The 115343-nt window shown below is 39.2% G+C and carries 98 protein-coding genes; 38 read left to right on the forward strand and 60 right to left on the reverse strand.

Annotated features, from left to right (window positions below; translation table 11 throughout):
• Positions 1-139 precede the first annotated feature (139 nt).
• The 16 genes from ACFFIP_RS18965 to ACFFIP_RS19035 form a co-directional block, all read right to left on the reverse strand.
• Positions 140-805, reverse strand: coding sequence for a hypothetical protein (locus tag ACFFIP_RS18965; protein ID WP_382389365.1), 666 nt, complete (start codon positions 803-805; stop codon positions 140-142).
• 347 nt (positions 806-1152) lie between these two features.
• On the reverse strand, positions 1153-1386 hold the full coding sequence (locus ACFFIP_RS18970) for a hypothetical protein (RefSeq protein WP_382389366.1): 234 nt from the start codon (positions 1384-1386) through the stop codon (positions 1153-1155).
• A gap of 145 nt (positions 1387-1531) precedes the next feature.
• Positions 1532-1705, reverse strand: coding sequence for a hypothetical protein (locus tag ACFFIP_RS18975; RefSeq protein ID WP_382389367.1), 174 nt, complete (start codon positions 1703-1705; stop codon positions 1532-1534).
• Positions 1706-1818: 113 nt separating this feature from the next.
• Complete coding sequence (locus ACFFIP_RS19510; RefSeq protein WP_496385423.1) at positions 1819-1947, reverse strand: avidin-fold protein; 129 nt, start codon at positions 1945-1947, stop codon at positions 1819-1821.
• A gap of 17 nt (positions 1948-1964) precedes the next feature.
• Positions 1965-3245: an exonuclease domain-containing protein gene (locus ACFFIP_RS18980; RefSeq protein ID WP_382389368.1), complete on the reverse strand. Its 1281-nt coding sequence runs from the start codon at positions 3243-3245 to the stop codon at positions 1965-1967.
• A 209-nt stretch (positions 3246-3454) separates the two neighbouring features.
• Entirely contained in the window at positions 3455-4324 is an 870-nt protein-coding gene (locus ACFFIP_RS18985) for a hypothetical protein (RefSeq protein ID WP_382389369.1), read from the reverse strand.
• 238 nt (positions 4325-4562) lie between these two features.
• Positions 4563-5420, reverse strand: coding sequence for an HNH endonuclease (locus tag ACFFIP_RS18990; RefSeq protein ID WP_382389371.1), 858 nt, complete (start codon positions 5418-5420; stop codon positions 4563-4565).
• A 42-nt stretch (positions 5421-5462) separates the two neighbouring features.
• The gene (locus tag ACFFIP_RS18995; RefSeq protein ID WP_382389373.1) at positions 5463-6428 is read right to left on the reverse strand and encodes a BsuBI/PstI family type II restriction endonuclease; all 966 of its coding nucleotides are present in this window, start codon (positions 6426-6428) and stop codon (positions 5463-5465) included.
• Positions 6418-7995 carry an Eco57I restriction-modification methylase domain-containing protein gene (locus tag ACFFIP_RS19000; protein ID WP_382389374.1) on the reverse strand — a complete coding sequence of 526 codons (1578 nt, stop codon included), beginning with the start codon at positions 7993-7995 and terminating at the stop codon, positions 6418-6420. Before ACFFIP_RS19000 ends, ACFFIP_RS18995 begins: the two co-directional genes overlap by 11 nt.
• 430 nt (positions 7996-8425) lie before the next feature.
• Complete coding sequence (locus tag ACFFIP_RS19005; protein WP_382389375.1) at positions 8426-9457, reverse strand: hypothetical protein; 1032 nt, start codon at positions 9455-9457, stop codon at positions 8426-8428.
• 18 nt (positions 9458-9475) lie between these two features.
• On the reverse strand, positions 9476-11416 hold the full coding sequence (locus ACFFIP_RS19010; RefSeq protein WP_382389376.1) for an ATP-dependent nuclease: 1941 nt from the start codon (positions 11414-11416) through the stop codon (positions 9476-9478).
• 12 nt (positions 11417-11428) lie between these two features.
• Complete coding sequence (locus tag ACFFIP_RS19015; protein ID WP_382389377.1) at positions 11429-11647, reverse strand: hypothetical protein; 219 nt, start codon at positions 11645-11647, stop codon at positions 11429-11431.
• 8 nt (positions 11648-11655) lie between these two features.
• Positions 11656-11865 carry a KTSC domain-containing protein gene (locus ACFFIP_RS19020; protein WP_306566546.1) on the reverse strand — a complete coding sequence of 70 codons (210 nt, stop codon included), beginning with the start codon at positions 11863-11865 and terminating at the stop codon, positions 11656-11658.
• 8 nt (positions 11866-11873) lie between these two features.
• Complete coding sequence (locus ACFFIP_RS19025) at positions 11874-13736, reverse strand: ATP-binding protein (RefSeq protein WP_382389378.1); 1863 nt, start codon at positions 13734-13736, stop codon at positions 11874-11876.
• Complete coding sequence (locus tag ACFFIP_RS19030; RefSeq protein ID WP_382389379.1) at positions 13726-15033, reverse strand: SIR2 family protein; 1308 nt, start codon at positions 15031-15033, stop codon at positions 13726-13728. Before ACFFIP_RS19030 ends, ACFFIP_RS19025 begins: the two co-directional genes overlap by 11 nt.
• A gap of 469 nt (positions 15034-15502) precedes the next feature.
• A complete protein-coding gene (locus tag ACFFIP_RS19035; protein ID WP_382389380.1) occupies positions 15503-16039 on the reverse strand; it encodes a helix-turn-helix domain-containing protein in 537 nt (178 codons plus the stop codon).
• Positions 16040-16757: 718 nt separating this feature from the next.
• On the opposite strand from ACFFIP_RS19035, the gene ACFFIP_RS19040 reads away from it, so the two are divergent.
• The 4 genes from ACFFIP_RS19040 (at position 16758) to ACFFIP_RS19055 (ending at position 23371) form a co-directional block, all read left to right on the forward strand.
• On the forward strand, positions 16758-16970 hold the full coding sequence (locus tag ACFFIP_RS19040; RefSeq protein ID WP_382389382.1) for a hypothetical protein: 213 nt from the start codon (positions 16758-16760) through the stop codon (positions 16968-16970).
• Positions 16971-17392: 422 nt separating this feature from the next.
• Entirely contained in the window at positions 17393-18691 is a 1299-nt protein-coding gene (locus ACFFIP_RS19045) for a TlpA family protein disulfide reductase (protein ID WP_382389383.1), read from the forward strand.
• 29 nt (positions 18692-18720) lie between these two features.
• A complete protein-coding gene (locus ACFFIP_RS19050) occupies positions 18721-21918 on the forward strand; it encodes a SusC/RagA family TonB-linked outer membrane protein (protein WP_382389384.1) in 3198 nt (1065 codons plus the stop codon).
• A gap of 106 nt (positions 21919-22024) precedes the next feature.
• A complete protein-coding gene (locus tag ACFFIP_RS19055; protein ID WP_382389385.1) occupies positions 22025-23371 on the forward strand; it encodes a RagB/SusD family nutrient uptake outer membrane protein in 1347 nt (448 codons plus the stop codon).
• Positions 23372-23422: 51 nt separating this feature from the next.
• Here ACFFIP_RS19055 and ACFFIP_RS19060 read toward each other — a convergent pair whose 3' ends face one another.
• Positions 23423-23695, reverse strand: coding sequence for a DUF6520 family protein (locus ACFFIP_RS19060; RefSeq protein ID WP_382389475.1), 273 nt, complete (start codon positions 23693-23695; stop codon positions 23423-23425).
• Positions 23696-23995: 300 nt separating this feature from the next.
• Between ACFFIP_RS19060 and ACFFIP_RS19065 the strand changes: the two genes are divergently transcribed.
• A complete protein-coding gene (locus ACFFIP_RS19065; RefSeq protein WP_382389386.1) occupies positions 23996-24685 on the forward strand; it encodes a hypothetical protein in 690 nt (229 codons plus the stop codon).
• Between the two features lie 235 nt (positions 24686-24920).
• Here the strand turns inward: ACFFIP_RS19065 and ACFFIP_RS19070 are convergent, their stop codons facing one another.
• The gene (locus ACFFIP_RS19070) at positions 24921-25160 is read right to left on the reverse strand and encodes a hypothetical protein (protein WP_382389388.1); all 240 of its coding nucleotides are present in this window, start codon (positions 25158-25160) and stop codon (positions 24921-24923) included.
• Between the two features lie 807 nt (positions 25161-25967).
• On the opposite strand from ACFFIP_RS19070, the gene ACFFIP_RS19075 reads away from it, so the two are divergent.
• Positions 25968-28328 carry a TonB-dependent receptor gene (locus tag ACFFIP_RS19075; RefSeq protein WP_382389389.1) on the forward strand — a complete coding sequence of 787 codons (2361 nt, stop codon included), beginning with the start codon at positions 25968-25970 and terminating at the stop codon, positions 28326-28328.
• A 479-nt stretch (positions 28329-28807) separates the two neighbouring features.
• Complete coding sequence (locus tag ACFFIP_RS19080) at positions 28808-29212, forward strand: VOC family protein (RefSeq protein WP_382389390.1); 405 nt, start codon at positions 28808-28810, stop codon at positions 29210-29212.
• A 250-nt stretch (positions 29213-29462) separates the two neighbouring features.
• On the opposite strand, the gene ACFFIP_RS19085 is transcribed toward ACFFIP_RS19080, so the two are convergent.
• From ACFFIP_RS19085 to ACFFIP_RS19120, 8 genes are all read right to left on the reverse strand, one after another.
• Entirely contained in the window at positions 29463-31640 is a 2178-nt protein-coding gene (locus tag ACFFIP_RS19085; protein WP_382389391.1) for a DUF5916 domain-containing protein, read from the reverse strand.
• 662 nt (positions 31641-32302) lie between these two features.
• Positions 32303-33040 (reverse strand): EcsC family protein, encoded by a 738-nt coding sequence (locus ACFFIP_RS19090; protein ID WP_382389392.1) that lies wholly within the window; start codon positions 33038-33040, stop codon positions 32303-32305.
• 29 nt (positions 33041-33069) lie between these two features.
• A complete protein-coding gene (locus ACFFIP_RS19095) occupies positions 33070-33495 on the reverse strand; it encodes a DUF2116 family Zn-ribbon domain-containing protein (RefSeq protein ID WP_382389393.1) in 426 nt (141 codons plus the stop codon).
• Positions 33496-33887: 392 nt separating this feature from the next.
• Positions 33888-36662 (reverse strand): aconitate hydratase AcnA, encoded by a 2775-nt coding sequence (acnA, locus tag ACFFIP_RS19100; protein WP_382389394.1) that lies wholly within the window; start codon positions 36660-36662, stop codon positions 33888-33890.
• A gap of 159 nt (positions 36663-36821) precedes the next feature.
• Positions 36822-37793 carry an MlaD family protein gene (locus ACFFIP_RS19105; protein WP_382389395.1) on the reverse strand — a complete coding sequence of 324 codons (972 nt, stop codon included), beginning with the start codon at positions 37791-37793 and terminating at the stop codon, positions 36822-36824.
• Positions 37793-38542 (reverse strand): ABC transporter ATP-binding protein, encoded by a 750-nt coding sequence (locus ACFFIP_RS19110; RefSeq protein WP_382389396.1) that lies wholly within the window; start codon positions 38540-38542, stop codon positions 37793-37795. The genes ACFFIP_RS19105 and ACFFIP_RS19110 overlap by 1 nt, the downstream gene beginning before the upstream one ends.
• A 3-nt stretch (positions 38543-38545) precedes the next feature.
• A complete protein-coding gene (locus ACFFIP_RS19115; RefSeq protein ID WP_382389398.1) occupies positions 38546-39331 on the reverse strand; it encodes an MlaE family ABC transporter permease in 786 nt (261 codons plus the stop codon).
• Between the two features lie 53 nt (positions 39332-39384).
• On the reverse strand, positions 39385-39759 hold the full coding sequence (locus tag ACFFIP_RS19120; protein WP_382389400.1) for a response regulator: 375 nt from the start codon (positions 39757-39759) through the stop codon (positions 39385-39387).
• Positions 39760-40289: 530 nt separating this feature from the next.
• Here ACFFIP_RS19120 and ACFFIP_RS19125 point away from each other — a divergent pair.
• The gene (locus ACFFIP_RS19125) at positions 40290-41666 is read left to right on the forward strand and encodes a TIGR00341 family protein (RefSeq protein ID WP_382389402.1); all 1377 of its coding nucleotides are present in this window, start codon (positions 40290-40292) and stop codon (positions 41664-41666) included.
• 437 nt (positions 41667-42103) lie between these two features.
• Here the strand turns inward: ACFFIP_RS19125 and floA are convergent, their stop codons facing one another.
• Together floA and ACFFIP_RS19135 are read right to left on the reverse strand one after the other, a co-directional pair.
• Positions 42104-43120, reverse strand: a complete 1017-nt coding sequence (gene floA / locus ACFFIP_RS19130; protein WP_382389403.1) for a flotillin-like protein FloA — start codon at positions 43118-43120, stop codon at positions 42104-42106.
• A 3-nt stretch (positions 43121-43123) separates the two neighbouring features.
• Positions 43124-43585, reverse strand: coding sequence for an NfeD family protein (locus ACFFIP_RS19135; RefSeq protein ID WP_382389405.1), 462 nt, complete (start codon positions 43583-43585; stop codon positions 43124-43126).
• A gap of 242 nt (positions 43586-43827) precedes the next feature.
• On the opposite strand from ACFFIP_RS19135, the gene ACFFIP_RS19140 reads away from it, so the two are divergent.
• A complete protein-coding gene (locus ACFFIP_RS19140; RefSeq protein ID WP_382389406.1) occupies positions 43828-44397 on the forward strand; it encodes a hypothetical protein in 570 nt (189 codons plus the stop codon).
• A 172-nt stretch (positions 44398-44569) separates the two neighbouring features.
• The gene (locus ACFFIP_RS19145; RefSeq protein WP_382389407.1) at positions 44570-44971 is read left to right on the forward strand and encodes a hypothetical protein; all 402 of its coding nucleotides are present in this window, start codon (positions 44570-44572) and stop codon (positions 44969-44971) included.
• 61 nt (positions 44972-45032) lie between these two features.
• Here the strand turns inward: ACFFIP_RS19145 and proS are convergent, their stop codons facing one another.
• Complete coding sequence (gene proS / locus ACFFIP_RS19150) at positions 45033-46514, reverse strand: proline--tRNA ligase (RefSeq protein ID WP_382389408.1); 1482 nt, start codon at positions 46512-46514, stop codon at positions 45033-45035.
• 128 nt (positions 46515-46642) lie between these two features.
• On the opposite strand from proS, the gene ACFFIP_RS19155 reads away from it, so the two are divergent.
• Positions 46643-48040 carry a hypothetical protein gene (locus tag ACFFIP_RS19155; RefSeq protein ID WP_382389409.1) on the forward strand — a complete coding sequence of 466 codons (1398 nt, stop codon included), beginning with the start codon at positions 46643-46645 and terminating at the stop codon, positions 48038-48040.
• An 81-nt stretch (positions 48041-48121) separates the two neighbouring features.
• The gene (locus ACFFIP_RS19160; RefSeq protein WP_382389410.1) at positions 48122-49642 is read left to right on the forward strand and encodes an OmpP1/FadL family transporter; all 1521 of its coding nucleotides are present in this window, start codon (positions 48122-48124) and stop codon (positions 49640-49642) included.
• Here ACFFIP_RS19160 and ACFFIP_RS19165 read toward each other — a convergent pair.
• From ACFFIP_RS19165 to ACFFIP_RS19175, 3 genes are read right to left on the reverse strand one after another with little or no spacing between them, the layout of a single operon-like run.
• Entirely contained in the window at positions 49632-50162 is a 531-nt protein-coding gene (locus tag ACFFIP_RS19165; protein ID WP_382389411.1) for a shikimate kinase, read from the reverse strand. The two genes, ACFFIP_RS19160 and ACFFIP_RS19165, sit on opposite strands and share 11 nt — an antisense overlap.
• Entirely contained in the window at positions 50162-51259 is a 1098-nt protein-coding gene (locus ACFFIP_RS19170) for a BT_3928 family protein (RefSeq protein WP_382389412.1), read from the reverse strand. The genes ACFFIP_RS19165 and ACFFIP_RS19170 overlap by 1 nt, the downstream gene beginning before the upstream one ends.
• A complete protein-coding gene (locus tag ACFFIP_RS19175; RefSeq protein ID WP_382389414.1) occupies positions 51252-51800 on the reverse strand; it encodes a DUF1599 domain-containing protein in 549 nt (182 codons plus the stop codon). Before ACFFIP_RS19175 ends, ACFFIP_RS19170 begins: the two co-directional genes overlap by 8 nt.
• A 14-nt stretch (positions 51801-51814) precedes the next feature.
• On the opposite strand from ACFFIP_RS19175, the gene folP reads away from it, so the two are divergent.
• Complete coding sequence (folP, locus tag ACFFIP_RS19180; RefSeq protein WP_382389416.1) at positions 51815-52699, forward strand: dihydropteroate synthase; 885 nt, start codon at positions 51815-51817, stop codon at positions 52697-52699.
• Positions 52696-53568 carry a diadenylate cyclase CdaA gene (gene cdaA, locus ACFFIP_RS19185; protein ID WP_382389417.1) on the forward strand — a complete coding sequence of 291 codons (873 nt, stop codon included), beginning with the start codon at positions 52696-52698 and terminating at the stop codon, positions 53566-53568. The genes folP and cdaA overlap by 4 nt, the downstream gene beginning before the upstream one ends.
• A gap of 70 nt (positions 53569-53638) precedes the next feature.
• Here cdaA and ACFFIP_RS19190 read toward each other — a convergent pair whose 3' ends face one another.
• From ACFFIP_RS19190 to ACFFIP_RS19200, 3 genes are read right to left on the reverse strand one after another with little or no spacing between them, the layout of a single operon-like run.
• Positions 53639-54517: a YicC/YloC family endoribonuclease gene (locus ACFFIP_RS19190; protein ID WP_382389418.1), complete on the reverse strand. Its 879-nt coding sequence runs from the start codon at positions 54515-54517 to the stop codon at positions 53639-53641.
• Between the two features lie 17 nt (positions 54518-54534).
• A complete protein-coding gene (locus tag ACFFIP_RS19195; protein WP_382389419.1) occupies positions 54535-57969 on the reverse strand; it encodes a biopolymer transporter Tol in 3435 nt (1144 codons plus the stop codon).
• Between the two features lie 48 nt (positions 57970-58017).
• Positions 58018-59061, reverse strand: coding sequence for an NAD(P)/FAD-dependent oxidoreductase (locus ACFFIP_RS19200; RefSeq protein WP_382389420.1), 1044 nt, complete (start codon positions 59059-59061; stop codon positions 58018-58020).
• Between the two features lie 57 nt (positions 59062-59118).
• On the opposite strand from ACFFIP_RS19200, the gene ACFFIP_RS19205 reads away from it, so the two are divergent.
• The 5 genes from ACFFIP_RS19205 to ACFFIP_RS19225 are packed head-to-tail and all read left to right on the forward strand — an operon-like array spanning position 59119 to position 66208.
• Positions 59119-59772, forward strand: a complete 654-nt coding sequence (locus tag ACFFIP_RS19205; protein ID WP_382389421.1) for an MBL fold metallo-hydrolase — start codon at positions 59119-59121, stop codon at positions 59770-59772.
• Positions 59769-60464: a CDP-diacylglycerol--serine O-phosphatidyltransferase gene (gene pssA, locus ACFFIP_RS19210; RefSeq protein ID WP_382389423.1), complete on the forward strand. Its 696-nt coding sequence runs from the start codon at positions 59769-59771 to the stop codon at positions 60462-60464. The genes ACFFIP_RS19205 and pssA overlap by 4 nt, the downstream gene beginning before the upstream one ends.
• On the forward strand, positions 60457-63720 hold the full coding sequence (porU, locus tag ACFFIP_RS19215) for a type IX secretion system sortase PorU (protein WP_382389424.1): 3264 nt from the start codon (positions 60457-60459) through the stop codon (positions 63718-63720). The genes pssA and porU overlap by 8 nt, the downstream gene beginning before the upstream one ends.
• On the forward strand, positions 63717-64940 hold the full coding sequence (gene porV, locus ACFFIP_RS19220) for a type IX secretion system outer membrane channel protein PorV (protein ID WP_382389425.1): 1224 nt from the start codon (positions 63717-63719) through the stop codon (positions 64938-64940). Before porU ends, porV begins: the two co-directional genes overlap by 4 nt.
• Entirely contained in the window at positions 64937-66208 is a 1272-nt protein-coding gene (locus ACFFIP_RS19225; RefSeq protein WP_382389426.1) for a M16 family metallopeptidase, read from the forward strand. Before porV ends, ACFFIP_RS19225 begins: the two co-directional genes overlap by 4 nt.
• A gap of 119 nt (positions 66209-66327) precedes the next feature.
• On the opposite strand, the gene ACFFIP_RS19230 is transcribed toward ACFFIP_RS19225, so the two are convergent.
• Positions 66328-67290: a glycosyltransferase family 2 protein gene (locus ACFFIP_RS19230; RefSeq protein WP_382389427.1), complete on the reverse strand. Its 963-nt coding sequence runs from the start codon at positions 67288-67290 to the stop codon at positions 66328-66330.
• Positions 67291-67292: 2 nt separating this feature from the next.
• Entirely contained in the window at positions 67293-67706 is a 414-nt protein-coding gene (locus ACFFIP_RS19235; protein WP_382389428.1) for a sugar 3,4-ketoisomerase, read from the reverse strand.
• Between the two features lie 114 nt (positions 67707-67820).
• On the opposite strand from ACFFIP_RS19235, the gene ACFFIP_RS19240 reads away from it, so the two are divergent.
• Positions 67821-68426: a YigZ family protein gene (locus ACFFIP_RS19240; protein WP_382389476.1), complete on the forward strand. Its 606-nt coding sequence runs from the start codon at positions 67821-67823 to the stop codon at positions 68424-68426.
• Positions 68427-68451: 25 nt separating this feature from the next.
• On the opposite strand, the gene ACFFIP_RS19245 is transcribed toward ACFFIP_RS19240, so the two are convergent.
• From ACFFIP_RS19245 to ACFFIP_RS19255, 3 genes are all read right to left on the reverse strand, one after another.
• Positions 68452-69054, reverse strand: a complete 603-nt coding sequence (locus ACFFIP_RS19245) for a 3'-5' exonuclease (RefSeq protein ID WP_382389429.1) — start codon at positions 69052-69054, stop codon at positions 68452-68454.
• Entirely contained in the window at positions 69051-70532 is a 1482-nt protein-coding gene (gene nhaC, locus ACFFIP_RS19250) for a Na+/H+ antiporter NhaC (RefSeq protein WP_382389430.1), read from the reverse strand. The genes ACFFIP_RS19245 and nhaC overlap by 4 nt, the downstream gene beginning before the upstream one ends.
• A gap of 61 nt (positions 70533-70593) precedes the next feature.
• On the reverse strand, positions 70594-71706 hold the full coding sequence (locus ACFFIP_RS19255) for an NAD(P)/FAD-dependent oxidoreductase (RefSeq protein ID WP_382389432.1): 1113 nt from the start codon (positions 71704-71706) through the stop codon (positions 70594-70596).
• 87 nt (positions 71707-71793) lie between these two features.
• On the opposite strand from ACFFIP_RS19255, the gene ACFFIP_RS19260 reads away from it, so the two are divergent.
• A complete protein-coding gene (locus ACFFIP_RS19260; RefSeq protein WP_382389433.1) occupies positions 71794-72273 on the forward strand; it encodes an Mpo1 family 2-hydroxy fatty acid dioxygenase in 480 nt (159 codons plus the stop codon).
• A gap of 161 nt (positions 72274-72434) precedes the next feature.
• Entirely contained in the window at positions 72435-74447 is a 2013-nt protein-coding gene (locus ACFFIP_RS19265) for a monovalent cation:proton antiporter family protein (RefSeq protein WP_382389434.1), read from the forward strand.
• A gap of 4 nt (positions 74448-74451) precedes the next feature.
• Here ACFFIP_RS19265 and ACFFIP_RS19270 read toward each other — a convergent pair whose 3' ends face one another.
• Entirely contained in the window at positions 74452-76734 is a 2283-nt protein-coding gene (locus tag ACFFIP_RS19270; protein WP_382389478.1) for a patatin-like phospholipase family protein, read from the reverse strand.
• 117 nt (positions 76735-76851) lie between these two features.
• Here ACFFIP_RS19270 and ACFFIP_RS19275 point away from each other — a divergent pair, with 117 nt between their 5' ends.
• Both ACFFIP_RS19275 and ACFFIP_RS19280 read left to right on the forward strand, forming a co-directional pair.
• Positions 76852-77457, forward strand: a complete 606-nt coding sequence (locus ACFFIP_RS19275; protein ID WP_382389435.1) for a DUF4494 domain-containing protein — start codon at positions 76852-76854, stop codon at positions 77455-77457.
• A gap of 246 nt (positions 77458-77703) precedes the next feature.
• Positions 77704-78849 (forward strand): hypothetical protein, encoded by a 1146-nt coding sequence (locus ACFFIP_RS19280; RefSeq protein WP_382389436.1) that lies wholly within the window; start codon positions 77704-77706, stop codon positions 78847-78849.
• On the opposite strand, the gene ACFFIP_RS19285 is transcribed toward ACFFIP_RS19280, so the two are convergent.
• The gene (locus tag ACFFIP_RS19285; RefSeq protein WP_382389437.1) at positions 78850-79449 is read right to left on the reverse strand and encodes a hydrolase; all 600 of its coding nucleotides are present in this window, start codon (positions 79447-79449) and stop codon (positions 78850-78852) included. It lies immediately after the preceding gene.
• 83 nt (positions 79450-79532) lie between these two features.
• On the opposite strand from ACFFIP_RS19285, the gene ACFFIP_RS19290 reads away from it, so the two are divergent.
• Positions 79533-80603: a PAS domain-containing protein gene (locus ACFFIP_RS19290; RefSeq protein ID WP_382389438.1), complete on the forward strand. Its 1071-nt coding sequence runs from the start codon at positions 79533-79535 to the stop codon at positions 80601-80603.
• Here ACFFIP_RS19290 and ACFFIP_RS19295 read toward each other — a convergent pair.
• The 7 genes from ACFFIP_RS19295 to ACFFIP_RS19325 form a co-directional block, all read right to left on the reverse strand.
• Positions 80587-81180 (reverse strand): DUF2911 domain-containing protein, encoded by a 594-nt coding sequence (locus ACFFIP_RS19295; protein WP_382389439.1) that lies wholly within the window; start codon positions 81178-81180, stop codon positions 80587-80589. The genes ACFFIP_RS19290 and ACFFIP_RS19295 overlap by 17 nt on opposite strands.
• Positions 81181-81424: 244 nt before the next feature.
• The gene (locus ACFFIP_RS19300; RefSeq protein ID WP_382389440.1) at positions 81425-83179 is read right to left on the reverse strand and encodes an efflux RND transporter periplasmic adaptor subunit; all 1755 of its coding nucleotides are present in this window, start codon (positions 83177-83179) and stop codon (positions 81425-81427) included.
• Positions 83180-83330: 151 nt separating this feature from the next.
• Positions 83331-84956 (reverse strand): TolC family protein, encoded by a 1626-nt coding sequence (locus ACFFIP_RS19305; RefSeq protein WP_382389442.1) that lies wholly within the window; start codon positions 84954-84956, stop codon positions 83331-83333.
• Positions 84919-85323, reverse strand: coding sequence for a four helix bundle protein (locus ACFFIP_RS19310; RefSeq protein WP_382389443.1), 405 nt, complete (start codon positions 85321-85323; stop codon positions 84919-84921). Before ACFFIP_RS19310 ends, ACFFIP_RS19305 begins: the two co-directional genes overlap by 38 nt.
• Before the next feature lie 45 nt (positions 85324-85368).
• Complete coding sequence (locus ACFFIP_RS19315) at positions 85369-89247, reverse strand: efflux RND transporter permease subunit (protein ID WP_382389444.1); 3879 nt, start codon at positions 89245-89247, stop codon at positions 85369-85371.
• 296 nt (positions 89248-89543) lie between these two features.
• Positions 89544-89924 (reverse strand): HYC_CC_PP family protein, encoded by a 381-nt coding sequence (locus ACFFIP_RS19320; RefSeq protein ID WP_382389445.1) that lies wholly within the window; start codon positions 89922-89924, stop codon positions 89544-89546.
• Positions 89925-90204: 280 nt separating this feature from the next.
• Entirely contained in the window at positions 90205-91131 is a 927-nt protein-coding gene (locus ACFFIP_RS19325) for a LysR family transcriptional regulator (protein ID WP_382389446.1), read from the reverse strand.
• A 105-nt stretch (positions 91132-91236) separates the two neighbouring features.
• Here ACFFIP_RS19325 and ACFFIP_RS19330 point away from each other — a divergent pair, with 105 nt between their 5' ends.
• Together ACFFIP_RS19330 and ACFFIP_RS19335 are read left to right on the forward strand one after the other, a co-directional pair.
• Complete coding sequence (locus ACFFIP_RS19330; protein WP_382389447.1) at positions 91237-92199, forward strand: sodium-dependent bicarbonate transport family permease; 963 nt, start codon at positions 91237-91239, stop codon at positions 92197-92199.
• 144 nt (positions 92200-92343) lie between these two features.
• Positions 92344-92796: a hypothetical protein gene (locus tag ACFFIP_RS19335; protein WP_382389448.1), complete on the forward strand. Its 453-nt coding sequence runs from the start codon at positions 92344-92346 to the stop codon at positions 92794-92796.
• Positions 92797-92896: 100 nt separating this feature from the next.
• On the opposite strand, the gene ACFFIP_RS19340 is transcribed toward ACFFIP_RS19335, so the two are convergent.
• Positions 92897-93769 carry an SDR family oxidoreductase gene (locus ACFFIP_RS19340; RefSeq protein WP_382389449.1) on the reverse strand — a complete coding sequence of 291 codons (873 nt, stop codon included), beginning with the start codon at positions 93767-93769 and terminating at the stop codon, positions 92897-92899.
• A gap of 129 nt (positions 93770-93898) precedes the next feature.
• Between ACFFIP_RS19340 and ACFFIP_RS19345 the strand changes: the two genes are divergently transcribed.
• From ACFFIP_RS19345 to ACFFIP_RS19365, 5 genes are all read left to right on the forward strand, one after another.
• Positions 93899-94711: a hypothetical protein gene (locus tag ACFFIP_RS19345; RefSeq protein WP_382389450.1), complete on the forward strand. Its 813-nt coding sequence runs from the start codon at positions 93899-93901 to the stop codon at positions 94709-94711.
• 150 nt (positions 94712-94861) lie between these two features.
• Complete coding sequence (locus tag ACFFIP_RS19350) at positions 94862-96292, forward strand: leucyl aminopeptidase family protein (RefSeq protein ID WP_382389451.1); 1431 nt, start codon at positions 94862-94864, stop codon at positions 96290-96292.
• Between the two features lie 3 nt (positions 96293-96295).
• Positions 96296-97513, forward strand: coding sequence for an ATP-grasp domain-containing protein (locus ACFFIP_RS19355; RefSeq protein WP_382389452.1), 1218 nt, complete (start codon positions 96296-96298; stop codon positions 97511-97513).
• Positions 97514-97638: 125 nt separating this feature from the next.
• Positions 97639-98496, forward strand: a complete 858-nt coding sequence (locus ACFFIP_RS19360) for an alpha/beta hydrolase (RefSeq protein WP_382389453.1) — start codon at positions 97639-97641, stop codon at positions 98494-98496.
• A gap of 70 nt (positions 98497-98566) precedes the next feature.
• Positions 98567-100741 (forward strand): acylase, encoded by a 2175-nt coding sequence (locus ACFFIP_RS19365; protein WP_382389455.1) that lies wholly within the window; start codon positions 98567-98569, stop codon positions 100739-100741.
• A gap of 434 nt (positions 100742-101175) precedes the next feature.
• Here ACFFIP_RS19365 and ACFFIP_RS19370 read toward each other — a convergent pair whose 3' ends face one another.
• Positions 101176-102645 (reverse strand): cryptochrome/deoxyribodipyrimidine photo-lyase family protein, encoded by a 1470-nt coding sequence (locus ACFFIP_RS19370; RefSeq protein ID WP_382389456.1) that lies wholly within the window; start codon positions 102643-102645, stop codon positions 101176-101178.
• 40 nt (positions 102646-102685) lie between these two features.
• On the opposite strand from ACFFIP_RS19370, the gene ACFFIP_RS19375 reads away from it, so the two are divergent.
• Entirely contained in the window at positions 102686-102970 is a 285-nt protein-coding gene (locus ACFFIP_RS19375) for a TIGR03643 family protein (protein WP_382389457.1), read from the forward strand.
• Positions 102971-103174: 204 nt separating this feature from the next.
• Here ACFFIP_RS19375 and ACFFIP_RS19380 read toward each other — a convergent pair whose 3' ends face one another.
• The 3 genes from ACFFIP_RS19380 to ACFFIP_RS19390 all read right to left on the reverse strand — a co-directional run bounded on the left by ACFFIP_RS19380 (position 103175) and on the right by ACFFIP_RS19390 (position 104931).
• On the reverse strand, positions 103175-103747 hold the full coding sequence (locus tag ACFFIP_RS19380) for a helix-turn-helix domain-containing protein (protein WP_382389458.1): 573 nt from the start codon (positions 103745-103747) through the stop codon (positions 103175-103177).
• 177 nt (positions 103748-103924) lie between these two features.
• A complete protein-coding gene (locus ACFFIP_RS19385; protein ID WP_382389459.1) occupies positions 103925-104365 on the reverse strand; it encodes a GNAT family N-acetyltransferase in 441 nt (146 codons plus the stop codon).
• Between the two features lie 86 nt (positions 104366-104451).
• Positions 104452-104931 (reverse strand): GNAT family N-acetyltransferase, encoded by a 480-nt coding sequence (locus ACFFIP_RS19390; RefSeq protein WP_382389461.1) that lies wholly within the window; start codon positions 104929-104931, stop codon positions 104452-104454.
• 219 nt (positions 104932-105150) lie between these two features.
• Here ACFFIP_RS19390 and fabG point away from each other — a divergent pair, with 219 nt between their 5' ends.
• The 4 genes from fabG to ACFFIP_RS19410 all read left to right on the forward strand — a co-directional run bounded on the left by fabG (position 105151) and on the right by ACFFIP_RS19410 (position 107736).
• On the forward strand, positions 105151-105897 hold the full coding sequence (fabG, locus tag ACFFIP_RS19395) for a 3-oxoacyl-[acyl-carrier-protein] reductase (RefSeq protein WP_382389462.1): 747 nt from the start codon (positions 105151-105153) through the stop codon (positions 105895-105897).
• A 354-nt stretch (positions 105898-106251) separates the two neighbouring features.
• Complete coding sequence (locus ACFFIP_RS19400; protein ID WP_382389463.1) at positions 106252-107100, forward strand: SPFH domain-containing protein; 849 nt, start codon at positions 106252-106254, stop codon at positions 107098-107100.
• Between the two features lie 5 nt (positions 107101-107105).
• A complete protein-coding gene (locus ACFFIP_RS19405; RefSeq protein WP_382389464.1) occupies positions 107106-107588 on the forward strand; it encodes a hypothetical protein in 483 nt (160 codons plus the stop codon).
• On the forward strand, positions 107578-107736 hold the full coding sequence (locus ACFFIP_RS19410) for a type II toxin-antitoxin system antitoxin (protein WP_382389466.1): 159 nt from the start codon (positions 107578-107580) through the stop codon (positions 107734-107736). Before ACFFIP_RS19405 ends, ACFFIP_RS19410 begins: the two co-directional genes overlap by 11 nt.
• Positions 107737-108014: 278 nt before the next feature.
• Here the strand turns inward: ACFFIP_RS19410 and ACFFIP_RS19415 are convergent, their stop codons facing one another.
• Positions 108015-109493, reverse strand: a complete 1479-nt coding sequence (locus tag ACFFIP_RS19415) for a TolC family protein (protein WP_382389467.1) — start codon at positions 109491-109493, stop codon at positions 108015-108017.
• Between the two features lie 210 nt (positions 109494-109703).
• Here ACFFIP_RS19415 and ACFFIP_RS19420 point away from each other — a divergent pair, with 210 nt between their 5' ends.
• A complete protein-coding gene (locus ACFFIP_RS19420; protein ID WP_382389468.1) occupies positions 109704-110465 on the forward strand; it encodes a class I SAM-dependent methyltransferase in 762 nt (253 codons plus the stop codon).
• A 1-nt stretch (position 110466) separates the two neighbouring features.
• On the opposite strand, the gene ACFFIP_RS19425 is transcribed toward ACFFIP_RS19420, so the two are convergent.
• From ACFFIP_RS19425 to ACFFIP_RS19445, 5 genes are read right to left on the reverse strand one after another with little or no spacing between them, the layout of a single operon-like run.
• Positions 110467-111435: a glycosyltransferase family 2 protein gene (locus ACFFIP_RS19425; protein WP_382389469.1), complete on the reverse strand. Its 969-nt coding sequence runs from the start codon at positions 111433-111435 to the stop codon at positions 110467-110469.
• A 4-nt stretch (positions 111436-111439) separates the two neighbouring features.
• Entirely contained in the window at positions 111440-112396 is a 957-nt protein-coding gene (locus ACFFIP_RS19430; protein ID WP_382389470.1) for a glycosyltransferase family 2 protein, read from the reverse strand.
• Positions 112396-112926, reverse strand: coding sequence for a DUF4199 domain-containing protein (locus tag ACFFIP_RS19435; protein WP_382389472.1), 531 nt, complete (start codon positions 112924-112926; stop codon positions 112396-112398). Before ACFFIP_RS19435 ends, ACFFIP_RS19430 begins: the two co-directional genes overlap by 1 nt.
• Before the next feature lie 7 nt (positions 112927-112933).
• A complete protein-coding gene (locus ACFFIP_RS19440; protein WP_382389473.1) occupies positions 112934-113443 on the reverse strand; it encodes a DUF4199 domain-containing protein in 510 nt (169 codons plus the stop codon).
• The gene (locus ACFFIP_RS19445) at positions 113444-114688 is read right to left on the reverse strand and encodes a dihydroorotase (protein WP_382389474.1); all 1245 of its coding nucleotides are present in this window, start codon (positions 114686-114688) and stop codon (positions 113444-113446) included.
• Between the last annotated feature and the right edge of the window lie 655 nt (positions 114689-115343).

The following is a 115343-nucleotide window of genomic DNA, read 5'->3' on the forward strand; positions in this document are numbered from 1 at the left end:
TTGCCAGTCTGATTTTTAAAAACTACCTTAGACATTGTTGTATTTTGTTCAACTCTAAAATAATAATTTTAGAGAAGATCAACAATAAAAAAAGGGTGTCTCGACTTTTCGGACACCCCCTTTTATCAAAAACACAAAATTAAAAGTGATACGCCACCCTCAATGCCCTCAATGGAACCAGGTTGAATGAAAAGCTACTTTCTCCTTTTTGTTCCTGTACTTCCCCAAATCTATCCGTAGCTGACCTAGTCACTGAAGTACTGTACCTTCCCTGAAATCCTGTTTCTGCAGAAATACTGAACCTGGAATTGATATGGTATTTCATGCCCCAAAATTTAGTCAGGCTAAATGAAAAATCATCTACATTGACAAATGCATCATTACCTTCGAACATTTGGGTCAATTCTTTAAATCTACTGTTTGTATAGAAAAATCCTCCATCAATCCCGCCATATCCAATGAATTTTTCACTCAGTTTCCGCTGTCTCTCAAGGCCAATTTCAATTCCATAATTTAAAAAATTGGATTTATTATATGCTGTATTTTGGAAAAAACTCAGGTTATCCCTGAACTCATTCCGAAAATGCAGATTGGCCCTGAACCCCATGGCTTTGCCATTCTGTCCTGTATAATTTTTTCTATAGAACAGGGAATAAGGATAAGCCCCTCCAAAAATAGGTGGGATTTCTACCGCAAGTTCATGTTTGGTCTGTTTGTAATCAAAAACAGCCTTTTCTTCTTCGGTTTGGGAAAAGGCTGAAAAGGCAACAAACATTGCCAGCGAAAGTAAAAGCAATTTCTTCATGTTTTGTTGTTTAGGTGTTTGGTATAAAATCAAAATACGGCAATAAAACTAAAAGGTTCTAATTAAAGAAAAATAAATTAGTCAAATAATTCAATAATAAAGACCATGGATCAAGACCCTCTACCCCTTGTCCTACCCCCTCTGGTTCAAGTCCCCTCAGGTTCAAGGTATTCAGATTTATCTCCCAAGTGGGAGACTTGGACCCTATCTACTCAGTCTTCAGACTGAAAACTGTTGTCCTGCTTCTCCAGAAGCATGACTTACTCCCTCTCTATCTCTTCCCCAAAATCATTTTTCGAGCAGTGGTCAGTATAATTTAGACCGATAGCTAAATATTTTCAAGATATTTAAAGGATGCCTTTTGATTCATTCAATGATTGAAAGGCCAGCACTATGTGCACTATGCCCCCTATGTGGTAAAAAATTACAGCACCCAATTGGTTCAAGGCTTCATGCCCGGACTCCATCATTGCTATTTTTAGATCGTCCGCTGTCCTGCTTCTCCAGAAGCAGGACTCTGTTTTTCCACCTTTGGTTAAAGTCTTCAGATCTTCCCATCCGATCAGGCAGGCTTGGAACATATTCATTCGGTTTTCAAGCTGAAATCATCAAGAACACGGATTAAAAACCCGCAATATTCCTTCACAGATTTGCAATTTTCGAGTAGCCGCATTAAATCACAAATGAGGATAAATAGAGGAATTTAATAGGTTAATTTAAGCCCAATCAAAAACCTTTATCTTCTGCCCTCATATTCAAAATTCCCATTATCCCCCTAAAACCATCCAAAGCAGCCTCTTCATCTTCGATGATTTCTTCGGCTAATTCGTCCGGGTCGGGAAGGTTATCCAAGTCGGCCAGGCTTTTGTCTTTTAACCAGAAAATTCTTTGTCTGATCATTTACCCTTTTGATGATTTTAAATGTCGCCAGACTATCAGTCTACTACTAAATTGGCCAGATGACCTCTGGAATCCAAACGGTTTTTTGGCCCATTGATTCCCCATTAATAAAATCAATAATTAATTTCTTTAAGAATGGAGCTGCCTTTTGATTTGTCTCCACTTGTCCATTCCCAGGTTTCATGCGGCCTCAATTTACCATATGGTAAAAATTCAGGTCTTGAATAACATATTCCAGACATGAGGGATGTGCATACCCCTAATCCACACTATACCTCATCATTTGCCAAAAAACTGGTTCAGCCAGAATCTTAACTCCCATTTCCCTAGCCTTTTGGGACTTACCGGAAAGAGAGTTGGGATCAGCCGTTACCAAATAATCAAGCTTACTGCTTACAGCGTTTTTGATGATCATTCCACGTTCAAGAGCTAATGATTGGGCAACACTCCTCAAAATCGGTTCCCCATTTTTAGTAGCAACCAGCTGGCCTGTAAAACAAATAGATTTATTGTGGAGCTCAATAGATTGGTTTGTAGGAGGGTTATTTTCTTCTTTGGCTTGAATCATCAGAAACTCTTGATTGATATATTCTTCAAGTTGTTCTGTGCTAATTCCCAAAATCTCAGAAACTTTTACCAAATCCCTTTTCTCAGAATCTGAAAGAATATGATCCAAATAATACACATGAATGAGGTTTTTTAAATAGTGGATATGGATGTCCATAACCTGTGATTGGGATAAGCCAAATTCAGAAATTAAATCAAAGATTCCTTCTGCTTCTTCAGGGGTTACAATTCTGTCTGCCAATACCTCATCCAAAAGATTCAAATATTCCTGAACTGGCACTTCATCAGATAGATTATTCGGGAGTCTTTTGATAATTGATGATAGAATCACCCTCTCATTCTCAACCGAAACTTCTGCATGATCTCTTTTAAAACTCAATCCTTTGGGGATTACATCTTGATCAAATAAAAACGGCCTATTCAAAACTTCAATGAACTCTGAACTCCCCATATCATTTGCCATTTTCCTTAAACACTTGTAAACTTCTAATGTTGCTTGACAATCATGCATGGCAGCATGGGCATATGAGTTATCAATATCAAAATATTCACAAAAAGACTCCAGCCTTCTAAAAGGTAGATCAGGCAACAGCTTTTTAGAGATTGAAATTGTACAGACTCCATTCACATCTACTTCCCTTTGTAGATTCCTTTTCAATTCATGTTTAAGAAAGCTTAAATCAAAATGTACGTTATGACCGATAAGAGTTTTTCCTTTTAAATGATAAATCAAGTCATTCATTACATCCGCAAAAGAAGGAGCATTTTTGACCATAGATGCACTTATTCGGTGAACTTCAGATGCCGTGACTTCTCTTAAGGGATTGATAAGAGTTTCATATTCATCAATTACATTCCCTTCCAAATCAGTGGTAATGACGGCTGCCTCTACTATCCTATGTCCGCGGCGTGGAGAAAACCCAGTCGTCTCAAAATCTATAAAGGCAAGGTGTGGTGTATTATAAGTTGTCATATTGAGATCAATTTTATTCTACCTTTTTCATGTATTGCTTTTCCTGAATCAAGCATTTCTTGAATCGCAATCTCCATCTTTTCATTAACAACATTTACTATTCTTGAAAATCCGAACTCCCTGGAAAATACGGCAAGAATTAATACTTCTAGGCGTACAACTGGAAGTATTCTAAAGGCAACTAATTGAACACTTAATTTTATGTAATCTCAATTAGCTGAAAACAGGACTCCATTATCATCAAATTCATAAAAAAAACCACCAACTTCCAATAGGTTGTCCTTCACTTTCTTGTATCTGCCTTTATTAACCAATTTAAACTCATCAATTTCAATGATTCCCATCCCATAATGGGCTGTAAATAAATTATAGAAATTAATATTCCCATTTGGTTTTACATGTAAAGGAATGAATTCATTTTTTATAGCTTGAGGTATATTTCTTAAGGCATGACATTGAAGGTTCACTTCTTCCATTGCCTCAATTTCATTTTTATGATACTGCAATGCTTCTGACTTAATTTCCTCAAACAATGTTCTATTCAATTCATAAAGCCACTTCGAAGAAGTATTCATCCAGTCCGATGATGAAAAATTTGAAAGATATCCCTCTTCAAAATAGAAAAATAGACCTAATTCTGGAGCATGGTAAACATTTTCATTCTCTTGGGTAATCTTCATAAGACTGCTCAAATATTCATATGACAATGATCTTTCAGCGATTCCTTCTTCCAAAATATATTCGACAGCATCACTAGCATACTCAAAATTCCAATCAACTTTATTTAATTCTTTAATTATGGAATTGTAATCAGCTTTTAAATCACTACTTTTCATTAATACATATACTGGCTCTTTTGTGAAAACCTTAACTCCTATTGATTCAAATTTTGTTGAATCAAAAAGTAAAAGTGTATGGATTTGCGAAGTTTCATAACCAATTGATTTAATTATATCATTAATAGAGCCATTGCCTGGCGTTTCTTTTAACTCGATAAGTTCACTATTGACAACTTTGTATATTCCTGTTCTATTACCGCTAGGTTCTGTAGATTTTTTGCCAAATATTTTTCCAAACATCTTTTAGGAGCTTTAGTGATACATAATTTTAAATCTACCAATTCCCCCATAAACAAAAAATCCCCTGTTCAGGGTATTTTTCACCATAAAACTTACCAAACCCTGCCTAATACGGGCGGTACGACGGAGAAAAAATATACGCTATTTATCATTCCTTGCCTGAGGTGTCAAACCCGAGCTTGAAGAAGGGTAATGCTCCAGAATTTTAACCAAACAGGCTATGTTCCAGAAAATCCACCTAACCCATTATTACAGTTGTTTCCTTACCAAAGTAACAAAATTCAGCACCGGAATTTCTCATGTCAATCTCCCCTTTATGAAAACTGACATTTCTTAAAATTAGGTTCTCTTTTTTGATATTAATGGCAGTATGAGCTGATGCCTCAACATCCTTTGAAAATGCTATGACCTGTTTTCCAGAAGGTGTTGATATAGAAAATTGCATCTGATCAGAATTTAATTTATATCCTTTATAGAACATGTTCAAGGATTTAATTATAAACTCCTTATCTGGGATATTCTGTAGTTCTAATCCAATCTTATCATCATCCTCTTTAATAATAAGCCTGTTTCCTGTAATTTCTAGATCACCCACATTGGTTGGAGCATACCAAACATTATCTTCTATTTCAAAAAGTAATTCGTCTGAGGTATTAAAAAATTTCGCATTTAAAAAGTAACGATTTAAGCCGTTTTCTATTCTTTTTTCAATGTAAATGAGACGATTATTGTCTATGGTGATTAGGTTAAGAGTGTTGGTAAATCTCTGCCTACCAAATACTATGGTTGGTATAGTTTTTCCGAAATCAAAATATTCTTTTATCAATCCGCTTTCCAAAGATTTAGGATTCTTCATTGCCTCTTTAACAGTAGAGACACATAAAATCTTTCTAGTCTTTTTGTCGTGGCATGTACCACATAAGAGCGTTATGTTTTTTGGATTATGGGTTTTGGCCTCTGTCCATTCAGGGTCAACGTGATCATATTGACAAATCGCACTTCCACATACCACACAGGCAAATCCTGAATTTTTCCTTACTTTTCTTCGAACGGATGCAGGAATATGTCTACTTAATCCATATTTATTTACTTTCATTATTCATCTTGATATCCATTTCTAAAAACTGTATTTCTTGAATTATTCCCTCGGCCCCATAAACCTATCTCCATTAAAATGAATCATGTGCTCTGGTAATTCCACAAGCCAAACCTCTGTTTCCCAAGCTATCTCCGTACTGTGTTTCTTGAACTCCTTGAAATCCGGAAATGCTGTTACATATACTTTACCGGATGAGCAGTTAATCAACAACTCTTCCAACTCAATATATCTCTTGGGAGAAATTGGGCCATGAGATGTAACTGCTTCAATTAGATAAAGCCAATCTTTTTCAGAATCATATAGAACGACATCGGGTAGCTTGCTATGGTTTAAATTAGGTACTCCGATTTGTTGCATGAGATTTTCATTTTTATAGAGCCCTTTGTCGGCTGTGTCACCAACATAAACCAGATGAGATCCAGGGGCAAACCTTGGAGCAAATTCGTTAATAATTGCCACCTGAACTTCATTGTGCTTACCAGGGGAAAAATGAATGATTTGACCATCTTTCAGCTTCAAAGGTATTTGCTTCATGGACCTGTTTTTAGCATACTTTTCCTTAAGAAAACCTATTTTCTGCTCAAATTCATTTAATTGTGAGGTCCATTTTTTTGTCCCAAAGGATCTAATAACATTCGCAGCATCTGGACTCAGGCAGTAGTGATTGTCCTTACTGTTGGTAGGAATAGCCGGGTTTTCTGGATTATGCAATATGATACCTGCCTGCAAAAACTGATGAAGAGTTTGTCTGCGGATAGTCTCTCTTGAATTTTCAGCATAATGTACGTCGTAATGCTCAGCGATAAACCGCATAATTCCAAGATATCTTGCATTGTCCTTATTCCCCATTACTGACATATTCATGGGGTCAACATCAGACCATTTATCATTAGCTTTTATATTACAAAGTGCAAGCAGGGTTAAAGCAGACCTATCGTTTTGTTGTCCTTTTGGTAATCCAAGTGCTTTTAAAATTTCCTTAGCTTCTTCAATTTTATGTTTCATGGACTACTTCAGTTTCAAAATAATTATTGATGACTAAGTCTATTTTTTCCTTGGTAAAATCTCCCTTATTCAGAAATTCAGTCCCGATTTCAATTATTTGCTCGATACTTGGAAAAGGCATTCCTTTTAGTTCAGTAGCACTTACATTGACATTACCATTGAAAACTCTAAATAATGTGTCAAAGGCAGTACTGTTCAATATTGTAGCTATGCCTAAAACTTCCTCTTTACTAAGTTCTCCAGAAGGTCTATAAATATAGTTCAATTTATTTTCTACTCCGACATACTTTTCTTTCTCTTCGGATCCAAAATATGGAGCTGCAACAAGCCGGTTTTTATCATCTTTGCTGCTGAACCTTCTTAAAAAAACGTAATTTTTGCTTGGGAGTAATATGGAGCTAGTCTCCTCATTGATCAGGATATATTGACCTTTTTCAGGTTTGGTAATAGGCCAGGTTAAAACCATTTGGGTTACATTATGTAACCAATACAAAGGCGCCAAAAAAACAGTCCCATTTTCGAATTGTTCTCTTATTTGTAACCTGCTCCTAAATGCTACAACAGGACCCGTAGATACTTTTATTCCAAAGTCACTAAGTTTAAATGTCCATTGCTTTAATTTTAAAAGAATCTCTTCCTCATTTTGACTTGTAGGGAGATAAAGGATTTTATCCTTACTTTTTTGGTCCAATATCTCTCTGTATGGATGTGTTTTTGCTTGAAGATGATCCAAATCTTTTATACCTGCTGATGAAGTTATTTGAATCTCAGATTCATCTTTGGATTTCTTCCTTCCTTTTAAGATTACAGTTTCCTGTAGTACTTTATCTTTTGCAAAAGTATCCTTCCTTGAAACAAAAAGGTGAATTCGCTCTATGGTGATTTTGTCGAAAAAATAGTTTCTGAACTGCCTGAAATACCCACCTGATGCGTAGCTTCTTGGGGTAATGAAGACTAATTCACCATCTGAAGTCAGTAGTTTTGCACCTAATGCCATAAAGATGGCATAAATATTCGGGTGGCCATTGACAACCACTTTTGCTGCAATAGCTCTGGGATCTGCAATTGGAAGTTTGAAATAAGGGGGATTTGAAATTACTATATCATATCTGCCTCTTTCCTGTATAAAAAGCTCCGACTCATCCCTAAGTTGATCAGCAAAATGAAGGATAAAATCCTCTTGATGAATAACGTAGGATATTTCTATGCTTTTTGACTTCCAAAAAGATTGAAGATAGGATAAAGCATCTCTTAAAAAAGGGATCAATTTATCATCTGTTTCGAAGACAGTTATTTCAATGGATTTTAATGAACTTAATTTGCTCCCAAGAGCTTCTACCATGCAGCAGGTCAATAAACCTACACCGCTACCGGGATCAAGAATTTTTAAGGTTGATTTTTGGCAATTGACCATTGAAGCCATCAAATGTCCAATTTCCAATGGAGTGAAAAATTGCCCTTTAACTTTCTTGTCTTTGGCATCACTTGATTTTGCATAAGCATTCCCCAATCTATCAGCATATTGACTTGGCAATTCATCGACAAAAGGGGAGGGGATCTTACTCATATTAAACTTAAATCAAAATTCTTTTTTTATTGAAATGCCTAAAGTTAACTATTAAAATTTAATCCTGCTTTTACGGAATTTTAAAAGTGAGACAAATGGTGTCGTTAAAAACCTTGAATCAGGTTTTTTGCAACTCAAACATAAATACTAACCAAACAAAACCCATTAATCATGGGGTCAATGTCCTGTGAAATTTCAACTCAAAGGGGTCAATATCCGCCGGAATTTCAAACCAAAGGGGTCAACATCCGCCGGAATGTCAGTCGAATGCAGCCAAGCAGACTAAATTCCGTTCCAGAGGGGTCAGCATACTCCTTGAAATCCAATCAGCAGACCCTACTTAAAAAATCTATAATAAATAGATATGTCAAGATTCCGTTCAAAATATAATAAGACTAGTTCAGGCTATTGATTTCAAAGGAATTGTAATTTAACTAAAGTAATCATTAATATCTTTTTCAATATTAGTGAACTTTATTTTTACATCTTCGCCTTGATAAAAATTGAGTAAATCCTCTTTTGTTAATGTACCTTCCATCAAGAATTTTTTGAGGTACTGCTGGTTAAATTCCATTAACAACATACTTTTTTCCAGTTGTTTCAAAATGGCTTTATTATTCTCAATATTACTATGCACCAGGTTTTTTATAGCTGTGATTTCATTTATATCTTTTATAAGTCGATTAACCAATATCACCAATATATCTTTATCCAATTCTAATTGTTTGGCATTTAAAGCAATGTCTCGGGCCAACATATATGCAATTGCCAAGTTGGAGTAATCTCCTTTTTGTGAATTGATAATGGCAACGAAACCAACTCCGGGAATGTAACCCACGTTTTCAAAATTCTTAAGAATGGAGTTTTCTACTAAGGAAATATCAAATACAATCAAACTTACTTTGCTATCTCTGTTGGCTTGTGCTTCTATCAACTGGCTCCAAGCTGTATCAGATTTACGAGTAAAAATATCTTTGCTTTCAATATCTCCTAAACGAACACTTTTATCAAACTTACATTCGATAGCTATTTTCAATTCAGGCTTTCCGTTTATTTCGCAAATAATATCTCCAGTTTTGTTTTTGGGTAAATTCCCTGCTGAATTACCTGTTAAAAAAGCACGATCCTTTAAGCGTTTATCTGCAAAGTATTGATTTAAAAATTCTGCAATTTCATCTTCTGCTAAAGTTCCTTTGATAGTTGACTTATAGAAAAGTTCTTTCTTCATTTCAAAAATCATCTTCAAACTTTCAAGTTCCGTGCCCAGTTCATTACTGGTTTTGGAAAGAAATGCCGACATACGATCTTCCATTAATGCCAGTACACCTATGTAAATAGCCCTAAGCAATTTTTCATCTCGTTCGGCTGCCGGAAGGTTATCGAAATAGTTGAAAACGATTTGGTTTTCGATTTCGAATTCTTTTATCTCTAAGCGTTTAAGCTGTTGGTTTATCCTTAACATCCTGATCTAACTTTTAAATTATATTACAAACCTCATATCCTTTATGCCTTTTTCACCCACCCATCTTTGAAACTCCTCTACCAATCCTTCTGAAAAATCTTTATCAAATGGTTCTTCCTTGCATTTTGTGCCAATAAGATCATCTAAGATTACTTCAACAGATTTTTTTACGGCATCTTCTTCTTTAATTTTTTGGTACATTATCCAAGGTTTATCTTTTGCAGATGAAGATTTATAGTTTCCATCCTCATCAAGTTCAATATCATTATGAGCTACCTCAAATGTTGACATAGAAACTCTATGAACTACTCTTAGGCCCGATTTTCTCGCATTTGTTATTTGAGTATAAATATCCTGATTCCCCGTCCAGACATTATTGATATTGCCTTTTTTATTCTTTGGATAATCAGTATCGTGCAGTACAGAAAAATCTATTTTGAAATGCGTTAGCATTTTTATCAAAGGAATGATTGTGTATTTTCCTCTAGCTCTTATTAGTATCGGGCGGCAATTAACGTGATATTTTCCTGCATTCATTCTCATAATTGTGTCAAACGCAGCATATTCAGTATCACCCTCAATCAGAATAGGATACTGACCGAAAAACATTTCAGAAAGGTTTTGGTCAAAACTGTTAAGTAATTTCAGATTTTCAATTTCCTCGTCAGAAAATTTAATCTCATCAGACCGATAGGTATTTGGAGTGGGATTGCCCTCATTTCTCGATAATCGAACTATTGTTGTATGATCCTCAAAAGGATTAATAAAAAGAGGGCTGTGGGTTGTAAGCATAACCTGCCAAGATGGATCGTTAGCCAGTTCATAAAGGTATTTAGATGCAGCTCTTATTCCATTTGGATGAAGAGCTATCTCTGGTTCATCTATTAGCAACATATAACCTGGTAATGCTACTTCATTATTTCTTTCATCTATCGCTTTTTCTGCCTCAATTTTTTTTGCATTTTCTAACTCTTCTTGCTTTTCATCAATTGTTACTTGTTTCGCTTTTTTTGTTGCATCAGTCTTTGCCTTTTCCTTTTCGCCTTCAAGTTTCTTAATATCTTTTTCTATTTGTTTTATTCTTTTTTCATTATCGGCTTTAAAAGTCCTTACTGCCTGTAGCCTTGACCGAACCTGTAATAATGACCAAAACAATGCTCTTTGAGAACCACTCCCTTGCTGATCCCAGTCTATATTTTCTTCAAATTCTTTAATATTTAATTTAGACCCTTTAATCAAAGCATCAAGAGGGTCAACTTTCAAGTCTGACATTCCTATATTTAAATCAATAGAAAGATTTGGGAAGATTTTATTATGACTATTAGTCATTCTTTGGCTTATTTTTTCAATAATCTCTTTATGCTCTTCTACTGGCTTTTGAGCGTGGTCAGTAAAGACCTCTAATGCCTTGCTTAACTCGGATTCTTTATTATCTAAATGTGAACGTAGATTCTCAGCGATAGGATCAACTATAAGCTTCAGTAAATTTTTTAATTCCGCTTGCGGATTCTCCAATGCACCTATTCTGAAGGGGACAGGTAATCGACTATTAAAAACATTATCCAGACCTGCAGCATTACCATCATCTGAATATTCTTGAGTTTCGGGATCGTACGTTTTTCTTGTCTTAGAACCATTTTTATCCCATTCCCATCTGCTTTTTACAACTAATAAATCTCCCTGTTTCTCTTTCCACTTCTCAGCTATATTAGCTGTTCCTTCTGGTATGTGAACTGAGATTTCTACATAAGTATTTTGTTGATCGGATCTTTTACAATAATCCTTATCGTAAGAGTATGTTTGTGTACCAACAGCTAATTCATAAGCTCTCAATACAGTTGACTTACCAGCATTGTTATCTCCAACAAGGCATAGGATGTTATCGAGGCTGACCGACAGGCCTTCGTTGCCGATACATCCTAAATTTCCAAAAGATATTTTTAGTAATTTTGATCGCATATAATTATTGCATTAATCATATAAGTTTTTCACATATCGGTTGATGTAACTATTCATACCACTACCACTTCGGGCAAGTCTTTTCATAGTTTCGACGTGATGCTGACCTGCTTTTCGGTAGCTATATCGGTAAGTCCGAACTGAGCCTGAAAACTTCACAATGATATAATCAGAACCTATTTCATAGGAGGAGACACCTGAATCCCCTCCTGAATTCCTGTATCTTTCCATGATAAATATTATACTTTAGAAAAACGGTATACGCCTTTAATATTCTGGGCTAGATACTGACCGTGAGAACTTGCATTCATAAGTTCTTCGTGAACATATTGAGGTACATCAAAATATTGATATACGCCACCATTCAAAAATTCAATTTCTAATGTTTGTGAATCTGCATCGTAACCTATTGAGGCAATGTTTGAAGAGGTAACTGCTTGTCTGTTCATAGTTTTAATTATTTAATGATACGTTTAACAAATGGACTTTGGGCTCTCCAAGTCTCTAAAAATTCTTTATAATTTGGTTGTTCCTCCATTTTGATTCCCCATCCACCGGGATGCATTGAATCCTCGTCTCCTTGCTCGTCATAAATGATTGGATCTTGGCTATCTGGTCTTCGATCTTTAGGTGGAGCATCAATTAATGTCCGCATAGGAAGTTTTACAGCCTCACCAAGTATAATAGCTTCGCCTGTTCTTAAAATCGGTAACATACTGGTCAATCCTTCTAAATTATCCGTTACAGCGCTTGTAATATGCCCTCGATCTGTAGCATTCGCTAATCGCAAGGCAAAGAATGTCCCACATTGCGAAAGAATCGTAGAATTTACTTCTGAAGGTCTTTGGCTTACAATCATTGCTCCAATACCATACTTACGCCCCTCTTTTACAATTTTCTGGACTATTGGTAATGCACTGCCTTCGTTGTTCAAATAATTATGTGCTTCTTCCATAAGTAATAGCAAAGGTCTGTTTCTACCTCCTTGAGATAGATTTCTCGCCCAAAAAAGACCATCATAAATTATTCTCAATAAAACTCCTATGATAGTATTGAGGATTGAATTTGGCACTCCAGACAAGTCCATTATTGTGATTGGCTTATCACTTCCTATCCATTCCTGAATCAAAGAATCCAGATCTTTCTCTGTTTTTCCATCTTCATCAGGTGTCCATTCGCCTGGTTTAAATAAAAAATCAAATCGTGGGATTCTTAGTTTTGCTCCCAAAGAGTGGAGTTGTTGTCCTACATTCAGATTTGATGTGGGGTGCTGAACACGCTCTCCATTTTCTCTATTTGTATTAATGGGTTTGAAAACAGGGGGAATTCCTGTCGAAAGATCTCCTTTCATCTCTAATCCTGCATCATCAAGTTCAAATGCAAGTGGACGATCAGGACGGTCAGGATAAAACTTGCCAAAGTTTTCCAGATAAAGTTTATACCATAGTTTATTTAAACTAAAAGCTATCGGAGAATCCACATTTAGTGTATCTTCGGAAACGCCTTCTTTTGCATATTTTGTTAAGCTTTCTTTTTTTGCGAAGGATATCTGCTCTAGAACATAATTCTCGTCTTTCTCATTACTAAAGGCTCCAAAGCTTACACTACAAAGTTCTTCAAAGTTTAATGCCCAAAAAGGTATAAATAAATCCTTTTCAATACTTCCTGCTGTCTTATCTGCATTTACTTTAAAAATATTTGCTCTGTCTCTTAAGGCATGGCCATATTCACCATGCAGGTCAAATACAAGCACTCTTGCTGATGGATAATTTACTGGATCAGAAATAGCATTTAGAATACTTGCAACAGTTGTTGATTTTCCAGAACCCGTAGTACCCACAATGGCAGAATGGCGAGTAATCAATTTATTGATATCAATTAGTGCCGGAATGGATTCAGCACCTGCTATGTGCCCTACCTTTACGAAGTATGGCCTATCCGGCTGTCCGTAAATCTTCTTTAAGTCACTTTCTGAGACCAGATGAACCTCGTCGCTGATCGTAGGATATTGAGATATTCCCCTTTGGAAAGAACCGTTTCTTTGTCCCTCCCCAATCAGTTGTACTTTGATCCACCGATATCCATAAGGCTGTGCCAATATCTGATTTTCAGGAACGGCACTGGCACCTACTTGTGTAACAATACCAAACAGATCAATATAGCCAATAGGAATTTTTACAAATGAGCCAATCTGACCAATACGATACCCTTCTCCATCCACATAAGTAAGACCAGATGGTGCCGTATTATCCAATGAAACACTTAGTGATGTACCGCTAACATCTTGAATTGTTCCTAAATAAGTAGATTTAAACGCCATCCTTCTCAATTTTGAATTGTTCTTTGCCGATTAATTCTTGCAGAAAATCGCCTAAAACAGAAAAGTCCCCAATGCAAAATTGATATTCTCTTAACTTTTCGCCTGTTTCTTTTCCTTCCTCATTTAGTACTGGAATATCCTTCGGCTTTATAGCATTTGCGAGATTTTCTTCGGCTTCAAAATCTAGTTTCGTTGGTTTCCATTTCGCTCTAAGTCCTCCAATTACGGCCTCGTCCAAAGTCCAGATACTTAAGTTTGATCTGTTTTCTGCCAAGTTTAAAGCCTTCTCATAATTTATTATCGTTTTAACGGTTGTCTCTTCACCTTCTTTCTCTTCTGTAATTGTTGTTAAATCCCCATATAACAATGCTATTACCATGGCCGTAGGGTTCGCTCTTAATGCATTTAGGATTGTATCATTTAAATGATCGTCACTAAAAGAATAGCCGGACAATATCAATACCGCTGAATTCTGTCTTAAAAATTTGTTCAAGCGATCTATCAAGGCCAAATATGGCATTTTACGACTTTGGTCATATTTCAAATGAGAAGGATGGATAATATACGAATCACATTCTTCTAAACTAGTGGAACGATAAACATCTTTATTGTCTTTGAGATACCAGTTTATAGATCCGTGGATTTTCCATAGTCTTGTCCAATGAATGGGTATCAGATTATCTTCAACAGCCCGTAAGTCAAAAAAAGGAAATCTCGTCCCTACAAACCCATCAAAATATGGAACTTTTAAAGATTCGAATGCTTCTTCTAATAATAGATCGTAATTAGTAGTGAATATTTCTATAGGAGTATCCCGATCAATATTATTTACCCATTTAGCTAATTTGTGATAAGGCGTTTTATTATTAGGTAATTCTACATTCAATTTTTCAGCTATTTTCTGACAAACTATTTTCTCAAGATTTTTTAATTCAGTTTCGGAAAACCCTCTAATGTCAGTAGCTCCCTTAGAGATTTGCATCATGCCTCTCAAAAAACTTAAAATATCCTCAATATTTGGATTGATCTTTCCTGTTTTCACCACTTCTTCTATAAGTTTGGTATATGCATCTGCTAAACTTCGTGTAGCATTTTTAATAACAGTTGTTTCTTTGTCTATTTCATCTTTAACATATTTAGTCAAGCCAGCTACATCAGGAATCAATGGCCATTTTCCCTCAGGCATTGCAACAGCTAATGGACATCCTGCTGAAATAAAAAAGCCTACAGGTTTTTTATCCTGAGACAGCGTTTGTCTTAAATATTTAGATTGACGGATTGGGTCGTGAAATGTCATTTAAGTAAGGGATTAAAAATGAAACTTTAAAATATTAAAGAGAATGATCAAACCTACCTATTTCTTAACTCCAAAAAAATACCCTGTACAGGGTAATTTTACAAAAAACCAACTCAAAAATGATAGGATATTAGGCATTATAGATTTAGAGTGGAATAATTGAGGGTTTCTTATTAGGTATACAATCAGAAAATTCTGAATCCAGGCGAGGAGTTTGAATTCGGGTCATAGAATAGATTGTTTTTTATGTGCATCCGTATCCTTGCATGGTAAATCCAAAAAACCAAACCCTCAACTTTACTTCAAACTGTAAATTGAGAATTTGGAAGGCGGGATGAATTTCGACCGGGCCAGCGCAGGCCTTGAGCGTGGATAGGATTCGAAATTCTTGATCTTTTTGTTACTTTTTGCATTAAGGTAAAAAGTAAAAAGCATTTTACTCAATTGAAAAAGTAGATTCAAAGAATGGCTAATTGGTTTTTAATTTAAAATAGAAAACAGAACCTTTACCGGTTTTATCAAACCTTTCTATTTCCCCTTTTCTATATAGTCTATTAAGCTCTCTAGAAAGATCTTTACTATTTAACTTTTTGTCAGGGAAAGCTTTAATAATTTCGGAAACGCGCATGCCAGACTTCATTTCAGGTAATTTTAAAACTTTAATTTTAATGAAGCTAGGTAAAAAATTTTTATCAAATAGATAATTTGGTGAGTTTATATTCTTTGAAAAAAAGTTCTCTAAATGGCTTAGTTTCTCACCTAAGAAAATTTCCTTTTCATTTATGAGATCATCAATTTTCACATTGTAAATAGTTGCCAGATCAAATAGAGTACTTGAATTAGGAACCACACTATTGTTTGACTTTTCAAGTTGCCTAAGGTGGTCATCTGAAAAACCACTAAGTACATGTAAGCCTAATATTGATAAATTTGCCTGCTCTCTCAATGATTTTAAATTTTTGGCAAGTTGCTTTAAATCAATTGTTTTTCTATCTATTAAACCCATTTGACAAAGTCAAGAATAATTTTGTCATCATTTTTTGGGTTTTTGTTTTACTTGTGGCTACAAATTACTATATTAGCAATGTCAATTAAGAAAATAATTGATAATTAGGCATCTAACCTAGTCCAGTTGCAGAAACGTAGGAAATTTCTTGAAACAATGGACATAGAGTAGAAGCCCATCCGCTATATTTACAATATAGAGGTGGGCTATCTCTTTGTAATTTTGTTTCAAGAGACTCTTTGGAGTTAAGGCTTCCTACGTGCCGTGCAACAAATTATAAGAGATATGTTCACCTCTCTACTTTTTGAGAGGGCTCTTTAATGGACTTTTTATATGATAAACCATGAAAGCGAGCACCACACACATCAATCTTTTTGCGCGACCGCATCGCACCTTGCCAAGCAGGGTGGAGGGTTTGGCTTGCACTTCCCCTTATCAGCTCGGTAGAATCATCTCCCTAAAAGAGGTCCAGCGCAACATCATCAAATCTCCTGTTTGATATTTTAGCTTCCCGGTAAGGAAGGATGGCCTTGACTCTTTAGTCTATTCACTGGTTTTATCCCTTTCCTTTCTACCTGTCCGCTGCAGAGGATAGGGTATCCATAGTAAAATTCTTATTTCTGACTGATCATGAGCTGCCAAAATGGTGGCCTGGAAGAGCTTTGTCTGTTCTTTTTAAGGCACCCTTCCCTGCTGCTTCTGATCCTAAACTGACTGCATGAAAAAATTGATACAATCATGCTTCCTGGGACTCCCATGTCTTTACCGGAGTGTCAAGTACGGAAGAAATCATGAACTGGGACACTATTCCTGCCCCAATGAAAGTTTCCGGGCCATGGTGTACCTGGGCAGCAAACATCCATATCTGCTCTGCATATCCAAATCCATCATGGTGAAATACCTGGAGGCCAAAGCCAGACTAAAAACATAAACCCAATACTATGAACCCACTTACAACCACTGCAATCAAAGGATTGCTATTTGACGACAGCTGAAAGTTGCCTGTCACCCTCACAGGACCCCCACCGTGTCTTTTCTCATAAAGGTAAAAACGAAGCAATAGACCCAAATGTAGCTAGCGGATGCACAAAAGGTGACGGTACTACAGCGGTGCGGGCCGGGTAAAAGTGCTTCTAGCGCTTTATGTTCCGGGGCCGGGTCTGGTTGGTCTTTCATTGGCCGAAATGATAGATGGCCATCCATTTCCCGGCTTCCTTTTGATTCAGAACACCAAATTCATGTCCCTCTCTAATAAACACATATCAAATTTTCATTTTCTAAATGGTTCTTCTTTAAGGCCATAAACATTTAAATAAACCCAAACTACTAACCTTTAAGATTGAAATACAAATCATGAAAAAAGCAATCTATCTATTACTCACAACAACACTCATCGTCCAATGGACATATTCCCAATCTGAATTCACCCCCCTGGCTATTGGGGACAAATTGCCGGATCTGGTATTTGAGAATACGCTTTACAACGGTGACAGGGAAATCCGCCTTTCGGACTACAGGGGCCAGCTACTGATCCTCGATTTCTGGGCAACATGGTGCTCCCCCTGTATTGCAAGTTTCCCAAAGCTGGACAGCCTGGAAAAATCATTTGGCGATAAGTTGACAATCCTTCCGGTTACTTATCAAGATAAACAGGAGGTAGAAAAGCTTTTTTCAAGAATGGCCAAACTCAAGGATATCCAAAAACCCATGATATATGGTGACAATATACTGAGAACTCTTTTTCAGCATAATTCACTGCCATACTATATCTGGATAGATCAGGGGGGAACTGTAGTTGCTTTAACTTCAAGTGACGAAATCAATACCAGGAATATTGAGCTTTCTATCGCCGGAGATTTTAATGGAATTAATTCAGTTCAGCAGCAGGAAAGTCAATTTGACCAAAATATCCCACTAAGAGATCAGATCGGCAAAGATATTCCCCCTGTCTACCAATCCACACTTTGGGGTTATGTCCCCGGCTTCCCTAGCATGGCTTCAGCAGGCTCTTTCTTTAGCCAAGATGAAAAAACTATCAGGATTTTCTTTACAAATGTACACTTAATGCACTTATACCGCTATGCTTATAGAAACGGCAACACTGCAATAAATATCAAAAATGTTGACGTAAGGACCGAACGAAAAGGTCCCTTTGAAGAAACCAAAACACACAGCAATACCCAAACCAAAGCATGGATGGAAGACGGGAATGTTTTCACCTATGAACTCGAAGTAGACCGCATCCACAAGGACAAAGTGTGGGAAATCTTTAAAGCTGATCTGCAAACATTCTTCCCCCAATACAATGCCAGGGTAGAAAAAAAATCTGTGCCTGCATTGGCACTAGTCGCTAAGGAAAACTGTGATCTAAAAACAAAAGGCGGAGAACCGTCACATGAATTCACTGTCTATGGCGCCAAAATCCAGAACAGATCCCTGAATTACCTCATTTCCTACCTCAACCTCAAATTTCTCCAACAAGATGAAAGAATGGTTATTAACCAGACCGGGATCATCGAACCTGTCGACATCCAGCTTGAATGCAACATGACAAACCTTGATGAAATAAAAAAAGCCTTATCCTATTATGGACTGGACCTGATTGAGACTGAGGCAGAGCAGGAAATACTACTGATTACAGACAGGTATTGAAGTTTTTAACCAATAAAATCAAAAAAAATATGAAAAAAGTATACTTCATTTCATTGATACTGTTTGCCCTGATGGTTAATAAGTGCTGGGCACAGAACACCTCCCTGTTGAAAGGGCAGGTTTTGACCAAAAAGGATGGTTCACCACTTCCGGGTGCTAATGTAACTCTCAAAGGTCAAAATATAGGAACCGTCACAGATGCTGACGGACTGTTTACACTTAATCTTCCAGAAGGTGAAGCACGTTTGATGTTTAGTTATATCGGATTTGAATCCAAAGAAAGGGAGATCAATATGCCCCTTTCAGGATTGCTGACTGTCTACCTGGTAGAAGCTGGACTTGATCTGGAAGATGTTGAAATCGTCTCCACCGGATATCAGCAGCTTCCTAAGGAAAGGGCCACAGGATCCTTTGTCAAACTAGATGAAAAATTGATCAACAGACGGGTATCCACCAATCTGCTCGATAGGCTGGAGGATGTAACCCCAGGCTTAGTATTCAACAGGTCCAATGCTGACCCAATAGGAATCAGGGGAAGAAGTACACTCTTTGCCAATCCCAATCCATTGATCATAATAGATGACTTTCCATATGATGGGCCACTGGAAAACATCAATCCCAATGATGTGGAAAGCATCACTATACTCAAAGATGCTGCGGCATCTTCTATATGGGGGGCAAGGGCAGGCAATGGCGTAATCGTCATCACAACCAAAAAAGGAAGTATAAAATCTCCTATACGTGTAAGTTTAAACACCAACATTACCAGTACTGAGGCACCAGACTTCTTCTACAGACCCCAGATGTCTGTCAACGATTACATCGACATTGAAATTGAACTATTTAACCGTAATTTTTTCAATTCAAGAATCTCTCATCCACGAAGACTCGCTTTAAGCCCTGTGGTCGAACTGCTCCAAAGTAACCGGTCGGGAGAGATTTCTAACGAGGAAATGAACCAGCGGATAAGTGCCTTAAGACTGGTAGACTCCAGAGATCAGTATGACCTTTTCTATCGCAATCAAGTATTCAGCCAAACGGCACTAAATATCAATGGAGGCTCCGAAAATTTTCACTTCAATACCACTATAGGCTTTGATGAAAACAGAGCATCCTCCAAAGGAGATAAGAACAATAGATTTACCATAAACAGTAACCAGACTTTACTGATGCTCAACAGCAGACTCCGCATTAATACCGGCATCAACATAACACAATCCATAAGACAAAACAACAGCCTGGATCCAACACGTTTACAGCTGTCCAGCACAGACCCCAGAATGTATCCCTATATTGAGTTTCAAGACGCTGAAGGTGATCCTTTGACCGTACCAAAGGATTATAGGATTTCCTACCTAAAAAGTCTTGAAGGATTGGGGTTAAAGGACTGGTACTATAGGCCTTTGGAGGAACGTAATCTAAAAAACAACCAAACTTCCCAGACAGAAATTAGATTAAACCTAAATACAAACTACAAAATAAATGAAAATCTGTCAGCTGACCTCAGGTATCAGTATTGGACAAACAACATTAATCAAAGGGAAATCATCCATCCGGATTCATATGAAGCCAGAAACCTGTTCAACAGTTTTTCCTTCATAGATAATTCCGGTTCCATATTGAGCAATTTTCCTGAAGGAGGCATTTTCAACCAGGGAATTGATCAGGGCTTCAGCCATACTTTCAGAACAAACCTCACCTACAGCAATACTTGGGGAAAAGACCATCAACTTATTGCATTGGCAGGATATGAGGCCAAAGATCTCCAGCGAACTGGACACAATTCACGGCAATATGGATATGACCCGGATATTGCAGGGGTAAAACCTGTGGATTATATGACTAATTTCCCCCTCTTTTTCGCCCCGAATATTGTACAGCGGATTCCATTTGCCGATAGTCAGTCAGGTGTTGTGGACAGGTTTATTTCCTTCTTTGCCAATGCCGGTTATGAATACAAAAACAGGTATCTTTTGTCTTTTTCTGCAAGAAAAGATCAATCAAATCTTTTTGGAGTCGAGACCAATATGCGTGGGGTTCCACTTTGGTCTACAGGTCTGGGATGGATTCTTTCTGAAGAAAATTTCTTCAATTCAGACCTGTTTCCATACTTAAAACTAAGAGCTACATATGGGTACAGTGGCAACGTTGATAATTCTCTGTCTGCTTTTACAACTGCAAGCTTCTCCCCAAGCAGTCCCTTTACCGGATTACCTTATTCCACCATTGTAAATCCCCCAAACCCTAACCTGAGATGGGAGAGGATAAGTATGGCCAACATGGCAATTGACTTTGCAACAAAAAATAACAGATTAAGCGGAACAGTGGAATATTATAAGAGAGTCGGTCAGGATATGATCGGCTTCGCAGCAGTAGCCCCTACTGCTGGACTCCAAACATTCAGGGGCAATACAGCCACTATCAAGGGCTCCGGGATTGATCTTGAGTTAACCAGCCTTAACATCGACAGGACATTAAAATGGAATACTACCTTCTTGTTTAACTATTACACGGATGAAGTCACAGGCTATAAAAGAGACCATCCAACCAACATCGTTTTGAATTTCGGAACCAACTCCATGTACCCGGTTACCGGGTTTGGAATGTTTCCTGTATTTTCTTACCGGTGGGCTGGACTGGATCCGAATAATGGTGATCCACAAGGAATCCTCAACGGGGAAATAAGCAAAGATTACCTATCTATCACAAGAGATGCTACCTTTGACGATTTGATTTACCATGGAACCTCAAGACCAAATATTTTTGGTGCACTGAGAAATGATTTCTATTGGAAAGGTTTTAGTCTTTCAGTCAACCTCTCCTATAGATTAGGATATTATTACCGCAGGGAGTCAATTATTTACGGGAATCAACTTGGGCTTGGTGGACATGGAGACTATGCTTTGAGATGGCAAAATCCAGGTGATGAATTAAAAACCAATGTACCTTCCAAACCAAATGCTACCAATACCAACAGGGACAATCTATACATTTTCTCAGAAGCATTGGTAGAACGTGGGGACCATATCAGGTTACAGGATATCAGACTTGGTTACAATATTGACAAAACCACATGGCAAAATCTTCCTTTTCGAAGTGCAGAAATATATTTCTATGCCAACAATCTTGGAATAATCTGGAAAGCAAGTAATGACCCAATTGACCCGGATTTCAGATTTATGCGGCCTCTGAGAAGTATTGCGGCAGGTGTAAGAATTAATTTTTAAAATCAGGACCAAACCATTTTGAAGTCCCAAATATTACATCTGGCCCATGGCCCCTCTTATTACCATGTTTGATAAAAAATACTAAAATCTTTTAAACAGATAAGCAATGAAAAAAACACTAAACATATTTCTGTTAGCCATTATCGCAATGGGCTGTGATGGCTTTCTGGACGAGAAGCCTCTCAAATCACTAGTGGTCCCTTCCTCACTGACCGATTTACAAGCCTTGATGGACTATGAATTCTTTATGAATACAGCTCCCGGAATTCCAGTAATCACTTCCGATGAATTCTATGCATCAGAAGGTATATGGCAATCAATCCCACTGGCAACCCTCCGCAATGCATATATCTGGAAAGAAGATGATCTAAATGAAGGTGAGATTAATCCTGACTGGATAAAAGCCTATGAACAAATCTTCTATACCAATATCGTATTAGAATCAATAGAAGGAATTACAAGGAATTCAAACAATGCAATCCAATATGATCATGTAAAAGGAAATGCAATATTTCACCGTATTTTAGCTTATTATCATCTACTTTCTCAATTCTCGGCAATGCCACAAGATGGTGCAGATATGAACCAGTACGGTTTGGTCATCAAAGAGACAGCTGCAATAGAATCCCCTCCTGTTAGAATTACAGTGGGCGAATCTTATGATTTTATTGAAAATGAATTGATACGTGCTTTAGACCTTTTACCCGAAACCAGTACTTTTGCCACCAGACCATCAAAGGCCAGTGTCTATGCGCTTCAAGCTAGATTTTACCTTTTTCAGGGAAAGTTTATTGAAGCTGAAAAAGCAGCCGAAGAAGGTCTGAAATTGAATAACTTCCTGATAGATCACAACGATTTAGATCCCTCACTGGCAAACCCCTTTCAAAGATTCAACCAAGAAGTGATCTTTCATGAAGAACTCGTATTCTCTTCATTGCATTTAAATGCCGATATTTCCCCAGAACTTTATGACCTTTACCAAGGCAGTGACCTTAGAAGAGAAACTTTTTTTAACGTCAATCAAAACACAGGACGAATTACCTTTAAAGGAAGCTACAACGGAATGGTAACGCTGTTTGGCGGATTCACAACTGCGGAACTTTATCTTATCTTAGCCGAATGTCAGTTAAGGAACGGAAAGCTATCGGAAGGATTAGCCACTTTAAATATATTTCGATCTAAGAGGTATTTGACCCAGGATTTTGAAGAAATCCAAACTGAAAATAAAGTAGAAGCCCTAAGATATTTATTTCTAGAAAGAAGAAAAGAGCTTGCCCTAAGAGGAGCCCGGTGGTTTGATCTAAGAAGATTGAATCACGAAGAGGAGTTTAAAGAAACATTAACCAGAACGCTTGGAGGAATCACATATACACTTGAACCAAACTCCAGATTTTACATCCTTCCAATAATGGATATTGAGATTGCAACATATGGATTATTGCAAAACCCTTAAAAATTAAAGGGCGGAAGTTAAACTTCCGCCTTATAATTAAACTGTTTAAGTTTAAAGTGGAATGTATGCTCCAAAAACCTCAGACCCTTCAATTACCTCTCCAAGGATGGGATCATTATCAACCAATTCTGCGGTACAGATTACATTTGGATTTTCACCACAACGGTAATTTACACCTACTTGACCGGTAACCATTTCCCATTCTCCATTAATCAGTGTGAATTTTGGGTTCTGATTCTCCAGTGTCGGCTTGGTAAATGCAAATGCAAATACCGCAGCCAACACAAATGCTAATAATGGTAATCTTTTGATTAAAGTATTCATCACGCACTTCTTTTTTTAACATTCAAAAAAGACAGCAAAAACGTTTTTGGTTGTTATCCTACTCTGTTTTAGGGTTTTCGGACACCCCTATCTACTTGACTTTGCTGTCTGGGTTTTGTGCTGATTTCACCTAGATCACTTTACCCATGAAATCGGACAGCTTGGGTTTCGATCTTAACCTATCCAAAGCTAAAAAGACAATTATTTTATTGCAAACCACATATTGTCAGCACTTTGTGTAAATCGAATTTTGCACAACAACTTTGAATTAATCATGTTTTACAATATAAATCCGGAAAATTGGCACTAATCGCACATGCAAATTCCCTTATTGTTTATTATTTTAACACTTTCGTTTTTTACCTGATTTTAAACACCATGGTGAGTGATTTTAAATATAAATTGGACATATTTTTATATGCCAAACAAAATGACCTGCTTATAAAGTCAGCTTTTCCAGCTCTTTTTGCCTCTTCCAAAAAAGTGGTTTTCAATAAAGGAGAACAGCTTAGATTTAAATACAATGACATCCCTCACTTGATTTTCCTCCATCAAGGTGCAATCTTGGGTACTCTCTATGGCAATGGCAATCAATTATACAAAGCCCTAAAAGTCCAAAAATCAATATTTCTGAATGGGCCATGCAATTTTACTCCCTTCGAAATTGATGAGCAGGAATGGATCGTTGCCAATAAGGCGGAAATTACCGCCATATCTTTGAACCTTCTGCTTGAAAAGGTAGAAGAAATCGAAGGGGCCAGAAGCAGAATTGAAAAACATATCACTGATGTGATATTATTCGACTTCCAATGCTACCATAAGCTTTTAAATATTTCCCCATTACAGGGCAAAGTCGACTACCTTGTGGAACATCTCCCATTATGCCTGGAAAAAACAAATAAATATCTTGCAGAGTATCTAAATGTCTCCCAAAACGGACTGGCTAACGCCATCAATCAATGGGGCAAAATTAACTTTGAGGAAGAATAATATTTCCGGCTACTTCTCCCACTCCCCTACAGTATTTAAGCTGTCCGGTATCCGAGATCGGTTAGTGAACTTGCCTAACTTTGCTGAGGTGAAAAAATATTCTCTGGCTGCCGGTGTCATTTTGGATATCCATAATAAAAACAATGAATTTTGTCTTTTGCCCAATCTCTCCCCCCTATTGGACAATATCCTTGATATTAAGGGACTTAAAAAAACTTTTACAAATAAAATCACTTCAAATTTTTCTCCGACCAGAAGAACCAATATGCCATGCCCCACAATATTTACAACGGTAGCAAGATAATTTTCCCAGTAGTTCACGGGTATACTTACCTTCTTTTCCAAAAGGAAAATAATAAGTCAAAAACACCATCCAAGCAATATCATATGTTGGATACTTGATTTTTCCCAAACATCCGGTTACTTCTTTAATCAGCTCTTTGCTAGCTTTATTATTATAAACAGCAGGTAACATGACATACTTTTTCTTCAATTTACTGCTTCCAAACCTAAAAACCAGATTAAGAAATTTTCAACTGGGGATAAATCCAATTTTATCCAACCAGTTACACAAATTCCCTTTTTAACACTGCAATCACTTTACCAACTAAATAACCTCAACGATTTTAAAAAAAGCATACCTCCAAACCTCCTCTATAGGGTGAAATTCCCTAAATAACAAAACTATATTTTATCATATTTATTTACAAAAAATACAATTATCTACCCTAAAAACCCCCAATTAAAGCCATACTTCCCCTATACCTCCCCTATGGATACGGTATACATTCCCCGTAGATACTCCGTTAAAACGACAAAATCTAAGAAACCATTGTATTTTTCAAAGAATATCAATTTAATCCAATTTCTATCAAACTTACCATTCTCGATTTCTTATCCTGTATCTGCATTATCTTCCACAATAATCATCATAAAAAAAGTTTTGCCAATTCGGAAGACAGGAAAAATTCGTATCTTAATACATTGAAAACTAAGTAATTGCGACAAAATTCAAGATTCCTTCAGTTTTTAACCCTTACCTTTTGATTTAATTCAGTTTCCTGACGTACAAGAATAGCCTATGATGAAAATCTTATTGATAGAGGACAATTAGGAACTGATCAGCACCATCACTGATTATCTTTCTTCACAAGGAAATATCTGTTAAACATATAGCATTGAGCTTGGTTATACTGTCGATAAAGAAAACATCCACGCTATCCGCATTGATTTTGGAAAAGCACTTCAAAATTGAATCAGCATGTGATGATACCTTTATGACATGATTACTAAACCAACTACCAAAGTGTCCCAGATCAGATTCATTTTCTTTTTGACAATTAGCTTTTTTTCCCTGAGCTCATTGACGTACGCACAAACTTTCACAGTAACGGGCACCATCAGCGAAGATGGCTCCGGACTTCCTCTGGAATTTGTTCAAGTGGCACTTTTTACCTCAGCTGACCAAAGCCAGCCTGTAAGTTTTTCAGATACCGATCAAAACGGGAAATTTATCCTTAAAGTACCTGAGGGAAATTACCTCTTCAAAGCATTTTTCATAGGTTATGATGATCTGGTCATGGAAAGTGTCTTGGTAACCGGACAAAAGGACTTGGGGACCATCAATATGGTATCACAAAACCAAAACCTTGAAGAAGTAGTGGTCAAAACGGACAGGCTGCCGATAAGGACCAGTATGGAAGGCATAACCATCACACCTGAAAATAACCTGGCCAATATCGGTGGAACATTATTGGATATTCTCAGGAACACCCCCTCCATCTCTGTTTCCGAAGACGGCAGCATTTCCCTCCGCGGTAGTACCGGAACCAATGTCCTGATCAATGGGAGAAATTCTTCCCTGACCCAAAATCTTGACCAACTGCCTGCAAGTGCCATTGATGAAATCAGAATCATCAACAATCCCAATGCAAGGTATGATGCAGAAGCCGAGGGAGGGGTAATAGATATTATCCTCAAAAAAGGAACCGATCTGGGAACCCATGGAGGAATTGAAGGAACATACGGAACCAGAAACCGGACCAATCTGGGAGGTAGGCTTAACCATAGAAATGCCAAGTGGAATACTTTTGTAGGCTATAACTACAGGGACTGGAAAAATATCGGAGACAGAAGAAATACCCGTGTTCTATTTGAGGACCAGGAAGTCCTGACACAAAACACCTCCAGTTCAAGTAGAAATGCAGGCCATAATTTGACCTATGGAGCTGATTACTTTTTCGGCAACAATGTCATAAGTTATGAAGGCGTATTCCAATCAAGTCTGGACAGACAGGTCAATACCCTGTTTGCAGAACTAGAGAGAAGTGGTACTGCAGCCCGTTCCTTTGATTATGTAAGAAGAAACAGGGAAAGCGAAACAGATAAAGGTCTGGACAATGCCTTGATTTTTGAACATTCCTTTAAGGAGAAAGGCCACTTGTTCAGGTTGACTGCCAGTAACTCATTAAGAAATCAGTTCAAAACCCAGGAAATCGATATTTTCAACAATACTTTAAATCCTATTCCGGAAAACCTCAGTGGTCAGGAGCTAGCTTACATTGATGAAAACAGAAATATATCCGTATTTCAGGCAGATTATATCCGTCCTACAAAATCTGGAAAATTCGAAGCAGGCCTGAAATCAAATCTCAGAAAATTCGATAATGACTACCGATACCTGAGATTCAATGAAACAGCCGGAGGCTTCTTGGAAGACGAAAGGGTAAGTAACCGCTTTATCTACAAAGATCAGATCCATGCAGCCTATGCCCTGATTTCAGTATCCAAACCCAAGTTTGAATATTCATTGGGACTAAGGGGAGAACTCACTTTTGTTGACACCTATCTCGAAAACACCAACGAGCAGAATAAACAGAATTACTTCAATCTTTTCCCAAGTGTTCAGGGATTGTACAACCTAAATGATATCCATGCCATTAAAGCTACCTACAGCAGGCGAATAGACAGGCCCACTGCCTGGAGGCTCAATCCATTTCCGGATATAACCGATAGCTTAAATGTAAGAAGGGGAAATCCTGCCCTTCAGCCCGAAATGATCAATTCCCTGGAATTGGGGCATATTGCGAATTTTAAATCCTCCAGCCTGACTACCAACTTGTTTTACAGAAAAGTGAACGGACAATTGGACTTCATCACGATTGTGGAAGATGGTATTTCCTATTCCCAGCCTGACAACCTACTATCTGCGCAATCCTACGGATTGGAATGGATAGGAAGCAGTGAAATCAGCAATTGGTATGCTATCAATGGAGGCTTTACCATTTACAGGATTCAGGTGGACGGTTCCAACATCAGTGAGGAGTTCACCAATTCAGGTTATGCCTGGAACTTAAAACTGATCCAGGATTTCAAGTTGCCTTTTGGCCTGAATTTCCAACTGGCCGGAAATTATGACTCACCTGAAATCGAGGCACAGGGAAGGGATCTGGCCCAGTATTATTTGGATGGAACCATTCAAAAATCCGTTTTTAATGATAAGGGAAGTGTGGCCATAAGCGTAAGGGATGTTTTTGACACCAGAAGATTTGCCGGTAATGCACTGACCAATTCATTTTCCCAGGAGTTTTATTCCAAACAGGAAACCAGAATTTTGTTAATGTCCTTAAGGTATAATTTCTAAAAAATAATCCTTTTATTTTAGGTGTAGCTTATAAAAACGCCTTTTTGAAATTTATCCGCTGTCCTGCTTCTCCAGAAGCAGGACTTCTATAATCAAACAGACCTTTTCTATTCATTACCTCACCCTAACCCTTCTCCTAAAAGTAGAGGGACTATCCGTTCCAACAGCAATAACTATTGTAACAGGGTCACAACCTATAGGTGTCAAAATCACAATATAAACAGCAAAAAGTCGTTCAAAAGGAGTTATAAATCGAAAAAAGAGATACGGACCCAATAGGGAATACTAAATCCACAAGATCAAATGCAACTTTTTGAGTGGTAATATTTTTGAAACAACATATTTGCATTTCAACTATATAATTTTGAACGTAATTGTATTATTAAATAAAATAACATAATTTATTTTATAATTCAAGAGCAATTGACGTATATTTATGAAACTTAATCCATTTTATTATACGACCAAACCAGCTTGATATGCCCCAAGTAAAATCTAAACCGACGAGAATTCACACCAGCAGACTGATTGCCAACCTTTTTTCGGACAACATTCAAGCCAGCAAGCTCTTTTATGAAAGCGTACTGGATTTTAAAGCCGAATTTGAAAGTAATTGGTACATCAACCTGAAATCAAATGACAGTCTGATCGAAATCGGTCTTTTCCCGAAATCCACCGATTTGATCCCAAAAAATTATGTGCAGTCCCCCTCAGGAGTAAATCTGTCCTTTGTCGTGAACAACCTCGACGAGGTTTACGAAAGAGCTGTGAATGCAAATGCCAACATTGTACAAAAACCTGAAAACGAGTTCTATGGTCAAAGAAGGCTGTTGATCGAAGACCCCAACGGTCTCCTACTGGACATTTCCAGTAGAATAGATTAAATATCGAATATTACCCCAACTGAAAGGACCGGACAACCCGGTCCTTTTTATTTTTCCGGTATGGCCTACAACCATCCCTTTGATATCACGGCCCTTCAGGCCTTTTCAATTCAAAAAATCTTTTAACTTTTCCCTTTCCTCTTAATCCCTTTCCGACGTCCGCCTTCAGACATCCCTCTTAATGAATCCCTTAATACCTGAACTCCTTAATGGTTCAAAATCTCCGATTAACCTTTCGACCTCCGCCTTATTAAATATTCCACCAATACGTAAACTTCAGGGCCACCGACCTGTCCTTTACATAAAAAGGAGCCGGTAAATAATTATCCGTAAAAACCAGGAAAATATCTGAAGCAGGCTTAAACCGCCACTGCAAGCGTGTATTGAGGTTCACATTCTCAATCTGCTCATTATATTGGACAAAAGCCGTCACAAAGAAATTATTGGTCAATGTAAGATCTAGCCTCGGACCTATCAGCCAAAACCTGGTGATCCCCCACGTTTCTGGTAGGTGGATTTCATTGTAGTTGGCATTAAGCACCAGGCTAAAATACGGCTGAAACCTGTAACCCATTTCCCCTGTCAAATTGTACCGGTCACCATCTGCATAATATCCACCCATCCTGGTGGAGAAGGCATAAGTGAAAATACTCTGAGGCTTGGAAGTATACTCGGTACCCCAGGCAAACCACCTGTGTTCTGTCCCAGTGGCCAAGGTGTCTCCGGAGAAATTGGTAGGATCAAATGGCCTTAGCAACTTGATATAATCCCTTGCGCCCCAGACCACTAAATTGCTTTGACTCCTGAACCTGATTTTGTAAGAAAGCCAAGTCTCGTTGTCGGTTTGATCTAACTTGGTATCATAAAACATCCTGGAATTGAACTCTGGACCATGACTGAGGATTTTCTTGCTTTTTGGGAAAAACAAATAACCCACACTTGGGTGGAATTTGAAGAAACCAGTCCTAGGAACGTAGCCTACCTCTGCCGTATAATTTTCCGAAACGTACTCATGCTGCCAATTCCAGTAAAGATTCCCGCTTGTATATCTCAAATTGGCAGCATGCACCCAGCCATCATTCCCCTTTGTAGGATTGAAAGACTTAAGGAAAAATGCCTTCCCTGTCCATAGGTTATTGGAAGATGCCAGATTGTATTCCAATCCCACATTCCTGTCAAACTCCGCATATCCTGGTTTATCATAATCCGTTGGTGACCTGAACAGGCCCACTTGCCTATTGACAAAAATGGCTCCTATATTGGATCTGGAAAACACCCTTCTTTGCAGTGAGACCACAGAGAAATTCTGTGCATCCAATTGGTCGGCTTCCACCTGTCCTGTCTGCATGGTCATGGCACCAACCCGCCAATCTTTATTGATCCTACCACTGAACCTTGCTCCAGCTTGAATCGGCGCATTCAATCCAATCCTCCGGGAGAAGAATGGTCGGATGGTCTCATATCCAAAATTGGCGAAGAGATCCCCATTCTCGAGGAAAAACTGTCTTCTTTCTGGAAAAAACAATTCAAACCGGTCAAGATTAGTCACTTGCCTATCTACCTCTACCTGTGAAAAATCAGGATTGACGGTAAGGTCCAGGTTCAGCGCTGAACTGATACCTACTTTTGCATCAAGTCCATAGTCGTACCTGTAATCTGCAGGTTGCCCTTCACGGACATTTTGACGAACTCCACCAAGACCATAAGGGATGATGGAGATATTCGGACCTGCAACAGGGGGCGGATTATCCCATACCAAAGTGCCGGTATAGGCCAAAGAAGCAGATGGAAACTGTCTAGGTACAGGAGCCCATCCTGATTTCTCAGTTGTCTTCAAGTCCATACGACTGAAATTGATCCCCCATTCGGTGATTCCAGGCTTATAACGGATGGACTTAAAAGGAATTGCCGCCTCAAAAATCCATTTATCCTCGTAATTTTTAACCTTGGAAACCCATTTGTTATCCCAACTCAGGTCAATCTTTCCTCCGTCATACATGATCCCGTCCCATTGCGCACCTGCTGCATTGGCTCCAAAAGAAAACCCGTTCAGTAAATCATCAAAGGGATCCATAAAAAGTAAAAAGTTGTCATTCTTCCCGAAATTGAAATCTCTTCGCAATGATTCAACCATATAAGGTCCTTCCACAGCATGATGGTTAACGACGATCAAATAGAGATTCTTATCATCATATGCCATTCTCACGTCCGTCTGAACCTTTGAAAAACTGGTATCCATGGGCGTAATCATAAAAAAATCGCTAGCAATATCTGCTTCCAACCATGTTTTTTCTTCCATCACCCCATCTATGTGGATCGGCTCATCAGTCTTATAAATTTGTAACTTATAATTGGAGTTAATTTTTTGGGCAAATGCTAGGGATGTCAAACTCTCAAAGAGCAAAACCAGAAATATGGCCTTTTTCATTCGTACTGGGTAAGAAATAGGTTTGGGTTGCCACAAAGTTAATTAAGAATAAAAACGATCCCCTATTATATTTTTTCAATTACTGTTTATTGGTTAAGAGCGGAGATAAATAAGAATATCCATCCTCAAAGAAGAAAAATCTAAAAGCTCCCCGTTAAAAAAAACATGACAATTGTCATATTTTTTGAAAAATACCCTGTACAGGGGATATTTTGGTAAGTTCGGGATACGTATTTTTGGATAATTATAAAGGCAATTTTTTTCACGGTTTTTTATAAAATTTCTGGGGGAAGTTGAAAAACACTTTGTCCCCCTTTATTTTTTTATGAAAGACATGCCTCAGCCATTATCTGTTTATCCTCGAACCCCTCTTTATATTCCTAAATCCTTTTGTTTCCAAAAAAATCCATTCTCTCCCATCTGCCACAGGTTTAGCCCATTTTATTTTGGAATTTGAGATTTGAACCTTGGCTATTGTTCCAGCACCCAGCATCCAACTTCCGACATCCGACTTCGGTCATCCAACTTCCGACTTTCTTAATGAACCCCTTAATTTCCTTATCTCCTCAATGTTTCAAAAAATCTCCGATACTCCACGACATCCGACTTCGGTCATCCAACATCCGACATCCCTCTTCCAGACATCCCTCTTCCACTCACCCTTACACCTTCCAATCAAAATATCTGATTCGGTAACATTGCATAGCCATTTCCCCCAATTTGGCAGTCAATTGATAATTGGCCACCGCTCCAACACCCGCACCTATAATTGGAATCAACTGGGCCAATTTGGCAAGGTCCATATAATCCCTGTACTCCAACTGAAAATCCTTCCAGTCAAATTCCTCGATCTCTTTTGGTAAATTTTCGGCGAAATCATCCCATTGCTCAATGATTTTGACCGTCGAATTCCTTGTTTCCTGACTGGCAAAGGTGAGCTTGAAAATATAAAGCATAAACAAACGCTCCCTTAAATCCTTCACATCATACCCATAGGCAGCCGCAATTTCAAACAACATCTTCATCTTGATGGTCAAAAATGCCGGAAAGTCAGCCAATCCCCAAAGGATTCCTCCAGCACCTGTAATGGCACCTTCAGCAGAAGCTGTATTCTTATATATCCTGATGATTTTCTGAACTTTCTCTTCTTTTTGCCTCAAACTATTCGCAGAAAGCGGTTTGGGAGTGATAAACTTTGTCCCAAATAAGACCCCTTTGACCATGTTTTCTATAGCAAAGGTGATAACCTTATGAACCTTTTCCGGTATAAGGTCATTAATCGCACGCTGAGTGCCCTTGGTCAATTTATTGACAAATGAAGGACGCTTCTTAGTCTGAACCAACCAGGCACTCAGCTCTGCAAGTGCTTTTTCCTCATAAAACTCTGTAACGGAATCCAAGTATTTCTGAATTTGGGATATAATTATCCCTATAAACAGTTTTCCAAGGAAAATAATTGCATATTCGAAATCAGATTTTCAAGATCTTTTTCCCCCATCTCCCTCACTACCAATAACCTTGAATTGCCCAAATCTATATAACCGTAATCATAACAGTACAAACAGGCCATATTATTGCCAAAAGGCGTTATATGGGTATGATATCTAAAATTGAACCCAAGTAAGGACATCCTGTCTTTTAAAATCCGAACACTTTCTACCCCATCCTCTAATATTTGACTAAGAATCTTACGGTTTCTAAACAAAGTAGTATTAACCGCCTTGATCTCATCATCCCGTTCACCCTTTCTGCCGTTATTGAAACTGCTTCTACAGCCATCCCCACAAAACTTTTTGTCCGCCCTACCGAAGATCACCGATCCACAATAGCGGCATTGTCTCTTTAAATTGTGCATAAAAAATGAGTTAAAGGTTTGAAAATAATCCACTTATATAATTGAGCACAATTTACAGTGAGAAAAAAAATGACGCAATACCCATTTATGGGTATTTTTATAAAATATTTAATAAATCATGTGATTTATATATGTTTTACTGCCCACAAATTAATTTAAATCTACAAATAATTGTCATAAATAAAATTTATCAATTCAAAAAGCTTCATTTTTGACCTTCCTTACCAAGTCCATGGTTTATCAATCCTGAAAAATCTCAGGAGATCATTTCAAAAAAAAAGGAGTGAAAAGGTCCTCATAACCATTATCACTCCCTTTTAAATTCACCCATCTTTAGCAACGCTATCCCCCTAAAATCAATAAACACTGTTGCTCAGAATGAAAACAACATTTTACTTTTTCAGGAAATCCCTCAAAACATAATGGAGAATCCCCCCATTTTTGTAGTATTCAATTTCTATTGCTGAATCCAACCTACAAAGCACATCAAAATCCACCACACTGCCATCTTCTTTCTCAGCTTTGACCTGAAGGCTTTTTTGAGGCGACAAACCATCACTTATACCTACAATACTTAATTTTTCTTTACCGGTCAAACCCAGACTTTCGGAATTTTCCCCGGGCAGGTACTGCAAAGGCAATACCCCCATCCCTACCAGGTTACTTCTATGGATCCTTTCATAACTTTCCGCCAAAACTGCTTTTATGCCCAACAAATTGGTACCTTTTGCAGCCCAATCCCTGGAAGAACCGCTTCCATATTCTTTCCCAGCCAATACTATCAGTGGGGCACCTGATGCCAAATATTTCCTTGAAGCATCATATACGGTCATTTCTTCCCCACTTGGAATATGGGTAGTATAGCCCCCTTCTTTTGATGCCAATTGATTTTTGATCCTCACATTGGCAAAAGTTCCTCTGACCATCACCTCATCATTTCCCCTTCTGGAGCCGTAGGAATTAAAATCCTTGCGCTCCACTCCTCTTGAAACCAAATATTGGCCTGCTGGACTACTTTCTGAGAAAGAACCGGCAGGAGAAATATGGTCCGTTGTAATGGAATCCCCAAGTTTGAGTAAAACATATGCCCCATCGATATTCTTAGGATCCTCCACTGTCTCTGATATCTCATTGAAAAATGGGGCCTCTTTGATATAGGTACTGTCATCAGTCCATTGATAAATTTTATCCTTGGGGGCCTCTAATGCTTTCCAGATATCATTCCCTTCAAATATTTCACCATAACTCTTGGCAAAATCACCGGGAGAGAGCACCTTGGACATGACCTCGAAAATCTCATCATTGGAAGGCCATAAATCTTTGAGATACACTGGCTCAAGATTTGGATCATAACCCAAAGGTTCATTGACCAGGTCCACATCAACCCTTCCGGCCAGGGCATAAGCCACCACCAACATAGGAGACATGAGGTAATTCATCTTCACCTGTGGGTGTACCCTGGCTTCAAAATTCCTGTTGCCCGAGAGAACCGAACTCACCACCAGATCATTCTCTTCTACTGCCTTGGCAATATGTCTTGGCAAAGGACCTGAATTACCGATACAGGAAGTACAGCCATATCCGACTACATGAAAGCGAAGGGCTTCCAAGTCATCTAAAAGATTGGCTTTCTCCAAATAGTCTGTCACAACTTTGGAGCCTGGTGCCAAGGAGGTTTTCACCCAAGGCTTCACATCCAAGCCTCTCTCTCTAGCTTTCTTCGCTACCAATCCAGCTCCCAGCATTACTGATGGGTTTGAAGTATTGGTACATGAAGTAATAGCAGCAATGACAATGGAGCCATCATGCAGGGCAAACTTCTCATTGTTCATCTTTACAACCACAGTCTTCAGCCCGTTTTTGACCTTGGTTTCGTATTCCACATCAGCATTTCCAGAACTTCTACCTTCTGATGGCTGACTGCCACCTTCTCCATACCAGCGGCCAACATCTCTTTTGTCAATAGGGATATATTCCCTTCCGTGAACATTCTCCAATAACTCGCTGAACTTATCCTTAAACTCCCTTACCAAAATCTTATCCTGTGGCCTTTTTGGTCCTGAAACAGTCGGTTCAACGGTACCCAGATCCAACTCCACTACCGAACTGTATCTGATTTTGTCTTCACCTTGCCTCCATAGCATATTGGCCCTGCAATAATCTTCCACCAATTTGATCTGCTCTGCGGAGCGATTGGTTTTGCCCATGTAATCCAATGTCCTATCATCAATCGGGAAATAAGTGACCGTACAGCCGAATTCAGGAGACATATTGGAAATGGTGGCCCTATCTGGTACTGTAAGTGTATCCAAACCTGGACCAAACACCTCCACAAATTTGCCCACTACGCCATGTTTTCTCAATAAAGCTGTAATGGTCAATACCATATCGGTTGCTGTGGTGCCTAAAGGCAATTGGCCAGTCAACTTCAACCCCACAACCTCCGGCATGATGAAATAGATAGGTTGTCCTAAAATAGCTGCTTCCGCCTCTATACCGCCTACTCCCCAGGCCACTACGCCTATTCCATTGACCATAGGGGTATGGGAATCTGTCCCTACCAAGGTATCCGGAAAAACATTGCCGTCTCTTGCAATAACTCCCTGGGCCAAATATTCAAGATTCACCTGATGGCAAATACCCATCCCTGGAGGAACTACCGAAAAATTATCAAATGCCTTTTGGGCCCATTTCAAAAACTGATAACGTTCGCCATTCCTTTCGTATTCCACCTCTACATTTTTTTGGTAAGAATAGTTTGTGCCAAAATAGTCCACTTGCACAGAATGGTCAATGACCAAGTCAACCGGAATCAGTGGGTTTATTTTTTGGGGATCTTTCCCTTTCCTGACAGCTTCTGCCCTCAATGATGCAATATCCACCACGGCTGGTACACCTGTAAAATCCTGCATCAAAACCCGAGCAGGTTTAAATGGAATATCTTTATCTGAAGGTTCAGGAGTCCAAGAGGCCAAGGTTTCTATATGCTCTTTGGTAACACCAAAATCATCAAAATTTCTTAAGGCATTCTCTAAGAGAATCCTGATGGAAAATGGAAGACTTTCAATATGGAAGCCCGCTTCCTGAAGGGCAGACAAACTCCAATAGCTGAAATTTCCTTTGCTGGTTTTGAGCGTTTTTTTTGATTGAAAAGGATCTCGAGACATAGCTGTTGTTTTGGTTAAATGAAACAAATCAAAATAAAAAGTATATAAATTTAACCATTTAACCTTTGAAATGATTCAATCTCTACAGGAAATTCGCATAAAAGCAAAAAACGCAGGATTTACACCCTGCGCTTCAAAATATCTATCTTTAGTATGAATTTATTGCTCTTGATTCGCCTTGTTCATTCTTTTGAATCCTCTTCTGAAAGGCCAGGTGTATTCCAATGCTTCCAAACCCCTATTAAGGTTCATGGTAGAACTATCAGCATAAATAAGGGTGTTTTTCAGTCTTGATGCAAATTCCTCATCGTTCAGAATCATCCCCAAAGTGTTGTCTCTGTCACTCAACTTACTAGTCACATCATTCAGGTTATTGGTCAGCACATTTGCATTATCTGCTGTTGCCTGCAAGCTTTCAATTGAGCCCTGCAACGACTTATACAATTCTTTGTCGTGGGTCAGGTCATAAATCAATGTTCCTTCTTCATTCAGCGTAGCGGCAAATTTATTTAACTCTATCAGCATTCTGTTACTGTTGACTGAAGCCCTATCCAAGTTGGAAAGGATATTTTTAAAATTATCAGCAAGCACAGAATCAGTCATGACCGCGCCAACTATTCCGTCCCCTTGAGCAATCTTGCCAGTCAGTACTTTCAAGTTCTCAGTAATGGTCACCAGGTTCTTATTGTTCTCCTGTAAAGTCTCCATCATCTTGTCCGTATCCAAAGGCATTTCAGCCATTAACCTGTCTCCGTCTTCCACAGGAGGAGCCTGGGTAGTTCCGCCATATATGACTATGATTTTGTTACCGATCAGCCCATCTGAACTGATCGTCGCTTTAGAGTCTTTTCTGATATAATCTTTCACCTTTGACTCCACAGCCATGACTATCTCCACCTGAGAATCGCCATAAAAATTAATATTGCGAACAGTTCCAATTTTCACACCTGAAAACCAAACGTTATTGCCTGTCTGCAATCCGGCCACATCATCAAAAACAGCATTAAGGCGGATACTCTTAACAAATTTTTTCTGTTGACCACCCAAGGTAAGCACCCCTGTAATAAAGATGATAATGCCAATCAGGACGAAAATGCCAACAATGACGGATTTTTTATTATCGTTTCTCATTATCGAATGAAATTATAGTCATAAAATGATTTTATTCTTGGGTCAGTAGCACCTTCGAATACTTCTTCGAAACTTCCTACTGCCTTAAACTGTCCCTCAATCAAGACCGCCATCCTATCACCTGTTTGTTTGGCACAGGTGAGGTCATGGGTAATCACAATAGAGGAAGTCTTGTACTCTTCCCTGACCTGATTGATCAGATTATTGATATCGATACAGGTAGTAGGATCCAATCCTGCAGTCGGCTCATCATATAACATGATTTCCGGATTCAGGATCAAGGTTCTGGCAACACCTATCCTTTTTTTCTGCCCTCCGGACAGCTCTGCAGGCATCTGATTGATCGTCTGTGGAAGCCCTACTGAATCCAACAGTTGTTCCACCCTGTAATCAATCTCTTTCCGGCTCAGGTTCTTAATGTTTCTGGTCAAAGGAAATTCTAAATTTTCCCTCACTGTCATACTGTCATATAGTGCCGAAGCCTGAAAAGCAAAACCGATTTTCAACCGTAGTTTATTGAGATCTCTTAAACTCAATTTGGAAATATCCTGACCTAGGATCTTCACCACCCCCTCATCCTGTTTCAAGAGCTGTACCATTATTTTGATCAGCACGGATTTTCCTGTTCCGGATTTACCCAATACGACGAGATTTTCGCCCCTATACAAATCCAAATCAACCCCTCTGAGGACTTCATTGTCCCCAAAAGCTTTATACAATCCCCTGATTTCTACAACTGTCTCTCTCATAACTTAAGAATATCTTATGGCATTGACAATCTGAAGTGCCAAAAGCTCTTCAATAAAGATCAGAAACATGGACATGACCACAGAAGCATTAGCAGCCTTTCCAACTCCTTCTGTTCCTTGGGTAGAATTATAACCCTTATAGCATCCCACTATTCCTATGGTAAAACCAAAAACCAATGATTTGATGATGGAAGAGAAAATGTCAAGGAAAGAAATAGACTCAAATACCTGAACAAAGAAGGTAGAAAGACTGACCATCTCGTTTTGATTCACATTGATGAATGACCCCATCAAAGCGACAAAATCCGTGTACATCACCAATACAGGAATCATTAATGTTGTGGCCAAAGTTCTGGTGATAACCAAATACTTGAAAGGATTGATCGCAGAAACCTCCATGGCATCGATCTGTTCCGTAACTTTCATGGAACCGATCTCGGCACCAATACCCGACCCGACTTTACCTGCTGCAATCAATGCTGTCACCAATGGGCCCAATGCCCTTACAACTGCAATGGAAATCAATGCAGGTAACCAAGAAGTGGCACCGAATTCCGCAAGTGATGGACGGGATTGGTTGGTAAATACAATCCCAATAATAAACCCTGTCAGTGAGATTAGCGGAAGGGACCTGTACCCTATCTCGTAACATTGTCTAAGTATTTCTTTAAACTCATAAGGAGGAAACCAAACTTCCTGAAAAAACCTCTTGACAAACGCAAAGGCGTCGGCCAGGCCTCTGAAAAAATTGTCTGTTTTCTTACTGATGATCGGTCGGTTATCTTCCATATCTAATTACTTGTCGATCTTTTGGCCCGCTAAATTAGGAAAAATGAATCAGCTTATGGCAATATTCCCAAGATCTCTGCCATAATTTCATTTTTCAACGGCTTCACCAAAAAACCCGACACCATACTATAATTTAAACTCATTTCAATATCCGATGGGTCCATGGATGAGGTCAGCATCTTAACCTCGATGTCAATGTCCTTTTCTTTTAACAAATCCAGAAAATTCCATCCTGTCATCTCTGGCATATTGACATCCAAAATCAACAGATCCGCATCGTTGTCTTGCAGCCAATCCAATGCATTAAAAGGATTTTCAAAAAAGAAAAGTTCTATATCCGGCTTAATCCGCAATAAATTCTTGCGGTTGATCATGTGCTGAATGGTGTCATCATCGACAAAAATGACTCTATTGATTATATTACTCATGACTATCTTACCACTTGTAAAATGATTTTCAAACAAAGATTTCACCATACCCCATAACCATCCAAACCTGCTCCTTACGGTGAAAAACATTCCAATCTACAAAATATAAAAACATAAATTCTCCGAGCTATTTAAAAATTTACCCAAAAACATATTTTAGTCATACCTTAATTTTTTAGCGTAACCATATTTAGTCATACCTAAATTGAATTTAAAAATCTATCAATCAATTATTTAAATAACAAAACATAAACTATTTTAGAATGGTAAACGTCTTTCAAAAAGCTCATGATATTAATACTTTTTTAACAAAAAAGAAAGACAAACCTAAACCAATCAATAGGTTATTTACCTGCCTTTTCGGTCGAAATTAAGTTAATTTTAAGCTGGAAATAATTGTAAAATGAACCCACAATTTCTCCCGCCCCCTAGCCTTCTTACCTGTAAAAACTTAGAGAAATTCATCTTACGGATTACTGTTGCAAACTAACTTTTTGATTAGATTGCCTTCCGGTTCAATTGTAACACTTATGCAAGAGAGTAAAAAAACGATCAGTTTGAGAAATAGAATTCTGGAAATCCTATTGTTTTTCAAGGACAGATTTGACCTCCATGAAGGAAAGGAAGACGAGCTGGAAACCATAGATTATATCCGAAAAAACATAGAGTTCAAAGGTGCAAATTTATGGATTTTGATATTCGCCATTTTTGTGGCATCAGTTGGCCTCAATGTCAACTCTACTGCAGTGATTATTGGCGCCATGTTGATCTCCCCCCTGATGGGACCTATCATGGGTATTGGCATGGCTGCCGGCATCAACGATTTCGAACTACTCCAAAAATCATTGAAGAACCTGGGAATTGCCATCTTGATTTCCATCCTGACCAGCACCATTTACTTTTCCTTCACCCCATTGGATGATGCCCAATCAGAATTATTGGCAAGAACAGAGCCAACCATTTGGGATGTACTGATCGCCCTGTTTGGAGGGCTTGCCGGTATCGTGGCTGGATCTAGAAAAGAAAAAAGCAATGCTATCCCGGGAGTTGCCATCGCTACTGCTTTGATGCCTCCTCTTTGTACAGCCGGATATGGCTTGGCCACCGCCAATCTGTATTATTTCTTTGGGGCATTCTACCTATTCTTTATCAACTCTGTTTTCATCAGTCTTTCCACTTACCTGATCGTTAGATTTATGAAATTCCCGAAAAAAGAATTTCTTGATCCAAAAAGGGAAAAAACTGTAAAAACCTATATCACGATCTTCACACTTTTGACAATCGTGCCAAGTGTTTACCTGGCATACAATATTGTAAAACGGACCTTTTGGGAAAAAGCCGCCAATCAGTTTATCAGCACTGAATTGGACTTGCCGAGAACACAAGTGATTTCTTCTGTCCTACGTTATGATGCAGACAGCAGCATCATTGAAGTCAGCCTAATCGGTGAACGAATCAATGATGAGGAAATAGAAACAATGTCCAGAAAATTGCCTGCCTTCAACCTCAATAACACCCATTTGAAAATCAAACAAAGTGGTGATTCCGGCACAGACATGAATGTACTTCGATCTGACATTTTAAAAGATCTCTATGAAAGAAATGAGCTACTGATCCAGGACAAGGATAAAAAAATTGCATTACTTGAAAGAGAATTGGCTGAATATGGTAACAGCAGTGCCCAGGTTCTCGACATTGCTTCTGAAGCAAAAGTCAATCATCCTAACCTGCTAAATTTCACGATGAACAGGTCTGTAATGGCCAATCTGGAGAAAAACAAACAGGACACCCTACTCTTGGCCTATGCTAAATTCAGAAACAGGCCCAACCAACAGGAACAGAAAAGATTCGAGACTTGGCTTAAATTAAGAACGAAAGCAGATTCTGTTGCCTTGATCGTCAATTGATCATCAGCACTGCTTTACATGATAACAAACAATAGATTTAAAACTGTTTGAAAAAATAACACTGTTTAATAAAGCCTAAAATTGAGAAATCCTCCATATTCAAGACAGCCTTAGGGCAGGTTAAGGGCAGGTATTTCCCTCCACCATGAATGGCTTCCAATGACAGATTACTGGATATATCACCTTGAGTGAAGCGAAAGCCTGCCCTGTAGCATTACGGTGGGGTCTCCCAAGATAGCGGAGATGCTTCACTTCGTTCGGCATGATGCGTAATTTTGTCATTACTCTTTCTGTGCTTTTTCCAAAATTTTAAATTCTCAGGGTGACGATTCGTTCAATTTGTTTTTAATAGTTTTAGAAATGGACAACAAAAAACGGGAATGCCGCGGCATTCCCCTTTTCAATATTCATAATAGTTATACTAAATGTATCTCCAATTATTTCTTGTCACTGGCTTTTCCTTTGCCGCCTTCTACTCCGGAACCTGAATCTGTTCCTGCTATAGAAGATCTCATATCAGTATCTGACTTGATATTTTCCATACGGTAATAATCCATTACACCCAATCTACCGGTTCTGAAAGCCTCGGAAATCGCTTTAGGAACCTCAGCTTCTGCCTGGATTACTTTTGCGCGCATCTCTACAGTCTTGGCTTTCATCTCCTGTTCCAGGGCAACAGCCATCGCTCTTCTTTCCTCAGCTTTTGCTTCGGCCACCTTAAGATCTGCCGAAGCCTGATCAATCTGTAGTTTCGCACCGATGTTGGTTCCTACATCAATGTCAGCTATATCGATAGATAAAATCTCAAAAGCAGTACCCGCATCCAGACCTCTTTCCAAAACCAGTTTGGAAATTTTATCAGGGTTTTCCAACACGCTCTTGTGGTTCTGAGCGGAACCAATAGAGGTAACGATTCCTTCCCCTACTCTCGCTAAAATAGTATCTTCGCCTGCTCCACCTACCAATTGGGCGATATTTGCCCTTACGGTCACTCTTGCCTTAGCGATCAACTGAATACCGTCAGCAGCTACGGCAGCTACATTCGGAGTATTGATCACTTTGGGGTTTACCGAAATCTGTACTGCCTCAAACACATCTCTTCCTGCCAGGTCAATGGCAGTAGCCTGCTTAAAGCTGAGATTGATATTGGCCTTATCTGCAGATATCAATGCCCTGATCACATTCGGAACATTTCCTCCTGCCAGATAGTGCGTCTCAAGTTCGTTGGTAGTAAGATCCAACCCAGCTTTGGTAGCCGTGATCAATGAATTCACAATCACACTTGGTGGAACTTTCCGGATACGCATTCCAATCAGCTCCCCTATACCTACACGCACATTGGCAAAAATGGCTGTGATCCATAAATTGACCGGAACGAAATACAAGAAAATAAAAAGAAGAATCAGGCCGGCAAATGCCGCGAATAAAATGAACGCCGAATCTGTAATATCCATAGTTTATGATTTTATGATAATTTTATTGTCCTCCAATTTAGTAATAAAAACATTTGAACCTACAGGAATAAATCCGGAATCGGATTTAACCTCATAAATATTGTCCCCAAATTCTGCCTTCCCGATCGGTTTGATGTCCGAAACTGCCTTGCCTGCCATCCCTACTTCCAGTCCAGCCAATCTCTCATCAAAAGAACGGCTGGTAATGGTGTCCTTTAAAGCAAATTTATTCCAAACTCCAGATCTAAACCCATAAACCAAAGCGATTAGGTTAAGTAACATGGCAGAAACAAGCACAATATACCCTACCTGTGCATCAAATTTCAGAAATGCAAAGTAGATTCCTCCTGCTGTCACCAACAATCCTATTATCCCCACCACGGTAGTACCTGGTACAAAGAGGATTTCTGCCAACACCAAAATTAGGCCTATAAGCAAGATCGAAATTAGGATAAACCAGGTCAATTTTTATTTCGTTTAGGTTTCAAATTATTATCAAACTATGTAATGGTAAAAGTACATTTTTTTCTGACAAACATTCAAATGAACTACGAAATAGAAAAGCTAATAAAGCATCTTAATATTTTTCCAATAAAACATTTAGTTTATAGAGATTTTAGAGAAAATAAATTTCATGTATACACTAAAAATTAATTTATTATTTGAATATATTTAGTTGACAATTCAACAACTTACCAAAACTCTTTATGCACTCAAAAACTTTCAAAGTTAAGCTGATAATTTTCGTGTTAATTTTCAGCACCCTTCTTGTATTCCATGGATATAGCCAAGGACTTACGCCACCTTCAGAGGGTAAATCTCTAGTTTATTTTGTAAGGTATAACCCTACAGGAGCTTTGATCAACTTCAAGTTTTTTGACGGTGAAAATTATCTTGGAAAATTCAACGGTACAAAGTATTTCGTCTATGAATGCGATCCCGGAAAACATGTGTTTTGGGCTGCATCGGAAAACAGGTCATTTGTAGAAGCGGACCTTGAAAACGGAAAGATTTATGTAATCGAAGTCAGACCAATGCCAGGAGCGATCAAGGCAGGCGTAAAACTTATCCCTATAGCCCCAGACAATGCAAAAGGGATGAAAAACATTAATAAACTGATAGCGAAAAAAGATCCTTTTGATCTGGACTCAAAAGACTTTTCAGATGAAGCTGAAGACCTCGGATTTTTTATCAGCAATGGCATGAAAAAGTACCAAACTGATAAAGAGAAAGACAAGTCAATCCCCCAATTACCTTCAAACTATTCCCACAATTAATTTTAAAAAAAAGATGAAGCTATCCCTGAGCTTAATTTTCAGCTTTTGCTTATTGGCAATTGCATCAAATACTTCAGCCCAAAACCTAAGTTCTCAAAAAGGGATTACATCCTTAGGGGCGGGTGTAGGCTTGCCCTATGGCGGTGTAATAGGTTTAAAGCTCAACCATAATTTGGCAGATAACTTTTCAGCCTTTGGTGGGATCGGTTATAATTTATTGGGGATAGGATTCAACGGAGGCCTTACCTATACAATCCCATCCTTTAAAAGTTCGGAGTTATATTTTACTGGAATGTATGGATATAATGCGCTTATCGATATAGAAGGAGTTCCAGAATATCAAAAAGTTTACTATGGGGCAAGTGTTGGGACTGGATTGAAATTTAATTCCTTGAGATTTGAAGGAAGATATTGGGATGTGGGAATTTTAGTACCATTAAAAAACGCTGCTTATAGAAATGACATAGAAGAGATAGAAAACAATCCTTTTATCACTATTGATTCAAAACCTTGGCCTGTGCAGTTTTATTTTGGATACCATATTCCTTTAAATTCAAGGAGTAGGAACAAATAAGTCTAAAATTGTAAAAGCCCATTTGAAAAAATCAAATGGGCTTTTACTTATATTACCTAAATCAATAAGCCCTGGCAAAATACACCCTTCCTTCAGAAGGTTTTCCTGTAAGGATACATTGACCAGCTTCTTCCTTCCTATCTATTGGAATACACCTGATAGTGGCTTTGGTCAATTCCTTGATTTTTTCCTCGGTCTCGGAAGTACCATCCCAATGAGCGGATAAGAAACCGCCTTTTTTCTCTATCATTTCCTCAAACTCTTCCCAAGTATTGACTTCGGTGGTCATCTCTTCCCTGAAATCAAAAGCCTTTTGGTAGATAGTATGCTGAATGGTATCCAATAACTGCACGATATATTCTTCTAAAACTACTTCTCCAAGCTGTACTGTCTCTTTGGTCAGGGTATCTCGTCTGGCAAGTTCAACTGTATTATTTTCCAAATCTCTTGGTCCCATAGCTATTCTCAATGGAACTCCTTTAAGTTCATATTCAGCAAACTTCCATCCGGGCTTATGGGTATCTCTGTTGTCAAAATGTACGGATATACCTTTAGCCCTTAATTTACCCATAATTTCCTTTGCCTTTACCGAAATTTTATCAAGCTCTTCATCACCTTTATATATAGGAACAATTACCACTTGAATAGGCGCAAGTTTTGGAGGCAACACCAATCCATTATCATCCGAATGGGCCATGATCAGGGCACCCATCAAGCGGGTACTGACACCCCATGATGTTCCCCAAACATATTCCAAGCCCCCTTCTTTTGTTGCAAACTTCACATCAAAAGCTTTGGCGAAATTTTGTCCAAGGAAATGAGAGGTTCCTGCCTGAAGTGCTTTTCCATCCTGCATCATGGCTTCTATGCAATACGTATCTTCTGCTCCGGCAAATCTTTCATTGGCACTTTTCACACCCTTTACCACTGGCAGTGCCATAAATTTCTCGGCAAACTCCGCATACACATTCATCATTTGAACGGTTTCCTCAATGGCTTCTTGCTTAGAGGCATGGGCCGTATGGCCTTCCTGCCATAAAAATTCCGCAGTCCTTAAGAATAGACGGGTTCTCATTTCCCACCTGACCACATTGGCCCATTGATTGACCAATAATGGAAGGTCCCGGTAAGACTGTATCCAATTTTTGTAAGTACTCCATATGACAGTTTCAGAAGTAGGCCTGACAATCAGCTCCTCTTCCAACTTTGCTTCCGGGTCAACAATCACCCCCTTACCATCTTCTGAATTCTTGAGGCGGTAGTGCGTGACCACTGCACATTCTTTGGCAAAGCCCTCAACGTGGCTTGCTTCTTTGGAAAGGTAAGATTTTGGAATAAAAAGCGGGAAATAGGCATTGGTATGCCCGGTCTCTTTGAACATTTTATCCAATTGTGCCTGCATTTTTTCCCAAATGGAATAACCATAAGGCTTGATCACCATACAACCCCTAACAGGGGAATTTTCAGCCAGATCGGCCCTTTTCACCAATTCATTGTACCACAAAGAATAATCTTCACTTCTTTTTGGCAATCCTTTACTCATAGTCTTTTTGTTGAATTCAAAATTCTATTTATCTTCGCTCAATACTGTGGGAGGCAAATATAAACCAAAAAATTATAACCCTCTCGTACATGTCACGTATATAACAGTAATTAGTAAAACCAAACAACATGAAGAACCTCAATAACATATTGTCACTTGGAGCTGGAGCAATCATACTGCTTTCCTCTTGCAGCACCAGCTACAATGCCATGAGAGGCGGAGAAAACGATGATTTGTATTTCATGGCCTCTGATGCAAGAGTAGCCACTGAATTTGCAGTCGCTAATAATAATCCGCAAACGTTCCAATCTTTGAATTCAACCAATTCTACAGAATTCGATCAGGAAAATTTCTCAGCAAGAAACGTCAACCCTGAGTATATTGCCAGGTACCAGACACAAACTGCAGCCGAAGATTCCGGTACAGTATATTTTGATGACAATGAGGTTCAGTCAACTCCGAATGTAAATGTCTATAATAATTTCTATGGCTCCGGTGCAGGACTTCCTGGCGGAGGTTTTGGGGCTAGCCGCTTCAATCTTAATTTAGGTTTTGGCTTCGGCTCTCCAATGTGGGGCTGGGGGTCACCAATGATGGGCTGGGGAATGCCAATGATGGGATTCTATGACCCATTCTGGGATCCATTCTGGGGATCTTCCTTCGGATGGGGCATGAGACCAGGATTCGGATGGGGAATGAGACCAAGCTTCGGATGGGGAATGGGATGGAACTCTATGTGGGGTTGGAATATGGGCTTCGGATGGGGCATGGGAAGCATGTGGGGCAACCCTTGGATGGGAGGCATGTACGGTTGGGGAATGAGACCAGGGTTTGGCTGGGGCGCTCCAATATTTGTCTTACCAGGTGGGGAAAACAACCGTCAGATCGTAAGAGGTGCTAGACCAGGAAGAGGTGCTACATCTGCTATCGCTGGATCAAGAGGAACAATGCCAAACAGCACTGCAGCCACAACTAGAGCAGCAAGACGTGAGGCCGCTACAGAAGGTAGAGGAATTACCCAAAATACAAGAACCGCAGGAAGAGATTTCAGTACTTCTCAAAATGAATATACCAGTGGCAGAAGCAGAGTAGCCAATACATCTGCTAACCCAGGCTATAGAAATACAGGTTCTGCAGCTGCAACAAGACCAAGTTCTAGAACAGGTATTTCAAATACCAGACCTGCATACAGCACTACTCCAAACACGAGAAATTCTTATGCAACGCCTTCCAGAAGTAACACTGGAACAATCAACAGAGGGAATACAAGATCCACCAGTCCTTCTTACAACAGAAATACAGGTGGTACCTATAACAATACAAGAACCGCACCTACACGAAGCACTATGCCAAGCAGAAGCGGGGGAATGTCCACACCAAGCAGAAGCAGCGGAGGCTCAATGATGAGTGCGCCAAGCAGAAGCAGTGGCGGTGGATTCAGCTCCAGCGGAATGGGCGGTGGTAGCCGAGGCGGTGGCGGTGGAGCTGTGAGCTCCGGAGGTTCAAGAGGAGGAAGGGGGAATTAATTCCCCCTTTTTTTTAGCCCTTTTCAAAATACAAGGCACATTATTTGATCTGCTAACAAGAGGATTTTATTCAAATTTTATATGAATTCAATAAAAAAAATATTCTTAGGCACTTTGTTGGGTATTGGTGTAATGAGCAGTGCATCTGCCCAAATTGGGTATTTCGAAGATGCCTTACGGTTCAGTCAGTTCAGATCCACCGGTTCAGCCAGGATTATGGGCTTAGGTGGAACACAGATGTCACTGGGAGGTGATGTCTCCAACATCCATACCAACCCAGCTGGTTTGGGCTTTTTCCGAAGATCAGAGCTTAGCCTATCCCCCACTTTTGGAACATGGAACAACGAATCAAACTTCCTTGGACAAATCCAAGAAGATAGAACAGGTAATTTTAGCGTCCCAAACCTAAGTTTTGTGATCAGCAAACCTAAAGGTCCTCTCACTACAGGTGCTTTCCGTGGTGGATCTTTTGGGATTAGTTTCAACAGGACAAATCTCTTCAATACGCAATTCGGGTACTATTCCGATTTACAAAGTGAAACCTCTATCATAGATTATTTCATGAGACAAGGAAGTGGTATTCCAGAAAGTCAAATTGAAAACTTTGGTTTGACAGGTTTGGCTTACCAAACTTATTTGATCAACCCTATCATTTTTGACAACAACGGAAATCCGATCAATAACCCCACTGAATATGACTCTTTTGTTCTAGGTTTTCCTTTTCAGGACGAAACAGTAACCACTGATGGTAGAATCAGTCAAACAAGCTTATCCTATGGGGCCAATTTTCACAACAAATTCTTCATCGGCGCAGGACTTGGCCTGACATCTTTGACTTACAACTCAAGGAAAATATTTGGTGAAGAGTTTATTGATGAGCCGTTGAGCACCACCCGTTTGGAGGAAAACCTTTCTATGGATGGCTTTGGTGCAAATGTGAATTTAGGGGTAATTTATAAACCAATTGAAGAAGTCAACCTCGGATTGAACTTCCAATCTCCTACATGGTACAGAATCAACGAACAATACGAAGCCAGAATGGTCAACCAATTCAATAATTATTACTTTGAACAGGAAGATATTGTTTTGGGAAGAGAGGAAGCGCAAACTCCAATTGTACTGGGCACCTATAACCTCAACACACCGATGAGACTTAGCGGAGGGGCTACTTTCTTTATTGGTAAAAACGGTTTTATCTCTGCTGACATTGACTACTTGGATTACAGTGCAAGCAGAATCAACTCTAGGGACTTTAATCCTGCGGAAGACAACCAGGAGATCAGAGCCTTATATGGCCAAACTTTCAATTACAGAGTTGGCGGAGAATTTAGACTTGATATCTTCAGACTGAGAGCTGGATACGCCTATTATGGAGATCCTTTTAGCGGAAGTCCGAACTTCGACAGAAGTACCCAGCAAATCAGCGGTGGACTTGGTGTCAGACTTGAAAAATTCTATGTTGATTTTGCATTGACAGGTATGGCATTTGACCAACTCTATAGCTCATACAACTATTTGGAAAATGGTGTAAATATAGGTCCTGTAACAGAGATCAGAAACAACATCACTTCAGGTATGTTGACCCTAGGGTTTAACTTCTAAAGTAAGCCATCAATTCAGACATCAAATGCTCAGTGGAAAGATCATCTCCACTGAGCTTTATTTTTGACTGCAAATAGTAACCTTCCCTTGATGCCAAAAGATTTTTCAATTTTAGGATAACCTCACCTTGACCTAATCCGGCGAACATGGGCCTTTTCCCCAATTGATCCTTAGAAAGCCGTCTTAATAGTTCCTCTAAGGATACTTCAAGGTAAACTGATACCGATTTTTCATTGATCAGTTCCATATTGTCATTGAAACAAGGAGTTCCTCCTCCTGTAGAAAGTACAAATCCTTCTATTCCCTCCAATACTTCTGAAAGGTATTGGCTCTCAAGTTCCCTAAATCTCCCCTCTCCTTCCTCTTCAAAAATTTCACTGATTTTTTTACCCGTTTCCTGTTCGATCAGATGATCTAAATCAATGAAGGTGAAATTTAACTGGCGGGCTAACTGTCTGCCAAAAGTAGATTTTCCTGCACCGGGCAATCCTACCAGTACTATTTTTAAAGGGGCTCTCATTATTTCATTAAGCCAATGACCTCCTCTGATGTGGGCGTATTTCTGTAATGGTATTTTTTCAGCACTACCCCTTCATTTAGCAACATCACACCAGGGTTAGACCTCATGATAGTCTTGATCACTGTCGCATCACCCTGAAATCCTTGTATCCCCCATTTTCTGTCAGAAATCAGGTCATTAATTTGGTCTTCTGAAGAAGCTGCAACCAAAACCGGAGTAATTCCCGAAGACTGAATCCCCATAACCATTTCATCAATCTTATAGAGATGTTCAGTATCCATTTTTGCGATACTGACAACTAGAATAACCGCTTTCTTTCCGATCAGTATTTCTTCTGTATAGTCTCCCTCACTGGTCCATACAGCAAAATCAGAAATTTTGGGCAGGGCATCTTCGTTGACCAATTTCATTTCGACAAACTCATATGAATCATCACTTGGATATTGATCAAAAACAAACTCTTCCCCTCCTTTTCTCATCACATAACTATATTCAAGCGGAGCAGAAGGCAACATGGCTTCTTGAATATTTACGCCTTCTTTGTAAGCCCTGAAATCTATAAACGGAAGATTACGGATCGCAGTGACAGATAGAAGTACGGATAAAACCAAACTCACGCGTACGGTCCATTTGGCCCAATTGGCACCATCATTACTCAGATCTTTTCGGAAAACAAATAAAACTCCAATCAGCACAAGTAAAATCACATCTTTGGTGAAGGATTCCCAAGGTGTCAATTTAATCGCATCCCCAAAACATCCACAATCTGTCACCTTATTGAAATAAGCAGAATAAAATGTCAGGAAAGTGAAAAAGAGGATCATCAAGGACAGGGCCCAAACAGTAAATCTTAATCGGACTCCCACAATCAGCATGATGCCCAAAACGACTTCTGCTACAACCAGAAATACTGCTAAAGGCAAGGCAATATCTTTAAATATGTAAAAGAAAGAAGCAATATCGTTAGAGAACACATCAAAATATTCTTCAAGTTTGATGGCTGTACCTACAGGATCATTCACCTTGATCAATCCTGAAAATATAAACAAGCCTCCAACAAATAAGCGAATGATAAACAGTATGGTATTTTTAAACATGATGATATCCTAATTTGATTAAACAAAACACTGCGTAATTAATCATGTCCTGATAATTGGCTTCAATGCCTTCAGAGACCAAAGTTTTTCCCTGATTATCTTCGATCTGCTTCACCCGAAATAATTTCATCAGGATAATATCAGTCATCGAAGAAACCCTCATATCCCTCCACGCTTCCCCATAGTCGTGATTTTTATTTTCAAGAAGTCCTCTCGTCTCTTTTACCCAATGATCATACAAGGGTTCAAGATCCTCATAGGATAACTCAAGGCGTTCATCGTCTTTCAAACTGATCTGAATGAGTGCAATCAGGCAGTAATTGATAATCCCCTCAAACTCGCCGACAATAGGGTCATTGACTTTTTGGTTGCCTTTTTCCTGAATGGAACGGATCCTCTGAGCCTTGATAAATATCTGATCTGTAATGGAAGGCAATCGTAATATCCTCCAGGCAGTACCATAATCGAAGGTTTTCTTCTTAAAAAGTTCTTTACAAAGGCGTATAACTTGATTATATTCGCTGACCGTTTCCGTTTTCAAAGCTTCAAATTTTAATGACTGATTTATTCTCTAATTCTTCGGATTCCGAAGATATATTATTTCCTCCAAAAAAAACACTTCTGATTAAAGGAAAGCTGTTTTTGCTTGATGAACCTTTGATTATGGGTATCCTCAATATCACTCCTGATTCCTTTTATGAAGGCAGTCGCTTGTCGGGAGAGATTGACGAGGTCTTGGAGAAAGCAGGGAAAATGATTCTTGAAGGAGCGGATATTTTGGATATAGGCGGTTACAGCTCCAGACCTGGAGCAGCTGAAGTCAGTGAAATAGAAGAATTAGATAGGGTAATGCCCGCCATCGAAGCCATCAAGAGAAACTTTCCGGAGACACTTATTTCAATTGATACTTTTAGAGCTAAAGTTGCTGAAGAAGCTGTAAAAGCCGGTGCTGATATTGTCAACGATATATCAGCAGGCAACCTTGATCCCAACATGATCCCAACAGTGGGTAAATTAAACGTACCCTATATTGCCATGCATATGAAGGGCACACCAAAGGATATGCAGGAGCAAACACAGTATAAGGATATCCTCTTGGAAATCACCCATTATTATGCAAAAAAAATGGAAGAATGTATAAAAGCTGGCATAAAAGATGTGATATTAGATCCGGGCTTTGGATTTGCCAAAACATTAGATCAAAACTATTGGATTCTCAAAAATTTATCCTATTTTAAGATAATTCAAGCACCGATTTTAGTAGGAGTATCAAGAAAATCCATGATTTATAAATTATTGGATATCACACCTCAGGATTCTCTTAATGGAACGAGCGTTTTGAATATGGTGGCTTTACAAAATGGGGCGAACATTTTGAGGGTGCATGACGTGAAAGAAGCTAAACAAACATTGAAACTATATAACCAACTATACTCTTGAACCTACTTTTCAAAATAGGATTTTTAGACATCTCCATCGTGAATCTTGTAGATATCACCTTGGTCAGTATTTTAATTTACCAGGTTTATAAATTATTAAGGGGAAGTGTAGCCATTAAAATCTTCCTGGGATTTCTTTCTATCTACTTGATGTATCTATTGGTAAGTGCATTAAGAATGGAACTTTTATCCATTATTTTGGGACAATTCATGGGTGTGGGTGTCATTGCTGCCATTATCATCTTTGCACCCGAAATCAGGAAATTCCTCCTCATCATCGGCAGGTCCTCCATTCTATCCAATGAGAATTTTCTTCAGGAGTTGCTCTTTTGGAAAAAAAGGGAAAGTCTTGTATTTAACATCAACCCAATTATAGAAGCTGCAAAAAGCTTATCGGGCACCAATACTGGTGCATTAATGGTAATTTCCAGCAACTCAGAATTGAAATTCTATGCGGAAAGCGGTGATATATTGGATGCTCTGGTCTCCAAAAGATTATTAATCTCCATTTTCAATAAATTCAGCCCGCTGCACGATGGTGCGGTCATCATTTATAATGGAAAAGTAAAAGCAGCAAGATGTATCCTGCCTGTTACTGAAAGAGATATACCTGCACAGTTTGGACTGAGACATCGTGCAGCAATAGGAATGTCTGAAGCTACAGATACGCTCATCCTGATCGTTTCCGAGGAGACAGGACAGGTTTCTTTGGCAAAAAACGGCAAGATTTTGCATAATCTTTCTTTTCAGGAAGTCCGTGAATTATTGAACGGTTACCTAAGTGGCGAGGATATAGACGAAAAATTTGAGCCTATTTCTGCATATGAAAGGCAGAGGTTCAAAAAATCAACAGCAGCCAGTAAAGCATAAAAAAGAGGCAATCGCTCGCCTCTTCTTTATTTAACTATTGTGGATTTCCCTTTCAACTTTCCACTTGTCCTTATAGAATATTCAAAGACTGCTCTTTGATTTTTTCAAGCTCATCTTTCATAATGACCACATGTTGTTGAATATCTGCATCATTGGCCTTTGACCCAATGGTATTGATCTCTCTTCCGATCTCCTGACTGATAAATCCAAGTTTTTTACCTTGATGGTTATCATCATTCAAGTTCTTTTCAAAATAATTCAAGTGAGTCTCCAAACGAACAATTTCTTCTGTTATGTCAATCTTTTCAAAATAATAGATCAATTCCTGCTCGAAACGATTTTTATCAAAATCATTTTCCTCCAACCAATCTTTGAAATTATTTCTGATTCTTTGCCTGATTTTTTCCTTTCTAACCGGATCATAAGCTTTTATATGATCTAATCCTCCTCTGATCAGACTTAGGTTATCCATAAACTTCGTCTGCAGCACCTCACCCTCATCTTTTCTAAAATCATCACATTTGCTCAATGCCTCTTCCAATACATTTTTGACCAACTCCCACTCTTCACTTCCCGAGGATCTTTCTACCACTGAAGTAATTACACTTGGAGACTGAAGAGAAAGCTTAAACAAATCCTCAGCCTGTGCTCCTACCTTGGCAGCCAATTGCTGATATGTTTTGTAGTAGGATTGGAAAAGGTCTTCATTCACAGCAATGGGCAACTCTGCCCCCGCTTTATCAGAAAATTCAATTACAAGATTGACCTTTCCCCTGTCGAGGATTTTTGCTACAATATTTCTGATTTCCAGTTCTTTGTCTGAAAACTGTTTTGGACTTCTAATCGATAAATCCAAAAACTTTGAGTTTAGTGTTTTGACTTCAACACTGACTATATAAGCATCATTTTCAAATCCGGCCAGTCCATAGCCTGTCATTGATTTTACCATAATTTTATTGAGGTATATTAGAAATTATACCCTAAGGTAACATAAAATCTCAAATCGTCCCTTTGGAAATTCCGGACAGGTTGGGCGAGATCAAATTTAAAATAATAGTTCAACAAGACCGTTCTAATGCCTGCCCCATAACTTTGTAGCCAAGGATTGTTGAAATTATTAAGGGTAATGGTAAATGGTGAACCGGGTGTTGTGATCACTTCTGTATTTTGATCATTCACTCTTTCCCAAGGAGCAGAATTGTTCCATGCCGAACCTATATCATAGAAAGCCACCATTTGAAAATTCTTGATGAAATTTGAGGTGATATTCCCTCTTGAAAGATAAGAGAATAACGGTATTCTCAGCTCCGTGGTAAATGTCATGACATTTCTACCCCTGATTTCATCAAACAAGTAACCTCTCAGATCCACAAACTCTGCGAATAAAATATTGGAATTTTCATTCCCTTGCGGATTTCGTACCGGAGATGGCTCAGGTCTGTTATTTGGAGGATTATAAAATTGATTAAACAACCAATTATTCATACCTCCCACCAGATAATTCTGTGGATTGTTACCAAAGAATGAGCCAACAAATAGCTTTGAAGCCAAAGTGATATTTTTATGGATCTTTTGATAATTCCTGAAATCTAAGTAGAAGTTTGAGAAAGACCGCTCACCTTTGGAAAGCCCCTGAAAATGTGAAATCCCAACCTTCCCTTTCATGCCCTGCTGCATATACAAGCCCAACTGCTCGGTTTTATCCAGAACAAATTCCGCCTTCCCACCAGCATATTGCACATCAAATCTATTTTGATTCTCCACTTGACCCCTTAAAATAGAATCAGGGTTGAGATTAAAATATTGGCTACGGGCAACAAATGGCGCTACAGTAAATCTTGCATGTGGACTGAAAGGATAAGAGAATCCTAATTCCGCTTTATTCAAAACATAACGTTGAACATTAAAATCTCCCTCATCAACTACAATTGCTCTTCTGTCAAACCTTAACCTAACATCTACCCTTTGCTTCAAATATTCATATTCAAAGAAAATATCGCTTCCTGATTTGAAATCTAATGGAAACATAATCCCCCCATTAAAAACATGGTTATCCAGAATATCTGTCATCTTGCCTGCTAAACCTACCCCAAATCCTCTCAAAGGATCCACTACCCAATCAGTTGATAGGCTGTTGGTGATGAACTGAGGGGTCATCCTTGCCGGCCCAGTGACCCTTTTCTGCATACTCTGACGACGAAAGTTTTCCAAGAGATTACTTCTTCCGCCAACTGTAGCAACAGTCCTTTCTTGTGCAGGCAAAGGAATAGTATCAAAAATGTAATTATCCGTATCTACTCCAGCCCTTCTTTCAAATCTTAACCTATCAGTACTGATCGAACCGGTGAGGCTTCTTGGCTTGGGCAAGGTATCAGTTTGAGCCTGCCCAGTTGCTGGAGGCTGGGTTGGAGGTTTCTGTTGCTGTGCTGGAGGAATGCCCAACATCACATCTTCTAATCTGATATTTAAAGTAGTATCCCTTTTTACTTCAGGAGTAGTCGTGGTAATTCTTTGCTCAGCACGGTTCACTACCCGCCTATCTCTCAAAGCTTCTTGGGCTGCTGGAACCGCGTTTTCCTGTGAATCTTCTTCAGCCCTTCTAGTGGTAATCCTTTCTGTCAGCGTTTTAGCTTGTAACAGTTGAACCCTTGGAGTGCTAGGCGTAAACTGATCTATGTTTGAAAATGATTCCAGTATAATCCTACTTTGATTACCATCCCGATAAGAATAGGCGATCCTGTTGATAGAAGAAGCGTAATCAAATGCCTCCACACTCCTATTGTATGCCGACACCTGACTTGCAATGCCATTGGAAATAGTCAGTCTCATCAGGTTATTTACACCACTCTGATCACTGATCATCAAAATATTGTTGGAATTTAAGACCCTGGGGCGGAAATTCTTATTGTTCAGGTTGGTAAGCTTCTGACTAGGAAGAGAATCATTCAAGTCAATTTTAAATATATTGAAATAATCAGGCAATAACTTGACATCTGGAGCTCTGGTCAACAGAGAATCGGCTATCTCAGTGAAATTTGAAGCATAGATAACAGTAGAATCATTCAAAAATACCGGCGTGATGTTATCGAAAACATCATTGGTCAATCTTCTTCCTTGACCTCGGACATTTAAAGAGTAAATATCCGTCTTGCCCCCTGAGATCGCAGAAAGCACCATGTTTCTTCCTGTAGAGTTGAAGTCCAAGCTTAAAATCTGAGTGATGTTTCTCAAATAGATTTTATCTTGAGCAGACCCATCGATTGCCCTCATTCTCAAAGTGGTGGTCCCCCTATTGAAAGTCGCTATTGCTAAATTCAAAGTATCTCTCCATGCTATTACGGGTGAGGTTTTGTTGACTGGTAAATCACTCGAAACGGATCCTCCAGAATAAATTGTACGCTCCCTCCCTGAGGAAATCTCCCTGACTTGAACCTTATATCTTCCTCCATTATTGACTACATAAGCCAGATTCTTGGCATCTGGACTGAACTTGATGTCATTAATGATCCCTTCGTGAGAAGGAGAAGTAGCATTGATCTGATTGTTTTTATTGACATCCTTGAAGGTGGTGAATACCGATTGATTGGTGCTTTCATAAAATTGCCTCCACTGTTCCTGGAAATTTTTATAATTCAATCCAATAGTATTGGCAATGCTGTTTTCCTCATTTCTGTTGATCCTGCTCAGGTTAAGAATACTTGAAACATACCTTCTCCCATATTTTTCCACAATGAAATTCCAGACAGACTGGCCCAAAAAAGCAGCTTCTTTTCCCTGATAACGATGTAGTTTGATGCTTTTGTTATCCCTGAAAAAATGTCTGACATAATCATCCATTTCTCTGCTCCATCCGTAGGCCAGATAATATGCTGCCCCTTCTATATACCACTCTGGGAAACTATTGATCAGGTTAGACTGAAATGCATCCGCAATAGTTGAACCATAGAGCATTTCTTCAATGATGACCTTCGAAGTGGTATAAATGAGGTCTTTTTTGAATTTTTCCCAACTACCTGCAAAAGCAACCTCACCAATTAATCTGCTGAAAAAAGTTTGCCCGTCTATGGTAAACTGGTTTTTATTAAGATTAAGATTTGACTGAAGAATCTCTTCTTCCGAATTATAGATAAATATCCTGGGCTTGGTATAAGCCACATAACCTATTTGCTGTGTTAACCTATCAAATTCACTTTCAAGATAATCAATGGCCATCCGGGCATTATTAATGCCCCCATCATAATAATACACCTCAAAATTATTTGAACTGTAATAATACCATTCTATATTTTTATGCTGAACCCGATTTTTACCAAATCTTTCCTTGTCAAGCTGGGCAATTGATTGATGCCCCAGCAGCAAAGCAAAAAGAAACAAGCAAATACGTAAAACCTTAATTTTCATCTATTGTGTACACTTGGACTTAAATATACTTAAAAATTAATTTTCTGGTCAATTACAGCGCCTAATGTTTACTTCTTTTTGGGGCTCTTTTCCTTGAAGAAGCAATTCCATCATCATTTTGCTGAAGTATGGAACCAAAGAAACCCCTTTTGCACCGAAACCATTGAAGATATAAACGCTTTCATGCTCAGGATGTTTTCCCAACAAAGGTCTTCTATCTTTAGTAGCTGGTCTGATGCCCGAGCGATGCATTTGTATCTCTGCTTTTTTGTTGACAATCAATTTTTCAAGTTTTTCAAGCAACTCGTTTTTTCCCCTTTCTGTAGGACCTTCATCTAGATCATGCCAGGTATAGGTAGAACCTACTCTTTGTAGTCCGTTGGGCAAACTTATTCTGAACACCCCCCTGTTAATAATCGCTTCCGGATAAAAATCCTGCTCCAAATCCAGGATTTCACCTTTCACAGGCGCGAAGGGCATGTTGGCAAAAAAACGGCTCTCTTTGGCTCCTAAACCGTTGCAGTAAATAATACCCTTGGCAATTATTCCTTTATAGCGAACTCCCTCTGGTAAAATCTCTAATTTGTCTTCCTCGAATTCTTCCTGCAACAGGGATTTATTGCTCAACAAAAATTCTGAATAAGCATCCAAAAGGGTATTGATATCCAGATAGCCTGAATTTTTTAGCATTATACCACCAAATGGATTGTAAACCTCTTCAAATAAAGGGCTGGAGTAAATTTTTTCGAAATAAGGCTGTAATAAGGGGTCACCACTATGTCCCATCCACTCATTTTGCTCTTCTATGGACAAAAAAGGACGATAAATGTTTTTCTTGACCAAAAACTTCTTCTGCAAGAAGTCTTCAAGTTTTCCATAGAATGGCTCAATTTCCGGGAAAAGCTGATCAGCCAACCAAGTTCTAACCATTTTCTTTCCGGTCACGGGATTATACAGCCCTGCTGCAATCCTGCTGCTGTTGTTCTGTTCCGGAGTATCCAAAACCATAAAGCTCAGGTTGTTTTCCCACATCCTGTAAGAGAGTGCGGTTCCTGCAAGACCTTGTCCGATGAGTAAAAAATCTACTTCCATGCCCAAAAATATATTCTTTATTCGTTATTTTGAGTTTAATAAATAAAAGATTACTTCATGCTGCATCTTAAGAGCTTTACCTTTAACCCTTTCATGGAAAACACCTATGTGCTTTATGATGACACCAAGGAAGCTGTGATTTTTGATCCTGGATGTTATGAAAAATATGAGCAACAGGAATTGGTGGATTTTATAGAGGAAGAAAAGCTAAATGTCAAATCTCTCATCAATACGCATTGCCATATTGACCATGTTTTGGGAAATGCATTTGTCAAAAGGAAGTTCGGAGTCAAATTGTACATTCATGAAAACGACCATCCTGTGCTAAAATCAGTATCTGCATATGCTCCTAACTACGGATTTGCGGGTTATGAAGAAGCAGACCCTGATTTCTATATTGATGAAAACGATAAAATCGAATTTGGCAATACAACCCTTGATATCCTATTTGTTCCAGGACATGCTCCGGGACATGTGGTGTTTTATCACAAAGATTCTGGAATATGCATTGCTGGAGACACCCTGTTCCAAGGAAGCATAGGAAGGACAGATTTGCCCGGGGGAGATCATCAGACCTTATTGAATGCCATCAAAAATGTCATGTTCACCTTACCAGAGAACACCAAGGTATATCCTGGACATGGGCCGATGACAACAATTGGTTATGAAAAGGAAAACAATCCATTTGTGGGAAAAAGAGCTAGATTTTGATGATCAAAAAACACATCCCCAATACATTAACTGCCCTCAACCTGCTTTGTGGAATGATGGGTATTTATTTTGTCCTAAAGGGTCAAATCTCTTATGGCGCATATTTTATTCTAATTGCAGCCCTTTTTGATTTTCTGGATGGATTTTTGGCGAGAATGCTGAACGCGTATTCTGAAATAGGAAAGCAATTAGATTCCCTAGCGGATTTAGTGACTTTTGGCATTTTACCTTCCTTTATTCTTTTCCAAATGGTCAAGGAAAATGCCGACCTGGAATATATGCCTTTTTTCACCTTCCTAATCGGTATATTCTCTGCCATAAGGTTGGCAAAATTCAACATTGACACCCGGCAATCGGACAGATTCATCGGTGTGCCGACTCCAGCCAATGCCATGTTGATTTCAACACTACCGTTTTTTGCTGAGAAATTCCCCGGCAGCGCAGAATTGGTTTACCACCCCTATTTCATCTATGTTTTCACCATTGTCATGTCTTTCCTTTTGATTGCTGAGTTGCCATTGATTGCACTTAAATTCAAAAGCTTCGCCCTTAAACAAAACATATTCCGTTATTTGGTCCTTTTGATCGGGCTGATCTGCATCGTAGCCTTTGGTCTGGCTGGAATTCCTATGGTAATTATTTCCTATATTGTGCTGTCGGTAGTAGAGGGTTTATTGGCCAAAAATGCTTAACAACATTAATAAATATTTCCACATTTTTTTGTTTCTCTTTTTTCATCTGGAGCTGAACTCCTTTGCTTTTGCTCAGGAAAACCAATCCTATTTCAAATTCCCTGTAGTCAATGATGGTGTTTACAAACTGACCCGACAACAAGCATCTTCTATAGGTTTTTCAAATATTGATGAGGTTGCTGTTTTTGGTTACCCCGGAATGCTTCCCCAAAGACTGGATAGCTTGGATCTTGAGCTCAGGGAAGTTCCAACCCAAAAAATTGGGGAAGATCTCTTCTTCTTCCTGACAGGACCACATCAGGTCAACTTTGAAGGTGATGAGATTTCCTATCAAAAAAACCACTATTCAGATACACTTTATTATTTGGTTGGAAAAAAAATCAAAGGCAATCAGGTCAAAACCTCTAACACAGTCGGAAACGGCCAAGAATTAGACGAATTTTACAGTGTTCAAAAATTTAATTGGGATCAAATTAATATTCTAAGTTCCGGAAGATCCTGGTATTCAAACCCTTTCTTCAATGGAGAGCGGTTTTCCTTTTCATTTAACTTAGAAGAAGGTATAACCGGAAATCCACAAATAATCACCCAAATCATGGGACAATCTCTCTCAGACAGCCGCTTTGAGTTTTTTCAAAACGGGTCAAAATTAGGTGAGATTGACATTCCCGCTATTCCCAATACCACCTATGGCATCAAAGGAAGGGAAAGTGTTTTTAGGTCGTCATTACTCAGCAATAGGGGCAATCAAAACATACAGGTAAGTAACAGGAGCAGCGACTTCAATGGAGCTGGTCATCTTGCTTACAGTTTAATCATCAGCCCTTATTCACCCCAATCCTCTCCTTTAGGTGTTTATTATGTAACAAAAACAGGAGTATTCAGAAAAAGGTCAACCTTCAAAAGCTGGCTTGTCAATGATTTTTACAACATTTTTGACATTGAGGAAAGCGCAGAAGTTAAAAATGGAGCTATGGTGATATTGTTTGACCCGGTAACCGCTAGTCCTATATCCAAATTGGCCCCTGCAGACCTAAGCGCCAGGTCAAAACAGGACAAACTTAACTTGATTATCATTTCATCAACTTCGCTACTTTCCCAAGCCAATCGCCTTGCCCAGCATAAAAATGATATCGGGATCAATGCAAAAGTTTTTTCTATACAAGAAATTTTTGATGCTTTTGGCTATGGTACCAAGGATGTTACTGCTTTTAGGAATTTTTTAGCTTATCAATACCTTCACAATGGCTCTCTTCAAAATGTGCTGTTCTTTGGCAAAGGCACTTTCGATTATAAAAACAAATTGGGGGGGAGACCAAACCTGACCCCAACATACACTTCAAGAAACAGCCTGAATCCCCTAACTACTTATAGTTCTGATGATTATTTTGGTTTCCTGGAAGTGGGGCAAGGCGAATGGGTGGAAGATAATTCAGGTGATGAGCTTTTAAAAATCGGAGTTGGCCGGATACCTGCCATCAACTTTAGAGAAGCGAGGGAGGCTGTAGACAAAATCATCAATTATGAGACCCGACAAAACATGGAAGGTTCCTGGAAGCGGAATATTGCATTTTTTGCCGATGATGGGGATAATAATATCCATCTCAATGATGCAGAGAGCCATGCCTCCTTTATCAGGACAAATCATCCCGAATTTTCAGTTCAGAAATTGTACCTGGACAGGTTTGAACAAACCATAAATGGAAATATCCAAAGCTCAGAAGAAACAAGGGTTGCCTTATCAGAAACTTTGAAAGATGGCGTTTTATTGTTGAATTTTATCGGACATGGCAATGAAACCACTTTGACAGCTGAGCGGGTATTTACAGTGAGCGATCTTCAAAACTTTCCTGAAAACAATTTATTACCTCTCTTTGTCACAGCAACTTGTGAATTTGGAAGACATGACAGCCCATTCATCCGATCAGGTGCAGAAGAATTACTTTTTGCAGAGAAAAAAGGGGCCATTGGTCTATTGACCACAGGCAGACCCGTTTTTAGTTCGGTGAATTTTGCCCTGAATAAAGCATTTATTGAAAATGTGTTCCAAACAGAAAATGGCCAATATGCCGACTTGGGAACAATCTTTAGAAAAACGAAAAACAACAGTTTAAATGGGCCTTTCAACAGAAATTTTTCATTGATCGGTGATCCTTCCTTGAAACTGGCTATTCCAGACTTGAAATCTGATAGTCATCAATTTCTGGACATTGGATTAGACCAAACAATAGACACGCTGAAAGCAATGCAAGAAGTTCGCCTGACCGGCGAAATCAAAGATCCTTTAACCGGAGCAATGATCACTGATTTTCAGGGTGATTTCGAACTGACCATTTATGACAGCCCAGTAACATTCAATACTTTAGGAGATGAAAGCAGCCCTATCGAATTCATTGAGCAATCTAATATTTTATACCAAGGAAAAGGAAAAGTGATTAATGGCATATTCTCCACTGATGCTTTTATTCCAAAGCAAATTTCAAGCACCATTGGAGAAGGAACGGTTAGGACTTACGCAATCTCTGAGGGACGTATTTTGGAGGCTTTTGGAGCAAAAAACATCCTAATCGGAGGCCAGTCTACGAATGATAACAATGATACAGAAGGACCATTAATTAACTTAAAATTTGGCCCTGAACTACTTGAATCCGCCCCGATAATCGCATCTCCTGTATATCCTATCAACATTATTCTTGAGGATGAAAGTGGCATCCAAGTTTCATCTATCCCCGAACGCAGGAACATTACCCTTCAGGTTAATGATCAAACCCCCATCACCTTAAACCAAATGTTTTTTGCTATTGATGGTGGGTTTAAAAAAGGTAAAATCGAAACAGAATTACAAGGCCTGATTGAAGGAATCAACACCATTACTATTCAGGCTTGGGACAATGTGGGGAATAATTCGATCAAAACAGTGCAACTTGAGGTAAAGGGCAGTTTAGACCTGCGAATACTTGAATTTCAGACATTTCCAAATCCCGCAAATGAAAAAAGTGTCTTTAATGTCATGCACAACAGGCCTAGAGAAAACTTATTCGTGGAAATTGAGGTTTACAGTTTGTTAGGGAACAAAATATTTTCCCTTTCAAAACGTTATGTGCAGGCGGAACAAAATTTGAGAGATTTGGAGTGGAATTTTTTCCATAACAAAACAAAATATCCCGTAAAAGGAACTTATATTTACAAGTTAAAGCTCCAATCTGAAAAAGATGGTTCTTCAGATGTCAAGAGCGGAAAAATTATTATTCAATGAAAATATCGGCAAAACCAGTTGTAACTTCATTTATTTTTTTAGGGATAAGCCTTCTGTCTCTTGTTGCACAGGCACAAAATTCCCCTGTAATTTCAGGACAAGACCCTAATAGAAGGGTTATCACAACTGCTGTGCCTTTTCTAAACTTTGCTCCTGATAGCCGTCATTCTGCTATGGGAGATGTTGGTGTAGCGACCAGTCCAGATGCTTTTTCTGCACATTGGAATGCCGGCAAACTTTCCTTTATCGAAAATGACATGGGCTTCTCTTTATCTTACTCTCCATGGCTAGGAAGATTGGTCAATGATATGTTTGTCTCCTATTTGACAGGATACAAAAAAATTGATGATGTTTCAGCATTTGGTTTCGATCTAAGGTACTTTAATATGGGTGATATTGAATTAACGGATGGAAGAGGACAACCTTTGGGGGAATTCACACCAAGAGATATTGCGATAGGTGGAACCTACTCCCGAAAATTATCTGACAATCTTGGATTAGGAATTTCCGCCAGATTTATACACTCCAATCTTTCTGGAAATATTTCATCAGTCGGAGGTAGCGAAAGCCGTCCTGGTATCAGTGTTGGAACAGATGTGGGAGTCTATTACACCAAAGAAGTATTGTCTGGAAACAAAACTGGGATTTGGTCATGGGGGGCTACTATCAGCAATATAGGCCCTAAAATCACCTATAACAGTGCTGAAGATTTGGATTTTATCCCAACAAATTTAAGATTGGGAACCGCCTACACTGTTAATTTCGACGACTATAATTCCCTGACATTTGCCCTGGACTTCAATAAATTATTGGTTCCATCACCTCCTATCTACAAAAGAAACGAAGACGGTTCATTAGCCACAGATGACAATGGAAATCTGATTATAGAACCAGGAAATGGAAGAGACCCGAACAGACCATTATTGTCCGGTATGTTCCTGTCTTTTGCTGATGCTCCCGGAGGTTTCAGAGAAGAAATGCAGGAGGTGATGATTTCCTATGGCATGGAATACAAATACAATGACATGTTTGCCTTAAGAACAGGTTATTTTTATGAGAACCCTAACAAAGGGGGCAGAAGGTATTTTACTATGGGACTAGGCTATGTTTATAAAGAGGCAGTGGCTTTTGACTTTTCATATTTAGTTCCTCAAACACAAAACCACCCATTAGCAGAGACTTTAAGGGTATCCCTTACTTACAATATTCAAACAAGATGACAGTCAATAGGTCTATTGCTCCGGATTTTATCATTCCTGAGCACATTACCTTTCCAAAACCCATAAAACGGACTCTTCAAAACGGAGTCCATTTATATTTTATCCCTACACCTGAAATCAACGCCATCAGATTGGAAATCAATGCAGATGGGATGGGATGGGAAAATAAAAACGAAAAGAAACTTTCTTCCTTTTTTACCCTGCATATGTTATTGGAGGGAACCCACCAAAAATCTGCTGAAGAATTAGATGATTTTTTTGACACTTATGCTTCCGAAGTGGAAATTATTTCAAGCTTTGAATACAATGGGCTTGCCCTTTTGACTACCAAAAAACATTTCGCTACCGTGCTCCCTGTTTTTAGGGAATTGTTGACAGAAGCGGTATTTCCCGAAAAGGAACTTGCCAAAAGGAAGTCCCAAAAAGCATTAAATATCAGTATTCAGAGAGAAAAAACCGGTGTTAGAGGTTCACAGCTATTCAGGCAGGAGCTTTTTGGAAAAGAACATCCATATGGACAAATTGCTGATGAAGGAGATGTAGAAATTATCAAAAGGGAAGATCTTTTGGATTTTTACAAAAATCATCTTTGGGTCAATCCTGAAATTTTTGTTACAGGAAATGTAACAGAGGAAGACATCAAGCTTATCTCTGATTATTTAGGTGATTTGCCTGTGCTCAAAAAAATCATAATACTTCCGGAATTTTCAAATCAAAAACTCCAAAGAGTAAATGAACCATGGGAGAAAGCAGTACAATCAAGTATAAGGATCGGTTGCCACCTACTCCCTAAAAACCACCCTGATTATTTTGGCTTTTGGGCTTTCAATGTATTCTTGGGGGGATATTTTGGTGGAAGATTGATCAAAAATATCCGAGAAGACAAAGGCCATACATACGGGATCTACAGTAGCATAGGTGGACTTAAATCATCAGATTATTGGGTAGTCATGGCCGATGTAATCAAAGGACATACCGAAGAAGTCATCCTTGAAATTTATAAGGAAATTGACAAACTCCAAAATGAACCCGTTTCTTCTGAGGAACTCGAAACTGTTCGGAATTATATGGTCGGTAATCTCTTGTCGAGTTTTAGTTCTTCTTTCGAGTTGATTTCCAGATTCAAATCCATACATCAAGCAGGACTTGACTTAAGCTACTTTGAAAAGCAATTGGATTTTATCAAAAATTTCCGCGCTGAAGATATTCAGGCTATTGGTAAAAAATACCTTGACAAAGAACAAATGGTAGAAATCGTTGTGGGATAAAACTGTATATGGTTTTACAAGAAAACATGATTCTAAATGATAAACCACAAGAATTTCTTGGTTTTAAAGTTAAATTGAAATCCAAAAAGGAATAATGATCAATGATCATAAGAAAAAAATCAAGACTTTATTTTTTCGTATAAATCAGAAACATCCCATTCGTTTTTTAGCCATTCTTTAAAAAAGTAAAAAGTGATGCCTTTGGCACCCAATATGTTTGCCAAATCCATAAAGCCTTTTGCAGCTTTGAAGTTAGCAGACCAAAGTGCATGTTTCAATTCATGCATCACACGCTTGAGCAGTGCCTTATCTTCATCCTTATTTTGATTAATTAGTTTGATTTTTTTACAGATCGTCAGCGTAGATGGCAGCATAACTGAATTTCTGGAACGATATTGTCCAGCTGACATCGAGTTTTCATGCAGCCTTTTTGATACTCCAATGTGGTCTGAAAAAACAAATGGATGTTTTCTTGCCAATCTGACCATTATATCAAAATCCTCATAGACCAAGTATTCATCATAAAGACCTATGGATTTGAAAAAGTCAGACCTGATCATCATGGTCACAGACAGTATTGTATGTCTGGCGACGAGTAGTTGATACATTTCTCCTTGAACTACTTTTTCAGACAACTTGCCTTTCTTATTCCTTTTGTAAAATGTTTCCCCTGTTTTATCCTCTCCAATAAAATATGCATCAGAAAAACAAACAGCCGACCGTATATTGGATTCAAGTTTAAGCACACTTTTGCTGATATGATCAGGTAGCAAAACATCATCTCCTGCATAATCTATAAAGTACTTTCCCTGAATGATGCGGAATGCCTTATTAAAACTTTTACAATAAGGCAAAGGCCTATTCCTGTAAACCGTTTTGATAGGGATATGATCCAGATGCTCTTTCACCCATTGATTAATTTTTTCTCGACTTCGGTCCTCACTCCCATTATCCACGAGGATCAATTCCAAAGAAGGATAATCCTGCTTCAGAATAGCATCCAATGCCTCTATTACAAATTCTGAATGGTTAAAAACTGTACAGATAATGGAAACCAAAGGTTGGGTATCGGGCTGCTTCATCACTACCTGCTTTTTTGATAATTTGATTGAAGATTTGCAAAATCTGCTTTGTCCCTGATATAATCTTCTTCACAAAACTCCTGATCGGAAAGCACCAAAAGGATGGCATCTTTCCCAATACAAACGGAAGACCAAACCAATGGGGGTAAAAACAAGGCCTTATCTGGGCTGGACAACTCAAAATGAAAAGTATTTTTCTCTACATCTTCCAACTCCACTTGTACTGCCCCATTTAGACAGATCAGCAGTTGGGATTCCTTCTTATGGGCATGTACTCCTCTCTTAGCTCCCACGGACACTGAACTTATCCAGAAGGTCCGTTTGATTTGAAAAGAAAAATCAGATGAAGGTTCAAAAAAAGTCAGCTTCCCAGTTGCGCTAGTCCTATTCTCCAGTTCAAGTATTCTTGGGGCCATCAAATCTTGCTTCATACTGCTAAATATAACTTATTCGGGTATAATCATCCAAGACTGCCTGATTTTATTAATTTTGGACTTCAAGAAAGACCAAAGTTAATAAGACCATTGGAGATAGAAGACAGTTACCTTACCCTAAATACAACATCAGAGGGCCTTTATAAAGAAAAAGGAAGTAAATTTTTGGCTTTTGCCTATCCTGTTGATTCAGAAGATCAGATCAAAGAAACCTTGGACGAACTAAGAAAGAGGTACTATGATGCCAGACACCATTGTTATGCTTACATACTGGGCAAAAATCAGGATATTTACCGGGCCAATGATGATGGAGAGCCCAATCATTCAGCTGGGGATCCGATTTTAGGTCAAATTCGATCCCATCAGCTTACCAATGTCTTGATAGTTGTCATCAGATACTTTGGTGGAACAAAATTAGGTGTAGGAGGTCTTATCTCAGCTTATAAAACTGCTGCTGCAGAAGCTATCGAAAACAATGAAATCATAATAGCCATTGTCCATTCGCGATTAGTTGTTGATTTTGACTACTTGGCCATGAATGATGTAATGAAAATCATCAAGGATTTTGACCTACAGATAGTAAACCAGAAATTTGATAACATTTGCCGACTTGAGATTCAGGTCAGGGAAAAATTCAAAGCCAAAGTCATTGAAAAATTTGAGGATATCCAAGGTGTGAATGATGTAAAAGAAATTAGTTGAGAATTACTTGTCGATTAAAAAATTCTCATTTATTGAACAATTCATCCAGGTATCCTTGATACTGAAGTTTTTTAAAGATCTCAAGACATACCCAAGCATCTGTTGCTGCATATAATTTTTGCTTTTGCGTCAATTCAGATGCCTCCCAATTGGAAACCTGCTCTGATTTGGAAATCCTCATATTCAGCACCATGGCAGCGAGATTCCTTACACCAACATTTTCAAAACCTACTTTTTTCAGTTCTTCATTCAGGTCAAAAAAACTCTGAGGCTGAAAGCCAACAGCCACCTTGCGCAATCCTCTTAAATCATCCAAAACGGCTGCTCCTATTTTAACAATGTTGGGTTCTTCTAAAATATCCTGAATCAACCTGGGCATGCCTATTTCATTCAGCCGGATCAAATATGCTACTTCATCAGTAGCCAATTGTAGAAGAGAAACATAATACTGGGTTCCTTTTCTAAATGAAGGCCTCGTTTCTGTGTCAAAACCTATCAAAGTGTGGCTTCCAAGCTCATCAACAGCTTCTTTGATCTGTTCTTTAGAATTTACCAACACAATTTCTCCTTCAAACTGCCCTAAGGGTAATGCATTAATCGACTCCTTGTCAATTTTTTTAATAATCATACTGCCAACTCTTTTTTAATCTCGTTCATTTCTTCCTCAGTGTAGTAGGTTAAACCAAATTTAAAGTAACCGAACAAGACGGTCATAAAAGGAGAAATGATATTAAAAAAACAATAAGGTGCATAAGTCAATGTTGCTACTCCCAATACTGAGGCCTGAGTTGCTCCACAAGTATTCCATGGTATCAAAACGGATGTTACCGTAGCACTGTCTTCCAAGGTCCGACTGAGGTTTTCACCTTTCAACCCTCTTTTCCGATAAATATCAGCATACATTCTTCCAGGTACCAAGATGGCCAAATATTGATCGGATGTCGTTACATTGAAAAACACACAGGTAGCAGCTGTGGAAGCAATTAGGGATCCTACAGAATGCACTTTTTCGATTATGGCTTCTGCCAAGACCCTCAGCATACCACTTTCTTCCATAATTCCTCCAAAAATCATCGCACATACAATCAGCCAGATAGTGTTCAACATCCCTGACATTCCTCCGGTCACCAATAGCTCATTGACTACTTCATTATCTGTATGGATACTGATTTCCCCATATAAAGCCATCATCACTGCCTTATAGGATTCATAAGTATACGAAACACCTATTTCATTGGCTATAAGTCCAATAACCTGTGGCTGGAATATCACTGCAAACACCCCTCCCAAAAGTGCTCCTGCAAGAAGGGCCGGAACGGCAGGGATTTTTTTAACGATCATCACCAAAACCAAAACCGGTACAATAAATAACCAACCGTTAATATTAAAGTTATCGAGTATGACAGCTGATATCTCCTCCACCTGACTGACAGAACCTTCTGCTCCTGTGGTTAAGCCTATGACCCCAAAAATTACCAATGTAATCAAAATAGAAGGCACTGTTGTCTTGGTCATATGCCTGATATGCGTAAAAAGGTCAGTACCTGCCATTGCAGGGGCCAAGTTGGTCGTATCAGACAAAGGGGACATCTTATCCCCAAAATATGCACCTGAGATAATCGCACCGGCTATAATACCTTCACTAAAACCCAATGCTTTACCGATTCCCAATAAGGCAACTCCTACTGTAGCGACAGTTGTCCAGCTACTCCCTGTTGCTACGGAAACTATAGCACTGACGATACAGGCGGCAATCAGAAAAATAGTTGGATTTAAAATCTGAAGACCGTAATAAATCATCGCCGGAACAATGCCGCTCAATAACCAAGTACCTGCCAATGCACCAATCAACAACAAAATCAAAATACTGGACATGGCCGAAGAAATACTATTGACAATACCATCCTGAAGATTTTCCCATTTGATTTTCAACCGGAAAATGGCCACCAAACCTGCTACTGCAGATGAAATCACCAAAACCATTTGATTGGAACCTGATAAGCCATCAGTTCCAAAAATCCATATATTAATTACGAGTAAAACAATTAAAAATAGAATCGGGAATACTGCTTCTAATAGAGTGGGTTGTCTTCGACTTGCTGCCATCAAATATTTTTCGAAAGATTTTAAAATCTGAAATTAATAAAATTTTACAATATCACATTCATTAAAAGAGTTTTACCAACGCTCCGGCAGTATCCCAACCTATGGCCACACCCATTCCTCCTAGCCTTACAGCCAAAACAACATCTTCCGAAACCTTTTCAAGTATCGGTCGCTTATCGGGCCCAAAAGCCATAATACCAGACCATTCCATCTCAATCTTGGGAGAATATCCAGGAAAAATAACGTCTTCCATAATAGAAACCAGGTAGTCCTTTATCTTGGGATTCACGCCAAATTCGGTTGTATTTTCAGCTTTAAAATCCTGATTTCTTCCACCTCCTAACAACAACCTGTTATCAATGTTTCGGAAATATACATATCCCTTATCATAATGAAAGGAACCCTGCCATGGTATTGCAAATGGCAAAGTCTCCGTCATAAATACCAAGCCCCTTCCAGGACTGATATCCATTTCAGGAAAGAGGCTTTTTGTAAAAGCATTGGTGCATATCGCTATTTTTCCCCCTTTAAAGGTTATCCGACCTCCATTATTGCCAGATAAGACCAAAACTTCCTTTTGGGCAAGATCCAATTTTTCAACATTTGCTCCGGTAAGGATCTTCACACCCAGTTCTCCGCACATGGTCCATAGTGCATTTAGAAAGCTGCCAGTGTTCAACTCTCCTTCAAATTTATTTTTGACCACGGTTTTTACCTTGGGCCCAAACCCCAGATCTTTTTTAAAAATTTCAAAGACAGGCTTCTTAAAAATTGGTTCCAGGATACTGTTTACCCTATCCATATTGTCCAGCTGAAAAAGCTCATTTTCTGTGATCAGTTCAAATCCACCAAATGGTTGATATCCCAAAACTGAATCCCCAAAAACTTCCCGAATAGCATTCAATCCTCTATACCTCTTTTCAACCAAAGAAAGGACTTCCCCTTCATCCAAAACCTCCAAATCATCGAGAATTTCGGTTAGACTGCCAAAGCATGCAAAACCGGCATTCTTCGTACTGGCTCCTGTTGGAAAAAGTCCTCTTTCCAATACTAAAACAGAAGCTTTTGGCTGCTTTTTCTTGTATTGAATGGCCGCAGAAAGGCCAACAATCCCGCCACCTATGACGATGAGGTCATATTTCAGAAAATTAGTTTGCTCCCAAAAACTCAACATTGTACCATGATCTTGAAGAAATATCACGCCTATTTATTAATTTAAGGCTGATATTCCAATATAAATCTAATCAACAGCCCAAATACGATGAGAAAAATTGATGAATTGCTTTATGAATACGGATTAAGCCATCAAAATGAGACAAACAAAACAATCCATTGGATATGTGTACCAGCTATCTTTTTCAGCATAGTGGGTCTGATTTACAGCATACCCGCAGACCCTCTTCTTAATTTATTGCCTTTTCTAGGCAGCTTTGCCAATTGGGCTACACTAACCCTGATTTTAGTGCTCTTTTATTATGTCACCTTGTCTCCTCCTCTTGCACTGGGGATGTTCTTCTTTTCGGCTATTTGCTTGGCTATTGCTAATTTGATTTCACTTGCTTCTCCCTTCCCTCTGTGGCAGATCAGTATTTTGATTTTCGTAGTCGCCTGGATATTTCAGTTTTATGGTCATAAAATCGAAGGGAAGAAACCGTCATTTCTTAAAGACCTTCAGTTTTTGCTAATCGGGCCTGCATGGTTGATGCATTTTATTTACAAGAAATTAGGACTGGCCTATTAAACTGATATCCCTATGACAATCAGCTTCTTTTAAAATCATAAAAAGAAGCTGATTCATTCTTCATTTTTGTGAAGTAAATATACGATTCCATTTTCCTGATTTTTTTTGCCTTTAAATTGTATTTTTAACTTCGTGAAATACTAATTTACTAACATGCTTATATGTTGAATTTTATTTTTGCTTCTGTAGAACTTCCAATGTTATCTGATATCGTGTGGATTTTTGGGCTGGCCACTTTGGTTATCCTGGTATTCATGCGACTCAAAATCCCCACCATTATAGGGTTTCTTTTTACTGGAGCCTTGGCAGGACCATATGGACTTTCATTGGTGCAGGCGTCCACTACGGTAGAAGTCTTATCTGAAATAGGAGTCATCCTGCTTCTTTTCGTTATTGGCATGGAGTTTTCTCTCAAAAGCCTAATGGCTATCAAAAAGGCGGTATTTATTGGAGGATCGCTGCAGGTAGTTTTCACCATTTTGTTCACTTCCCTTATCTCCTATTTTTTAGGTTTCGAATGGAATGTGGCGGTATTTATAGGCTTTTTACTTTCTCTTAGCAGTACGGCTATTGTTCTTAAACTCTTACAGGAGTCCGGACAGGTCAATACCATTTCAGGCAGGACCACCCTTGCCATCCTAATCTTTCAGGACATCGTCATTGTTCCATTGATGTTGTTTACACCCATGCTTGCCGGGGAATCAGAAAATGTGGGCATGTCATTATTATTCATGGCTATCAAAGGTGCTTTGGTCATCGCGCTCACTTTAATCAGTGCAAAATATTTAATCCCTAACCTATTGTATAGGATAGCAAAAACAAGAAATGAAGAGCTCTTTTTGCTCTCTATAATTGTGATTTGTTTTGCTGTCGCTTACCTTACCTCTTTATTGGGCCTCTCTCTTGGTCTAGGTGCCTTTTTGGCGGGCTTAATTATCAGTGAATCAGATTATAGTCATCATGCTACCGGCAAAATCCTTCCTTTTAGGGAAGTTTTTTTGAGTTTCTTCTTTGTCTCTGTAGGGATGTTATTCGATATAACATTCTTATTTGCCCACATCCTCCCTATTTTAGGGCTGACACTTTTAACTTTTCTCATCAAGTTTATTACTGCGAGCATTGCTGTCAGAAGTATAGGTCAGGGTTTTAAAGAGGCTTTCATAGTGGCATTTTCAATCTTCCAGGTGGGAGAGTTCTCTCTTTTGCTCGCAAAAGTAGGTGTCAGTCATGAATTACTCGACGCAGAAACCTACCAATATTTTCTTGCCATTTCCATCCTGACAATGGCAGTAACACCATTCATTCTAAAGAAAAGAGAGGATATTTCATGTGGGATTTTGAATTTACCATTACCAAGTAGATTGAACAAAAAATTTGGAAACGAAAATATTCCAGCTCTTGAAGTAGATCAAGAGCTGAAGGATCATTTGGTAATCATCGGATATGGCCTGAATGGCAGAAACCTTTCCAAGGCTGCAAAATCAGCCAAGATCCCTTATGTCATTATAGAAATGAATCCTGCAACTGTCAGAGAAGAATCTCTGAAAGGAGAACCTATTATCTATGGGGATGCGGCAAATGACACCGTCTTGGAACACGTCAACATCAACAAAGCCCGGGTGGCTGTAATCGCCATCTCTAATGCTGAAGCTACCAAAAGGATTATTGCGGGTATCAGGCACCATACCCAAAACCCATTTATCATCGTCAGAACAAGGTATGTCAATGAGATGGAGGACAACCTCAAACTTGGAGCTGATGAAGTTATCCCCGAAGAATTTGAAACTTCTATTGAGATTTTCACCAGAGTCCTGTCAAAGTACTTGATCCCTAGACATGATATAGAAGAGTTCACCAATGAAGTGAGGTCCCATAACTATGAAATGTTCAGAATGACCACGGAGGATGCAGATGTGAAACTCAAAATAGACTTACCTGAAATTAATTTTGTCGGGATTTTGGTTGAAAGAGACAGTGGCAGATATATCAACAAACCGCTAAAAGAAGCCGGAATAAGAGAAAATCTTGGGGTCAATATTGTTGCCATTAAAAGAGAAGGGAAAACCATCACTGAAATCAAAGCTGATGAAAAAATAAAACTTGGTGATTTGGTTTATGTGGTAGGAAGACCAGATGGACTTGAAGCCTTTGAAAAGGAAGTTGAAGTGAATTAATCAGTCACTCCAAAAAGTGAAAGGACTTTAGTTTGTTCAAGGACTGTCTGTTTTGGAGACTATTGATATTATCAATGATGGATTTCTTTTCCCGTGCAGTCAACCTCCAGTTGAGTGATGCCCTTTGAAGTTCCTGATCTGATGGACTGACTGCTCCTTCTTCATCCGCCAAACCTCTTTCCCGAAGATATTGAAGTGTGGAGTATTCAAATTCAATCCTTTCTAGAGGGAATTTGAGTTTCTCCTTCATTCGGGTAAACATCACTTCATTATGCAAAGTCTGAATGTTGTCCCAATTGATATAGATATTCTTCAAGGGTGTGAAGAATTTCTGCAGTATACTTGGCGGTCGCTTCTGTTCAATTTCCGAAAATTTCTCAGAATCTCTTATTGTCAACAACAAAACTCCAGAAGTATTTTCATTAATCCAGTCTTCAAAGACGTGTATAAACTTCAAAGCATCCTGCATACCAAAATTATCCGATAAACCTGCATCCATTGTCTCCATTTGAGGCTTGGAAGGCAATTGCATATTTGGCGTAATAAAAGGGAAAGATGCACCCATACGAAGTGCACTGATAAATCTTAAGTTTCCCGGATCCTGCTCCGCAAAAAAACGTTGAAAATCCACTCCTTGGCTTTTTTCATTAAATCCCTCCAATCTTTCAAGCGAAACATTAAAGTAGGAAATGGAAAATGGGGAAATATAAAGCTTCCTGCCGTCATTTGTAATCAATGGGGTAACGGGCAACATTGGGATTTTAGATTCCATTTCAGGCATCTTATAGTCCTTTATGGGCTTATCCAGAACCCCTTTGGTGTTGATGTTTAACTGACTTTCAAAAGCATGTCCCCTATCCTTGAGGTATTTCCTGCCATTATATTCGAAATATTGATTCCGGATCAAAAGGTCATTGACCAACAGTGTGAAAATGATCGGGTTCAAATTATCCGATGATATCTGATCCAAATATTCATCACTCCTCACATCAACCTCAGGTTTGGTCTGAGCCTGTAAATACAGTTCCCTAAAAAAGGCAGCACCTATCAACCCCCCTGAAGCTCCTGTGATCATGTGGGTATGCTTAAAAAGTCTGCTTTCTGTAGCATATTCAACTTCCTGTAAAACCTTCAGCGTCCAAAGAGCAGCCCTTTGCCCCCCTCCACTAGTGGTAATGAAGACCATTTTGGGCTTTTGGTCTTCTGGGAATTTTTCCCGCCAATTATCTAAAACTTGAAGGCTGATTTTCTTATCCAGTTCAATTGTATCTTCATGAAGTAGCAAATTCAAGCGCTCAAGGTTATAGGAAGCTTTACCAGTATCATAGTTCAACCCAAATGCTTCATGTGGCCTGTTAAACCAGTCGGTACTGGAAAGTGAATTGAAAACCAAAAGTGCAATAATCACAACCGGAACAGTCCAACTTCTCAACCAGTATGTCAAAGCTCCTACCAGCATGCTTGCAATCGCCAATAACAATATCCCACTAGAGGCGGCAGGAATTTGAAGCACCGGGTTTTCCCTGAATAAACCCAAAAACAAAATCAGGACAATTAGTGCTGACTGAATAATCACCATATTCATATGGTTTTGGTCAAAAACGCGAAGTAATTGATGTCCTTCAAACTTCGCCAAATCCTGCCTGACCATTTTGAACCTAAATGAGATATCCAAATAGTCCAGTACCTTGTCCTTTGCTTCTTTGGATTCCTTGATGCGTTTTAGCATGTTGGCCCTGGAAATTTTGGTTCTCCTAAGCCTTTTCTCTACGTTATCAGCAAAAAGAATGAAAAAGTTTTTATTGGTAAATCCGAAATAAATGAAAATCAGGGCAAAAGTTATCACTGAACCAATTGAAAACCCCAAGAAATACTGAATGACAATCCACTTATTGTCATGCTCATTGTCCAATTGGAACTCAAAAAAAGCATAGACAAACAAAATGTAAAAAACCAATGGAATAAGGGAATTATTAAGGCAAAACTGAAGAAACGGTCTAGGAATAACTGCCAAAAATTTGAATTTTGGACCATGCAAAATATAAGATGTCATATGAAATGACATCGTGAAAATCGCAAGGGCAACCCCCACAAGGAAAAAACTCTGAAAAGAAACCTTATTGAGGTATTCCGGATCAAGAAACAGAAAAGGAATGCCCAAAACTGTCCCAAATTTTTGAAAAATGATCAAGACCAACAATGCCCATAAAGCAAGCAGAAGTAGACTTTTCTTCAAATGAAGAAAAAATAACTGAATCGGAAAGCTGTAAAAGATTTTATCCCACATAGACATATTATTCATTCAAAATATAGGGGATTTTTAAAAGATTTCTAAATCAGTTTTTTTCATTGTGGCTTTTGTCAATATCTCTTACCTTCGCTACATCATTCTAAATTGCTAATTATGAGAGTTTGGTTTTTGTGCAGGGTAAAATATGCCAAAGAAAATGAGCAGGGTCTGCTCAAAAATGTTTCTGAACAATACCTGGTAGATGCAGTATCCTTTACGGAAGCAGAAGCCAGAATATATGATATGCTTGGTTCAACTATTCGAGGGGATTTCCAAGTTACCAACATCAGCAAAAGTAATTTTGTAGATGTATTCCCATATGATGACATCGACATATGGCATAAGTGCAAAATCACCTATGTGGTCGCTGATGCCGACAGCGGAAAGGAAAAAAAAGTCACCCAATACATGTTGGTCACCGCACATGATGTCAAAGAGGCTTATGACCGTATTCATGAAAGTTTGAACAATATGCTGGTCACATTCAGGGTTCCTGACATCACAGAAAGCCCGATCGTGGAAGTCTTCCCTTATGAAAGAGATGATGAAGAACTATTACCCCCACCCCCATCAAATCTGAAGCCCTTAAGTGAGGTTAAGGCAGAGCAGGAAAGAAGAGAAGGAATCAGGCAGGAAAATATGGAAAAATCATCCTCCATTCAGGAAGAAATACCAAAACTGGTAGAATATGAAGATGAAAATGACTCTGAAGATATTTAATTGAATTCCCAATTATTAAAGACCTGGCAAGGATTTACCAGGTCTTTTTTTATACGCTTAGCATAATAATTGATAGATGAATGTTCAAATTAATTGATGTTCAATTGTTAAAATAAGCAAGTTGAAAGAAAGTTAGCTGAGTTTTTTTAGGAGATTTATTCTGTCTTTATCAAATTTTTCAAAAAGTTATTTTTATAACACAAAAAAACTATATTTTTAATCAATTGATTTTTAAAATATGAAAATATGAAAAAATATTTCCTTTATTTTCTCGCACTTACAGCTTTTAATTCCTGCTCCAATCCTGAAGAACCAGTTTTAGAACCTGACCAGAAAAATTTCGAATTATTCGATTTTGAAAATGCCCAACAAAATGAGGAATTTATTCTGGGATTGGAAGTTCTTGGGGATAAGCTTTTTTTTCTACATAAAAATTACCCTGGGTTTATTGATAACCAACACAGGACTACGCCACTATGCTGTCTTACGAGTGATTTAAACCTCCAATTTAGGCCTTCTTTCTCCGAGAATTATATCATACATCCAATTGAAAATTTAAATGGTTTTATTGTATTCCCTGTTGGCCCAGGAGAATTAAGGCCCTTAATTTTTGATGAACAACTCGGCGATGAATGGATAGGGGCCAAACTGGTATCAGGTTCCCAAAAAGAATTCTTCCATCCTGAAAAGAATTTTGACATCAACGGAAATCACCTCATCTTAAATCTTCAAAAAGACGAGATTCATAAAATCCTGATTTTGGAAATAAATTTTGGAACCGGATTTCATCAATTGGAAGTGCTTCAAGTAATTGAATTAAGTATTTTAGATTTAGGTTTGGATCCTAATTCAAATTCAGGCTTAATTATCCAAAGCATAAAAAAGTATGAAGACCAATGGATTGCTCACATCCGAAGTACTGAGAATGGCATTGAAGAAGGAAATTCCTACTTAATCTCCAAAGATGGTAGCACAGAAAAACTGTCTGGACCGGCAACAGGAAGTGCCAACTTCAGATTTTACGATTTCGCAAGATTAAACCCCCAAGAATACCTCATTACTGAATCACCTATTGGAAGAATTTCTTATTCTAGCTCTCCGATTTCAGAAAACAAAACCTATATAACAGAACTTAATGGACCATTAATAATAAGATCAGATGGGCAAAAAGGCTTAATCTTTATCCCTGGAACAAATGTTCTTGCTTCACTTGAAAACTTTAGGGAAAATGGAGTTTCCAGTCATCAACTGAAGGAATTAGATAGGACCGGTATTACAAATGATCAGATTTATGATGCCCAGTTCTTTGAAAATAAAGTCTACGTAGCCACTAGAAGAGGCCTTTTTGTAAAAAGCCGGGAAAATTTCTGGGAAGAGATCAGATTACCTTGATCAAGCCCTCAATTGATTATCGATCACAAACTGGATCAAATCTTCTAAGGGGATTCCTGCTCTTTGGGAGGCATCTGCAATGTCCTCCCGGCTAACCTGGGCGGCAAAGGCTTTATCTTTCAATCTTTTCCTTACCCCTTTGACTTCCATCCCCTCATAACCTTGCGGCCTCATCAAAGAATAAGCATGCACAAATCCTGATAATTCATCAAAAGCATATAACATCTTGTCCATTTCAGAATGCGGCTCCACTCCAAAATAGCGGGGACCATGGGAGGCTATTGCCTTGATCATCCTTGGATCTTGATTCCTTGCCTCTAGCTCCTCAATAATTTTTCTACAATGATCATCCGGCCACTGATCCCAATCTGCATCATGCAACAAGCCTGAAAGATGCCATAAATGCTGGGTTGGTTCATCATAGCCTTTTGAAATCGCAAATGACTTCATCAAATGGCCAACCTGCTTCATGTGAAAAACCAATTTATCATTCTTCACCCAATCCCCTAACAATGTCAAGGCCTCTTGCATTGTCATCATGTTCCCTATATTTTCTTGAGAACCAAATTCAATTCTATTCAAAGGATGTGTTAAATTCATTTTAAAAACAATTTAAATGCATTACATATTAATATTTTTGCTTTTTATTTCAAAACAAATTATCTTAGTTTAAACTTTTACGAATGGCAATTTTTGACACCACAACTGAACCCAAAGAAGACCTCCTAGATGCTTCAAACTATTTCTATTGGATCCAATTAGACTTGGAGGGAAACATTCTCGCCTCTAACAGGAAATTTCAAGATCAGGAGTCTATATTCAAGAAGGTCGAAATGAAAAAAAACATCACCGATTTTTTCATTTCTAACGACTTGTCAAATTATCAAATGCAACTGGAAAAAGCATTATATTTTGAGGAAAGAAATTTTTTAATGGGGCTGAGGAAGCTAACACCAGATAAAACTGACTTCTTTTGGACCCGATGGGAATTTACTATCCTATATGAAGAAGGAAGGGCTAAAAGGATTTCAGGAATAGGGCATACCATGGAAAAAACTTCTGAAAACCTACTTGATTTCACTTCCAACAATGAAGAAGTGGAAGTAAGTGAAGCTTTTTTAGATGGACTTTTTGAGGAAAGCCTTATTGGATTTTGGATATGGGATGTCAACAATAGCAAAGAAAAAATAAACATTTCTTTGGTCAGTTTACTTGGCATGGATGCCAACCACCTCCATTTAGGAAAAACAGAAGTGTATTGGAAAAAGCAAATACACCCTGACGATATAGAAATGGTGACGGTGTTGCTTGAGAAACATTTATTGTCAAAAGGCAAAATTCCGTTTCATGGTCAATTCAGGATCAAATCAAAGGACAATTTGGAAAAATGGGTCATCGGATATGGAAAAGTGATCCAATGGTCTGATGACGACAAACCTATTCTAATGGTAGGTGGTTTCTTTGATGTTTCTGAAAAAAAGAAGTCTGAGGATTTAATCAAACAACAAAGTGATTTTTTGAAAAAGCTTTCTTTCGACCAATCCCATACCATGAGGTCAAAATTAGCCAATATTTTGGGCATTTTAGAGGTGATTGACCCTAAGGCTATACCATCGGATCAATCTACCTTTATCAAACTTCTGAAATCTGAGGCGAGAAAACTAGACATAGCTTTGAAGCAAAGTATAGTCAATTCAAGCAGGCTGAACTTTAACGTCTCAGCTGACAAGGAGGAACTTAGTTCGCCGGAGTAATATTAAGCCTAAATGACCTGTCACTCCATCTGAACTCAATGTAACCTGAATCTTGGTTGACGGATACTACTTGAAAGGTCAACTGCTCCTCTTCCTCTTCCAGAGTGCGATTTTCCAGTTTCCATCTGGCTACATCCTTAGCCGGATCGTAATCATCCGTCAAATGCTGCTCATAATTTGTATTGATAATAACTGTCCATGTATCTATACCCGGAATAGTAAAAAGGGCATATTTTCCCGCTGGGATTACCTTACCTTCTATCAACAGGTCTTCGTTAAAAGAGATATTGGTTGCTGAATGCGCTCCGGTCACCCAAACTTCATCAAATGCCACCAATCCTCCGAAGATCTTTCTTCCCCTAACACTTGGAGCAGAGTAGTCTATATGTATGTGGTTCGAACCAATATTGGCCATTGCCGCAGTTCTTGGACTTTTTGAATTTGAGGGCACAGAATTCGAGCTGTGGTCGTGATGGACATGTTCATCTTTTACAATAATCTTATCCTCTGTCTTGTTGGAGGAACATGAGATGACCAATATAGAAATTGTAAGAATGGTGATTTGTTTGATTGACATAGTTTATTCTTATTAAGTTGATTCGGCAATTGATTATTTGAGAAAGAAGGGGGAAATAAGGTTGAAATATGCCTGCGGCGAAATAAAATAGAAATATATCCCGGTCACAGTCAACTTAATTTATTTTCTCAATTAATGCAGAATTTCTAAGTTCAATACTTAATAAATCTAGCAGCCTTTATTTCAACCCTATTTCAATTTTATTTCTACCTTATTTCTACGTTATTTTGAACTCTTTTCAATGTTAGTGATTATGCCCTGCAGCTACTTTCTGCTCTTTGGAGGTAGAAGTCACCCTTTTTCCTGGCTGGTATGTTTCCTTCACTTCACCACAGGTGAGCATCATATCACCAAAGTAAGGGTTGCGAATTTCCTTCTCCCCACTCAGCCAGTAAGCGCCTTTATCCCTAAAGGCCATTGGACAATATTGACGGTAAAACGTGTTTTCAACCACTCCAAAATATTCCACCGCTTCAATCAGGTTGTCTGAAAGGCTCTCAAAGTGCTTGCGCTGCTCCTCTACATCAGCAGTCTGAGCGATTTTATCCAAACTTCCCTGAATAGTCTTCAGCAGGTCCATCCAAATGTTATGGGCTTGGCCCTCCAACAACTTCATATCTACCTTTGCCAAACTGGCTTTAGCCGGACTGATAGCCTTTTGTGTCTCTTGGGCATTGGTTTTCACTAAGGCATCTTTAATTGAAAGATAACTTTGAACAAAAGATGTCAATTGTTTCTTAAATTCTTCAGGCGTATCCAAAGTTTTAACTTCCGGTCTTGTCATCATGCTGTAATTCCCACTCAATTGGGCAGCTGCATCAATAGCAAAAACCCCATTACTGACCACCTGCTCCCCTTCTTCCACTCCGGAAAGTACCAAATAATCATCTCCAACTCGAGAACCTAACTCAACTTCCCTCATTTCAAAAGCTGGAGCTTCCTTGGTACCTGCCTGAACATAAACCACAGACCTTGGACCTGTCCAAAGGATGGCCGTTTTGGGAACCATCAGACCGGACTGTGCAGATTGGGACGTGGAGATAGTCGCAGAAACAAACATCTCCGGTTTCAACTCAAAATTGCGGTTGACCGCTTCTGCACGTATACCTACCGTACGGGTATCAGGATTCAGTACTGGATCAATATAGCTGACCTTTGCCTTGAATTCTCTTCCAGGATAAGCAGAAACCTGGAAGCTCAGATCATCGCCCTTACGGATAGCGCCAAGGTCAGATTCGTAGGCATCTAGGATCACCCAAACGGAACTCAGTTCCACAATTTCAAATAAGGCTGTCCCACGGCTGACAAAATCACCTACTGCAACATTTCTGGCGATCACCACTCCTGCCACATCAGCGTAAACCTCAAACTGGGTCTGTACCTGGCCCGAATTTTCTATTCTGGAAATCTGCTCGTCAGATATTTTCCAAAGCTTCAATTTCTCTTTTGAAGCTTGGTAAAGTGCGGGCTGACGGTCTTTGATTTTGGCAGTTTCCAAAAGTTCCTTTTGTGCATTGACCAAGTCGGGAGAATACAAGGTCGCCAACTTCTCTCCTCTCCAGACCTCCTGTCCAGTGAAGTTGACAAACAATTGATCTACTCGGCCCGAATAATTAGCTGTAAGACTTTTCACTCTTTGCTCGTTAACCTGAATTTTACCTGTGAGACTGAGTTTTCCTGAACCTACCCCAGATTTCACTCTGGTCAGTTGCACATTGGATAATGCCATCGCTTCAGGAGTCATTTCCAGAACGAATGAGCTATTATTGCCGGAATTGCTGCTCACAGGAGTAAGCGCCATCCCGCAAAGCGGACACTGTCCAGGTTCATTTTGCCGGATCTGTGGGTGCATGGAGCAGGTATATTCTACTCCGTTTTCGTCAATATGGGTGTGTTCATGATCAGGGTGCTCATCCCCTCCCCCACGGATCAACCAACCTGCCAAGCCACCGAATAAGAGGCAGCCGAGGATAACCATTATTATTTGTTTGTTTTTCATTGTCTTTTATTCAATCTCTTACATATCATTATTTGAAAAATTTGATATTGATTGATATTGGATATTAGTTGATATTATGTCTCTTATAAACACTTAAACAAGGGCTAAATCAAATATCCTAATATCCAGCAATATCTATAAATATCATTTTTCAGTATCCAATCAAGGTCTCTAACTTCGCAAATCCCAATTCCCTATCTATCCTAGTATTCAATAAATTCAACCTAAAATCCAATAACTCTCTCTGAATATTTAAGATTTCTTCGAAGGAATTGCCTTCGGTAGCATATGCAGTGACGGAGAGTTCCAGCGTTTGTTCCGTGAGTTCAATCTGCTCTGCCAAGAGCCTGATTTTTCGATCTGCATCTTTGATGTAAGCCAAGATAGTTTCAAATTCAGTTTCCAGGTTTCTTTGCAAGTCTTCTTTTTGGCGCTCATTTGCCTCCCAATAAAGCTTGGATTCAGCTTCCATGGACTTGAACTTTTTGCGGTAGATGGGTAAAGTCATCGTGGCCATAGGCATCACCATATTACCCCCCATTCCAGCTGGCATATAATCCATACTTCCCATACCGCCTGGAACACCCGTTTCAGCTCTTGGAGAAAAGACCATATAGTTCAAGCCCAAACCAAACATGGGCTTACCCTCCAATTTCGCCATCTCTCCTTGCTTCTGATAAGCTAATCCTTCTTTCTCTAGCATGAGTAGCATAGGGTTGGTTTCAAGTATTTGTTCTAACACAGCTACTTCCCATCCCCATTCCTTTTGACTTTCCAATTGGTTTTCAATGTTGACCGTTTCGCTTTTATCCCTGCCAAGCAGTTGGTTGAAGCGGACCAAAAGTGGTCTCATATCCACTTCCATCTGTTGCAAGTCGGATTCCAGGGCCTTGATCTGCACCTGCAGCCTCAGCACATCGCTCAGTTTTCCTGAACCTGAAGCAGAACCCATTCCTGACATGGCGGAAGCAGATCTTGAAGCTTGGCCCATTGAGGCGGAACTGCCAGCACTTACTCCTCCCATGCCCATGCCATCATCGGAACCTCCTTGCTGTCCTCCTCGTGCAGGTCTTTTGACAGCAGAAGTTACAGAAGACACAGCTTCAGCAGTATTTCCTCCCTGATAGCGTATGATGGCCAAGCGCTCTAAGGACCTTAAAATCTCCAAATTCGAAGTAGTGATCTCGATGGTGTTCTGGAGTTGCTGTAATTGGAAATATTTTTCCTTTACCTGATAAAGCAGCAGGTTGCGCTGCTGTCTGAATTCCTCATATTTGGCCTCAGCCATGAGAGAAGCTTCATCCCTTTGGGTTTTGAGCATCCCAAACCAAGGGAACATCTGCATCAGCGAAGCCTCAGCCCGCTGATTCCCCATCAACAGTTCCATGGGTCTGGTAAATAACCCAATATTCAATTGAGGAGATTCCAGACTTACCTGGTTTGATTTTTCCAAGGAGGCTTGGTAGACTTTGAAACTAGCCTGCAAGGAAGGATTGTTCTCGACTGCTATTTCCAGGTATTCCCCCAAAGTCTGAGCCTCGACTTGAAATATGGTAGAAATAGATAGAAATAAAATTGAAATATATCGGAGCATCAATCCTTTACTGGAATCCATAAGCTTTTTGATGTCATCGAAACCACTTAGAAATATGGGTGAAATAGATTGAAATAGGATAGAAATAATCCTTGGTATCAATCCCTTTTCTTTTGTTTGTAGACTCCTGCCAATGGTACTTTTTTTAAAGTCTCTCATTTTTACCTCCTTTCTTGGCTTCATAGGTTTTTGTGATGGTGTTATTCAATTTGATTTGAAGGGGTTGGTGAATCGCACAGATTTCCTGCCATTCTTCAGAAGTCACTATTCCTCTTTCCAAACCTAAATCCAACCAATGCTCTTTACCTTCTGACAATGATGCTCTGGCAATGAAATAGAAATGAATTTTTTCGAGGTAATGAAACCTGGGATAGCCTTCAGAAATGTTGCCTCCAACTGAATCAATGGCCTCCAACATCTGATCCCCCCAAACCTTTCTCTGCTGGTAATTGAGCCTAGAATATATTTCCCATGCAATGGCTGATAGCTTCCTAGATAACTGATAAATTTCCAAGTCTTTTAATGGTATATATTTCTTTTTGTTTTCCATACTTCTAGCCTATTTCAACTTTATTTCACAAAACAAATTTCTACATTATTTCGCATTAGCATATTTCAACTTTATTTCAACATACTTTCCATAAAGCACCGGCACAATAAACAAGGAAATCAAAGCCACCGTCATCCCCCCAAAGGCAGGGATAGCCATGGGGATCATGATGTCTGAACCCCGGCCTGAACTGGTGAGAACGGGCAGCAAAGCCAAGAGCGTAGTGGCTGTGGTCATGAGGCAGGGTCTTACCCTTTTCAGGCCGGCTTCCAGGATAGCCTTACGCACCTCAGCCACATTCTCAGGTTGGATCTTGTCAAAACTTTGCTTGAGATATGTTCCCATCACCACACCATCATCCGTTGCGATACCGAAGAGGGCGATAAACCCTACCCAAACAGCCACGGAGAGATTGAAGGTGCGCATCTGGAAGAGTTCGCGCATATTGGTACCCAGAAAATTGAAGTCGAAGAACCAATCCTGCCCATACAGCCAAAGCATCATAAAGCCACCCGAGAACGCCATGGCAATGGCAGAGAAGATCATCAATACCATTGCTGTGGACTTAAACTGAAAATATAAAATCAGGAAAATCACTGCCAAACAAAGAGGAATGACGATCGCCAGCCTCTTTTCTGCCCGTACTTGGTTTTCATAACTTCCAGAGAAAGTGTAGGAAACCCCTGCCGGAACTTCCAATTCACCGGAATTGATTTTTTGCTGAATAAAATTTCGGGCCTCATCCACCACGGAACCCTCCGCAAAGCCATCTCTTTTATCAAACAGTACGTAGCCCACCAAGAAAGTATTCTCCCCGCGGATCATCATCGGACCTGGACGGTAATTGATCTCAGCCAATTGTCCCAAAGGAATCTGGGCACCCGTAGGCGTGGTCACCAATATTCGCTTCAAGGCCTCAGGATCATCCCTGTACTCCCTGGCATAGCGGGCACGGATAGCATAACGCTCCCTGCCTTCCACTGTGGTGCTCAGGGTCATGCCTCCAATAGCCACTTCGATAAATTCCTGCACATCGGCAATGTTCAGCCCATACCTGCCCAATTGGGTCCTGTCCAGGTCTATTTCTAAGTAAGGTTTGCCCAAAGAGCGGTCTGCAAAAACTGCTTCTGCTTTTACAGAAGGGACTTCCTTCAGGACGGACTCCAATTTCAAGCTGAAATTTTCTATGGTCTCCAGGTTTGGCCCATATACCTTCATGCCCATAGGCGCACGCATACCAGTCTGCAACATGACCAATCGGGTCTCTATAGGTTGGAGCTTGGGGGCGGAAGTAACTCCAGGAAGGTTGGATGTCCGAATTTGGATTTCATCCCAGATATCATCTGGGGTGCGGATTTCATCCCTCCACTGACGGAAGTATTGCCCTTTCTTTTCGTCTGGCACAAGGTACTTGGAGATGTTCCTAGTAACAGTCCTGCGCTGAGCCTCGTCTATATAATTTTTCTCCTCATCCCAAATAGCCCCATCCTGACGATCATACCACCATTCTTTGCCGTTCACCTGAATCTGGTAATTACCTTCCTTATCCACCTTGAAGCGGAGTTTGCGGGCATTCTCATCTTGAAGGTATTCGGTTTTGTAATTGATGATGTTTTCATACATGGACATGGGGGCAGGATCCAAAGGACTTTCTGCCCTACCGGCCTTTCCTACCACCATTTCCACTTCAGGTATAGCCTGGACCAACATATCCAGTTGCTTCACAATCTGCATATTGGCCTCTACACCCGAATGCGGCATGGAAGTCGGCATCAAGAGGAAAGAGCCCTCGTTCAAAGCTGGCATAAACTCCTTGCCCATGCCCGGGAAAGCATGTACCAAACCTGACCAAACAGCTGTGGTACGGACATTCATCCCGATCTTATCAAATCCCGTAGCCACAAAACCAAAAATCTTCCCGAATCCTAACCAGATATTCATCGCCAAGAGGATAATAACCAATGGTATCAATAAAAACACCCTCGCATGCTCCAGACACCAATTCAGAAGTGTAGCATAGTACCGAATAAATAATGCAAATACACCCAAAACCAAACCTACCACTAGTCCAATAAAAAGGAAATTGACAAAAACCGACTGACCCAAACCCAAAGGTCTCCATTCAATCGCCAAAAGGACCGAAACAGCGACTACGGCAATGATCATGGCTACCTGATTCTTGTATAGACCTTCTTTTGTCTGCCTGGAGAAGAAATGATGGATCAAATGATTGGCCGCAAAAGCCAACATTACCCATCCAGCCCAAGGGAAATAGAAAAGCAGAACTATACCCACCAATCCCATCAGGGCATTCAGGATGGTCTTGTAATTTTTGGATTTCACTTTAGCACCAAAAACCCAATGGGCAAATGCTGGCATAAAGACCAAGGTAAAGATCAATGCTGCTATCAAGGCAAAGGTTTTGGTATAGGCCAAAGGCCCAAAGAGTTTACCTTCTGCAGCCTGAAGTGTAAATACTGGTAAAAAGCTGACAATAGTGGTCATCACCGCGGTCAGGATGGCTGAACTTACTTCGGTAGTAGCATCGTAGATGACTTGAAGCTTGGTCTTTTTCTCATCCGATTCTTCCAAGTGACGGAGGATGTTTTCATTCAGAATAATCCCCAAATCCACCATAGTTCCGATCGCAATGGCTATACCCGACAATGCCACTATATTGGCATCCACACCCACATACTTCATCATGATAAAGCACATCAGCACCGCAAGTGGCAAGAGGGCAGAAATCAAAAGCGAAGCACGCAAGTTGTACACCATCACCATAATCACGATGATGGTGATCAGAATTTGAAGGCTGATGGCTTCATTCAAGGTACTCAAAGTTTCCTTGATCAGGCCAGAGCGGTCATAAAAAGGAACGATGGTCACTTTGGAAACCGTCCCATCTTCCAAGGTTTTGCTGGGTAAGCCAGGAGATATTTCTTCAATTTTGGCCTTTATAGCATCAATTACCTGCAAAGGATTGTCTCCATAGCGGGCTACTACTACACCACCTACCGCTTCCGCTCCACCCTTGTCCAAGATGGCCCTTTCTGCACGGCTGGCAGGCCCGATGGTTACTTTCGCAATATCCATGATTCGCAAAGGCACATTGTTGTTCACCTTCACTACAGCCTTTTCAATGTCTTCCAGTGACTTCACATAGCCCAATCCACGGACGATAAACTCCACCTGATTGATCTCCATGGTATTGGCACCAATATCAAGATTGGACTGCTTGATGGCATTCATCACTTGCATCATAGATACATTGTGTGCCTTCATGGCCACAGGGTCCAGGTCCACTTGGTATTCCTTCACATGACCACCTATGGTTGCCACCTCAGCCACACCTTCCGTACCTGCCAAACCATAGCGCACATAGTAATCCTGTATGCTGCGGAGTTCATGCATGTCCCAACCTCCCGCAGGATTACCTTTCTCATCTCTGCCTTCCAAGGTGTAGAAATACACTTGTCCGAGACCTGTAGCATCAGGTCCGAGTTTGGGTTGCACACCTTCAGGCAACAAGCCAGCAGGTAGGGAATTCAACTTTTCCAGAATTCTGGAGCGGCTCCAGTAGAATTCCACATCATCCTCAAAAATGATGTAAATAGATGAAAAACCGAACATGGAAGTGCTTCTGATTGATTTTACCCCCGGCATTCCCAAAAGAGAGGTAGTCAAGGGATAAGTGATCTGATCCTCCACATCTTGGGGAGAACGGCCCATCCAGTCGGTAAATACGATCTGTTGGTTTTCTCCAATATCAGGAATGGCATCTACCGGCACAGGATCATTGGGCAGGAATCCCGTGTTCCAGTTGAAGGGGGCCGTCACAATTCCCCAGCCAATAACCAGCAAGAGAAGGATTACTGTGACCAGTTTGTTTTCGAGGAAGAATTTGATGATGTTGTTGAGCATAGTTTTTTGACTAACTGCTAAGAACCTGATTTAACTTTTTAAAACTGGAATCAGATACTTGTGGATATTTAGATACTTGTGGATAACCTGTTCCGATTTTTCGGAATTGTATCCCAAAGCAAATCTTTATTTGATAATGGGATATCAATGGGAAAATTTAGGGAAATTTAGGCTATACCTTCCAGATTTTGAAAACCTGACAGGTCCTCATAACAGTCGATTACAAAATAGAAATCTTAATTATTCTTTGTGCCTTCGTGCCTTCGTGGCAATCCCTTATTAACTAGGGAGAAAAATCAAATCAGGAATACCTGACAAAAAATATAGATCGGTGTATTTTGGAATATGGGGGGAGAAGAATCAGCAAAGGCTATTTTCTCGTTTGTAGCTGTAAAAAAAACAGGCAATTCATATGCAGTATCAAAAGTGACTAGCTCAAATACCTGAGGTTGAAAATCTACTATATCAGAAACCTGTTGATCGGTATTGGGTAATTCAAAATTGGCTACATCCTCGCAGCAATCTGGCATCGGTGTTTTGGATTCGCAGCAGGTTTTATATTCAGCAAAAACATTGATCCTTTGGAAGTAATCCCCACAAAAATGCATGGAATAGCTCAACCCTGCGTTGAAAAACACATAGAAAACGAGGAGCGCTATTTTGATAATTGACTTCACGATGGATTATTACGATACAAAGGTAAAAAGGTTCAGCAATATAAATGTACAGAATTTTTGTTTGAATTTACAAACTGACTGTTACAGGCTTAGTAACTGCTCATCTCGAGCCGAGATTATGAGAATTTCCAATTGAATCTTGAATTTTCAGATCAATTAATGCCGATTGAAATTCCAATAGTTTCCTTTACAAAATCATGAATTTCAAAAGTGCTTATTGCACTAAGCAATCATGCTATATATTGCCGGATTGAAACAGCAATACCTGTAAATGATCAACTCAATGCACCCCCTCAAACCAATTAAAATGCTGTTTAATAATGTTTTCTTTTTCCTGATGTAGGTATTCCAAGAATGCCTCTGCCACTGGTGAAAATCTTTTGTTTTTAAGATAAATCAGATTCCAGGTGGTTACAATGGGTAGATCTTCAACTGGAATAATCTTTAAATCTCCGTCTTTGATTTCATTCCGCAGACCTATTAATGGCATGACTGAACAGCCAAGCCCTGCAATGACAGCCTGTTTTACTGCTTCATTCGAAGTCAGCTCCATTTTTTTACTGACGGGAATATTATTTTTTCTTAAAAACCGCTCCATAGTCAAGCGGGTACCTGATCCCTGTTCCCTATAAATCAGCGTGATATCTTCAAAAATATTCTTACCGTAAACTTCATTCCCTACTTCAAAGTCTTTATCCCCTACCAAATACAACTTGTTTTCCATCAAAGGCACCGTTTCCACCTGCAAAGCCTCAGGCAAAATTGAAACCAAAGAAAAATCTACTTCATTTTCATCCAAACTATTAATCACCATTGCCTTATTGGTCACATCTAGGATAAGTTCTATCCCAGGATGAGATTTCATGAATCCAGCCAAAAAATACGGCATTACATATTTCCCGGTAGAGACAACCGAAATCTTAAGTCTGCCCGTCAATTGTCCTTTAAAGGAGGCTGTTTTATAATTAATTGCATTAACCTGATCCACTATCTTTTCAGCTGCCTCAGCTATTTCCCTCCCAAAATCCGTTACGTACAATTTCCTTCCTACCACTTCTGTCAAAGGAATATCAAACTGATCCTGAAAATTCCTTAACTGAATGGAAACAGCAGGTTGGGTAAGATGCAATTCTTCTGCAGCTTTCGTGATGCTTTCTGTCTGCGTGACTTTCAAAAAAACCTGCAACTGATGTAAGGTGTAATTCATAAATAATATTAATGTTTAGTATTATAAATATAAATAAAAATATATATTAAAAACTGAAGAGTTTTGCAAAAGGTTTCAAAACTTCAAAAAATATTTCTCTACCTAATGAACCTGAATCTCTTATTTGACAATTTTACCAATCCCGCTTTTCTATTTTTTGTGCTTGGCATCATCGCTGTACGTCTGAAAAGCGACCTTGAAATCCCGAATAATTCTTCCAAATTCATTTCCCTGTACCTACTATTTGCCATAGGTTTTAAGGGTGGACAGGAACTGGCCCACAGTGAATTCAACATGGGTATTATTTGGGCGGTATTATTCGGGATTATGGTAGCTAGCGCAATACCTCTTTATACATTTTTTATTCTCAAAAAACGACTTAATGTGGAAAATGCGGGAGCTATTGCAGCTGCCTATGGGTCTGTTTCTGCCGTAACTTTTGTAACAGCGGTATCTTTCCTCGAAATTCAGCATCAGCACTTTAATGGCTACATGGTTGCCATCATGGCATTGATGGAGGCTCCTGCCATTATTCTGGGGGTCTTGCTGATCAAAATATTTGCTGAGGACAGTAATCACCAAATGAAAATCAGGAAAGTTGTCCATCATGCTTTCACAAACGGGTCTGTGTTACTAATTCTAGGCAGTCTGATCATCGGTTTGTTGGCCTCAGAAGAAGAAGCCAGAGGTATTGAACCATTTACCACAGATATCTTTAAAGGATTTCTGGCAATTTTCCTCTTGGATATGGGCATCACCAGTGGAAGAAAATTAAAAGATTTCCTGGATTCAGGTAAATTCACCGCATTGTTTGCAATCATTATCCCTTTAATCAATGGTGTCATAGTAGCATACATTTCCCAATTGATTACAGACAGTACTGGAGATAGGTTCATGTTTGCAATTCTGGCCGCATCAGCTTCTTACATTGCAGTTCCAGCAGCCATGAAAATTGCCGTTCCAAAGGCAAACCCAGGGATTTTTCTTCCTATGGCGCTGGCTGTTACTTTTCCCTTCAATATCACCTTAGGATTTCCAATCTATTATTGGGTAGCCTCTACTTTGTAATTTTTTTAAGAAAAACAGTTTGAAAAATTAAAGTAGGTGTTAGTTTTAGCAATCCATTGTTAATTCAAACCAGTTCACATGTTGAAAAAAACTTTACTTGCTTTCATTTTAGTTTGTTCATTTTTCCCAAAATCGTTTGGCCAAGTGGAATCCAGTATCACTGAAGCTATTCAAGGATATTTTTACGCACAGCTCAATCAAGACTATGAATTGTTATTGGATTACATCTACCCAGGACTAATCGAGAACGCCGGTGGACGTGAAGCCATGAAAAACACCTTGATGACGATTCATCAAAACCAACTTAAAAAAGGAATTAAAGTGCGTGAGTTCAAACTCCGAGAACCCATTCAGCATACAAAGGTGGGGGTAGAAATCCATGCATTGGTTCCGGTGACTTCAATCAGCAAAGTTCCAGGCGGTCAACTTACAACAGAAAATAACCTTATAGCGGTATCTGAAGAAGGAATGGTTCACTGGTATTTTATTGAAACCACATCTCTTGATGAAAGAAACATCCAAAAAGTTCTGGAAAACTGGAACGGATCTCTAATGCTCCCTTTTAAAAAGGCACCCATCTTCAAAGAAGACAAGTGATATAAAATCAAAGGCCTCAAAATTGAATTTTGAGGCCTTTGATTTTATAAGTTCCGGATTTTCCATTTGGCTTTCATATAGCCCCAAATCACTTTGGGGCTCATCCCTTTTTTCCTCTTGAAGCCTCCAGCATATCCCACATTTCCTGGGGAATCAGGTCTAAGTTATTAAATTCGCCTGCACCCATTAACCATTCCCCTCCATCTATGGTAATGACCTCTCCATTCACATAAGCTGAAAAATCAGAAACCAGATAGGCTGCCAAGTTGGCCAATTCCTGATGTTCACCCACTCTGCCAACAGGTACTTTTTTGGCAGGGTCAAATTTTTTAACCAAATCTCCAGGCAATAATCTGCTCCAGGCTCCTTCTGTCGGGAAAGGTCCCGGTGCTATGGCATTTGAACGGATTTTATATTTTGCCCATTCAACTGCTAGTGACCTGGTCATGGCCAAAACGCCCGCCTTTGCAGCGGCGCTAGGCACCACATAACCAGAACCGGTCCAAGCATAAGTGGTCACGATGTTCAAAAAAGTCCCAGGCTGTTTTTTCTCAATCCAATATTTACCTGCAGTCAAAGTAACATTCGAGGTGCCTTTTAACACAATATCCAGTACGGTATTGAAGGCATTCGTGGAGAGTCTTTCTGTCGGACTGATAAAATTCCCTGCGGCATTATTCAGCACCACGTCCACTTTTCCAAAATGGGTATTGGCATCTGCCCACATCTTTTCAACCTGTTCAATTTCTCTCACATCACAGGCCAGTGCCAGTACATTACCACCAGTCTCAGTCTCCATTTCCTTAGCTGTTCCTTGCAAAACATCCAGTTTCCTACTGGTAATGACTAAATTGGCCCCTAACTTCAAAAAATAAAGACCCATAGATTTCCCAAGGCCTGTCCCTCCCCCAGTTACTAAAATTGTTTTTCCTTTAAGTGCTCCTTCTTTAAGCATTCCTTCCATATAAGACATATCATTTGGGTTTTAAATACCGTTGAATATAGGTAATCTGTCAACTAAATAAAAGCTTGGCATTAGCATTTTGGCATCATTTTATATATGGATGAAAGGTCTTAGATTTACGAGAAGATTTTCACAAAAATGTTAAAGAGACTATTCCCTATCCTGTTCCTGATTTTTACAATTTCCTGCATGTCTGATATAGACAAAAACATTACAACAGACCTGCAGGTAGAAGGTAATGAGATTTTCAATATATCTTTTACTTTGGAAGAATCCCTGTTTTTGGGTTTCCAGACATTGGATGACTATAGAAAAGCGGACACTTTATCTCTACCTGGTTGCCCCAATATAGAATTCAACGAATTGGAAAGAAAAATCACACTTGAGTTTCTAAAAGAAAGGGACTGCACCAATGATCAAAATTTAGAAAGAACCGGTAAAATCCATATTCAATATCTCAATTCCAACTCATTAGAAGCTACAACCAGGCTAACCTATGAAGACTATCAGGTTAGAGGTATTAAAGTTGAAGGCAGTAGAGATTTCAGACAGGTCAGAAGCCTGACCAATCCTAATCGAAGAACTGAAGTTTTTACCGATCTTTTACTGATCGATCAAAAGGAATCATCCACAAAAATCAGTGGCAACTATGAACACCAATTGACTTTTTTGAACGGTCTCTTAACGGGATTTAGTAGCACAGGAAGTCTTGAGGGAAGAAATATCACTGGAAGACCAATCATGATGACCCCAGTTGCACCTAAAAGGTACTTGATAAATTGTATAATAACCGGCTTTTATCTTCCGGATTCAGGTAGCGAAACCTGGCAAATCTTCCGAAACCAAACACAATCTACAACACACAATTTGGTATATGAGATAGAATCTGAATGCCTTAACCGCGCTAATCTTACCCTTCAAGATGGCAGGATAATGGTATTTAGACAATAATTTCTGAATTATTAAATTTTTCAAATCCCTTATAAATTACACCTTAAGTTATTAAAGGACTCATTTTGCCCATAATTTCCTGGGCTGACAATATTTATTTATATTATACACTTGAAGATTAACATCAATTCCCAAGGACATCAAATACCCATGAAAACAAATTTAACGGATACTTTAGAGGCATTCAGAGGACTCATCATTTTACCTTTTTTTGAAAATGAATCAGAAATCCAATACAATGAAAACTTTCCTCATATTCAGGTCTCCAAAAATCTTTTTTCCGGAAAAAAAGACACACAATTCTTGTTGGAAGATAGAAATAACAGCAACATCTTTCTATTTGTAGGTCTGGGAAAAGAACCTGAATTCAAAGATATTCAGACAGCTTTTAGACGAATAAGTGCCAAACAGGAAAACCTTTTTGAAAAACAGGCACTGTTGGTCCTGACTAACGAAATGGGCAGTACTTTACTTGAGGCTGCTGTTTCAGGATTGATCTTGGGCACCTACCGACTAGGGTATTATAAAAACCCTGAAAGCCTTGTAAAAGACTGGTCTACAATCAATCTTTCTATACACACACCAATTGAAAATGCCGATTTTTTAGCTCAAAAATCCAGAAAAATTGCTGAAGCAAAAATTGAAACATTTTACATGGTAGATCTTCCTCCGAATAAAATCACTCCATCGTTTTTGGCAGATTGGGCAATAAAAGCAGGTAAAAAATATGGCTTTGACACCAAAGTATTGGATAGAAAAAAAGCTGAAAAAGAGGGACTTCATGCATTTCTTGCTGTAGGCCAAGGTAGTCAAAAAGAACCTCAATTTATCATCATGGAATATCGCTCAAAGGCCTCCAAAAAACACTTTGGACTTGTCGGTAAAGGCGTGACATTTGATACAGGGGGCTTGAATATCAAAACACAGGGAATGGTCCACATGAAATGTGATATGGGTGGAGCTGCTACGGTTTTAGGAACCATGCAATTGATTGCAGACCTTCAAATACCTGTAAATGTCACTGCCATAGTCCCATGCGTTGAAAATTCAGTTGACAATCAGTCCTATCTCCCATCAGATGTCATCAGCAGTTACAGCGGAAAAAGCATTGAAGTGATCGATACTGATGCAGAGGGCAGGCTTATCCTTGCCGACGGACTCAATTATTTGATCAAAAATTATAATCCAGACTCTGTTGTTGATTTTGCAACCCTTACCGGCAGTGCAGTGGGTACTTTTGGTTATGAATGCGCTGCTCTTTTTTCAAAAAACCAGGACTTACTCAAGTTGCTTCAGGACAGCGGTAACCATGTCGGGGAAAGAGTATGGCCATTACCCATGTGGGATATTTATAAATCCGAGATGGACAGCGAAATAGCCGATATCAAAAACTATCATGGAAAACCATTTGCCGGTGCTATCACCGCAGCAAAATTCCTCGAATTTTTCACAGAAAATCACCCTTCTTGGGCACATATAGACATTGCAGGTACTGCCTTTGGTGATTCTGAATTTGCAAAAACTAAGCATGCTACTGGCTTTGGAGTACATTTAATGCTTAAATTGTTAGAAAATATTTAGTGTATGGGCAATCAACATAAAACCTTTTTATGCATCTCCAATTATTTTAAGGGGTCAGCCTTTTTGATAGAACTAAAGAAAGCTGGTAATACTGTTTTTTTGATAACCACCGAAAAACTCCGAGACAGCAATTGGCCACATGAATATTTGGATGATATCTATTACATGCCCGGACAGGACCTTGATTGGGATATGGAAAAACTTCTTACGGGAGTAGCCGGGATAATGAAAGAAACCAAAATAGATGCAATAGTAGCTCTGGATGATTATGATGTAGAAAAAGCCACTTTCTTAAGAGAAAACCTTAGGATCCCTGGTATGGGACAAACTACCGGAAGGTATTTCCGCGACAAATTGGCCATGCGCATACGTGCCCATGATGCTGGTCTTTTGGTCCCTCCATTTTCTGCTTTATTTCACGACAATGACATCAACCATTTTGCAGACACAGTACCTGCCCCTTGGGTACTCAAACCACGTTCTGAAGCTTCAGCCCATGGAATTATCAAAGTTTACGATAAAGATAGCCTTTGGCAAAATATCCATGATCTCGGAGATAACCGTTTACGTTATCTTGTGGAGCAATTTAAACCTGGAGATGTCTACCATGCAGACAGTCTCATTCTAAAGGGTAAAACACTTTTCTGCACTGTTTCCAAATATTTGGCAACACCTATGGAAATTTCGCAGGGAGGCGGCATTTTCAGAAGCGCAAATATTCCTTATGGTTCTGAAGATGATAAGGCGATCAAAGAAGCTAACAAAAAAGTAATGAAAGCCTTTGGTATGAAAAATGGTGCTGCTCACACCGAATTTATTAAAGGCAAAGAAGACGGGAAAATCTATTTTTTGGAGACTTCCTCCAGAGTTGGTGGGGCACATTTAGCTGAAATGGTAGAAGGGGCAACTAACATCAATCTATGGGCCGAATGGGCAAAGATTGAAGATGCTGTAGCAAAAGATAAAGATTATAAAATGCCAAAAGTTACCAAAGGCTATGCAGGAATCGTCCTGACCTTATCGAAGTATCAGCATCCAGACCTATCCTCTTTTGATGATTCTGAAGTTTGCTTTAGGGTTCCTCTGGAATATCATGCCGGTTTGATCGTCAAATCTAATAATCATAAAAAGGTACTGGATTTACTGGATGATTATGCAGCTAGGCTCAGCGACGGATACTCGACCATAGCAGAACAGGAAAAAGTAAAGAAATTTCATTAAATCAAATAAAATACAGGGATGAAACATCATTCCTGTATTTTTTACCACGCATATTTTACCGTTTGCAATTTTTAGATTTTTCTCCATAAGATTCTTGGTACTTTTATGAAAACCTATTGAAAGACATGAAAAAAATCTTCCTGTTACTGAGTCTATTTTGGCTTAGCCTTAATTTATCTGCTCAAGTTGATACCATTGAAGTTTACAGCAAAGCTATGAATAAGCACCTCAAAGCTGCGGTTGTAAAACCATCAGGCTACGCATCCAGCGAAAGTGCTTACCCTTCCGTTTACCTTTTGCATGGAGGTTCGGGTAGTTTTTCTGACTGGCACCTCAAAACAACAAAGGAAAATCTATTGATTGACCTAGCCAATCAATATAAGATTTTGATCATTACACCTGGAGTAGGACCATCCTCTTACTACTATGATAGCCCGCTTATGGATTCTGTCAAGTACGAGACCTACTTCATTCATGAATTGATCCCCCATATTGATGAGCACTATAAAACCTTAAAAAAAAGAGAAGCGAGGGCAATAACAGGTTTATCAATGGGTGGACATGGAGCTATGATGCTGAGCGCAAAACACCCTGAATTATTCATTGCCGCCGGCAGCATGAGTGGAGTAATGAATATTGACACTGACCTTTGGAAGGTAAATGAGGATTTTAGAAAAATCAGAAAAGAAGGACAGAAAGAGATGTTGGGACAAATCACTTACCAAACTCCTTACTCTACCTATACTGCAGTGGGATTGGTTGACAAGATGAAGGATAATGGCATTGCGCTCCTGATCGATTGTGGGGTTGACGACTTTTTATTGGAGACCAATCGACAAATACACCAACTCTTACTTGATAATGGTACTCCACATGAATACACGGAGAGACCTGGAGCCCATACCTGGCAATATTGGACTGATGCCCTTCCATTTCACATGCTATTTATTGATAATGTCTTCAAAAATTATGACATTAAATAAATAGTGGCCATGATGGCTTTGCATCCAAACATTTATAATAATTTCAGAATAGCATAAATAAACCCAAATTATGTTCAAAAGGACCATTCTATTATTTGCCCTGATATTAAGCGGTATTTCTATCCAGGCTCATCAAGACTTGATGAAATGGGAACAAAGGGCCCAAAACGTTGAAATCATCAGAGATCAGTGGGGTATCCCCCACATTTATGGCAAAACCGATGCAGATGCAGTCTTTGGAATGATCTATGCCCAATGTGAAGATGATTTCAACCGGGTAGAAGTAAATTATATCAATGCCATGGGTAGGATGGCAGAGGTGGAAGGTATTTCACAACTCTACACAGATTTTCGTATGAAATTGTACATTGACGAGGAAGTTGTCAAAAAAGAATACGAAAACTCACCCATATGGCTTAAAGAACTGATGGATGCTTGGGCAGATGGTATCAATTTTTTTCTGCACACCCATCCTGAGGTTAAACCAAAGCTCCTTACAAAATTTGAGCCTTGGATGGCACTTACATTCAGTGAAGGAAGTATTGGAGGTGACATTGAGACCATTTCCGTCAATCAGCTAAAATCATTCTATGATAAAGATTTCTACGCCAATCTGATCCTCAAAGAAAGAGACTGGAATGAAGAACCAAAGGGTTCAAATGGATTTGCCATTTCCCCAAAACTTAGCAAATCAGGCAATGCTTTATTATTAATCAATCCACACACTTCCTTTTACTTCAGACCAGAAGTGCATATGGTTAGTGAAGAAGGCCTGAATGCTTATGGCGCAGTAACTTGGGGACAATTCTTCATTTATCAGGGATTCAACGAATACAATGGTTGGATGCACACCTCTAGTAAAGCAGATGCTATCGACCATTTTGCCCTGACTGTGGAAAAAAGAAATGGTCAATACCATTACAAATTCGGAAACGAATGGAGACCCATCACAGAAAAAACTATCCATTTGAAATACAAAGAAGGAGATAAAATTCTGGATCGGGAACTTACAGCATTCTACAGTCATCATGGACCTATAATCCGTGAAGAAGATGGCAAATGGGTGGCAATATCCCTGATGGTTGAAAGAGAAAAAGCCCTGACCCAGTCCTATACCAGAACAAAGACCAAAAATCATCAGGAGTTCAAAGCCACCATGGACTTGAAAACCAACTCTTCTAATAATACTGTATACGCCGACAAAGATGGGAATATTGTGTATTACCACGGAAACTTTATTCCTAAAAGAGATCCGCAGTTTGATTGGAGAAATGTAGTAGATGGCAGCAACCCGAATACAGACTGGAAAGGCCTGCATGATGTTGAGGAAATGATCTTCATTGAAAATCCTAAGAATGGCTGGATTCAAAATTGCAATTCTACCCCTTTTACGGCAGCTGGTCCTTACAGTCCCAAAAAATCAGATTATCCCGCCTATATGGCCTGGGATTTGGAAAATGCCAGAGGATTGAATGCTGTCAGGGTACTTACAGGACAAAAGGATTTTACTTTGGAAACATTGATAGAATCTGCCTATGAGCCAACTTTAATGGCATTCAAACCGATGATTCCTGCATTAATCGAAGCTTTTGACAATCTTCCTGCTGATGACCCAAGAAAATTTAAACTTCTGGATCCAATGGGTGTACTTGCTTCATGGGATCTTAAAACAGGAATTTCTTCTGTGGGAACCAGTTTAGCAGTTTTTTGGGGAAGTCAATTAATGGCTGATGCAAGGAGTTTGGAAAGATCTTGGGATGCTTACATTTTTGATTTCCTGACCCATGAAACTTCAGGTATCATGAAGATTGAAGCTTTTGAAAAAGCAGTAAACAAACTCACGGAAGATTTTGGCTCATGGAATACTCCTTGGGGAGAGATCAACCGCTTCCAAAGGGTCACTAATGAAATCCAGGGAAAATTCTATGATGATTTACCAAGTTTACCTATCGGCTACAACTCTTCGCTTTGGGGTTCTTTGGCAGCTTATGGAAGCTGCTCCTACCCCAATACCAAAAAATGGTATGGCAATGTAGGCAACAGTTTTGTGGCTGTAGTAGAATTTGGTGAAAAGGTAAAAGCAAAAAGTTTATTGGCAGGTGGCCAAAGCGGCAATCCTTTTTCTCCCCACTTTGTGGACCAGGCAGAACGCTATGCTGCTGGAGAATTCAAGGAGGTGCATTATTACAGAGAAGATGTCATGAGAAACGCAAGAATTCAATATAGACCTGGAAACAGAAATTAATATTTGGTAAAATAAGCACCGAATGGCTTTACCTTGAGAGATATTGATTGATATTGGGATATTGATTGATACTTAAGGACTGTGACATATTCACTAGAAAGGTCCTGATTTTCATAACCATGGGTTGCACCCAGGGCTATTTAAATGTTTAACCCCGCCTGATTGGAAGGGCTGGTACTTCGTGGTTATTAATCCCGACTACTACTTCTGTCTCTTGATTCTAGTATCTCGCATCTCGTTTCTTTATAGACCTCCCCTTCGTCCCCGCCTGAACGGAACGGGCAGGGAGGTGACAAGGATAAGCCTTGGACAACAAATAACCCAAAACCCATAGAAATCTGATTATCAAATTATTTTTCTTAGTGTTTCCAAAATCCAAAACCATCTTGTTTCTTGATTCTTGACGCTAAAGTCTCGTCTCTAGCTTCTCAAAATCACGGCCATCTATTTGGTACAGTATGCTTATTCAGAACCCTTTCTGCATCTTTCTGAACAGCAGGTAATTTTTGGGCCTGCCAGATCTTTTCCCTGGCAAATCGGGCAGCTGATTCAAGTTCCACGATGGGAGCCGGATAATCAACACCTATCCTAACTTGATACAAATCCTGCTCAATAACCGTCAAATTCCAGGGCTCATGGATCAGGGAAGACGGAACCTGACCTAACTCAGGAATCCATTTTTTAATAAAAACCCCTTCAGAATCATGGTCTTGGGATTGCTTCACGGGATTATAAATGCGTACAGTATTGATACCTGTCACTCCAGCCTGCATCTGTAACTGTGGATAATGAATACCAGGTTCAAAATCCAAAAACAACCTTGCCAAATGATCAGCACCTATCCGCCAGTCCTGCCACAAGTGGTGGGTCAAGAATGAAACCAACATTGCTCTCATTCTGAAATTCAGATAGCCGGTTTCCTGCAGACAACGCATACAGGCATCTACCAAAGGAAAGCCTGTCTTCCCCTCCTTCCAAGCCTTGATCTTCTTTTCGTCATAGGTTTTTTCGAGTTCATCAAAACCCCTGTTGACATTCCTGAACTCCATTTGGCACTCCATTTCAAATTTTTGGATAAAGTGACAATGCCAGCGCAGACGGGATTGGAAATTGGTGAGGTTGCGTACCTGGAATTTTTCTTTTTTCTGTTTTTCCGCTGCTTGATAAACTTGCCTCATGGAAAGGTTTCCCCAAGCCAGATAGGGAGATAACCGACTGCATCCTTTCCTACTCAGTTCAGGTTTACTAATGTGTTGGTTATAATTTCGGACACGGTCAACAAAAAAAGAATGCATGTATTTTTTCGCCATACTTTCACCACCCCTTTGCATGTTTGGATTTTGACTTTGCCATGAAAGAGGAATCTCCTCTTTTCCAACATTCTGCATAAACTCATTTGAAAGTGTATAAAACACTGCATTCTTCCAAGCTGGCTCTGCTATCGGATCGGACATAAAGGCATACCAATCTTTTGACCAATCCTTACGTTCTTTCCTGCCTCTCAGAACACCTTGCTGTCTGAACTCATGCCATTGTATACCCTGCTCCGCAAAAAAAGAAGTTAAGGACTTATCCCTTTGAAAAGTAATCTGAATACCTGTTTCAACGTGGGAAAACACTTTTTCAATTTGATAAACCTGAACCAAGTCATGAAAAACTGATAAGACTTCTTGGTAAAAAATATGAATCCGGGCATCCCATTTAGCCAGTTTTTGATTCATATCAACCAAACTCTCCCAAACAAAACGACAATGTCGCTCTGAACTTTGAGGGGCATTTACTAGAGAAGGTTCAAAACAATACAATAGAATAATAGGCAATCCATCATTGATGGCTACTTTCAATGCCTCATGGTCATGGAGTCTCAAATCCCTTTTGAACCAAACAATATTTACTTTTTGCATCCCTTGAAAAACAAAGGAGTAAAGCGAAAGTTTAGGAAATATGAACAAACTCAAAAATCTAACACCAGAAGCCATAGACAGGATCATTGAAATGGCATGGGAAGACAGAACTCCTTTTGATGCCATTACAGCGCAGTTTGGGCTTTCTGAACAAGAAGTGATTACCCTGATGCGCAGGGAGATGAAAGCAAGTTCCTTCCGGATGTGGCGGGAAAGAGTGCAGGGAAGGCCCACCAAGCATCGGGCAAAAAGCCCAGAAGATTTGGATAGGTTCAGGTCTAAACTTCAGAGAAGCATCACCTTGAACAAGATTTCAAAAAGATAAATTACCCCAATATTAACATTTTAAGAAAAAGTTTCCCTTTTATTAAAAGACATTTAATATTCTGTTCGCTTTGAGGCAAAATCTGTTACTTACTTTTGGGTTCGTACAGCAAACGAACATTTTTTCATAATCCTTGCATTACTTTTCGGCGTCGATGAGAATCGACGCTTTGCTGTTTTTATAGATTAATGGAAAGGTAAAAGGTTATTTCCAACCCTCAACACTTCCTTTCCTAATCCTTTTATAAGCTGTAGGAGTCATTCCTGTGGACTTCTTAAACTGTGAGGAAAGGTGCTGTACTGAACTGTAACCCAATTTCCAGGCCATTTCACTCAGTTGCATTTCTTCATAAAACAACCACTCCTTGACTTTATCCAACTTTAATTGTATAAAAAACCGTTCTATTGTGATTCCTTCTGTGCTACTGAACAAATAACTGACACTGGAATAATCTTCAAGAATATGTTCCTTGATAAAATCGATAAGGTTAAAACCTTCGGGAATATCTGCCTGTTGAACAAGCCCATTGAGCAGGCGCTTGATTTCCTCTATCTTTTGAACCTCTTTACTTTTAAGGATTTCGAATCCCAATTGATGGAAAGCCTGCTCTAATTGGAGAATTTTACCTTCTTCTATCATATGAGAAAGAAATACTTTTCCCAATACCACTTTTTCAAAAGGAATACCCAATTGCTGAAGTGACTGCTCCACTGCCAGGATACAGCGGGGACAAACCATATTTTTGACTTGTATTTCCTTTACAAAACTTCCTTCCATTTCCATATTTTTTGCCACCAACCAATCCAACACCTAACTTTACTACAAGAATAATTTTCCAAAGTCTGGAATAATATCTATCAATATCTTGTCCACAATGCCGGATCCAATATCAAATATTTTTCCGCCCCCCTATAGAACATTGCACTTCTTACAAACATATAATTTTTGATAACATCACAACACCTTCTCCATCACGACCCGGTAATCATCAATGCCTCCTTTTTTAATCAAATCCACGATTTTAAAACCTCTGTTCAGGCCAAAGTGAATCATCTTGGAGAAGCGGTTTCGTGTTTTGAAATATACCTTTAGATAACCATGATTCTTGGCCCAACGTTCCTGTTCATCGGCCAATTTAGTAGCAATTCCCATTCTCCTATAACTGTCCAGTACTCCACCCATCCAGGAATAAAACAATTCAGGCGAATCCCGCTGATAGCCCACTTTAAAGCCAACGGGCTTGCCATCCACCTCTGCAATCAGAATCAGATGAATGGTGTCTTTCAGCCTGTCCTCATAGGTTTTTTCAGAAAATGGCTGGAAGAACTCAGTCACTTTTTTGGAAAGTTCTGCCACTTCTTGGACAGTACCCTGTCTGATTTTTATCTTTTTCATGTTTTCATGATTTATTTATAAGGGCAATATGGAATCTCTCATGGAGATAATTTTTCCGGTTAGTGAAGTTTTGGTCATGCTCGATTTCATAAGCTGATTTCCATTTTGACGTTACAGCGTCCGTATTGACTGCATCCCATATCTACTTCCTGAAAGCCCAGTTTCTTGTACAAATGCAATGCAGGAGCTAATTTGGTACTGGAATAAAGAACCACTTTTTTGCCCCTCAAAGTTTTGGCTTTCTCCAGAATAGCTTTACCCAACAAGAATCCAATACCCCTACCCTGTCCTTCAGGGGACACTCCCATTTTGATCATTTCAAAGGTATCGGCCTCTTTGGAAGGAATAAGAGCCACTGTACCCAATACTTGATCATGCTCTTTGGCAAAGATGATATGCCCACCTTTGTCGAGAATATTTTCTTGGGGATTCTCCAGTTGGGCAATATCAAATGGCTCCAATGAAAAATACTGCTCCACCCAAGCCTTATTGATCCGCTCAAAATGTGGTTGTAGTTCAGGTAGGTAGTCGATAATGTCGATAAAGGGCATTGAGATAGAATTCATATCATGAATATAAGCACAAAAAAGAAGTGGGAAAAAAGTATCCCTTTCCTGATGGAAAAATTTAGAATTAAGTTATCCTTGTCATATCGACTGAAAGGAGAAATCTAATAAACATACAATATACCTCCAACCAAGTTGCCAAAACCTATATCTCAAGCAAAGTCATTCTAAAAAATTCCTTATTTTTGATCTTTGTTTTACACCAACCAAAAATTCAATATGGGATTATTAAGCGGAAAAACGGCTCTGATCACAGGAGCATCTAAAGGAATCGGCCGGGCAATTGCCATCCGATATGCCCAAGAGGGCGCCAATGTAGCATTCACCTACCTTTCCAGCGTGGAAAAAGGGCAAGCTTTGGAAGATGAATTGGCTGCTTTTGGCATCAAAGCAAAGGGCTATCGCTCTGACGCCTCTGACTTCAAAGCGGCTGAAGAATTGGTCAATGCTGTGGTGGCTGATTTTGGCTCTTTGGATATCCTGATCAATAATGCCGGTATTACCCGTGACAACCTGTTGATGAGAATGACCGAAGAAGCCTGGGATGAAGTCATCGGTGTCAACCTTAAATCATGCTTCAATACCGTAAAAGCAGCCACCCGCACCATGATGAAAGCCAAAGCAGGTTCCATCATTAACATAACTTCGGTAGTTGGCATCAAAGGCAATGCAGGACAGGCGAACTATGCTGCTTCCAAATCAGGCATTATAGGTTTCACCAAGTCTGTGGCCCTGGAATTGGGATCCAGAAATATTCGTTGCAATGCTGTCGCTCCTGGCTTTATCGAAACAGAAATGACCGCTGTTTTGGATGAGAAAACCGTTCAAGGCTGGAGAGATGCTATCCCGATGAAGCGTGGCGGCCAACCGGAAGAAGTGGCCAATGCCTGCGTATTCTTAGGTTCAGATATGAGTTCTTATATTTCCGGTCAGGTGCTTCAGGTGGATGGAGCGATGCTCACTTAAGAGACGAGAAGCGAGCTTGCCTACCTTTAGGTAGGAAGTTAGACACAAGAGACAAGAGACAAGACATAAGATAAAGTGGAATTTCGGAAGGCGGATTTCAGGACGGGACAGTGTAGTTGGAATATAGAGGATTTTTGTTTGAGGAAAACAATGGAGTAAAGAGCTAAAAACTTTGAAAGTTCAATATTTTCGAAGCTTTAATAGTTTAAAAGACCTTCGAAGTTTCAAAAACCTCAAATGTATAAGCATCCCCGCTCAATAAAATTGGGCGGGGTTTTATTTTTTTCAAAAACCACAACCTTTTAAATAAAAATCCAGTATATTGTAATGATATCATTTTAATATCATTACAATATGGAAAAATCAACCAAACCCCTATCCGGCTATTTGATGGTATTGGTGGCGATAGCCCTGATTCCTGCCATTGTTTTTGCGATGATCAACCAGATTTTCTGGTTAGGTATATTGCTAATCGTGTTATTTATTCTGATCCTGCCTGGATTCTTCACCCTGCAACCCAATAAGGCCATGGTACTGATCTTATTTGGCGCCTACAAGGGTACAGTAAAAGACAATGGTTTCTTTTGGGTCAACCCTTTCATGACCAAGCAGAAGATTTCTTTACGTGTGAGAAACTTTGAAAACAAACCGCTTAAGGTGAACGACAAAATCGGTAACCCTGTCATGGTGGGTACCATAGTGGTCTGGCAGGTGGAAGACACTTTCAAAGCCACTTTCGACGTGGAAGACTATGAGAATTTCGTCCATCTTCAGACAGATGCAGCCGTAAGAAAAATGGCGGGAAAATACCCTTACGATGATTTTGAAGCTGAAAATGCAGAGATCACCTTACGCTCTGGTGTGGAAGAAGTCAACCACTCCCTGGAACTAGAGATTGCCGAAAGGTTGGAGCATGCAGGGATCAAAGTAATCGAAGCCAGAATATCCCATTTGGCTTATGCCTCCGAGATCGCTTCTGCCATGTTGCAGAGACAGCAGGCCACAGCCATTGTAGCAGCCAGAAGAAAGATCGTAGACGGAGCCGTGGGCATGGTAGAAATGGCTTTGGAAGACCTGAAATTAAAGGGAATTATAGACTTTGAGGAGGAGAAAAAAGCAGCCATGGTCAGCAACCTGATGGTGGTGTTGTGTTCGGACCGTTCTGTCAGTCCGGTTTTGAATGTTGGGACACTCAATCAGTAAGAAAAATGGCCAAATACGTTTTCAAAGAAACACAGCGATTTAACCAGTTCTGGATTTGGGGAATTCTTATCCTGGTCACAGCGATGACAGTATATGGCATGATCTCTCAACCCGTCGAAGGTTGGGAGGCAATCATCCCCATTATTATCCTTGGCTTGGTGATTCTACTATTTGTAAGCATGCAACTGAAAACAAGAATCGATGAAAACGGTTTGATTTTTAGCTTTTCCCCTTTCATTGGCCAGAGAAAATACAGCAGTGAGCAAATCGAGAACCTGGAACTCATCGAGTACAATTCCCTACTCAAATTTGGGGGTTGGGGTATACGATACAATTTCGATATGTGGGCGTATAATGTAGGAGGCAAAAACGGCTTGATAGTTACCCTTAAGAATAAAAAATTTCTGATCGGCACCCAAAAACCGGAAGAGATGAAAAAAGCCATTGAGCAGTTTAATGACTTAAAAACAGGAAATCATGCCGGCTAAGAAACCATTTGCCCTGAGATTGGACGAAAAGATGATGCAAGCTGTGGAAAAATGGGCAGCAGATGAATTCCGCAGCACCAATGGACAGATCGAATGGATCATCCATGAGGCCTTGAAGAAGGCGGGTAGGTTGAAAGAGAAACAATAAAATTTGCGGAGGAATATACACTTTGTACTATCCGCCGCACTGGACAAGATTCACCAAATACTTTGTACAATGTACCAAGTACGATGCACCAAGACATTTCATGTGCATTAACGAGTGATCATTTTCCGAAATAAGCCATTCCAACCCTCACTTCTTCTTCATTTTTTCCGTCCTACATCCTTGCCCGTTCCTAAATCCCGATATCCTGGTACATAGTACTTGGTACAAAGTAACTTCTTCTTGATTCTTGTTTCTTACTTCAAAATCTAATCTCTTAATTACAAATCCGAAATATATAACAACTGCCCTCTCTCAAAATCATACAAAGTCAATTGCCGCATTTCATAATATGCCATCCAGAAATCCCGTAAAGACTGGATAAAAGCCCTTCTGTTCCTGTCCTTCTCTTCTTGGGCGATGTTCAGATCTGTAATGGAAACGTTACCGCTTTGGTACCTACGCAATGAAATTTCATATCTTTTATCAGCAACCTCATCCGAAAGTTTGGTGATTTCCAACCTTTCCCGCAACATCGAAAAGTTCTTCACCTTGGTAAAAACTTCCTGCTCGAAATTGATGACTTCCTGCTCGACCGTATATTCCACCAAGCGCTTATTCGCCTCAGCTACACCCATTCGGGCTTTATTTCTTCCCCAGTCCAATACAGGTACAAAAAAGCCTAAGTTGACCAAGGTTTGTCTATTGGGATCCGTGTAGATGTCCCGCCACTGTAGGGCGGCATTGTTCAATCCGTAACTCGCATTGAACATCACATTGAAGCGCTGACCTCTGGCCTGTGCTACACCGGATTCAGCTTCCAGCTTGCGCCTGTCAAAACCCAATGCTTCAGCCCTATTCTGAAAAGCATAATCAATAGCTTTTTCTACATCTATTTCAAATTCGGGGAGTTCTTTGGGAGGAATTAAAGTCAGTTCTGCAGTCTCATTGATCCCTACAAAGGATTTCAACCTTAAAGCATTCGCCTCCAGGTCCAATCTAGCTTGGGCCAAATCCTGTCTTGCCTGCAAGACCTGCAATTCCACCTGAAGCAATTTATCCTCGTAAGTGGTACCCAAATTATACCTTCCATTTTCTATTTTCAGGATTTCCTGAGTGTTGTTCAGGTTTTTGGAGGCAATTTCAAAATTTACCTGGGCAATCAGAAAATCAAAAAACAACTGGGTCACTGTTTGGGAAATCTGTTCCATTTCTTCGACATACTCCCTCTTGCTTTCCTCATAAAGCAGAGGTTCGATTTTCTTGTCCCACTTTAGGGGATTGAATGCGAAAAGGGGTTGACTGAACCGCACATTGACAGGAACACCGCTCCACTGCGTCTGGGGAAAGCCTGCCGGCGCCAAGAAATTATCAAATCGGTTGGTAGAGGAATTGATAGAAATATTTCCTCCTGTGGCTCCGATCACCTGTTCCATCCCTAACTCCAGATCCATCAGGTTTTGCCTCACTTCCCTAAAACCAATACTACCATCTGGCTGGACAACATTATTGACCGATTGGGAAAATCCAGGAATGGTACCGCCCAACCTTAGCTGTGGGTTGTAGTTAGATCTGAAAAAACGATAACTCCAATACCTGTTTTCCTTTCTAGTCTCTGCTCTCAATGCAGCAGGAGAACGGGATTTTGCTCTTTCCACAATCTCATCTAATGTAAACTGGACTTTCTCCTGAGCAAAAACATTTGTCGCAAGAAAACAGAAGCCCAACAAGTAACCAAAAGCATAAAAGCATTTTTTCATAAACCCTTGAATTTGTAAAAAGCAGAATTACAATATCGTATTTTTTCAAATATACCGAAAGAATTAGGCTAAAAACTTTTTCCAATTATCAAGAAACATGGTGAAAGGCTTTTAAAAACAAAGCATTTTAAGGCCATTTGATCTAGGTTTGTTAAATTGCGTTTCCTTTTCAGGAAAGATTTTCACAAACCATTCTAGGATAACCCCTTCATGAAATCCATCATCAGTTTTATCATCCGATATATTCCAAGAAAGTACCTGCAGCTGGTGTCCCACTTTTTTCTTAGGATACTGGCCATTTTTTACCAGGGAAATACGGTGACCTGTAATGTATGTGAGCATTCCTTCAGAAAATTCCTCCCATATGGAAGAAAAGCAAGGGAAAATGCACTTTGCCCTAATTGCCTCGCTTTGGAAAGGCATAGGTTGATGTGGCTGTTTTTGCAAAGGGAAACCGAATTTTTCTCCAAACCATTAAAGGTCTTGCATATTGCTCCTGAGCTTTGTTTTATTGACCGAATGAAGGCTTTACCTAATCTGGATTACATCACGGGCGACATAGAATCTCCTTTGGCTACTGTTAAAATGGATGTTCACCAGATTCCTTTTGAGGACAACAGCTTTGATGTGGTTTTTTGCAACCATGTGCTCGAACATGTAGATGATGACATTCAGGCTTGCCGGGAAATCAACCGGGTGCTTAAACCGGAAGGTTGGGGAATCATCCAGTCCCCAGTGTATGATCTAGAAAAAACCTTGGAAGACAGAAGCATTACAGATCCCGCTGAACGGGAAAGGCTATTTGGCCAAAGAGACCATGTCCGAAAATATGGTAAGGATTATGCGGCAAGATTGAGCCAATCTGGATTGAGGGTAGAGGAGAACAATTTTGTGAAAACCTTAAACAAAGATCTGATTCAAAAGCATGCTCTTCCAGAAAATGAGGTCATTTTCTTCTGTTCAAAGGGATAAGTTAAGCCTTTCCCAAGACCTTCTTTGGTAAAAAAGCTGTAATTAAACCTAATCCATAGGCACTCAATTGCCCAAAAGAGGTAAATACTGCCAAAGCTCCTACTGCAAAGGACTTTTCTTTGATATAGGCATCTAAAAAGACCAAGAGAATCCAAATTACATATAAACTCGCTCCCCAAGTAAACAAGCTTTTCCCCATTAGAAAAAACAAAAGCGTCAAAATCCAACCAACCAGAAATACGGAGGGCATCAAATGGACCAATTTTATGGCCTCTGGGTGGAAGTTGCTTACATGAACCCTGTTTTGGCCAAATGAAAAACTTTGGGCAAGAAAACTCCCCCAAGTATTTCGCCTTTTGTGGTAAACATAAGCCTCTTCTACCAATTCTAATCTGAATCCCATTTTTTTAAGCCGGATAGACAATTCTATGTCTTCCGCCCGATTCGGATCAATAAACCCCTTTGTGGCACCAAATGCTTTTTTGGAAAGCCCCATATTGTACCCCCTTGCCTGATATTTGGAAGGATCTTTCATCTTTCCTCTAATACCCCCAGTAGTCAGAAAAGAGGTCATACTATAATTGATGGCTTTCTGAAAAATAGAGAAATTTTTATCGGCTGCATCCGGGCCACCATGAGCATCCAAATTTCTATTAGTTATGGCTTTTTTTAAGACTTCGAGATATTGGGGAGGAATAATACAGTCAGAATCAAAGAGTACAAAATAATCCCCGTTCGCTCTTTCCATACCATAGTTTCTGGCAAGGCCTTGTCCCCGATTTTCTATAAAGTAGTATTGGACTTTCATATACTGCCCGTATTGCTGTACAATATCACCGCAGGTCAATAAAGAACCATCTTCTACGATTATTACTTCAAAATCCCTGAAAGACTGTTTCTGTAGACTTTCCAGCAATTCCTTGATTTCATTTGGACGGTTGTAAACGGGTATGATGATGGAAAAAAACATCCCTTTAAAAGTTCAACTCTTCATCAACATTATAATCTGCTCTTTTACTGTTATTCGAAGCCATGATTTCAGCCAAAAAACCAGTCAAAAACAATTGTAACCCTGCAATTAGGGCTACCAATGCCAAAAAGAAAAGGGGCTGTTCCGTTATTTCCCTAACGGGAACACCTAACCTCAAACCATTTACTTTTTGAAAAATCAACCAAAGGGTTATGATAAAACCTGACAAAAAGGATATAGTCCCCAACGATCCAAAAAAATGCATTGGTTTCTTTTTATATCTGTTGACAAAGGATACAGATATCAAATCTAGAAATCCATTGATAAACCTTTCCCAGCCAAATTTGGTTTCCCCATACTTCCTTGCCCTATGTTCTACCACCTTTTCACCAATTTTAGAAAAGCCGTTCCACTTGGCAATCAGAGGAATATACCTATGCATTTCTCCATAAATATGGATATTTTTAACCACTTTATTTTTGTATGCTTTCAGGCCACAATTGAAATCATGCAATTTGATTCCTGAAATCACCCTTGTCACCCAGTTGAAAAATTTGGAGGGAATGGTCTTACTGATTGGGTCATGTCTCTTTTTTTTCCAACCGGAAACCACATCAAACCCACCTTTGACAATCATGTCATAAAGTTCAGGAATTTCATCAGGACTATCCTGCAGATCAGCATCCATAGTAATGACCACTTCTCCACTTGACTTACTAAAGCCCAAATCCAAAGCGGCTGATTTTCCATAATTCCTGGTGAAACTAATACCCTTTGCGGAAGGATTGATTGTGCTCAATTTTTGAATAACCTCCCAAGAAGCATCTGTACTTCCATCATTGACAAAAATAATCTCATAGGAAAACCCATTTTCTTCCATAACACGGGAAATCCAATTATGCAATTCAGGTAAGGATTCCTGTTCATTATAAACAGGAACAATGATGGAAATTTGAATCATCAATATGTATAGTCTTCTTTCTTTTGAACTATAGCTGCTACCATCAGCCCAATAATCAAAGCCCCAAGCATGGCATTGATAAGGGATGAAATTCCTAAGAACTCAGGTGTTTGGAAAAATTTCATGAAGGCGGGCAATTGGTCCGGATCTATTTCAGGAGCACCCATCCTTTCTCTTACCTCTTCCTGTGCTTCAAGTATCCTATCCATATAATTGGTATCGATCACCTTCACATATAAATAAAACCCAATTCCCCTGATCAAGCCACCTATTAATCCTGTTATAATTGCAATCCCAAATGATTGTCCGAATGTTATTAGTCCTGAATTACTCTCTTTATATTCTTTAGAAGCTAAAAAATATATAGTAAATGCTATTCCGACAGTAACTATAAAAATCAAGCCTTGCCAAACAAATCCCATAGTTGAAAGATCAAACATGGCTGAAAAAATAAGGATAATTAGCCCAACGAGCCCATAAATAAGCCCCCATTTCTTCGCAACATCAGAGACAGTCAGTTTTTCTTCCATTTCTTTATCAGTTAGTTTTTCTTAAAATTATAGAAATTATGATTGTAAAAAACAGTCCAAAAGCAATTTTAAAGATAAAATCAGTTATCGCTATATCAAAAACGCTAAGTTTAAGCATTTCTTCATAGGTATTATTATATGATGCTTCTCCTAAGTTAGAGATAATTTCCTCCTTTTTATCAAAAAGAATCTGCATCATATTCCCTCTGATATTTTCAAATAGACCTTTTGATAAAGTTAACCCAATAAAAATACCTAAAAAGGAAATTAGTGCATTGATGATATAAATCAGAAAACCAACAGTCATACCTTCTGCAAATGACAATAAGTTTTGATTTAATTTGAACCTATAAAAGTAAATCCCAGCTCCTACAAACACAGGAGTAACTGCGAAGCTGAATACTTTACTGATTAAAGTCGGATCAGGTGTAAAAAAAGTGGACAAGTAAAAAGTCAAAAGTGAAAACCCTGCAGCAAGGAATCCTATCTTATAGAAATAAGGAAAATATTGTTTCATTTAATTGATCTTTTCAAACTTGTTGGCATTAATAACATATTTAACTTTGCCTTTCAAGGTCTGATTTACCCAAGGATGATTGAAAGAAAGGGAAAGATTAGATTTTTTATCATAAACCCATTCTTCCTCAGGATCAAATATGGTCAATTGGTTTATCTCTGATTTTTCTAATCCCAATACAGTAGATGGACCTTCTGTGATTTTGGAAATCAGCATTGGCCATCCGAGCTCTTTAGAAAGTTTAACCAACCCTGGCAAAAAGGTCTGTAAACCTATCATTCCAAATTGTGCCAAATCGAATTCCATATGTTTGGCATCAAAATCCTGCGGCTGATGGTTTGATACAATCGCATCAATTGTTCCATCCTTTAGCCCCTCGATAATTGCTTTTCTATCCTCAACACCCCTAAATGGAGGTAATGTTTTCAAATTGGTATCAAAAGTAACCAAATCTTCATCACTGAAAAGCAATTGATACAAAGAAACATCTGAGGTCACATTCAGTCCTTCTTTTTTTGCCAACCTTATCTTCTCTATAGCTCCTTTAGAACTGACAGTTTGAAAATGAATCCTTCCTCCTGCATATTTCAAAATTTCAATATTCTTCTGAACAGCCACATCCTCTGCTAGATTCGGTATTCCTTTCATTCCTATCCTAGTCGACACTTCCCCTTCATGCATTTGACCAAAAAGTGCCAATAAAGGTTCAAAAGAATGATCAAACAAAATCCCTTTGAATTTTTGAAGATATTGGAGCACCTTCATCAACCTATCAGGGTTGGACAGGGGAACCAACCCATCTCCAAAAATATATACACCTTCCTGATGAAGGTCTAAGATATCTGTAAAATCCTCACCTCTGGTTTCTTTAGTTACAGCCCCATTGATAATAAGATCAGAAAACCAATTGCTGGTTTTGCTCTTAATATACTGAACTTCATTTTTTGTTTGAATAGTTGGGTGCGTATTTGGCATTACAACTGCTTTGGTAAAACCACTTGATTTCAATAGTTCACCCAAAGTTTCCAAAGATTCCTTAAATTCTTCACCAGGCTCTCCTGACATACACCTAAGATCTACCCAACCTTTAGAGGCTAAGAAAGAACTACAATCTATCACTTTATCAATTGATCCATTATAATCGTCAGATTTTAATAATATTTTCGACCCTTCATAAATATAATCCTGTGGAGCGTGGATAGATTCTGAATCTATTAACCTGAGAGATTGGAGCAATATAGACATCGGAAAATCGTTTGTGCAAAACTGCAATTTAATTCTAAAAAAACGAAATGAATTTAAAGCTAATGGTAAGGGGAAATGACTTTACAAGGAAAATTGAATGGTTACTTCTTGAATAAAATTGAAAGAGAATACATGAATCCTTAGAAACGCTTTTATTGCAGCGCAAGAACTCCGTTCACAAGATTTCTTGGTACCAGTTTGCATGCGTTGCGGATCGTACTTTGTACCAAGTCTTGAGTCTTATTTCTTGCGTTTTGTATCCTAACTGAAGCCAGGTAAGCTTTTGTCCAGTATCTAGATCCTAATATCTAGCTTCTCGTCTCTTTTATAAACGCCAGAAGCCAATTCCGAAAGGTATCAGGACCGGCTTTTTAACAATATGGAGGCGATCCCGATGCCCGGGACAGGCTCTACTCTCCCGGGTGTAACTTTTTTTTAGTTGATTGAGTGATTGGTCATTGGCTGATTGGTAGTGAAAAAATATTGATACCTAAAAGCTATTCCAACTTTATTTCGCCCAAGCATAATTTGTCCGCCCTGCCGAATCTAATTTCCTGTTCCATCCATCTTCCTTCATCCTTTTTAACAGGCTTCACCTCTTGTTTCTTGTTTCTTGCCTCTTGTTTCTAATCCCTAGTTTCTCCTATAAAGACAA

It is taken from the genome of Fontibacter flavus, from assembly GCF_042432905.1.
GTDB classification, from domain to species: Bacteria; Bacteroidota; Bacteroidia; order Cytophagales; family Cyclobacteriaceae; genus Fontibacter; species Fontibacter flavus.

What these genes read in the sequence shown, in the direction of transcription:
- ACFFIP_RS19075 (WP_382389389.1), top strand. Translation starts at nt 25,968, where the DNA reads ATGATTACTAAACCAACTACCAAAGTGTCCCAGATCAGATTCATTTTC.
- ACFFIP_RS19275 (WP_382389435.1), top strand. Translation starts at nt 76,852, where the DNA reads ATGAGAGTTTGGTTTTTGTGCAGGGTAAAATATGCCAAAGAAAATGAG.
- ACFFIP_RS19165 (WP_382389411.1), bottom strand. Translation starts at nt 50,162, where the DNA reads ATGAGAGCCCCTTTAAAAATAGTACTGGTAGGATTGCCCGGTGCAGGA.
- ACFFIP_RS19310 (WP_382389443.1), bottom strand. Translation starts at nt 85,323, where the DNA reads ATGGAAAACAAAAAGAAATATATACCATTAAAAGACTTGGAAATTTAT.
- floA (WP_382389403.1), bottom strand. Translation starts at nt 43,120, where the DNA reads ATGGATATTACAGATTCGGCGTTCATTTTATTCGCGGCATTTGCCGGC.
- ACFFIP_RS19010 (WP_382389376.1), bottom strand. Translation starts at nt 11,416, where the DNA reads ATGCGATCAAAATTACTAAAAATATCTTTTGGAAATTTAGGATGTATC.
- ACFFIP_RS19290 (WP_382389438.1), top strand. Translation starts at nt 79,533, where the DNA reads ATGGCAATTTTTGACACCACAACTGAACCCAAAGAAGACCTCCTAGAT.
- ACFFIP_RS19270 (WP_382389478.1), bottom strand. Translation starts at nt 76,734, where the DNA reads ATGTGGGATAAAATCTTTTACAGCTTTCCGATTCAGTTATTTTTTCTT.
- ACFFIP_RS19225 (WP_382389426.1), top strand. Translation starts at nt 64,937, where the DNA reads ATGACAGTCAATAGGTCTATTGCTCCGGATTTTATCATTCCTGAGCAC.
- ACFFIP_RS19405 (WP_382389464.1), top strand. Translation starts at nt 107,106, where the DNA reads ATGGCCAAATACGTTTTCAAAGAAACACAGCGATTTAACCAGTTCTGG.
- ACFFIP_RS19140 (WP_382389406.1), top strand. Translation starts at nt 43,828, where the DNA reads ATGCACTCAAAAACTTTCAAAGTTAAGCTGATAATTTTCGTGTTAATT.
- ACFFIP_RS19245 (WP_382389429.1), bottom strand. Translation starts at nt 69,054, where the DNA reads ATGATTATTAAAAAAATTGACAAGGAGTCGATTAATGCATTACCCTTA.
- ACFFIP_RS19295 (WP_382389439.1), bottom strand. Translation starts at nt 81,180, where the DNA reads ATGTCAATCAAACAAATCACCATTCTTACAATTTCTATATTGGTCATC.
- ACFFIP_RS19280 (WP_382389436.1), top strand. Translation starts at nt 77,704, where the DNA reads ATGAAAAAATATTTCCTTTATTTTCTCGCACTTACAGCTTTTAATTCC.
- ACFFIP_RS18965 (WP_382389365.1), bottom strand. Translation starts at nt 805, where the DNA reads ATGAAGAAATTGCTTTTACTTTCGCTGGCAATGTTTGTTGCCTTTTCA.
- ACFFIP_RS19060 (WP_382389475.1), bottom strand. Translation starts at nt 23,695, where the DNA reads ATGAATACTTTAATCAAAAGATTACCATTATTAGCATTTGTGTTGGCT.
- ACFFIP_RS19315 (WP_382389444.1), bottom strand. Translation starts at nt 89,247, where the DNA reads ATGCTCAACAACATCATCAAATTCTTCCTCGAAAACAAACTGGTCACA.
- porU (WP_382389424.1), top strand. Translation starts at nt 60,457, where the DNA reads ATGCTTAACAACATTAATAAATATTTCCACATTTTTTTGTTTCTCTTT.
- ACFFIP_RS19030 (WP_382389379.1), bottom strand. Translation starts at nt 15,033, where the DNA reads ATGACATTTCACGACCCAATCCGTCAATCTAAATATTTAAGACAAACG.
- ACFFIP_RS19120 (WP_382389400.1), bottom strand. Translation starts at nt 39,759, where the DNA reads ATGAGTAATATAATCAATAGAGTCATTTTTGTCGATGATGACACCATT.
- ACFFIP_RS19070 (WP_382389388.1), bottom strand. Translation starts at nt 25,160, where the DNA reads ATGTTACCTGCTGTTTATAATAATAAAGCTAGCAAAGAGCTGATTAAA.
- ACFFIP_RS18975 (WP_382389367.1), bottom strand. Translation starts at nt 1,705, where the DNA reads ATGATCAGACAAAGAATTTTCTGGTTAAAAGACAAAAGCCTGGCCGAC.
- ACFFIP_RS18970 (WP_382389366.1), bottom strand. Translation starts at nt 1,386, where the DNA reads ATGTTCCAAGCCTGCCTGATCGGATGGGAAGATCTGAAGACTTTAACC.
- ACFFIP_RS19415 (WP_382389467.1), bottom strand. Translation starts at nt 109,493, where the DNA reads ATGAAAAAATGCTTTTATGCTTTTGGTTACTTGTTGGGCTTCTGTTTT.
- ACFFIP_RS19355 (WP_382389452.1), top strand. Translation starts at nt 96,296, where the DNA reads ATGGGCAATCAACATAAAACCTTTTTATGCATCTCCAATTATTTTAAG.
- ACFFIP_RS19080 (WP_382389390.1), top strand. Translation starts at nt 28,808, where the DNA reads ATGCCCCAAGTAAAATCTAAACCGACGAGAATTCACACCAGCAGACTG.
- ACFFIP_RS19105 (WP_382389395.1), bottom strand. Translation starts at nt 37,793, where the DNA reads ATGAGAAACGATAATAAAAAATCCGTCATTGTTGGCATTTTCGTCCTG.
- ACFFIP_RS19025 (WP_382389378.1), bottom strand. Translation starts at nt 13,736, where the DNA reads ATGGCGTTTAAATCTACTTATTTAGGAACAATTCAAGATGTTAGCGGT.
- ACFFIP_RS19340 (WP_382389449.1), bottom strand. Translation starts at nt 93,769, where the DNA reads ATGTCTTATATGGAAGGAATGCTTAAAGAAGGAGCACTTAAAGGAAAA.
- ACFFIP_RS19235 (WP_382389428.1), bottom strand. Translation starts at nt 67,706, where the DNA reads ATGGCCCCAAGAATACTTGAACTGGAGAATAGGACTAGCGCAACTGGG.
- ACFFIP_RS19345 (WP_382389450.1), top strand. Translation starts at nt 93,899, where the DNA reads ATGTTAAAGAGACTATTCCCTATCCTGTTCCTGATTTTTACAATTTCC.
- ACFFIP_RS18985 (WP_382389369.1), bottom strand. Translation starts at nt 4,324, where the DNA reads ATGTTTGGAAAAATATTTGGCAAAAAATCTACAGAACCTAGCGGTAAT.
- ACFFIP_RS18995 (WP_382389373.1), bottom strand. Translation starts at nt 6,428, where the DNA reads ATGAAACATAAAATTGAAGAAGCTAAGGAAATTTTAAAAGCACTTGGA.
- ACFFIP_RS19035 (WP_382389380.1), bottom strand. Translation starts at nt 16,039, where the DNA reads ATGGGTTTAATAGATAGAAAAACAATTGATTTAAAGCAACTTGCCAAA.
- ACFFIP_RS19330 (WP_382389447.1), top strand. Translation starts at nt 91,237, where the DNA reads ATGAACCTGAATCTCTTATTTGACAATTTTACCAATCCCGCTTTTCTA.
- ACFFIP_RS19190 (WP_382389418.1), bottom strand. Translation starts at nt 54,517, where the DNA reads ATGGTAAAATCAATGACAGGCTATGGACTGGCCGGATTTGAAAATGAT.
- ACFFIP_RS19380 (WP_382389458.1), bottom strand. Translation starts at nt 103,747, where the DNA reads ATGGAAGGAAGTTTTGTAAAGGAAATACAAGTCAAAAATATGGTTTGT.
- ACFFIP_RS19125 (WP_382389402.1), top strand. Translation starts at nt 40,290, where the DNA reads ATGCAAGAGAGTAAAAAAACGATCAGTTTGAGAAATAGAATTCTGGAA.
- ACFFIP_RS19170 (WP_382389412.1), bottom strand. Translation starts at nt 51,259, where the DNA reads ATGTTTAAAAATACCATACTGTTTATCATTCGCTTATTTGTTGGAGGC.
- ACFFIP_RS19350 (WP_382389451.1), top strand. Translation starts at nt 94,862, where the DNA reads ATGAAAACAAATTTAACGGATACTTTAGAGGCATTCAGAGGACTCATC.
- ACFFIP_RS19445 (WP_382389474.1), bottom strand. Translation starts at nt 114,688, where the DNA reads ATGTCTATATTGCTCCAATCTCTCAGGTTAATAGATTCAGAATCTATC.
- ACFFIP_RS19045 (WP_382389383.1), top strand. Translation starts at nt 17,393, where the DNA reads ATGAAAAAAGCAATCTATCTATTACTCACAACAACACTCATCGTCCAA.
- fabG (WP_382389462.1), top strand. Translation starts at nt 105,151, where the DNA reads ATGGGATTATTAAGCGGAAAAACGGCTCTGATCACAGGAGCATCTAAA.
- ACFFIP_RS19510 (WP_496385423.1), bottom strand. Translation starts at nt 1,947, where the DNA reads ATGTCTGGAATATGTTATTCAAGACCTGAATTTTTACCATATGGTAAA.
- ACFFIP_RS19160 (WP_382389410.1), top strand. Translation starts at nt 48,122, where the DNA reads ATGAATTCAATAAAAAAAATATTCTTAGGCACTTTGTTGGGTATTGGT.
- ACFFIP_RS19195 (WP_382389419.1), bottom strand. Translation starts at nt 57,969, where the DNA reads ATGAAAATTAAGGTTTTACGTATTTGCTTGTTTCTTTTTGCTTTGCTG.
- ACFFIP_RS19390 (WP_382389461.1), bottom strand. Translation starts at nt 104,931, where the DNA reads ATGAATTCTATCTCAATGCCCTTTATCGACATTATCGACTACCTACCT.
- ACFFIP_RS19325 (WP_382389446.1), bottom strand. Translation starts at nt 91,131, where the DNA reads ATGAATTACACCTTACATCAGTTGCAGGTTTTTTTGAAAGTCACGCAG.
- ACFFIP_RS19400 (WP_382389463.1), top strand. Translation starts at nt 106,252, where the DNA reads ATGGAAAAATCAACCAAACCCCTATCCGGCTATTTGATGGTATTGGTG.
- ACFFIP_RS19425 (WP_382389469.1), bottom strand. Translation starts at nt 111,435, where the DNA reads ATGTTTTTTTCCATCATCATACCCGTTTACAACCGTCCAAATGAAATC.
- ACFFIP_RS19385 (WP_382389459.1), bottom strand. Translation starts at nt 104,365, where the DNA reads ATGAAAAAGATAAAAATCAGACAGGGTACTGTCCAAGAAGTGGCAGAA.
- ACFFIP_RS19040 (WP_382389382.1), top strand. Translation starts at nt 16,758, where the DNA reads ATGAAAAAATTGATACAATCATGCTTCCTGGGACTCCCATGTCTTTAC.
- ACFFIP_RS19005 (WP_382389375.1), bottom strand. Translation starts at nt 9,457, where the DNA reads ATGTTAAGGATAAACCAACAGCTTAAACGCTTAGAGATAAAAGAATTC.
- ACFFIP_RS19420 (WP_382389468.1), top strand. Translation starts at nt 109,704, where the DNA reads ATGAAATCCATCATCAGTTTTATCATCCGATATATTCCAAGAAAGTAC.
- ACFFIP_RS19440 (WP_382389473.1), bottom strand. Translation starts at nt 113,443, where the DNA reads ATGAAACAATATTTTCCTTATTTCTATAAGATAGGATTCCTTGCTGCA.
- ACFFIP_RS18980 (WP_382389368.1), bottom strand. Translation starts at nt 3,245, where the DNA reads ATGACAACTTATAATACACCACACCTTGCCTTTATAGATTTTGAGACG.
- ACFFIP_RS19050 (WP_382389384.1), top strand. Translation starts at nt 18,721, where the DNA reads ATGAAAAAAGTATACTTCATTTCATTGATACTGTTTGCCCTGATGGTT.
- ACFFIP_RS19265 (WP_382389434.1), top strand. Translation starts at nt 72,435, where the DNA reads ATGTTGAATTTTATTTTTGCTTCTGTAGAACTTCCAATGTTATCTGAT.
- ACFFIP_RS19255 (WP_382389432.1), bottom strand. Translation starts at nt 71,706, where the DNA reads ATGTTGAGTTTTTGGGAGCAAACTAATTTTCTGAAATATGACCTCATC.
- ACFFIP_RS19285 (WP_382389437.1), bottom strand. Translation starts at nt 79,449, where the DNA reads ATGAATTTAACACATCCTTTGAATAGAATTGAATTTGGTTCTCAAGAA.
- ACFFIP_RS19360 (WP_382389453.1), top strand. Translation starts at nt 97,639, where the DNA reads ATGAAAAAAATCTTCCTGTTACTGAGTCTATTTTGGCTTAGCCTTAAT.
- ACFFIP_RS19055 (WP_382389385.1), top strand. Translation starts at nt 22,025, where the DNA reads ATGAAAAAAACACTAAACATATTTCTGTTAGCCATTATCGCAATGGGC.
- ACFFIP_RS19370 (WP_382389456.1), bottom strand. Translation starts at nt 102,645, where the DNA reads ATGCAAAAAGTAAATATTGTTTGGTTCAAAAGGGATTTGAGACTCCAT.
- ACFFIP_RS18990 (WP_382389371.1), bottom strand. Translation starts at nt 5,420, where the DNA reads ATGAAAGTAAATAAATATGGATTAAGTAGACATATTCCTGCATCCGTT.
- ACFFIP_RS19435 (WP_382389472.1), bottom strand. Translation starts at nt 112,926, where the DNA reads ATGGAAGAAAAACTGACTGTCTCTGATGTTGCGAAGAAATGGGGGCTT.
- ACFFIP_RS19110 (WP_382389396.1), bottom strand. Translation starts at nt 38,542, where the DNA reads ATGAGAGAGACAGTTGTAGAAATCAGGGGATTGTATAAAGCTTTTGGG.
- ACFFIP_RS19095 (WP_382389393.1), bottom strand. Translation starts at nt 33,495, where the DNA reads ATGCACAATTTAAAGAGACAATGCCGCTATTGTGGATCGGTGATCTTC.
- ACFFIP_RS19115 (WP_382389398.1), bottom strand. Translation starts at nt 39,331, where the DNA reads ATGGAAGATAACCGACCGATCATCAGTAAGAAAACAGACAATTTTTTC.
- folP (WP_382389416.1), top strand. Translation starts at nt 51,815, where the DNA reads ATGACTGATTTATTCTCTAATTCTTCGGATTCCGAAGATATATTATTT.
- ACFFIP_RS19200 (WP_382389420.1), bottom strand. Translation starts at nt 59,061, where the DNA reads ATGGAAGTAGATTTTTTACTCATCGGACAAGGTCTTGCAGGAACCGCA.
- ACFFIP_RS19155 (WP_382389409.1), top strand. Translation starts at nt 46,643, where the DNA reads ATGAAGAACCTCAATAACATATTGTCACTTGGAGCTGGAGCAATCATA.
- ACFFIP_RS19365 (WP_382389455.1), top strand. Translation starts at nt 98,567, where the DNA reads ATGTTCAAAAGGACCATTCTATTATTTGCCCTGATATTAAGCGGTATT.
- nhaC (WP_382389430.1), bottom strand. Translation starts at nt 70,532, where the DNA reads ATGGCAGCAAGTCGAAGACAACCCACTCTATTAGAAGCAGTATTCCCG.
- ACFFIP_RS19000 (WP_382389374.1), bottom strand. Translation starts at nt 7,995, where the DNA reads ATGAGTAAGATCCCCTCCCCTTTTGTCGATGAATTGCCAAGTCAATAT.
- ACFFIP_RS19430 (WP_382389470.1), bottom strand. Translation starts at nt 112,396, where the DNA reads ATGATTCAAATTTCCATCATTGTTCCTGTTTATAATGAACAGGAATCC.
- ACFFIP_RS19230 (WP_382389427.1), bottom strand. Translation starts at nt 67,290, where the DNA reads ATGAAGCAGCCCGATACCCAACCTTTGGTTTCCATTATCTGTACAGTT.
- ACFFIP_RS19375 (WP_382389457.1), top strand. Translation starts at nt 102,686, where the DNA reads ATGAACAAACTCAAAAATCTAACACCAGAAGCCATAGACAGGATCATT.
- ACFFIP_RS19305 (WP_382389442.1), bottom strand. Translation starts at nt 84,956, where the DNA reads ATGAAGCCAAGAAAGGAGGTAAAAATGAGAGACTTTAAAAAAAGTACC.
- ACFFIP_RS19300 (WP_382389440.1), bottom strand. Translation starts at nt 83,179, where the DNA reads ATGAAAAACAAACAAATAATAATGGTTATCCTCGGCTGCCTCTTATTC.
- ACFFIP_RS19410 (WP_382389466.1), top strand. Translation starts at nt 107,578, where the DNA reads ATGCCGGCTAAGAAACCATTTGCCCTGAGATTGGACGAAAAGATGATG.
- acnA (WP_382389394.1), bottom strand. Translation starts at nt 36,662, where the DNA reads ATGTCTCGAGATCCTTTTCAATCAAAAAAAACGCTCAAAACCAGCAAA.
- ACFFIP_RS19015 (WP_382389377.1), bottom strand. Translation starts at nt 11,647, where the DNA reads ATGGAAAGATACAGGAATTCAGGAGGGGATTCAGGTGTCTCCTCCTAT.
- proS (WP_382389408.1), bottom strand. Translation starts at nt 46,514, where the DNA reads ATGAGTAAAGGATTGCCAAAAAGAAGTGAAGATTATTCTTTGTGGTAC.
- ACFFIP_RS19085 (WP_382389391.1), bottom strand. Translation starts at nt 31,640, where the DNA reads ATGAAAAAGGCCATATTTCTGGTTTTGCTCTTTGAGAGTTTGACATCC.
- ACFFIP_RS19020 (WP_306566546.1), bottom strand. Translation starts at nt 11,865, where the DNA reads ATGAACAGACAAGCAGTTACCTCTTCAAACATTGCCTCAATAGGTTAC.
- porV (WP_382389425.1), top strand. Translation starts at nt 63,717, where the DNA reads ATGAAAATATCGGCAAAACCAGTTGTAACTTCATTTATTTTTTTAGGG.
- ACFFIP_RS19260 (WP_382389433.1), top strand. Translation starts at nt 71,794, where the DNA reads ATGAGAAAAATTGATGAATTGCTTTATGAATACGGATTAAGCCATCAA.
- ACFFIP_RS19205 (WP_382389421.1), top strand. Translation starts at nt 59,119, where the DNA reads ATGCTGCATCTTAAGAGCTTTACCTTTAACCCTTTCATGGAAAACACC.